The sequence below is a fragment of the Pseudoclavibacter caeni genome, assembly GCF_008831125.1.
Lineage (GTDB): Bacteria > Actinomycetota > Actinomycetes > Actinomycetales > Microbacteriaceae > Pseudoclavibacter_A > Pseudoclavibacter_A caeni.
The window spans coordinates 112,909-222,425 of the sequence record NZ_WBKA01000004.1; the positions used below are offsets into that span (position 1 = coordinate 112,909).

At 72.1% G+C, this 109,517-nt stretch carries 82 protein-coding genes, 2 tRNA genes, 1 other RNA gene, 4 pseudogenes and 2 riboswitches (1 of these 91 running past the window's edge); of the genes and pseudogenes, 44 read left to right on the forward strand and 45 right to left on the reverse strand.

From position 1 onward, the window contains the following. A protein-coding gene (locus F8O02_RS06350; protein WP_158036410.1) for a mannose-1-phosphate guanylyltransferase crosses the window boundary here: on the reverse strand, positions 1-659 show its 5' portion. It extends 481 nt beyond the left edge of the window; the window shows 659 of its 1,140 coding nt (coding positions 1-659); it begins with the start codon at positions 657-659; the stop codon falls past the left edge of the window. 208 nt (positions 660-867) lie between these two features. Between F8O02_RS06350 and sdhC the strand changes: the two genes are divergently transcribed. The 5 genes from sdhC (at position 868) to F8O02_RS06375 (ending at position 5,687) form a co-directional block, all read left to right on the forward strand. Continuing rightward, a complete protein-coding gene (sdhC, locus tag F8O02_RS06355) occupies positions 868-1,245 on the forward strand; it encodes a succinate dehydrogenase, cytochrome b556 subunit (protein ID WP_158036411.1) in 378 nt (125 codons plus the stop codon). 13 nt (positions 1,246-1,258) lie between these two features. Continuing rightward, a complete protein-coding gene (locus F8O02_RS06360) occupies positions 1,259-1,714 on the forward strand; it encodes a succinate dehydrogenase hydrophobic membrane anchor subunit (RefSeq protein WP_158036412.1) in 456 nt (151 codons plus the stop codon). Between the two features lie 43 nt (positions 1,715-1,757). Beyond that, complete coding sequence (gene sdhA / locus F8O02_RS06365; protein ID WP_158036413.1) at positions 1,758-3,560, forward strand: succinate dehydrogenase flavoprotein subunit; 1,803 nt, start codon at positions 1,758-1,760, stop codon at positions 3,558-3,560. A gap of 2 nt (positions 3,561-3,562) precedes the next feature. Beyond that, positions 3,563-4,387 (forward strand): succinate dehydrogenase iron-sulfur subunit, encoded by an 825-nt coding sequence (locus F8O02_RS06370; RefSeq protein WP_404821180.1) that lies wholly within the window; start codon positions 3,563-3,565, stop codon positions 4,385-4,387. Positions 4,388-4,475: 88 nt separating this feature from the next. Further along, positions 4,476-5,687 (forward strand): YihY/virulence factor BrkB family protein, encoded by a 1,212-nt coding sequence (locus F8O02_RS06375; RefSeq protein WP_158036414.1) that lies wholly within the window; start codon positions 4,476-4,478, stop codon positions 5,685-5,687. Here F8O02_RS06375 and F8O02_RS06380 read toward each other — a convergent pair. Next, entirely contained in the window at positions 5,645-7,297 is a 1,653-nt protein-coding gene (locus tag F8O02_RS06380; RefSeq protein WP_179416287.1) for an ABC1 kinase family protein, read from the reverse strand. The genes F8O02_RS06375 and F8O02_RS06380 overlap by 43 nt on opposite strands. A 176-nt stretch (positions 7,298-7,473) precedes the next feature. Here F8O02_RS06380 and F8O02_RS06385 point away from each other — a divergent pair, with 176 nt between their 5' ends. The 6 genes and pseudogenes from F8O02_RS06385 (at position 7,474) to F8O02_RS06410 (ending at position 15,524) form a co-directional block, all read left to right on the forward strand. After that, positions 7,474-8,454: an exodeoxyribonuclease III gene (locus tag F8O02_RS06385; protein ID WP_158036416.1), complete on the forward strand. Its 981-nt coding sequence runs from the start codon at positions 7,474-7,476 to the stop codon at positions 8,452-8,454. After that, positions 8,444-9,685, forward strand: a complete 1,242-nt coding sequence (ribD, locus tag F8O02_RS06390; protein WP_325065436.1) for a bifunctional diaminohydroxyphosphoribosylaminopyrimidine deaminase/5-amino-6-(5-phosphoribosylamino)uracil reductase RibD — start codon at positions 8,444-8,446, stop codon at positions 9,683-9,685. The genes F8O02_RS06385 and ribD overlap by 11 nt, the downstream gene beginning before the upstream one ends. Positions 9,686-9,735: 50 nt before the next feature. Beyond that, a pseudogene (ribA, locus tag F8O02_RS06395) lies at positions 9,736-10,326 on the forward strand (GTP cyclohydrolase II); the annotation flags it as partial. A 317-nt stretch (positions 10,327-10,643) separates the two neighbouring features. Next, positions 10,644-12,131, forward strand: a complete 1,488-nt coding sequence (locus F8O02_RS06400) for an MFS transporter (RefSeq protein WP_158036418.1) — start codon at positions 10,644-10,646, stop codon at positions 12,129-12,131. Positions 12,132-12,396: 265 nt separating this feature from the next. Continuing rightward, the gene (locus F8O02_RS06405; protein WP_158036490.1) at positions 12,397-14,280 is read left to right on the forward strand and encodes an ABC transporter ATP-binding protein; all 1,884 of its coding nucleotides are present in this window, start codon (positions 12,397-12,399) and stop codon (positions 14,278-14,280) included. Next, positions 14,277-15,524 (forward strand): MFS transporter, encoded by a 1,248-nt coding sequence (locus F8O02_RS06410; RefSeq protein ID WP_158036419.1) that lies wholly within the window; start codon positions 14,277-14,279, stop codon positions 15,522-15,524. Before F8O02_RS06405 ends, F8O02_RS06410 begins: the two co-directional genes overlap by 4 nt. A gap of 78 nt (positions 15,525-15,602) precedes the next feature. Here F8O02_RS06410 and F8O02_RS06415 read toward each other — a convergent pair whose 3' ends face one another. Further along, positions 15,603-16,484, reverse strand: coding sequence for a bifunctional methylenetetrahydrofolate dehydrogenase/methenyltetrahydrofolate cyclohydrolase (locus F8O02_RS06415; protein WP_158036420.1), 882 nt, complete (start codon positions 16,482-16,484; stop codon positions 15,603-15,605). 4 nt (positions 16,485-16,488) lie between these two features. Beyond that, a complete protein-coding gene (gene glyA, locus F8O02_RS06420) occupies positions 16,489-17,793 on the reverse strand; it encodes a serine hydroxymethyltransferase (RefSeq protein WP_158036491.1) in 1,305 nt (434 codons plus the stop codon). Between the two features lie 36 nt (positions 17,794-17,829). Further along, a riboswitch (ZMP/ZTP riboswitch) is annotated at positions 17,830-17,945 on the reverse strand. Positions 17,946-18,029: 84 nt separating this feature from the next. Between glyA and purU the strand changes: the two genes are divergently transcribed. Then, on the forward strand, positions 18,030-18,905 hold the full coding sequence (gene purU, locus F8O02_RS06425) for a formyltetrahydrofolate deformylase (RefSeq protein WP_225734156.1): 876 nt from the start codon (positions 18,030-18,032) through the stop codon (positions 18,903-18,905). Positions 18,906-19,116: 211 nt separating this feature from the next. On the opposite strand, the gene F8O02_RS06430 is transcribed toward purU, so the two are convergent. Continuing rightward, positions 19,117-19,551 (reverse strand): hypothetical protein, encoded by a 435-nt coding sequence (locus F8O02_RS06430; protein WP_158036422.1) that lies wholly within the window; start codon positions 19,549-19,551, stop codon positions 19,117-19,119. Between the two features lie 182 nt (positions 19,552-19,733). Between F8O02_RS06430 and F8O02_RS06435 the strand changes: the two genes are divergently transcribed. Continuing rightward, a complete protein-coding gene (locus F8O02_RS06435) occupies positions 19,734-20,987 on the forward strand; it encodes an MFS transporter (RefSeq protein WP_158036423.1) in 1,254 nt (417 codons plus the stop codon). A gap of 82 nt (positions 20,988-21,069) precedes the next feature. On the opposite strand, the gene purH is transcribed toward F8O02_RS06435, so the two are convergent. From purH to F8O02_RS06465, 6 genes are all read right to left on the reverse strand, one after another. After that, positions 21,070-22,662 carry a bifunctional phosphoribosylaminoimidazolecarboxamide formyltransferase/IMP cyclohydrolase gene (gene purH / locus F8O02_RS06440; protein ID WP_158036424.1) on the reverse strand — a complete coding sequence of 531 codons (1,593 nt, stop codon included), beginning with the start codon at positions 22,660-22,662 and terminating at the stop codon, positions 21,070-21,072. Next, the gene (gene purN, locus F8O02_RS06445; RefSeq protein ID WP_158036425.1) at positions 22,659-23,348 is read right to left on the reverse strand and encodes a phosphoribosylglycinamide formyltransferase; all 690 of its coding nucleotides are present in this window, start codon (positions 23,346-23,348) and stop codon (positions 22,659-22,661) included. Before purN ends, purH begins: the two co-directional genes overlap by 4 nt. Positions 23,349-23,357: 9 nt before the next feature. Further along, positions 23,358-24,596, reverse strand: a complete 1,239-nt coding sequence (locus tag F8O02_RS06450) for a cell division protein PerM (RefSeq protein ID WP_158036426.1) — start codon at positions 24,594-24,596, stop codon at positions 23,358-23,360. 27 nt (positions 24,597-24,623) lie between these two features. Then, positions 24,624-26,987 carry an ATP-dependent helicase gene (locus tag F8O02_RS06455; RefSeq protein WP_158036427.1) on the reverse strand — a complete coding sequence of 788 codons (2,364 nt, stop codon included), beginning with the start codon at positions 26,985-26,987 and terminating at the stop codon, positions 24,624-24,626. 178 nt (positions 26,988-27,165) lie between these two features. Continuing rightward, a complete protein-coding gene (locus F8O02_RS06460) occupies positions 27,166-28,092 on the reverse strand; it encodes a cation diffusion facilitator family transporter (RefSeq protein WP_158036428.1) in 927 nt (308 codons plus the stop codon). After that, on the reverse strand, positions 28,089-28,514 hold the full coding sequence (locus F8O02_RS06465; protein ID WP_158036429.1) for an ArsR/SmtB family transcription factor: 426 nt from the start codon (positions 28,512-28,514) through the stop codon (positions 28,089-28,091). Before F8O02_RS06465 ends, F8O02_RS06460 begins: the two co-directional genes overlap by 4 nt. Before the next feature lie 279 nt (positions 28,515-28,793). Between F8O02_RS06465 and F8O02_RS06470 the strand changes: the two genes are divergently transcribed. The 5 genes from F8O02_RS06470 to F8O02_RS06490 all read left to right on the forward strand — a co-directional run bounded on the left by F8O02_RS06470 (position 28,794) and on the right by F8O02_RS06490 (position 33,471). Continuing rightward, the gene (locus F8O02_RS06470) at positions 28,794-29,522 is read left to right on the forward strand and encodes a VIT1/CCC1 transporter family protein (RefSeq protein ID WP_158036430.1); all 729 of its coding nucleotides are present in this window, start codon (positions 28,794-28,796) and stop codon (positions 29,520-29,522) included. A 180-nt stretch (positions 29,523-29,702) separates the two neighbouring features. Then, positions 29,703-30,347 carry a DedA family protein gene (locus tag F8O02_RS06475; protein ID WP_158036431.1) on the forward strand — a complete coding sequence of 215 codons (645 nt, stop codon included), beginning with the start codon at positions 29,703-29,705 and terminating at the stop codon, positions 30,345-30,347. 201 nt (positions 30,348-30,548) lie between these two features. After that, on the forward strand, positions 30,549-30,998 hold the full coding sequence (locus F8O02_RS06480; protein ID WP_158036432.1) for a fluoride efflux transporter FluC: 450 nt from the start codon (positions 30,549-30,551) through the stop codon (positions 30,996-30,998). Then, on the forward strand, positions 30,995-31,375 hold the full coding sequence (locus F8O02_RS06485; RefSeq protein ID WP_158036433.1) for a FluC/FEX family fluoride channel: 381 nt from the start codon (positions 30,995-30,997) through the stop codon (positions 31,373-31,375). Before F8O02_RS06480 ends, F8O02_RS06485 begins: the two co-directional genes overlap by 4 nt. Positions 31,376-31,500: 125 nt before the next feature. Continuing rightward, entirely contained in the window at positions 31,501-33,471 is a 1,971-nt protein-coding gene (locus F8O02_RS06490) for a potassium transporter Kup (RefSeq protein WP_225734158.1), read from the forward strand. On the opposite strand, the gene F8O02_RS06495 is transcribed toward F8O02_RS06490, so the two are convergent. The 7 genes and pseudogenes from F8O02_RS06495 to F8O02_RS09385 all read right to left on the reverse strand — a co-directional run bounded on the left by F8O02_RS06495 (position 33,446) and on the right by F8O02_RS09385 (position 41,052). Further along, positions 33,446-34,135, reverse strand: a complete 690-nt coding sequence (locus F8O02_RS06495; protein WP_225734160.1) for a YoaK family protein — start codon at positions 34,133-34,135, stop codon at positions 33,446-33,448. The two genes, F8O02_RS06490 and F8O02_RS06495, sit on opposite strands and share 26 nt — an antisense overlap. A gap of 317 nt (positions 34,136-34,452) precedes the next feature. Then, positions 34,453-34,824: a transfer-messenger RNA gene (gene ssrA, locus F8O02_RS06500) on the reverse strand. A 748-nt stretch (positions 34,825-35,572) separates the two neighbouring features. Continuing rightward, entirely contained in the window at positions 35,573-36,061 is a 489-nt protein-coding gene (gene smpB / locus F8O02_RS06505; RefSeq protein WP_158036435.1) for an SsrA-binding protein SmpB, read from the reverse strand. 2 nt (positions 36,062-36,063) lie between these two features. Beyond that, positions 36,064-36,987, reverse strand: coding sequence for a permease-like cell division protein FtsX (ftsX, locus tag F8O02_RS06510; RefSeq protein ID WP_158036436.1), 924 nt, complete (start codon positions 36,985-36,987; stop codon positions 36,064-36,066). After that, on the reverse strand, positions 36,984-38,393 hold the full coding sequence (gene ftsE / locus F8O02_RS06515; protein ID WP_225734162.1) for a cell division ATP-binding protein FtsE: 1,410 nt from the start codon (positions 38,391-38,393) through the stop codon (positions 36,984-36,986). Before ftsE ends, ftsX begins: the two co-directional genes overlap by 4 nt. Positions 38,394-38,405: 12 nt before the next feature. Beyond that, the gene (prfB, locus tag F8O02_RS06520) at positions 38,406-39,512 is read right to left on the reverse strand and encodes a peptide chain release factor 2 (protein WP_158036437.1); all 1,107 of its coding nucleotides are present in this window, start codon (positions 39,510-39,512) and stop codon (positions 38,406-38,408) included. 135 nt (positions 39,513-39,647) lie between these two features. After that, positions 39,648-41,052, reverse strand: a pseudogene (locus F8O02_RS09385) (DUF2252 domain-containing protein). Between the two features lie 521 nt (positions 41,053-41,573). Between F8O02_RS09385 and F8O02_RS06535 the strand changes: the two are divergent. The 3 genes from F8O02_RS06535 (at position 41,574) to F8O02_RS06545 (ending at position 44,540) form a co-directional block, all read left to right on the forward strand. Beyond that, entirely contained in the window at positions 41,574-41,777 is a 204-nt protein-coding gene (locus F8O02_RS06535) for a hypothetical protein (protein WP_158036440.1), read from the forward strand. A 522-nt stretch (positions 41,778-42,299) separates the two neighbouring features. Continuing rightward, positions 42,300-42,380 (forward strand) — tRNA-Leu (locus F8O02_RS06540). A gap of 465 nt (positions 42,381-42,845) precedes the next feature. Then, positions 42,846-44,540 (forward strand): long-chain-fatty-acid--CoA ligase, encoded by a 1,695-nt coding sequence (locus F8O02_RS06545; protein ID WP_158036441.1) that lies wholly within the window; start codon positions 42,846-42,848, stop codon positions 44,538-44,540. A 1-nt stretch (position 44,541) separates the two neighbouring features. On the opposite strand, the gene rdgB is transcribed toward F8O02_RS06545, so the two are convergent. Then, complete coding sequence (gene rdgB, locus F8O02_RS06550; RefSeq protein ID WP_158036442.1) at positions 44,542-45,159, reverse strand: RdgB/HAM1 family non-canonical purine NTP pyrophosphatase; 618 nt, start codon at positions 45,157-45,159, stop codon at positions 44,542-44,544. Positions 45,160-45,240: 81 nt separating this feature from the next. Between rdgB and F8O02_RS06555 the strand changes: the two genes are divergently transcribed. Next, complete coding sequence (locus F8O02_RS06555; protein ID WP_158036443.1) at positions 45,241-46,572, forward strand: nicotinate phosphoribosyltransferase; 1,332 nt, start codon at positions 45,241-45,243, stop codon at positions 46,570-46,572. A 57-nt stretch (positions 46,573-46,629) separates the two neighbouring features. Here the strand turns inward: F8O02_RS06555 and F8O02_RS06560 are convergent, their stop codons facing one another. Both F8O02_RS06560 and F8O02_RS06565 read right to left on the reverse strand, forming a co-directional pair. Then, on the reverse strand, positions 46,630-46,920 hold the full coding sequence (locus F8O02_RS06560; protein WP_158036444.1) for a DUF3039 domain-containing protein: 291 nt from the start codon (positions 46,918-46,920) through the stop codon (positions 46,630-46,632). A 231-nt stretch (positions 46,921-47,151) separates the two neighbouring features. Beyond that, complete coding sequence (locus F8O02_RS06565) at positions 47,152-48,897, reverse strand: S1C family serine protease (RefSeq protein ID WP_179416284.1); 1,746 nt, start codon at positions 48,895-48,897, stop codon at positions 47,152-47,154. A gap of 197 nt (positions 48,898-49,094) precedes the next feature. On the opposite strand from F8O02_RS06565, the gene F8O02_RS06570 reads away from it, so the two are divergent. Then, on the forward strand, positions 49,095-50,288 hold the full coding sequence (locus F8O02_RS06570) for an aminotransferase class I/II-fold pyridoxal phosphate-dependent enzyme (protein ID WP_404821181.1): 1,194 nt from the start codon (positions 49,095-49,097) through the stop codon (positions 50,286-50,288). A 13-nt stretch (positions 50,289-50,301) separates the two neighbouring features. Here F8O02_RS06570 and F8O02_RS06575 read toward each other — a convergent pair whose 3' ends face one another. The 3 genes from F8O02_RS06575 to gluQRS are packed head-to-tail and all read right to left on the reverse strand — an operon-like array spanning position 50,302 to position 53,681. Next, positions 50,302-51,183 carry a carbon-nitrogen hydrolase family protein gene (locus F8O02_RS06575; protein ID WP_225734166.1) on the reverse strand — a complete coding sequence of 294 codons (882 nt, stop codon included), beginning with the start codon at positions 51,181-51,183 and terminating at the stop codon, positions 50,302-50,304. Positions 51,184-51,225: 42 nt separating this feature from the next. After that, on the reverse strand, positions 51,226-52,686 hold the full coding sequence (locus F8O02_RS06580; protein ID WP_158036446.1) for a M20/M25/M40 family metallo-hydrolase: 1,461 nt from the start codon (positions 52,684-52,686) through the stop codon (positions 51,226-51,228). Positions 52,687-52,733: 47 nt separating this feature from the next. Next, positions 52,734-53,681 (reverse strand): tRNA glutamyl-Q(34) synthetase GluQRS, encoded by a 948-nt coding sequence (gene gluQRS, locus F8O02_RS06585; protein ID WP_158036447.1) that lies wholly within the window; start codon positions 53,679-53,681, stop codon positions 52,734-52,736. Positions 53,682-53,866: 185 nt separating this feature from the next. Here gluQRS and pnuC point away from each other — a divergent pair, with 185 nt between their 5' ends. Next, positions 53,867-54,580: a nicotinamide riboside transporter PnuC gene (gene pnuC / locus F8O02_RS06590; protein WP_158036448.1), complete on the forward strand. Its 714-nt coding sequence runs from the start codon at positions 53,867-53,869 to the stop codon at positions 54,578-54,580. A gap of 181 nt (positions 54,581-54,761) precedes the next feature. Here the strand turns inward: pnuC and F8O02_RS06595 are convergent, their stop codons facing one another. The 6 genes from F8O02_RS06595 to ribB form a co-directional block, all read right to left on the reverse strand. Further along, positions 54,762-56,393, reverse strand: a complete 1,632-nt coding sequence (locus F8O02_RS06595) for a solute symporter family protein (RefSeq protein ID WP_158036449.1) — start codon at positions 56,391-56,393, stop codon at positions 54,762-54,764. Between the two features lie 12 nt (positions 56,394-56,405). Beyond that, complete coding sequence (locus F8O02_RS06600; RefSeq protein WP_158036450.1) at positions 56,406-56,786, reverse strand: DUF485 domain-containing protein; 381 nt, start codon at positions 56,784-56,786, stop codon at positions 56,406-56,408. 179 nt (positions 56,787-56,965) lie between these two features. Beyond that, positions 56,966-58,000: a type 1 glutamine amidotransferase gene (locus F8O02_RS06605; protein ID WP_225734167.1), complete on the reverse strand. Its 1,035-nt coding sequence runs from the start codon at positions 57,998-58,000 to the stop codon at positions 56,966-56,968. A 2-nt stretch (positions 58,001-58,002) separates the two neighbouring features. Continuing rightward, a complete protein-coding gene (locus F8O02_RS06610) occupies positions 58,003-59,304 on the reverse strand; it encodes a Mur ligase family protein (RefSeq protein ID WP_158036451.1) in 1,302 nt (433 codons plus the stop codon). 103 nt (positions 59,305-59,407) lie between these two features. Then, positions 59,408-59,890, reverse strand: a complete 483-nt coding sequence (ribH, locus tag F8O02_RS06615; protein ID WP_158036452.1) for a 6,7-dimethyl-8-ribityllumazine synthase — start codon at positions 59,888-59,890, stop codon at positions 59,408-59,410. Then, on the reverse strand, positions 59,887-61,311 hold the full coding sequence (gene ribB / locus F8O02_RS06620; RefSeq protein ID WP_158036453.1) for a 3,4-dihydroxy-2-butanone-4-phosphate synthase: 1,425 nt from the start codon (positions 61,309-61,311) through the stop codon (positions 59,887-59,889). Before ribB ends, ribH begins: the two co-directional genes overlap by 4 nt. 86 nt (positions 61,312-61,397) lie before the next feature. Beyond that, a riboswitch (FMN riboswitch) is annotated at positions 61,398-61,538 on the reverse strand. Positions 61,539-61,696: 158 nt separating this feature from the next. On the opposite strand from ribB, the gene F8O02_RS06625 reads away from it, so the two are divergent. Further along, entirely contained in the window at positions 61,697-62,539 is an 843-nt protein-coding gene (locus F8O02_RS06625; RefSeq protein WP_158036454.1) for a carbon-nitrogen hydrolase family protein, read from the forward strand. Between the two features lie 50 nt (positions 62,540-62,589). On the opposite strand, the gene F8O02_RS06630 is transcribed toward F8O02_RS06625, so the two are convergent. The 4 genes from F8O02_RS06630 to F8O02_RS06645 form a co-directional block, all read right to left on the reverse strand. After that, complete coding sequence (locus tag F8O02_RS06630; RefSeq protein ID WP_158036455.1) at positions 62,590-63,387, reverse strand: family 1 encapsulin nanocompartment shell protein; 798 nt, start codon at positions 63,385-63,387, stop codon at positions 62,590-62,592. Positions 63,388-63,440: 53 nt separating this feature from the next. Next, entirely contained in the window at positions 63,441-64,601 is a 1,161-nt protein-coding gene (locus tag F8O02_RS06635) for a Dyp-type peroxidase (RefSeq protein ID WP_158036456.1), read from the reverse strand. A 97-nt stretch (positions 64,602-64,698) separates the two neighbouring features. Continuing rightward, entirely contained in the window at positions 64,699-66,081 is a 1,383-nt protein-coding gene (locus F8O02_RS06640; protein WP_158036457.1) for an Nramp family divalent metal transporter, read from the reverse strand. A 376-nt stretch (positions 66,082-66,457) separates the two neighbouring features. Beyond that, positions 66,458-66,531: transfer RNA gene (locus F8O02_RS06645), tRNA-Met, on the reverse strand. Between the two features lie 71 nt (positions 66,532-66,602). Here F8O02_RS06645 and F8O02_RS06650 point away from each other — a divergent pair. Next, entirely contained in the window at positions 66,603-67,220 is a 618-nt protein-coding gene (locus tag F8O02_RS06650) for a helix-turn-helix domain-containing protein (protein WP_158036458.1), read from the forward strand. On the opposite strand, the gene F8O02_RS06655 is transcribed toward F8O02_RS06650, so the two are convergent. The 3 genes and pseudogenes from F8O02_RS06655 to F8O02_RS09215 form a co-directional block, all read right to left on the reverse strand. Continuing rightward, entirely contained in the window at positions 67,168-68,019 is an 852-nt protein-coding gene (locus F8O02_RS06655; RefSeq protein ID WP_225734169.1) for an aspartate/glutamate racemase family protein, read from the reverse strand. The genes F8O02_RS06650 and F8O02_RS06655 overlap by 53 nt on opposite strands. After that, a pseudogene (locus F8O02_RS06660) lies at positions 68,016-69,428 on the reverse strand (NCS1 family nucleobase:cation symporter-1); the annotation flags it as partial. The gene F8O02_RS06655 and the pseudogene F8O02_RS06660, both read right to left, overlap by 4 nt. A 15-nt stretch (positions 69,429-69,443) precedes the next feature. Continuing rightward, entirely contained in the window at positions 69,444-69,587 is a 144-nt protein-coding gene (locus tag F8O02_RS09215; protein WP_225734174.1) for a hypothetical protein, read from the reverse strand. Positions 69,588-69,793: 206 nt separating this feature from the next. On the opposite strand from F8O02_RS09215, the gene F8O02_RS06665 reads away from it, so the two are divergent. From F8O02_RS06665 to F8O02_RS06690, 6 genes are all read left to right on the forward strand, one after another. Continuing rightward, the gene (locus F8O02_RS06665; protein ID WP_218859555.1) at positions 69,794-71,182 is read left to right on the forward strand and encodes a sensor histidine kinase; all 1,389 of its coding nucleotides are present in this window, start codon (positions 69,794-69,796) and stop codon (positions 71,180-71,182) included. Further along, positions 71,179-71,994, forward strand: a complete 816-nt coding sequence (locus tag F8O02_RS06670) for a response regulator transcription factor (protein ID WP_158036459.1) — start codon at positions 71,179-71,181, stop codon at positions 71,992-71,994. Before F8O02_RS06665 ends, F8O02_RS06670 begins: the two co-directional genes overlap by 4 nt. Positions 71,995-72,194: 200 nt before the next feature. Continuing rightward, the gene (locus tag F8O02_RS06675) at positions 72,195-73,043 is read left to right on the forward strand and encodes an ABC transporter ATP-binding protein (protein ID WP_158036460.1); all 849 of its coding nucleotides are present in this window, start codon (positions 72,195-72,197) and stop codon (positions 73,041-73,043) included. Beyond that, entirely contained in the window at positions 73,043-75,844 is a 2,802-nt protein-coding gene (locus F8O02_RS06680) for an FtsX-like permease family protein (protein ID WP_158036461.1), read from the forward strand. The genes F8O02_RS06675 and F8O02_RS06680 overlap by 1 nt, the downstream gene beginning before the upstream one ends. A gap of 151 nt (positions 75,845-75,995) precedes the next feature. After that, complete coding sequence (locus F8O02_RS06685; RefSeq protein WP_158036462.1) at positions 75,996-78,377, forward strand: hypothetical protein; 2,382 nt, start codon at positions 75,996-75,998, stop codon at positions 78,375-78,377. 250 nt (positions 78,378-78,627) lie between these two features. Continuing rightward, a complete protein-coding gene (locus F8O02_RS06690; RefSeq protein ID WP_158036463.1) occupies positions 78,628-79,653 on the forward strand; it encodes a hypothetical protein in 1,026 nt (341 codons plus the stop codon). A gap of 75 nt (positions 79,654-79,728) precedes the next feature. Here the strand turns inward: F8O02_RS06690 and F8O02_RS06695 are convergent, their stop codons facing one another. Next, positions 79,729-82,623, reverse strand: a complete 2,895-nt coding sequence (locus F8O02_RS06695; protein ID WP_179416387.1) for a UPF0182 family membrane protein — start codon at positions 82,621-82,623, stop codon at positions 79,729-79,731. Between the two features lie 248 nt (positions 82,624-82,871). Continuing rightward, a complete protein-coding gene (locus tag F8O02_RS06700) occupies positions 82,872-83,684 on the reverse strand; it encodes a YlbL family protein (RefSeq protein WP_179416282.1) in 813 nt (270 codons plus the stop codon). A 51-nt stretch (positions 83,685-83,735) separates the two neighbouring features. Here F8O02_RS06700 and F8O02_RS06705 point away from each other — a divergent pair, with 51 nt between their 5' ends. Further along, positions 83,736-85,136: a zinc-dependent metalloprotease gene (locus F8O02_RS06705; protein ID WP_158036465.1), complete on the forward strand. Its 1,401-nt coding sequence runs from the start codon at positions 83,736-83,738 to the stop codon at positions 85,134-85,136. Positions 85,137-85,212: 76 nt separating this feature from the next. Beyond that, positions 85,213-86,223, forward strand: coding sequence for a hypothetical protein (locus F8O02_RS09025; RefSeq protein ID WP_179416281.1), 1,011 nt, complete (start codon positions 85,213-85,215; stop codon positions 86,221-86,223). 35 nt (positions 86,224-86,258) lie between these two features. Here the strand turns inward: F8O02_RS09025 and F8O02_RS09325 are convergent, their stop codons facing one another. After that, positions 86,259-88,037, reverse strand: coding sequence for an ATP-dependent helicase (locus F8O02_RS09325; protein ID WP_158036466.1), 1,779 nt, complete (start codon positions 88,035-88,037; stop codon positions 86,259-86,261). Between the two features lie 22 nt (positions 88,038-88,059). On the opposite strand from F8O02_RS09325, the gene F8O02_RS06720 reads away from it, so the two are divergent. Further along, entirely contained in the window at positions 88,060-89,280 is a 1,221-nt protein-coding gene (locus F8O02_RS06720) for a phosphotransferase (RefSeq protein ID WP_179416280.1), read from the forward strand. Here the strand turns inward: F8O02_RS06720 and F8O02_RS06725 are convergent. Both F8O02_RS06725 and F8O02_RS06730 read right to left on the reverse strand, forming a co-directional pair. Continuing rightward, on the reverse strand, positions 89,268-92,690 hold the full coding sequence (locus tag F8O02_RS06725) for an ATP-dependent DNA helicase (RefSeq protein WP_158036468.1): 3,423 nt from the start codon (positions 92,688-92,690) through the stop codon (positions 89,268-89,270). The genes F8O02_RS06720 and F8O02_RS06725 overlap by 13 nt on opposite strands. Continuing rightward, positions 92,687-96,034, reverse strand: a complete 3,348-nt coding sequence (locus F8O02_RS06730) for an ATP-dependent DNA helicase (RefSeq protein WP_179416279.1) — start codon at positions 96,032-96,034, stop codon at positions 92,687-92,689. The genes F8O02_RS06725 and F8O02_RS06730 overlap by 4 nt, the downstream gene beginning before the upstream one ends. Positions 96,035-96,250: 216 nt before the next feature. Here F8O02_RS06730 and F8O02_RS06735 point away from each other — a divergent pair, with 216 nt between their 5' ends. Next, on the forward strand, positions 96,251-96,475 hold the full coding sequence (locus F8O02_RS06735) for a DUF3107 domain-containing protein (protein WP_158036470.1): 225 nt from the start codon (positions 96,251-96,253) through the stop codon (positions 96,473-96,475). A gap of 88 nt (positions 96,476-96,563) precedes the next feature. On the opposite strand, the gene F8O02_RS06740 is transcribed toward F8O02_RS06735, so the two are convergent. Next, positions 96,564-97,337, reverse strand: coding sequence for a ferritin-like fold-containing protein (locus F8O02_RS06740; protein ID WP_158036471.1), 774 nt, complete (start codon positions 97,335-97,337; stop codon positions 96,564-96,566). A gap of 191 nt (positions 97,338-97,528) precedes the next feature. Here F8O02_RS06740 and F8O02_RS06745 point away from each other — a divergent pair, with 191 nt between their 5' ends. Continuing rightward, positions 97,529-99,010: a DEAD/DEAH box helicase gene (locus F8O02_RS06745; RefSeq protein ID WP_225734176.1), complete on the forward strand. Its 1,482-nt coding sequence runs from the start codon at positions 97,529-97,531 to the stop codon at positions 99,008-99,010. A gap of 85 nt (positions 99,011-99,095) precedes the next feature. On the opposite strand, the gene F8O02_RS06750 is transcribed toward F8O02_RS06745, so the two are convergent. Beyond that, on the reverse strand, positions 99,096-100,217 hold the full coding sequence (locus F8O02_RS06750) for a 4-hydroxy-3-methylbut-2-enyl diphosphate reductase (RefSeq protein ID WP_404821182.1): 1,122 nt from the start codon (positions 100,215-100,217) through the stop codon (positions 99,096-99,098). A 117-nt stretch (positions 100,218-100,334) separates the two neighbouring features. Here F8O02_RS06750 and xseA point away from each other — a divergent pair, with 117 nt between their 5' ends. From xseA to ychF, 7 genes are all read left to right on the forward strand, one after another. Further along, complete coding sequence (xseA, locus tag F8O02_RS06755; protein WP_158036473.1) at positions 100,335-101,600, forward strand: exodeoxyribonuclease VII large subunit; 1,266 nt, start codon at positions 100,335-100,337, stop codon at positions 101,598-101,600. 160 nt (positions 101,601-101,760) lie between these two features. Beyond that, entirely contained in the window at positions 101,761-102,027 is a 267-nt protein-coding gene (locus tag F8O02_RS06760) for an exodeoxyribonuclease VII small subunit (RefSeq protein WP_158036474.1), read from the forward strand. Beyond that, positions 102,014-102,700, forward strand: a complete 687-nt coding sequence (locus F8O02_RS06765) for a DUF4245 domain-containing protein (protein ID WP_158036475.1) — start codon at positions 102,014-102,016, stop codon at positions 102,698-102,700. Before F8O02_RS06760 ends, F8O02_RS06765 begins: the two co-directional genes overlap by 14 nt. Before the next feature lie 31 nt (positions 102,701-102,731). Further along, on the forward strand, positions 102,732-103,403 hold the full coding sequence (locus tag F8O02_RS06770) for a carbonic anhydrase (protein WP_158036476.1): 672 nt from the start codon (positions 102,732-102,734) through the stop codon (positions 103,401-103,403). A gap of 93 nt (positions 103,404-103,496) precedes the next feature. Continuing rightward, on the forward strand, positions 103,497-104,888 hold the full coding sequence (locus tag F8O02_RS06775) for a class II fumarate hydratase (protein ID WP_225734178.1): 1,392 nt from the start codon (positions 103,497-103,499) through the stop codon (positions 104,886-104,888). 379 nt (positions 104,889-105,267) lie between these two features. Next, positions 105,268-106,695, forward strand: coding sequence for a PhoH family protein (locus tag F8O02_RS06780; RefSeq protein ID WP_158036502.1), 1,428 nt, complete (start codon positions 105,268-105,270; stop codon positions 106,693-106,695). 50 nt (positions 106,696-106,745) lie between these two features. Next, positions 106,746-107,822 carry a redox-regulated ATPase YchF gene (gene ychF, locus F8O02_RS06785; RefSeq protein ID WP_158036477.1) on the forward strand — a complete coding sequence of 359 codons (1,077 nt, stop codon included), beginning with the start codon at positions 106,746-106,748 and terminating at the stop codon, positions 107,820-107,822. Between the two features lie 152 nt (positions 107,823-107,974). On the opposite strand, the pseudogene F8O02_RS06790 reads toward ychF, so the two are convergent. Further along, positions 107,975-109,057, reverse strand: a pseudogene (locus tag F8O02_RS06790) (IS30 family transposase). Positions 109,058-109,517: the final 460 nt, after the last annotated feature.

Here is a 109,517-nt window from a genome sequence, read left to right on the forward strand (position 1 = left end):
GCCCGGGCGACGAACATGCCCGCGTTCCACAGGTACTCGCCGCTGTCGACGTAGCGGCGTGCGACCGCGGCCTTCGGCTTCTCCACGAACGCGGTGACGGCCCGCGCCCGGGCCGGCAGCCCCGCGGCGCCGGCGGGGTCGAGCGGCTCGCCGACGTGGATGTAGCCGAACCCGGTCGCCGGCGACGTCGGGGTGATGCCGATGGTCACCAGCCGCCCCGTGGCGGCCACGGCGACCGCGTCGCGCACGACGGCGCGGAACTCAGGCTCGTCGCCGATGAAGTGGTCGGCCGGGAAGGAGGCCACGATCGCCTCCGGGTCACGGCGGACGATGAGCGCCGCGGCGAGGCAGATGGCCGCGGTGGAGTCGCGTGGCTCGCTCTCGAGCACGAGGTTGCGCTCCGGCAGCTCAGGCAGCTGCGCCATGACCCCCGCGCGGTGCGCCTCGCCGGTGACGACGATGATGCGGTCCTCACCTGTCAGCGGCACGATCCGCTCCCAGGTGGAGCGGATCAGGGAGCGGCCGGCGCCGGTCAGGTCGAGCAGGAACTTCGGCTCGCGCGCCCGCGAGAGCGGCCACAGCCGGGACCCCACCCCGCCGGCCGGGATGATCGCGTGGAGATGGGACAGCTGCTCTGGGGTCGCGGTGCGGGATGCCATGCGGTTCAGGCTATCAGCGATGCCGCGTCGTGGCCGGCTCCGCACCCCTGTCGGACGCCTGTCGGAGAACCCCCCGCGCGGCCGCGCCCCGGACCCCGCACATTAGGCATCCCTAAGTGATACCGCGCGAGAGGCGGGGGATACACTGACTGCAACACAGGAGACGTCGGCGGAGTCACGCGGCGTCATCAACCAAGGAGGGTTGTTCGTGGCAGCGAAAACAGCCGGCACTCTGTACCGCGGGCGCGAGGGCATGTGGTCCTGGGTGTTCCACCGCATCACCGGCGTGGCGATCTTCTTCTTCCTGCTGGTGCACATTCTCGACACCGCACTGATCCGGCTCTCGCCGGAGGCGTACAACGCGGTGATCGGCACCTACAAGAACCCGATCATGGGACTGGGTGAGACGGCGCTGGTCGCCGCGATCCTCTTCCACGCGCTCAACGGTCTGCGGGTCATCCTCATCGACTTCTGGTCGAAGGGCACCAAGTACCAGCGCGCGATGTTCTGGATCGTGATGTTCCTGTGGCTCGTGCTGTTCGCCGGGTTCGCCATCCAGCATCTGTCGAACGTATTCGGGCTGTAGGAAGGACAGAGAGATGACGGTCACCATCGAGAAGCCGAACCGCAAGAATCCGACCCGCTACACCCGCGCCCCGCACAAGCGCTCCAACCGCGAGAAGTTCGCGTGGCTGTTCATGCGCGGCTCCGGCGTGCTGCTGGTCGTGCTCATCTTCGGGCACCTCTACTTCAACCTCCTCACCGGCGAGGGCATCCACCAGATCGACTGGGGCTTCGTCGCCGGCAAGCTGTCGAGCCCGTTCTGGCAGGTCTGGGACGTGCTGATGCTGTGGCTCGCGCTGCTGCACGGCGCCAACGGCATGCGCACGGTCGTCAACGATTACGTCGAGCGTCAGGGCGTCGCCAAGGGCCTGCGCATCGCGATCTTCGCGACCGCCGGCGTGCTCATCATCCTGGGCACGTGGGTCGTGTTCGGGTTCGATCCCTGCAGCTACCCGGACGCCGGCTCGTTCGCCGAGATCTGCCGGGCCTGAGTCGGGCGCCAACCACTAGTCGAAGGTGATGAGAGACTGAAGAATGACTGAGACCAGCACGACGACCAACGGGTCGTACACCGTCCACCACCACGAGTACGACGTGGTGATCGTCGGCGCCGGCGGCGCCGGTATGCGCGCCGCCATCGAGGCGGCGCCGCACGCGCACACCGCGGTGATCAGCAAGCTCTACCCGACCCGCTCCCACACCGGTGCGGCGCAGGGCGGCATGGCCGCCGCCCTGTCCAACCTGGAGGAGGACTCCTGGGAGTGGCACACGTACGACACCGTCAAGGGCGGTGACTTCCTCGCCGATCAGGACGCCGTCGAGATCCTCACCAAAGAGGCCATCGACGCGGTGATCGACCTGGAGAACATGGGGCTGCCGTTCAACCGCACCGAGGACGGCCACATCGCCCAGCGTCGCTTCGGCGGCCACACCCGCGAGCACGGCAAGGCCCCGGTCCGCCGCTCCTGCTACGCCGCGGACCGCACCGGCCACATGATCCTCCAGACGCTGTACCAGAACTGCGTGAAGCACAAGGTCGAGTTCTTCAACGAGTACTACGCGCTGGACCTCGTGATGACCGATGTCGACGGCGAGCAGCGCCCCTCGGGCGTCGTCGCCTACGAGCTGGCGACCGGCGAGATCCACGTGTTCCACGCCAAATCGATCGTGTTCGCCACCGGCGGTTTCGGCAAGATGTTCAAGACGACGTCCAACGCGCACACGCTGACCGGCGACGGCGTCGGCATCATCTGGCGCAAGGGCCTGCCGCTGGAGGACATCGAGTTCTTCCAGTTCCACCCGACCGGCCTCGCCGGCCTCGGCATCCTCCTCACCGAGGGCGCCCGAGGCGAGGGCGCGATCCTGCGCAACTGCAACGGCGAGCGCTTCATGGAGCGCTACGCCCCGACGATCAAGGACCTCGCCCCGCGTGACATCGTGGCCCGCTCGATCGTCCAGGAGGTGCAGGAGGGCCGCGGCGCCGGACCGAACAAGGACTACGTCTACCTCGACTGCACCCATCTGGGCGCCGAGGTGCTCGAGACGAAGCTGCCGGACATCACCGAGTTCGCCCGCACATACCTGGGCGTCGACCCGGTGACGCAGCCGGTGCCCGTCTACCCCACCGCGCACTACGCGATGGGGGGCATCCCGACGAACAACAACGCCGAGGTGCTGCGCAACGCGAAGGACACCGTCCCCGGCCTGTACGCCGCCGGTGAGTGCGCCTGCGTCTCCGTGCACGGCGCGAACCGCCTCGGCACCAACTCACTGCTCGACATCAACGTCTTCGGCAAGCGCGCCGGCCGCCAGGCCGTGAAGTACGCGCGCACCAGCGAGTTCGTCCCGCTGCCGGAGGCTCCCGAGCAGGGTGTGATCGACATGCTCGAGCACGTGCGCAACAACACCGGCAGCGAGTCCATCGCGCAGATCCGCAAGGAGCTGCAGGAGACGATGGACACCAACGCGCAGGTGTTCCGCACCGAGGAGACCCTCCAGCAGGCGGCGAAGGACGTGCGCGCGCTGCGCCTGCGGTACAAGCATGCGAGCATCCACGACCACGGGCACCGGTTCAACACCGACCTGCTCGAGGCGGTCGAGCTGGGCTTCCTGCTCGATCTGGCCGAGGTGCTCATCACCGCGGCCCGCAACCGCAAGGAGAGCCGCGGCGGCCACATGCGCGACGACTACCCGAAGCGCGACGACGCCAAGTACCTCAAGCACACGATGGCCTACCTGACCGGCGACCCGATGAGCGGTGACCCCGGCGATCACATCACCCTGGGCTGGAAGCCCGTCGTGATCACCCGGTACGAGCCGAAAGAGAGGAAGTACTGATCATGTCGAGTGTCACCACCGACGATGTGATGTCCAAGGCGCACGCCGAGTCGTACGACGCCGCGGCCGCCGATCGCTCCAAGCACGCCCCGAGCGCCCATGACGCCTCGGTCAAGCCCTTCAGGGTCACCTTCATCATCCGCCGGTTCGACCCGGAGGTCGACGAGGAGCCGCACTGGGTCGACTACGACGTGGACATGTACGCCACCGACCGCGTGCTCGACGCGCTGTTCAAGATCAAGGCCGACCAGGACGGGTCGCTGACGTTCCGCCGCTCGTGCGCGCACGGCATCTGCGGGTCCGACGCGATGCGCATCAACGGGCGGAACCGCCTGGCCTGCAAGACGCTGATCAAGGATCTCGACATCGACAAGCCCGTCTACGTCGAGGCGATTAAGGGCCTGCCGCTCGAGAAGGACCTCATGGTCGACCTGGACCCGTTCTTCCAGGCGTACCGCGACGTCCAGCCGTTCCTGCAGGCGAACTCGGAGCCCCCGGAGGGCCGCGAGCGGCTGCAGTCGATCAAGGATCGAGCGATCTACGACGACACCACGAAGTGCATCCTGTGCGCCTGCTGCACGACGAGCTGCCCGGTGTTCTGGACCGACGGCCAGTACTTTGGCCCGGCGGCGATCGTCAACGCGCACCGGTTCATCTTCGACTCGCGCGACGACGCCTCGCAGGTGCGTCTCGACATCCTCAACGACAAGGAGGGCGTGTGGCGCTGCCGCACGACCTTCAACTGCACCGACGCCTGCCCGCGCGGCATCCAGGTCACCAAGGCAATCGCGGAGGTCAAGCAGGCGATCGTCCGCGGGCACCGCTGATCCCGCGACACGCGCGCGACGAGGGCGCGTCCGGCAGTCACCGCCAGGTGACTCGACCGGACGCGCCCTCGTCGCGTATGGTGCCAGCATGAGCGAGCGGCCGCGTCCCCTGCCCCTGCTGCGGGCCCTCGTCGGCTGGGCGATGCAGACCCGGCCGGCCCGGGCGCTGACGCTGTACCGCGGCAAGGGCGGCCCCGTGCTCGCCGCCGGCATGAGCTACAGCGCCCTGTTCGCCGCGTTCGCTGGCCTGTGGACGCTGTTCAGCGTCGTCGGCCTGCTGCTCGCCCGCGACCGCACCGTGTGGGACGCGCTCGTCGCCTACATCGCCGAGAGCGTCCCCGGCCTCGTCGACACCGGCGCCGGCGGCGCGATCACACCCGAGGCGCTCGACGGCGTGCCCGGCACGCTCTCCTGGACGGGCGCGATCGCCCTCGTCTCGCTGCTCGTCACCCTGTTCGGCTGGCTCGACGCGGCCCGCACCGGCGTGCGCGCCCTGTTCGGCCGGGACCCCCTGCCCGCCCAGCCCCTGCTCGGCCACCTGCGCGACCTCGCGGTGCTCGTTGGGTTCGGCGTGGTCGTCGTGCTGTCCGCGCTGCTCTCGGCGGCGAACAGCCGGCTCGGCACGCTCGTCGCCGCCTGGCTCGGCCTGGACGATCGCGGCCCCGTCGCCGACCTCCTCGTGCGCGCGGGCAGCGTCCTGCTCTCGGTCGCCCTCGACGCCCTGGTGCTCGTCATCATCTTCCGTGTGCTCGCACGCATCACGGTGCCGGTGCGACGGATGCTGCCCACGGTGCTCGGCGGCGCGGTCGCCACCACGGCGCTCAAGCTCGCCGGCGGCCTGCTCGTCGGGCGCACGGGGAACCCGCTGCTCGCCTCGTTCGTGACGATCGTGGGCCTGCTCGTCTGGTTCAATCTGCTCAGCCAGGTGACGCTCGTCACCGCGGCCTGGCTGGCGGTGTCGATCTCCGACCACGAGGATCCCCGGGACCTCGACCTGTGGGGGCACGCCCGGCTGCCGCAGGTGCTGCGCGACCCGGCGACCCCGCCCCGGGCGCTCCCGGTGCAGGTGCCCGACAGCGCCATCGAGACGGCGCCGCCCGATCCGGCGAGCCGGACGGCGGCGCCGGAGGTCGCGCCGGCCGACGCCTCCGCCAGTGGTCCCGCCGACGCCTCCGCCGACGACGCGGTCCATCCGACGTCGCCCGGAACAGCGGACGTCGTCACCCCGCCCGCGGAGGAGACGGCCGCCCCGGCGGCTCAGTCCTCGAGTCGGCGGGGCCGCGACGACACCGCGAGATAGCCGCTGAGGGCGCCGCCCGCGACGACCCCGAGGGCGAGCATCGGCGCCGTCCACCGGCGCAGCCTGGGCATGCCCTGCACGAGCGGGACCATCCCCTGCAGCACCGCCGCGGCGAGCATGCCGGCGACCATCCGATTGCCGAGCCGCTCGGCCCGGCCGACGAGCGGCTCGAGCTCGGTTACCGGGACCTGCACGCGCATCCCGTCGCTGGCGATCTGCTTGAGCAGCCGGCGCAGCATCGCCGGGCCCTCGACGCCGAGCCAGGCGGCGTCGACCCCGGCCCGGGCCGCCCGACGCGCGACGTGGCGCGGGTCGAGCCGGCGCTCGAGGATCTGCTGCGCGTACGGCTGGAACAGGGCGATCATGCTGAAGTCGGGGTCGAGCCGGCGGCCGAGCCCCTCCGCCTGGAAGACGAGCTTGGCGAGCAGGTCGAACGCGCCGGGCAGGCGCAGGTGGTGGCGGCGCATCAGCGCGAGCATCCGCCGGCCGACCCGGCTGACCTCCACCCGGGCCAGGGAGCTGCTGCGCACCGTGTCGAGCAGGTCGCCGAGCGACCGCTCGAGCGACTGCCGGTCCGGCGACTGCGACGACTCGGCGACCTCGAGCACCGCGTCAGTGAGCCGCTCGGCGTCACCGGCGACAAAGGCGAGGATCAGATCGTCGAGCTGCTCGGCCATCCCCTCGGTCACCCGGCCGACCATGCCGAAGTCGATGAGCGTGATCGACCCGTCATCCTGCACGAACAGGTTGCCCGGGTGCGGGTCGGCGTGGAAGAACCGGTGCACGACGACCATCTCGACCAGCGTCGTCGCAGCCAGTCGGGCGAGCCGCCGCCGGTCGACGCGGTGCCGGTCGAGCCCCTCGATGTCGTCGACGCGCAGCCCGCGCACCCGGTCGAGGGTGAGCACGGCGCCGGTGCTGAAGCGGGGGTGCACGCGGGGGATGTGGATGCGGGGCTCGTCGCGATACATGTCGGCGAAGCGGCGGGCGTTGGCCGCCTCCTTGCGGTAGTCGAGCTCGTCGAGGGTGGTGGCGGAGAACTGCTCGACGAACGGCAGCAGGCCGAGCTGGTGGGCCTTCGCCGAGCTGCGGTCGGCCTCCTCGACGAGGTGGCGCATCAGACGCAGGTCTGCCTTCACCTGGGCGACGGCGCCGGGGCGACGCACCTTCACGACGACCTCGTCGCCGCCCTTCATGCGCGCCGCGTGTGCCTGCCCGATCGACGCGCAGGCCAGGGGCTGCTCATCGAACCGGGCGAACAGCTCCTCCGGGGGGCGGCCGAGTTCGGCGACGATCGTGCGCCGGATCTCCTCGTACGGCGCCGGCGGGGTGTGATCCTGCAGCCGGGCCAGTGCTGCGGCGACCTCCGGCGGGACGAGGTCCTCGCGCGTCGACAGCAGCTGACCGAGCTTGATGTAGGTGGGGCCGAGCTCCTCCAGCGTGCTCGCGAGATCCTCACCGAGGCTGTGGACGCCACCCGGCTGCACCTTCGCGCGCACCTCGGCGAGCAGCCCGGAGTCGAGGCCGAGCAGATCGGCGATCCGGGTGAGGCCGTGGCGGGTCAGCGCGACGGCGACCCTCCGATAGCGGTCGAGATCCTCGTTGGGCATGGGCGCGTCCTCTCGTCGTGCGGCAGCGGCGTGGAGCATGCGCCGCACCCCCACCCTACGGCCGCCCGGGCGGCCACGCGCGGCGGACGCCGGGGCGGCGACGAACGCCGCACACCGGGTGTCCCGCAGGACACCTGCAGGGATGCGACGGAGTGCGAGCCTCTACAATCGGCGACATGAGCACCAGCGCCCCCGTCGTCCCCGACACCCTCGGCGAGCAGGTCATCGCCCCGCCGCCGACGGACGAGCAGCCCCGCCCCCGCCCCGGGGTGAACGCACAGGCGGCGCGCACCCGGTCGAGCGTCGAGATCACGCCGTCCAGCGACCTGCTGCGCGTGGCGACCGTGAACGTCAACGGCGTGCGCGCGGCCTTCCGCAAGGGCATCGGCGACTGGATCGAGCGGGCTCGCCCCGACGTGCTCGCGCTGCAGGAGGTGCGCGCCTCGGGCGAGCAGCTGCGGGCGCTGCTGCCCGGCTGGCACATCGCCGACGACGTCTGCTCGCAGAAGGGGCGGGCAGGGGTGGCCGTGGCCTCGCGCGTGCCGATCGCTGACCTGCGCACCGCGATCGGGCCGGATGACCTCGACGCGTCCGGCCGCTGGCTCGAGGTCGATCTCGAGGGGGTGCCGCTGACGGTCGTGAGCGCCTACGCGCACTCAGGCGAGGTCGGCACGCCGAAGCAGGTGGAGAAGTACCGCATGCTCGAGGCGATGAGCGCGCGGCTGGCCGGCCTGCGCGACGAGCGCGCGCAGGCCCTTCTCGTCGGCGACCTGAACGTGTGTCACACGCCCATCGACATCCGCAACTGGCGGGCGAACCTCAAGCGGGCCGGGTTCCTGCCGGAGGAGCGCGCCTGGCTCGACCACTGGTTCGGCGACCCCGACCGGGCGTACGCCCGCGTCGACGGGGCGCCGATCGGCCCGGGGCTCGGCTGGGTCGACCTCGGCCGGGCCGCGGCCGGGGAGCTGCCCGGCCCGTACACCTGGTGGTCGTGGCGGGGACAGGCCTTCGACAACGACGCCGGCTGGCGCATCGACTACCAGGCCGCCACCCCGCGGCTCGCCCGGCACGCCGTGCATTACTTCGTCGATCGCCCCGACACCTACGAGCATCGCTTCACCGACCACTGCCCCGTCGTGGTGGACTATGCGCTCTGAGCCACGCCCGCCGGCCGACGGCCCCGCGCCCGAGACGGCCGGGGACGCGACCCCCGGCGACCGCGGACGTGCTGCCCCGGCCCCGATCGCCCGCGAGCGCCTCGAGGACGCGATGCGCCGCGCGATCGTCCTCGCCCGGCGCGGCCCGCGCACCGGCGGCAACCCCCGAGTCGGCTGCGTGCTGCTCGCCCCGGACGGCACCACGCTGTCGGAGGGATGGCACCGGGGCGCCGGCACCCCGCACGCCGAGATCGACGCGCTCTCGCACCTGCCCGCCGGCGGCGCCCGCGGGGCGACCGCGGTGGTCACGCTCGAGCCCTGCAACCACTGGGGACGCACCGGTCCCTGCAGCCACGCGCTGGTGGACGCCGGCGTCGCCCGGGTCGTGTACGCGATCGACGACCCGGGCGGCGTGTCCGCTCACGGGGCCCGCTATCTCGTCGCGCACGGGGTCGCGGTGACCGCCGGGGTGCTCGCCGCGGAGGCGGAGGCACTCGACCATGAATGGCTCGTCGCGATGCGGCGCGGCCGGCCCTGGACGATCGCGAAGCTCGCGATGTCGCTCGATGGCCGCGGCGCGGCCGCCGACGGCAGCTCGCAGTGGATCACCTCCCCCGCCTCCCGGGCGCACGCGCACCGGATGCGGGCCGACGTCGACGGCATCCTCGTCGGCCTCGGCACCGTCCTCCAGGACGACCCGTCGCTCACCGCCCGGGACGAGCACGGCGCCCTGCTGCCCCATCAGCCCGTGCCCGTGGTGCTCGGGCATCCGGCGCAGGTGCCGGCGGATGCCCGGATCCGGCGAACGCATCCCGGCGGGGTGCTCACCGCGGACGTGCCGCGGGGGCTGTTCGCCTCGGCCGGCCGAGGCGGGACCGCCCAGCGCGAGGCGGGCGGGAGCGGAGCCACACGGCACGAAGCCGACCCGGCCGGCGCGGCGGATGCGGGCCAGCGGCGTCTGCGGGCCGTGCTCGCCCGCCTGTTCGCCCCGCCGCACGACATGCGGCTCGTGCTCGTCGAGGGCGGCCCGCGCACGACCACGGCGTTCCTCACCGCGGGCCTCGTCGACGAGGTGCACGCGTATCTGGCGCCCCGGCTGATCGGCGGCCCGCGCACCGTGGTCGGTGACATCGGCGTCACATCCATTGACGCCGCACGTGAACTGACTACGCTGGAGATCACGCGTCTGGGCCCGGACATCCTCTGGCGCGCCCGAGTGGAGGAGCAGTGACCGACGTGACCAGCACAGACGGCCCGGCCGCGGACGCCGCACGGCCCGACCGCGTCGAGTTCATCGTCGAGACCCGCATCCCCACCGAGCACGGCACGTTCCGCGTGCGCGGCTACCGGGATCTGGCCACCGGCGCCGATCACCTGGCCATCGTCTCGACCGCCCCGATCGGCGACCCCCCGCTCGTGCGCGTGCACTCGGAGTGCCTGACCGGCGAAGTGCTCGGATCGCTCAAGTGCGAGTGCGGCCCGCAGCTGCACGCGGCCCTCGACCGCATCGACGCCGACGGCGGCGTCGTCATCTACCTGCGCGGGCACGAGGGGCGCGGCATCGGCCTGCTCGAGAAGCTGCGCGCGTACCGACTGCAGGAGGACGGCCTCGACACCGTCGACGCCAACCGCGCCCTGGGGCACGCCGACGACGAGCGGGAGTACGGGGCCGCGGCCGCGGTCCTCGCCGATCTCGGCATCGACCGGGTGCGGCTGATGACGAACAATCCCCTCAAGCGCCAGGACCTGGAGCGGCATGGCATCGCCGTCACCGAGCTCGTGCCGATCGTGGTCGGCGAGAACGCCGCCAATCAGGCGTACCTCGAGACGAAGCGCGACCGGATGGGGCACCTGCTGCCGGCCGACCTCTGACGCGACGGGACGCGTCCGCAGCCAATGGCGCATCGCGGGGTCGGCGGCCGCCCGCAGATGCCCTCTGGGCGGCCGCCGACCCGTTGCCTGACGTCGCGGTTCGCGAACAGATGTCCACGAGATGCTTGCAGCGACATGCGAACGGCTCTACCATGGGCGTTTGTCGCGCCACAAGCGCGATTGCACAGTGACCGCACAGCCGAATCCGACCGCGCGGTCCGTCCCCACCTCTTCCGCGTCTCATGAGGATGCTCCGGGCGCCCGTGGCCGGTCCACGTCCGCTCTCCATCCCCTCACCAATCCGGAGCAAGCAATACATGTCCAGCACAGCAGCGGCGCCGAGCGGCGCCGCGTCGAGTCCGAAACCGGCGAATCCTACCTCTCGCGTGGTGCTCGCCAGCCTCATCGGCACGACCATCGAGTTCTACGACTTCTACGTCTACGCGACCGCCGCAGCGCTCGTCTTCCCGAAGCTCTTCTTCCCGACCGGCAACGACACCATCGCCCTGATCTCGTCGTTCGCCGTCTTCGGCGCGGCGATGATCGCCCGCCCGATCGGCGCCCTCGTCTTCGGCCACCTCGGTGACCGGCGCGGCCGCAAGACGACGCTGATCTGGAGCCTGCTCACCATGGGCATCGCGACGTTCATCATCGGCCTGCTGCCCACGTATGAGAACATCGGCATCACCGCGGCCGTGCTGCTGCTCGTGCTGCGTCTCACCCAGGGCTTCGCGCTCGGCGGCGAGTGGTCCGGCGCGGCCCTGGTCGCCACGGAGAACGCCCCGAAGGGCAAGCGCGCCTGGTTCGGCACTTTCCCGCAGGTCGGCGCCCCGATCGGGTTCATCATCGCCAACGGCCTGTTCCTGATCATCAACCTGGCCCTGCCGCACGAGAGCGGCGACCGCACGCTCATGTCCGACGCGTTCCTCTCCTGGGGCTGGCGCATCCCGTTCCTGTTCAGCGCCGTGATGGTCGTCATCGGCCTGTGGGTGCGCATGCGGCTGGTCGAGTCCGAGAGCTTCACCCGGGTGAAGAAGGAGGGCAAGGTCAAGAAGCTGCCGCTCGGCGAGGTGCTGCGCAAGAACTGGTGGGAGCTCATCCTGGGCACGTTCGCGATGCTCGCCACCTACGTGCTGTTCTACCTGATGACCGCGTTCACCCTGACATACGGCACGAAGGCCGCCGACGTCGACTCGGCTGCGAAGGCCGCGGAGAAGGCCGGCAAGGCGTTCGACCCGAGCACGTTCTACCCGGGCCTCGGCTTCGGCTACAACGACTTCGTGCTGATGATGATCATCGGCGTGCTCTTCTTCGGCGCGTTCACCCTGCTCTCCGGCCCGATCGCCGACCGCATCGGCCGCAGGAAGACGCTGGTGTGGGTCACCGTCGCCATCACGGTGTTCGGCCTGCTCTTCCAGGTGTTCCTCATGCCGCAGACCGACCCGAAGTTCACCGGCGCGCTCGCGCAGGGCTTCCTGGTGATCGGCTTCACCCTGATGGGCATCACCTTCGGCCCGATGGGCGCGTTCCTGCCCGAGCTGTACCCGACCGAGACGCGCTACACCGGCTCGGCCATCGCCTACAACATCAGCTCGATCCTCGGCGCCGCGCTCGCACCGATCATCGCCGTGTGGCTGTGGGCGAAGGGCGACGGCAACCCGGTCTGGGTCGGCGTATACCTGTCGATCAGCGCCGTGCTCACACTCGTTGCGCTGCTGCTCAGCCCCGAGACGATGGACGTCGACCTCGACGAGGTTGGCGAGGAGGAGGTCGAAGCCGAGGCGGATCCCGCCCCGCTCGTCTAGTCCTCGCATCCCCAGACGTGGGCCGACACACCGTCGGCCCGCACGCGCGCGACGCAGTGGGGAGGTCGCGCGCAGAGCCCCGGGCCGATCGCCCGGGGCTCTGCCCGTCCCCATGCCGGCCCCGCATGGATACCATGAGACGGTCGCAAGGAGTCGCATGAACGCCCCATCACAACCCACACCGGCTCAGGCCGGCCGCACCAGCCTGTCCGTCCCCGCCGACGCATCCCCCGCCGGACGCACGACGGACGCCGTGAGCGGAGACATGCCCGCCCGATCCGGTCGCCGACGCGGCCCGTTCGGCCACCGGCGTGACGACGAGCCGCGGGCTCGCTTCGCGCAGCTGTGGCCGTATCTCATGGAGCACCGCCGCGTGCTGATCGTGGCCGCGCTGCTGTCGATCGCCAGTGCCCTGGCCACCCTCGCCCAGCCGCTGCTCGTCAACATGCTGATCAGCCGGGTGGAGGCCGGCGAGACCCTCGGCGGCCTGGTCTGGGCCGTCGTCGCGCTGCTCGTCCTCGCCGCCCTCATCACGGGCGTGCAGTACTACCTGCTCAGTCGCACCGGCGAGGGCATCGTGCTCTCGAGCAGACAGCGCCTCGTGCACAAGATCCTGCGCCTGCCGGTCGCCGAGATCGACCAGCGGCGCACCGGCGACCTCGTCTCGCGGGTCAGCAGCGACACCACGCTGCTGCGCGCCGTGCTCACCCAGGGGCTCGTGGACGCCGTGGGCGGCGTGTTCATCCTGATCGGCGCCGTGATTGGCATGCTCGTGCTCGACCCGCTGCTGTTCGGGCTCACCGTGCTCGTGCTGCTCGTCGCGATCGTCGCGGTCACGGCCGTGGCCCGACAGGTGCAGACGGCCACGAAGGCCGCGCAGCGCAGCGTCGGCCAGCTCTCCGCCGCCGTCGAGCGCGCGGTGAGCGCCACCCGGACGATCCGCGCGAACGGCGCGACCGACCGCGAGGCGGCCGCCATCCTCTCCGACGCGACCGACGCCTACGATCGGGGGCTGCACATCGCCCGGCTGAGCTCGGCGGTCGGCCCCACCGTGCAGGTGGCGCTCGAGACCGCCGTGCTCGTCGTGCTCGGCGTGGGCGGGCTCAGGGTCGCCGCCGGAGCCATCACGATCGCCCAGCTCGTGAGCTTCGTGATCTTCCTGTTCCTCATGGTGATGCCCCTCGCCACCGCCGCTGGTGCGTTCACCTCGGTGCAGAGCGCGCTGGGCGCTCTCGCCCGCATCCAGGAGGTGCTCGACCTGCCCGACGAGACGGACGGGGACCGGGTCGTCGTCGCGTCCGCCGGCTCCGACACGGTCGCCACCGGCGCAGCCACCGGCACCGGCCATGATGAGGCTCCCGACGCGACCGCCGCATCCGACGCGGCGACGATCGGCACTGACGCCGCGGAGCCCGCCGCCCCGGCCATCGCGGTCGAGGACGTCACCTTCACCTACCGTGGCGCGCGCGAGCCGGTGCTGCGCGGACTGTCGTTCACCGTGCCGGAGGGCACGAAGGCCGCCCTCGTCGGCCCCTCCGGGGCAGGCAAGTCGACGACGCTGGCCCTCGTGGAGCGATTCTACGACGTGGACGCCGGGGCCGTGTGCGTGGCCGGCCGCGACGTGCGCGACTGGACGCGCGAGGCGCTGCGCGCCCGCATCGGCTACGTGGAACAGGACTCCCCCGTGCTCGCCGGCACGATCGGCGACAACCTCCGTCTCGGCGCCCCCGCGGCGACCGACGCCGAATGCCTCGCCGTGCTGCGCGAGGTGAACCTCGAACACCTGGCCACCCGTGACCCGGCAGGCCTCGACGCGGCGGTCGGCGAGGAGGGCACGCTGCTCTCCGGCGGCGAGCGCCAGCGCCTCGCCCTGGCACGCGTGCTGCTGGCCGGCCCGCCCATCCTGCTGCTCGACGAGCTCACCTCGAGTCTCGACGGCCGCAACGAGGAGCTGCTCAAGCACGCCATCGAGCGCACGGCCGCCGGGCGCACCCTGCTCGTCATCGCGCACCGGCTGGCGACCGTCGTCGACTCGGATCAGATCGTGGTCATGGACGGCGGCCGGGCCGTCGCCAGCGGCACCCACGCCGAGCTCGTCGAGACGAGCCCCCTGTACCGTGAGCTCGCCGAGCAGCAGCTGCTGGTATGACCCCCAGGCTGCGCGCCAGCGGGGACGTCCTGCTCGGAATCTGCGCGGTGGCGCTGGTGCTGCGCTCACCGCTGACGGCCGTTCCGCCCGCGCTCTCGCAGATCGCCGTCGATCTGCACCTCTCGGCCGCAGCGACAGGTGCGACGACGACGCTGCCGCTGCTCTGCTTCGCGGCGTTCTCGTTCCTGGCCCCTGTGCTCGCCGGCCGCTGCGGCGCGGCCGCGGCCATGCGCCTGGGACTGGTCGGCATCATCGCCGGGGCCCTGCTGCGACCGCTGGGCTCCCTCTGGGCGTTCTTCGTCGGCACCGCGCTGATCGGCATGGGCATCGCGGTCGGCAACGTGCTCGTTCCGGTGATCGTCCGCGAACGTCTGCCCGGGCGCATCGCCGGTACGATGACCGCGTTCTCCTCGACCATGGGATTCGGCGCGATGCTCGGCAGCCTGGCCACCGGCCCCCTGCTGGACGCGGGATGGACCTGGCGGGCAGTGCTCGCGCTGGCCATCCCGGTCTCGGCGCTGGTGTCGCTCATCTGGTGGCGCAGCGTACCGGTGCGCGCGAACGGTGCGGCTGCATCCCCCTCGGCTGTCAGACGGGCCGAGGGGGCCGCGCACGCTGGAGATGCCGCCGTAGATCTGCCGGCAGGGGCGGCCGGCGCCCCGGAGCAGAGCCGTTGGGCGATCGCTCTGCGGCGTCCGCAGACCTGGCTGGTCACAGCGCTCATGGGCCTGCAGTCGCTGGTGTTCTACACCGAGCTCACCTGGCTGCCCGCTCAGCTGACGGCTGCGGGCATGTCTGTCACCGCGGCGTCCGTCGCGCTCGCCCTCTACAACGGGCTGGGGATCGCGGGATCGGCGTTCATGCCCCGACTGGTCGACTCCCGGCACGGCAGGGTCGGGATGATCGCCGGGTTCACCGTCTACCTCGGCGGGCTCTCCCTGCTGCTGGCCGGGCGCCCCTGGCTGTGGGCGGCGGTCGCGGTGATCGGGCTGATGCAGGGCGCTGCGATCGCCACGGCGCTGATGCTGATCGCGCAGACCGCCGCCCCGGCGATCACCGCTGAGACGTCCGCGACGGCCCAGGGCATCGGCTATCTCATCGCGGCGGTCGGGCCGGCCGTGCTCGGAGCGCTCGCCGACCGGGTCGGCTGGGCGCCGCCGATCGTGCTGCTGGACGTCGCTCTGGTCTGCTGCGCGGCGATCGGGACGGCGCTGCTGGGACCACGCCCGGACGGACGCGGCTGACGAGCTGAACCGGGCCACAGGCGGAGGCGCTCGACGTGCCGGTGTGGGAGAGCCCGCTCCTCTCGTCCGGCGCAGGCGTCAGCGAGCCTGCGCCTCCGCGAGCCGCACTACGTTGACGAGCAGCTCGGCGCGCGTCATCGGCCCGACGCCACCCGGGTTCGGGGTCAGCCAGCCGGCGACCTCCGCGACAGCGGGGTCGACATCGCCGACCGGGCGGCTCTTCCCAGTCTCGGGGTCGGTCACCCGGCTCACGCCCACGTCGATCACCGCCGCACCCGGCTTTATCCAGTCAGGCCTGACGAAGTGCTGCCGGCCGAGCGCGGCCACCACGACGTCGGCGCGCCGCACCTCGTCGGCCAGGTCGGGTGTGTGAGAGTGCAGCGTGGTGACCGTCGCGTCCACGCCGCGACGGCTGAGCAGCAGACCGAGCGGCCGTCCCACGGTCACGCCGCGGCCGATGATCGCGACCCGACGCCCCTCCAGCGGCACCTCATAGCGGCGCAGCAGCTCGAGGATGCCGGCCGGGGTGCACGGCAGCGGCGTGGTGATCTCCCCGCCGACGCCGAGCACGAGGCGACCCAGGTTCATCGGGTGCAGGCCGTCGGCGTCCTTCGCCGGATCGATCAGCTCGAGGGCGGTGAGCTCGTCGAGCCCTTGCGGCAGCGGCAGCTGCACGATGTAACCGGTGACCTCGGGCGAGGCGTTCAGCCGCTCGATCGCGGCGTGCACCTCGGCGGCCGTCGCCGTGGCCGGCAGATCCTCGCGGATGGAGGCGATGCCCACCTGTGCGCAGTCACGGTGCTTGCCCGCGACGTAGATCTGCGAGCCCGGGTCGTCACCGACCAGGAGCGTGCCGAGTCCCGGGGTGATCCCCTGCTCGCACAGTCGGGCGACCCGTTCGGCGAGCTCGGCTTTGATGGCCTTCGCGGTGGCCCTGCCGTCGATGGTGATCGCGGTCATGCGCTCACCACTGCTCGAGGCCGGGGTACAGCGGGAAGTCGTCGGCCAGCCGCCGCACGCGAGCCTGCAGCGCCGGCACGTCCGGCTGCGGCTTGAGCGCCTGCGCGATGATGTCGGCGACCTCAGTGAACTCCTCGGCGCCGAACCCGCGGGTGGCGAGCGCCGGGGTGCCGATGCGCAGGCCGCTGGTCACGCGCGGCGGCCGCGGGTCGAAGGGGACCGCGTTGCGGTTGACGGTGATGCCCACCTCGTGCAGGATGTCCTCGGCCTGCTGACCGTCGAGCTGCGAGGTGCGCAGGTCGGCGAGCACCAGGTGCACGTCGGTGCCGCCGGTGAGCACGTCGATGCCGTTCGCCTTCGCATCCGGTGCGGTCAGCCGCTCGGCGATGATCCGCGCGCCCTCCAGCGTGCGCCGCTGGCGGGCCTTGAACTCCTCGGTCGCGGCGAGCTTGAACGCCACGGCCTTGGCCGCGACGACGTGCATGAGCGGCCCGCCCTGCTGGCCGGGGAACACCGCCGAGTCGATCTTCTTCGCGAACTCCTGCTTCGAGAAGATGGTGCCGGAGCGGGGGCCGCCGAGGGTCTTGTGCACGGTCGTCGACACGACGTCGGCGACGGGCACGGGGTTCGGGTGCAGCCCCGCGGCGACGAGACCGGCGAAGTGCGCCATGTCGACCCAGAGACGGGCGCCGACCTCATCGGCGATCTGACGGAACGCCTCGAAGTCGACGATGCGCGGGTAGGCCGACCAGCCGGCGATGATCACCGAGGGGTGCTCGGCGAGGGCGATCTCGCGCACGCGGTCCATGTCGATGCGGAAGGTCTGCGGGTCGACGCCATACGCTTTCGCGTTGTAGAACCGGCCGGAGAAGTTGATCCGCATCCCGTGACTCAGATGCCCGCCATGGGCGAGCTCGAGGCCGAGGATGGTGTCACCGGGCTTCGCGAGCGCGTGCAGCACCGCGGCGTTGGCCTGTGCGCCCGAGTGGGGCTGCACGTTGACGTGGTCGCCGCCGAAGACGGCCTGGGCCCGCTGCTGGGCGAGGGTCTCGGCCACGTCGACGAACTCGCAGCCGCCGTAGTAGCGTCGGCCGGGGTACCCCTCGGCGTACTTGTTGGTGAGCACGGAGCCCTGCGCCTCCATGACGGCCCGGGGCACGAAGTTCTCCGAGGCGATCATCTCGAGGGTGCCGCGCTGGCGGTTCAGCTCGTTCTCGATGACCTGCGCGATCTCCGGGTCGATCTGCTCGATCGGCGCGTTGAGCGTGGGGTTGGTTCCAGTCACGCGAATCTCCTTGTCGTGGTGCATGCGCTTGCGCATGCGTCTTCTCCCTGTCAAGCAGATTGTCGAGGCCCAGGCGCGCGGCCCAATCCGTGTGTCGCTCCCCGATGGTGCCCATCTTCATCCGCCGGCCCACGGCACGCCGTGGCGCGACGGGAACGCCAGTCGCGACGGCATCGATACTACCGTCCACGCGGAGTCGCTTCCACCCTGTCGACTACAGTGGGGGCGTCGTCTCGAACGCCACACGAGGGAGTCAGAACGTGACCGTCACCGCACCCCAGCCCGCATCGGCCCATGACTGGATCATCACGATCGTCTGCGCCGACCAGCCCGGTCTCGTGCACGCGGTCACAGGCGGGATCGTCGAGGCACAGGGAAACATCGAGGAGTCGCAGCAGTTCCACAGCCCCGACACCGGCCGGTTCTTCATGCGGCTGCGCGTGTCGACCGACGCCGACGAGGCGCGGATGCGCGCGGCCATGCAGCCGGTCATCGACCGCTACGACCTCGACCTCGGGCTGCGCGAGGCCGATCGCCCCACGCGCACGCTCGTGCTCGTCTCCAAGGCCCCGCACTGCCTGCAGGACCTGCTGTTCCGGCAGAGTGCCGGGCAGGTGAACATCGAGATCCCCCGCGTGTTCGGCAACCACCCGGACCTGGCCGACATCGCCGGCTTCTACGGTGTGCCGTTCACCTCGCTGGCGATCAGGAGCCCGGAGGACAAGCACGCGTTCGAGCAGCGGGTCATGGAGTACGTCGAGGAGCACGACATCGAGCTCGTCGTGCTCGCCCGCTACATGCAGATTCTCTCCCCCGAGCTGTGCGACTTCCTCGCCGGACGCGCGATCAACATCCACCACTCGTTCCTGCCCGGGTTCAAGGGCGCCAACCCCTACCTGCAGGCTCACCGCCGCGGGGTCAAGCTCATCGGAGCGACCGCGCACTTCGTCACGAAGGACCTCGACGAGGGGCCGATCATCGAGCAGAACGTGGTGCGTGTCGACCACTCGAAGACCCCCGCCCAGCTGCGGGCGATCGGCCAGGACGTCGAGAGCCGCACGCTGCGGCAGGCGGTGACCTGGTTCGCCGAGCGACGCATCCTGCGCGACGGGCAGCGCACGATCATCTTCCAGTGAGCCCCGGCGCCCGGCACCCCGCCGTCACCACGCATCCTGCCGGCGCACGCGGGGACGCGCGACGCGTCCCCGCCTCACCGGTGCGACGGCCGGGGCCGGAGCCGCGAGCTCGATGCCACCGCGCGGCGCGAGCCGCCGGGAGCGCCCCGAGGACAACGCAGGCGCCCGCCCCGCACGGGGATCGGGCGCCTGCGGCGCGAACCGCCGTGGATCAGCGTTCATGCAGCTTCACATAGTTGGCGAGGGTAGCCCGGCCGACGATCATCATGCCCATCGCGGTGAACGCCGCACCCACGATCGAGGCGATCAGTATGTACACGCCCAGCAGCACCATCCCGGTGCCCATTCCGGATCCCGAGCCGCTGAACGACGACACCATGGAGAGCTGGGAGCCTCCCCGGAACAGTGAGATCGAGGTGATGAGTCCCAGCACGATCGTGTTCACCACCGCGCCCAGTGCCACGACGACGACGAGGATGTAGGCGCTCCTCGCCCAGCGAGCGGCCTGCGAGACACCGAACTTGAAGTCGAACAGCGAGCCGAGCGCCGAGACGCTCTTGGGCGGCTGAGGCTGCCCGTACCCGTACCCGTACCCGCCCATGGCCTGCGGCGCAGGGGCGTATCCCGCCGGAGGCTGAGGAGGCATGGACGGCATCGAAGCGGGAGGCGGCGGGGGCAGCGTAGACATGAGTGGGGCATCCTTTCCCTGAGATGGCGGGGCCGGCACGCGGCTGACCTCCGTGACACTCGTTGAATGGTACCAGCGTGTCCTCTGACCCGGCATGGAGAGGATTCCCCGTCTGAGGAGCGGGGCGTAGGCTTTTCGACATGTCCGACGTTCCGTCCTCCCCCGCTGTCGCGGCCTCGGACAGTCCCGCCGCCTGGCACGGACACGCGCCCGGCAGCCCCGCCTACCGCCGCATCCTGCTCGGTCTGTTCTGCGCGGGGGTCGCCACCTTCGCACAGCTGTACTCGTTCCAGGCGATCCTGCCTGAGTTCGGTCTGGCCCTCGGCATCGACGAGGCCTCGGCCGCGCTGACCGTCTCGGCGGCCACGCTCGGCGTCGCCGCGAGCGTGCTGCCATGGGCGTCCGTCGCCGACCGGATCGGCCGGGTGCCGGCCATGATCGTCTCGGTGAGCGCCGCGACCCTGCTCGGGATCGTCGCCCTCGCCTTCGACTCGCTGCCGCTCATCGCCGCGGTGCGGCTGCTGGAAGGCATGGCGCTGGGCGGGGTGCCCGCGATCGCGATCGCCTATCTCAACGAGGAGGTCGCCCGGGAGCACGCGGTGCGCGCGAGCGCCATCTACGTGGCGGGCACCTCGATCGGCGGCCTGTCCGGCCGTCTCGTCTCCGGACCGGTCACGGAGGCGACCGGATCATGGCGGCTCGGCGTCGCGGCGGTCATCGTCCTGTGCGCGACCGCCGCCGTGGTGTTCATGACGGTCATCCCCCGTGCGCGGGGGTTCATCCCGCTGCGTCGCCGACCCGCCGCCCTGCCGCCAGACGCACGAGTGCGGCACCTCATCCGCCGGCACTTGCAGGACGGCAGGCTGCGGGCGCTGTTCGGCATCGCGTTCCTGCTCATGGGCGGGTTCGTGGCCGTGTACAACTATCTGGGCTTCCGGCTGATGCAGCCACCGTACGATCTGCCGCAGACGGCCGTGAGCCTGCTGTTCCTCGCGTACCTGCTCGGCACGCTCTCGTCGTCGGTCGCCGGCGGTGTGGCAGCCCGGCACGGCCGCCGAGCCGTCCTCGTCGCGGCGACGGCGCTCATGCTGGCCGGCGCCGCGGTGACCTTGCTACAGCCGCTGTGGGCCGTGCTGGCCGGGCTGCTGCTGTTCACCGCGGGGTTCTTCGCGGCCCACGCGATCGCATCCGGCTGGGTCGGCGCACTCGCCGAGCGCGGTCGGGCCCAGGCGGGCTCGATGTACAACCTCTTCTACTACGGCGGGTCGAGTGTGCTGGGCTGGGCCGGGGGTCTCGCACTGCGATGGCTGTGGTGGCCGGGCGTCGTGGGGATGGTCGCTCTCGGCCTCGTCCTCGCGCTGCTGCTCGCCCGCCGGCTGCGCGGCGTGCGCTGAGCGAGTCCCGCACGACCCGCGTCGGGCGTCTCCGGGCTCGGCCGGTCCGTGCCCGCCCGGCGGGCACGGACCGGCCGAGGGGTCAGTGGAAGAAGTGCCGCTCGCCGGTGAAGTACATGGGCACTCCGGCCTTCCGCGCCGCCGCGATGACCTCCTCGTCGCGGATGGACCCGCCGGGCTGCACGACCGCACGCACCCCGGCCTCGAGCAGGACCTCGAGGCCGTCGGCGAACGGGAAGAAGGCGTCGGACGCGGCGACCGCGTCCCTCGCCCGCGCTCCGGCCCGGTTGACGGCGAGGTGGGCTGAGTCGACGCGGTTGACCTGCCCCATGCCGACGCCCACGGAGGCCTCGTCGTGGGCGAGCAGGATCGCGTTCGACTTCACCGAGCGCACCGCGGCCCAGGCGAACTCGAGATCACGCCGGGTGGCCGGGTCGACCTCCTCGCCGGTGACCAGCCGCCATCCGCTCGAGTCGGCGCCGCCGGTGAAGTTGTCGGCGTCGCTGACGAGCAGACCGCCCGAGAGCTGCTTGAAGATCGTCTCGTCGCGGGTGAAGTCCGCCGGCAGTCGCAGCAGGCGGATGTTCTTCTTCGTCTCGAGGATCTCCAGCGCCTCCGGCTCGAAGGCCGGGGCGACGACGACCTCGGTGAAGATGCCCTTCACCGTCTGCGCGAGCGCCTTCGTGATCGGCCGGTTCGCCGCGATCACGCCGCCGTACGCCGACAGCGGGTCGCAGGCGTGCGCCTTCGCGTGGGCCTCCTCGATCGTGTCGGCCACGGCGATGCCGCACGGGTTCGCGTGCTTGATGATCGCGACCGCGGGCCGGTCGAAGTCGAAGGCGGCGCGCAGCGCGGCGTCCGCGTCGACATAGTTGTTGTAGCTCATCTCCTTGCCGTGCAGCTGCTCGGCCTGGGCTATGCCGTGCCCGAGCGGCTGGCGGTACAGGGCCGCCTGCTGGTGCGGGTTCTCGCCGTAGCGCAGCACGTGCGCGAGCTCGCCGGCGATGCCGACACTCTGCGGCCACACCCAGCCCTCGACCTCGGGATGCGTCACCAGGTTCGCCTGGAACCAGTCGGCGACCGCACGGTCGTACTCCGCGGTGTGCGCGAACGCCTTGGCCGCGAGGTTGCGACGCTGGGCGAGCGTGGTGCCGGTCTGCAGCGCGGCGATCACCGCGTCGTAGTCGGCGGGGTCGACGACGATCGCCACGTTCGCGTGGTTCTTCGCCGCGGCGCGCACGAGGGTCGGCCCGCCGATGTCGATCTGCTCGACGACGTCGTCGCCCTGCGCGCCGGATGCGACGGTCTGCACGAACGGGTACAGGTTCACGACGACCAGGTCGAACGGCTCGATGCCGAGCTCGCGCAGCTGCCGCTCGTGCGCCTCCAGACGCAGATCGGCGAGGATGCCCGCGTGCACCTTCGGGTGCAGGGTCTTCACCCGGCCGTCGAGGGACTCCGGGAACCCGGTGAGCTCGCTGACCTCGGTGACCTTCGCGCCGGTCGCCGCGACGACCTTCGCGGTCGACCCGGTGGAGACGACCTCGACGCCGGCATCCGCCAGGGCCTTCCCGAGCCGGTCGAGCCCGCTCTTGTCCGAGACGGAGATCAGCGCCCGGCGGATCGGCACGACATCCCGCTCGCGATACTCGTCCGCGCTGTGTCCAGCACTCATCCTCTTGGTTCCCTTCCTCGATGTTCCTGTGGGGTCTGGTGCGCCGCGCCGCCCCGGGTGTGGCCCTCGGCCGGCAGCGGGATGCGTCCCGCGTCGATGTCGCGCAGCGTGCCGGCGAGCAGCCGTCGCTCGACCGCCTTGATCCGCGCGTGCAGCAGCTCCTCGTCATCGCCCGGCAGCACGGGCACCGCCTCCTGCGCGAGCACTGGGCCGGTGTCGACGCCCTCATCGACCAGGTGGACGGTCGCCCCGGTCGTCGTCACGCCGGCCGCGAGCGCGTCGCGCACCGCGTGCGCGCCGGGGAACGCCGGCAGCAGCGCCGGATGGGTGTTCACGATGCGACCGCGCCAGTGGGCGACCGCCTCGGGCGGCAGGATGCGCATGAGGCCGGACAGCACGATCACATCCGGATGCCAGTCGTCGACCGCCGCGACGAGACGGTGCCCCCAGGCCGCGCGCCCCTGCGCACGGTCGTAGTCGACACGGAAGACGGGAAGACCCGCCCCCGCCGCACGGTCGAGGCCGGCGGCCGGTCGGTCGGCGCCGACGGCGAGGATGTGGAACGCGCCCCGCGGGGCGCCCTCGTCCGGGGTGCCGGTCGTCGTCTCCGCGTCGGCCTGTTCGGCGTCGATGAGCGCCTGCAGGTTGGATCCGATGCCGGAGATGAGCACGACGACGTTCAGCACCGTCCCAGCCTACTCGGTCTCGGCGGCCGCCGGCGGCCGCAGCCGGGCGGGGACGGCGACCAGCAGCCCGCCGAGCAGCACGAGCCCCGTGAGGATCTCGAGGCGGCCGGCAGCCGGCCCGACCTCCTGCAGCCGGCCGGGGCCGATCGCCCCGCTGGCCAGCCAGACGAGCACCGCCATGATCAGGGTGGCGGCGACCGCCTGCCACAGGCAGCCGAGCGCCAGGGTGGCCCAGCCGCGCCAGCCGGGGGCGCTGTCGCGAGCCAGCCCGCGCAGTCCGAGCAGCGCCCCGAGCATCCCGCACCCGACGGGCACGGCGAGCAGCGCCCACTGCCACCCGACGCCTGAGGGCAGGGCCGCGAGCAGCGGGATCGCCGGCAGCGGGGCCGCCTGCGCGACTGCGGGCGCGAGCAGCGACCCGGTGCCGACGACGACCCCCACCCCGCTGAGCCAGGCCATCGCCCAGATCACCGCCGTGGGCAGCCAGACCAGCTGCAGGGCGGCCAGCAGGGTCGCCCCGGTCCAGCCGCCGGCGAGCGCCTCGGAGACGGAGATCAGGTCCATCCAGTGCAACAGGATGGAGACGCCGAGTCCGACGGCCCCCGCGGTGGCGAGCGCGAACATCGTGGTCCATGCCGCGCGCCATCCGCTCGCGAGCACGTCCGCGGCCTCGGCCCGGCGGGCGACGAGCCGTCGCAGCGCCTGCAGCGGGGCGGCCGCTGCACGGCGCTCCGGGGTATCAGCCGGCTGGCGCAGGATGCTCGTCGCGACGAAGACCGCGAGAGTCACCGCCAGCGGGATCACCCACGCCTCCGGCCAGGCCGTCGACCCGGTCGCCGAGGCCGAGGTGGCGACGAGCAGCAGCGTGCCGAGGGCGATGACGATGCCGAACCCGAGCCAGGACGGCCACAAGGCGCGGCCGGTGCAGCGGCCGGCGGCCCGCCAGACGAGCCAGAGCACGAACGCGGTCAGCCCGGTGGGGGCCAGGGTGATCGCGTAGCCGGCGACCTGGCCGCCCGCTGTCAGTGCTCCCCCGTCGACGTGCAGGGGCACGCCGAGGGCGAGCAGCCACAGCCGGCTCGCCCGGCTCCACACCGCACCGAGCGACGGCTGGAGGCGGTCCTCGACGACCCAGGCGAGCAGCCCGCCGGCGAGCAGGGGCAGGAAGGAGAACGCGAGCACACCCAGCGCGTCGACGGCGGCGGGGAGAGTCAGCTGCGCGATCACGCGCGGGGAGCGGTTCGGCACCCGTTCAGCGTAGTCGGCGGGCATCGGTCACGCCCGCTCGATCGGTGCGACGGCGACGACGAGCTTCTTGCGGGCGCCCGAGTCGAAGCGGACGGTCGCCACCTGCTTCGCTCCGCGGCCGGTCAGCTGGAGCACGATGCCCTCACCGAAGCTGCCGTGACGGATACGGTCGCCCTCGGCCAGGTCGGCGACCTGACCGCGCGGGATGTCGGCTGTGGTGATCTCGTTCGCCCAGCGGTGGCCGGATGCGGGGCGGCGCCCCGGATGGTCCGCATGGGTCGGCCGGGCCCCGCCGGCGAGCGCACGCCGCCCCCGGCCGTCGTGGCGGACGTCGTCCTCGGCATCGCGCCACCGCCCGCCCCGCCCGAGCGCGCGCACGCCGCCGACCTCCTCGGGCCGCTGGCGCCAGTCGAGCAGGTCCTCGGGGATCTCGTCGAGGAACCGGCTGGGGATCTGGTCGTTCGTCTGCCCGTAGGCGGTGCGGCTGACCGCCATGGAGAGGGCGAGGTGGCGCTGGGCCCGGGTGATGCCGACGTAGAACAGGCGGCGCTCCTCGGCGATGCCGCCCACCTCGTCGAGCGACATCCGGTGCGGCAGCAGGCCCTCCTCGAGACCGGTGATGAACACGGCCGGGTACTCGAGGCCCTTGGCCGTGTGCAGGGTCATCAGCGACACGGCGCCCTGCCCCGCGTCGAGCTCGTCGGCCGCCGCGGTCAACTGCACGTCGGCGAGGAAATCAGCCAGGGTGGCGTCGGCCTCCCGCTCGGTGTAATCGACGAGCTGGGCGAGCAGCTCGTCGAGGTTCTCAGCCCGCGCCTCGTCCTGAGGATCCTGCGACTCGCGCAGCGCGCGGACGAGCCCCACCCGGTCGAGGAGGTCGGCGACCACCCCGTCGAGCGGCTGATCGGCCAGGGCAGCCCGGGCGTCGGCGAGCGCGCCGCCGAGCGCAGTCATCGCGCCGGTGACCTTCGGGCCGAGACCGATCTCCTCGGCGCGCACGAGGGCGGCCGGCAGGTCGATCCCCTCGCGCGCGGCGAAGGTGACGAGCCGCTGCTCGGTGGTCGGGCCGATGCCACGGCGGGGCACGTTGAGGATGCGGCGCACGGCGAGGTCGTCGGCCGGGTTGACCACCGCGATGAGGTAGGCGAGGGCGTCCTTGACCTCGGCGCGGTCGTAGAACCGGGTGCCCCCGATGAGCCGGTAGGGCACGCCCGCGCGCACGAGAATCTCCTCCAGCGCGCGGGTCTGCGCGTTCGTGCGGTAGAACACGGCGATGTCGCTCCAGCCGAGACCCTCACGATGCAGGCGGCGGATCTCGTCGGCGACGAACTGCGCCTCGTCGTGCGCCGAGTAGCCGGCGTAGACCGTGATCCGGTCACCGTCGCCGAGCGCGCTCCAGAGGTTCTTGTCGGCGCGGTCGAAGTTGTGGCCGATCACCGCGTTGGCCGCGGAGAGGATGCGCTGGGTGGAACGGTAGTTCTGCTCGAGCAGGATCATCCGCGTGCCGGGGAAGTCCTCGTCGAAATGGGTGATGTTGCGCAGGTCGGCGCCGCGGAACGCGTAGATCGACTGGTCGGAGTCGCCGACCACGGTCAGCTCCGGGGCCGGGCCGCCCTCCTCCGCCGGGGTGGCGAGCAGCCGGATGAGCTCGTACTGCGCATGGTTCGTGTCCTGGTACTCGTCGACGAGGACGTGCCGGAACCGGCGCTGGTACCGGCGGCGCACCTCGGGGAACGCCTCGAGCAGGTGCACCGTCTGCACGAGGATGTCGTCGAAGTCGAGGGCGTTCGCGTGCTGCAGCGCCCAGTCGTAGTCGCGGAACACATCGACGAGCGCGGCGTCGGCGGGACTGTGCGCCCCCTCGGCACGGGCCAGGTCGTCCGCGTCGCGCAGCTCGTTCTTCAGCTGCGAGATGCGGTGCTGGGCGGCGGCCGGGGTGAGCCCGTCCGCGTCGGCGTGATGCTCCTTGATGATCCGCTTCAGCAGCGTGCGCGAGTCGTGGGTGTCGTAGATCGTGAACCCCGAACGGTACCCGAGCTCGGCGATCTCCCGGCGCAGGATGCGCACGCACGCGGAGTGGAACGTGCTGATCCACATGCCCTCGGCCACACCGCCGAGCAGAGCCCCGACCCGCTCGCGCATCTCGTTGGCGGCCTTGTTGGTGAAGGTGATCGCGAGGATCTGGCTCGGCCAGGCCTCCCCCGTCGCGATCAGGTGTGCGATGCGGTGGGTGAGCACGCGGGTCTTGCCGGAGCCGGCGCCCGCGACGATCAGCAGCGGGGAGCCGCGGTGGAGCACGGCCTCGCGCTGCTGCGGGTTGAGGCCGACGACCAGTCGATCGGCGTCGGGCACGGCCGACGCGGCACGGGCGGAGGAGGGGTTCGATGACATCCCCTCGATTCTAGGGGCGCCCACGGACACCGGGCCGGGGCCGACGCCGATTCAGCATCCCGACGCCGAATCAGCACCACACCCTGCCAGGCCGTTGGATCCCGCGTGACAACGCTGAATCCGCGTACGCCCTGGCGCCCGCCAGACCGCCCCGACTCATGCGAGGCCGCCCACCCGCTCACGCGTGGTTGTGCTGCTCGGTCTCCTCGACGTCCTCGGTCTCGACCTGGATGGTGGAGTGCTCGATCGAGATCGGGAAGTGCTCGGCGAGGCAGGTCTTGAGCTCCTCCAGCACCTGCGGGGCGTGCCCGTCACGGAAGCACTCGTCCTCGAGCACGACGTGCGCGGAGAGCACCGGCAGCCCCGTGGCGATCGTCGAGGCGTGCAGGTCGTGCACCCCGACCACGTGGTCGCTGTGCTCCAGATGCCGACGCACCTCGTCGAGGTCGAGCCCCTTCGGCGTGAACTCCATGAGCACGTCGACCGTCTCGTGCAGCAGCCGGAACGCCCGCGGCACGATGAGCACGGCGATGAACAGTCCGGCGACCGCGTCCGCCCGCTGCCACCCGGTCGTCCAGATCACGATCGCGGCGACGATCACGCCGATCGAGCCGAGCGCGTCGTTGAGCACTTCGAGGAACGCGCCGCGCATGTTGAGGCTCTCCTGGCGCCCCCCGCTCAGCACGGCGATGGAGAGCACGTTGCACAGCAGCCCGAGCACGCCGAACACGAGCAGCTCGGTCGAGGGCACGCTCGGCGGCTCGAACAGCCGCTCGACGCCCTCGATGAACGCGTAGACGCCGACGGCGAGCAGCACCGCGGCCTGACCGAGCGCGGCGACGACCTCGAGCCGGCGGAACCCCCAGGTGCGCCGCGACGAGGCCGGCCGGAGCACGAGATGCGCGGTGACGAGCGCGAGCAGCAGCCCGGACGCGTCCACGAGCATGTGGACGGTGTCGGTCAGCAGCGCGAGGCTGCCCGTCCAGAACGCCCCGATCGCCTGAGCGACGAGCATGACGGACGTGATGCCGAAGGCGACCGCGAGCCGACGGCGCTGGTCGGGCGCCGACGCACCGGCGGCCGCGGTGTGGTCGTGTCCGCTCATCGGGCGCCGCCTCCCCTCGTCTCGGCCGCCGCGGCGTCGGCGTCGGCGGCCCTGGCGACGGCCGCGTCGGCCACGCGGGTCTCGCGGCGAAGGGCACGGCAGTCGTCGACATGCGCACCGGCCGCCGTCAGGAGGTCGGCGGCGGCCTCCAGCACCCGGCTGACGGCGTTGCCGGCCGCGAGCGCGTACACCGACGAGCGCCCCTCGGTGCGCACGGTCACCAGCCCGCAGCCGCGCAGACAGGCCAGATGCGCGCTCACCGTCGACTGGGCGAGCCCGAGATGGCCGACCAGGTCGCACACCCGATGCTCACCGAGCGAGAGGTGCCGCAGGATGCGCAAGCGGTTCACGTCGCCGAGCGCGCGGAACAGATGCGCGTAGGTGCCCGAGTCGATAAGCTCGTCGCGAAGATTGATCGTCATACGGCGATGATATCGCCAGCTGGCGGTCACTGACACCCTCGATCGCATTCATCTGACGATACCGGCGCAGCACGCCCCCACCACCCCCTGAGATGAGAAGCACGGGCGGGTGGGCCTATGATGACCACAGCCTCGACGAGACCCGTCCCCCGCCCTCGACGCCTCCGCGGCGCCTCGGCACGAGGGCACCGCTTCTGGCCGCGCCGCACCGACGGCGACGCGGTACGGCTCGCCCGGCCACGAACCGCATCCGACCGCTCCGACTCCGACAGGACCCCCATGGCGAAGAAGCGCATCACCCACCACCACGGCGAAGAACATGTCGAGGAGGTCAGCGAACGGCTCAACTGGCTGCGCGCCGGCGTGCTCGGCGCAAACGACGGCATCGTGTCGGTCGCAGGCACGATCATCGGCGTCGCGGGCGCGACCGCCGAGACCGTCGCCATCCTCGTCTCGGGCGTGGCGGCCCTCGCCGCTGGCGCGTTCTCCATGGCTGGCGGGGAATATGTCTCGGTGAGCACACAGCGCGACACCGAGCGGGCCCTGCTCGCCAAGGAGCGCGAGGAGCTGCGGACGATGCCCGAGGAGGAGTTCGACGAGCTCGCCGGACTCTACGAGGAGCGCGGCGTGACCCCGGAGGTGGCCCGTCTCGTCGCCCGCGACCTGACCGCGCACGACGCGCTGCGGGCACATGCGGACGCCGAGCTCGGCATCGACCCGGACGCGCTGACGAATCCGTGGGCCGCGGCCGCCTCGTCGTTCGTGGCGTTCACTCTGGGCGCCCTCATCCCCCTGCTCATGATGCTGCTGCCGCTCGACCACGACGGCCGGGTCGGCGTGACCGTCGCCGCCGTCGCCGCAGCACTGCTGCTGACCGGATGGGTCAGCGCCGTCCTCGGCGGGGCGCCGCGTGTGCGGGCGATCGTGCGCAACGTGGGGATGGGACTGCTCACCATGGCGGTGACCTACGGCGTCGGGATGCTCTTCGGCACCGCGGTCGGCGCCTGACGCACCGTCCGCGACCCCCGCGGGCAGGCGTGACATCGGCGTCCGATCCGCCCGCGACCGCCCGCACTCGCCCATCACGCCCGCCAGCGTCTCGACGCGCTCTCACGCCCCACAAGCCCACGGGTCTCCGCACCCTCACCATCCGGTTCCGCGGCGACCCGGCACAGTACACTTGAGCCCGTGCTCTCCTGGCTCGACCCCAACACCATCCTCGCCGCGACCGGCCCATGGGCCCTCGTCGTGGTCGCCCTCATCGTCTTCGCCGAGACCGGGCTGCTCATCGGCTTCTTCCTGCCCGGCGACTCGCTCGTGTTCCTGCTCGGCATGCTCACCGGAGTCGCGCAGGCCGAGAACGCCTCGCTCGCCGAGCTGCCGCTGTGGCTCGTCCTCGTCGTGATCCCCGTGGTCGCGTTCATCGGCGACCAGACCGGGTACACGCTCGGCCGCGCGTCACTGCGCAGCCGCCGGGTCTCCGGGTTCATGCACCGCGGCAACGTGCAGCGCATCGAGCGGGCGAGCATCTTCTTCGGCCGCTACGGCGGGCCGGCCATCGTGCTCGCCCGGTTCATCCCGATCATCCGCACCTTCGTGCCGTTCGCCGCGGGGCTGGCCGGCTACGGGCGCCCCCGCTTCGCCTTCTGGAACGCGGCCGGGGCCGCCCTGTGGGGCGTGGGGCTGCCGCTCGCCGGACACTGGCTGGGCTCGATCCCATGGATCGCGGACCATGTGGACCTCATCCTCATCGGCATCATCGTCGTGTCGCTGCTTCCGCTCGGGATCAAGCTGCTGACGAGTCGGCTGCGCCGCGACCGCGCCGAGGCCTGATCCCGACGCACCCCTGCACCGAGGCCGGGTCGGACGCACCGCTCCGGACCAGACCGCGCCGGGTGTACCCTTGCAGCCCAGAGGCGATGGATCCCGCCCGAGCCGCAAGGGTCGAACCGCGTCTGGCGCTCCGCGCCGCGCTGATGCCTTCCTGCACCGCAAGACCCGCGGGCAGGAGTGCGCCCGCGGAGAGAGGATCCCATGACCGACGTCCCCCGTCCCTCGACCACCGCCACGGCCGGCGTCGTCGCCGCCGGCGGCGTCGTGGGCACCTCCCTGCGAGCCGGGCTCGAGCAGTGGCTCGGCGGCACCACGGTGCCGTGGATCACGCTCGCCATCAACCTCGCCGGCGCGTTCGCCCTCGGCCTGCTGCTCGAGGGGCTCGCCCGCACGGGCGAGGACGTCGGCCGCCGTCGCATGGTGCGGATGGGGCTCGGCGCCGGCGCCATCGGCGGGTTCACCACCTACAGCACGTTCGTGCTTGAGGCGGTGCGCCTGCTCGAGCAGGGCCATGCCGAGCTCATGGTCGGGTATCTCGCCGGCAGCCTCGTGCTCGGCGTCGGGGCCGCCTGGCTGGGACTCACCGCTGCCGACCGGCTCACCCGCCGGTCCGCCGCACCGGGCGACGACCGACCGGAGGCCGACCGATGACCGCGTTCGTCGGCATCCTCACTGCCCTCGCCGGTGGCCTCGGCGCGGCCTGCCGCATGTTCGTTGATGCGGCGCTGAACCGGCGTCCCCGCACCATCCCGATCGGCACGTTCGGCGTGAACGTCACTGCCTGCCTCGCCATGGGCCTCGTCAGCGGCGTGGCCCTCGCCGCCCCTGGCGACACGGTGTGGCTCGGGGTGATCGGCACCGGCCTGCTCGGCGGCTATTCGACGTTCAGCACGGCGATGGTCGAGAGCGCCCGCCTGCTGCGTGCGGGCCGAGTGCGCGCCGGGCTCGCGCACGGCTTGGGGATGCTGCTGGTCTCACTGGTCGCGCTGCTCGCCGGGCAGGGCACGGGCCTCGTCCTCCTCTGCTGAGCCCGCGCACGCACGCTCCAGCACGTCCTCCCGGTGCCGCACGCCGCCCGCTCACCTGCACGCGCGCCCGCGCGACACGCCGGTGAAGTACACGGCGCCCCACGCGCCGTGGCACACTCGCATCCGTGTCTGAGACTTCCTCTGCGACGTCAAGCACGTCGCGGTACACCGGGCCGGCCACGACACAGATGTCAGCCGTGCTCGACCGCGGGCGCGGCCCGCTCCTCCCGCTCGTGCTCGGTGCCGTCGGCGTCGTCTTCGGGGACATCGGCACGAGCCCTCTGTACACGCTGCGCACCGTGCTCACCGCCCACCCCGGGCTCGACGTCGACGCGCCGACCGTGCTCGGCGTGGTGTCGATGATCATCTGGCTGCTCGTGTCCATCGTCACCGCCACGTACGTGGGCATCATCACCCGCGCCGACAACCAAGGCGAGGGCGGCATTCTCTCGCTGGCGGCGATGATCGGCCGCAAGCTCGGCCGGCGTCCCCGCGTCGCGGGGATCGCGATCGGCGTCGCCGTGGTCGGGGCGTCACTGTTCCTCGGCGACTCCGTGATCACGCCCGCGATCTCGGTGCTGAGCGCCTCCGAGGGACTCGCGGTCGTCGACCCCGACCTCGCCGGCTGGGCGGTGCCGATCTCGGTGACGGTGCTCGCCCTGCTCTTCGCCGTGCAGCGGCGCGGCACCAGCAGCATCGGGCGGGCCTTCGGCCCGATCATGGTGCTGTGGTTCTCGATGCTCGCAGTGCTCGGCGCCGCCTGGCTGGCGACGGATCCCGCCATTCTGCAGGCCCTGTCGCCGACCTGGGCGATCAGTCTGGCGGTGCGACATCCGCTCAGCGCGTTCCTCGCCCTGGGCGCCGCAGTGCTCGCGGTCACGGGTGCCGAGGCACTGTACGCCGACCTCGGCCATTTCGGCCGCCGGCCGATCACCCTCGGCTGGCTGGCGATCGTGTTCCCGGCGCTCGTGCTCGTCTACCTCGGTCAGGGGGCGATGCTGCTGCAGCATCCCGATGCTCTGGCGAACCCGTTCTTCCGCATGGCACCGAGCTGGGCGCTGGTACCCCTCGTCATCCTCGCGACGCTCGCGACCGTCATCGCGTCGCAGGCGGTCATCTCCGGGGCGTTCTCGATCGTCCGCCAGGCGGTGCGGCTCAGCCTGCTGCCGCGTGTGCACATCGTGCAGACCTCGCGGGAGCACGGCGGGCAGATCTACCTGCCCGCGGTGAACCTGCTGCTCTTCCTCGGTGTGCTGGCGCTCGTGACGGGCTTCGGCACCTCCGACCGGCTCGCCAGCGCGTACGGGCTGGCCGTCACCGGCACGCTCGTGCTCGAGCTGACGCTCTTCCTCGTGTTCGCCAGAGGTGTGTGGCACTGGCACTGGTGGCGGGTGATGCTGATGGCTGTGGGCATCGGCGGGCTGGAGCTCGCGCTGTTCGCGGCGAACCTGCCGAAGATCCTCGCCGGCGGCTGGCTGCCGGTGCTCATCTCGGCCTCCGTCTGCCTGGTGATGTTCACCTGGCAGCGCGGCTCCCGGATCACATTCGGCCGTCGTCACGAGCTGGAAGGCCCCATCGGCGCGCTCGTCGACGAGGTGCACTCGGGCGGCATCGACCGGGTGCCCGGCGTGGCCGTGTACCCGCACGGGGATCTCGCGACGACCCCGCTGGCGCTGCGGGCGAGCCTCGAGTTCACCCACGCCCTCCACGAGCACGTGGTCATCGTGGCGATGAAGACCGTCGGCGTGCCACATGTGCCCGACCGGGAGCGCATCGCGATCGACCATCTCGTCGACACCGATGACGGCATCGTGCAGCTGGTGTGCCGGGTCGGCTTCAACGACTCGCAGGACGTTCCGGCGGCACTGCGGTTGGCCGCGGGAACGGCGCCCGAGCTCGACTTCGATCCGGCGGAGGCCACCTACGTGCTCTCCGTGTTCCGCATCGAACCCGGCGATCTGACCGGCGCCCAGGCCTGGCCGCGCTGGCAGCGGCGACTGTTCCGAGTGCTCGAGCGGCTGTCGACGAACCGCACGCAGGCGTTTCACCTGCCGCCCGAGCGCACCATCGTCATGGGCGCGGAGGTGCAGGTGTGACTGCGCGTTCCCGCCGCTCACCATGACGGATGGCGGCGAGCACGACCACCGCGCAGACGAGCACGCCGAGCCCGTCGAGGTGCACGGCGTGCGCCGCCGAGCCGAGCAGGGCCCCGAGAGCCATCGTCCCCAGCGAGGTCAGCCGCCGGCGCAGCGCCGGGCCGCCGCGGCCCTCACCCGTTGCGAGCCCGGTGGCAAGCCCGGTGAACGTCGAGGTGACGACGACCGTCGTCATGTCCTTGACCCCGACGACCCGGGCAGCGGCGGCCTGCACCCCGAACGCCGCAGCGAGCAGCGCGGTGAAGATCGCGATGAGCCAGACAGGCAGCTCGGCGGGAGCCAGCAGCAGCCACACGCCGGCTCCCGCCAGAATCACTACCTCGACGACCAGCGCCTGACGCACCCGCCCACCCCACCCCTTGGGCGTGCCGCGCAGCATTCTGCCAGTCGCCCACGCACCGACGAAGAACAGCAGCAGGGCGATCAGGTTGCCAAGCGCCGGACCGATCCGGCCGGCCACCACCATGCCGAGCAGCACCACGTTGCCGGTCATGTTCGCGGTGAACACCTGGTCCAGGCGCAGGTAGCCGATCGCGTCCGCGATGCCCGTCGCGAAGGTGAGCAGCGCCATGGTGCTCAGGTGTCGGTCTGCGGCGGATGCCATCATGCGCTCTCCTCACGGATCAGGTGCCGACCGATGTGACATCGCCCTGCCGGCCGTCTCGGAGACGGACGACGGGCTGCTCATGGGGGCACGAGGGCATGGGCGGCACGGCGGGCGATGATCGTCCAGCGTACCCGCACCCTGCGGATCACGGATTCCGGGATGCGACCGGCACCGGATGACGGCGAAAGAATGGGTCACCCGGGACGGCACCGTCGCCATGCCAGGCAGGCTCGGAGACATGGCACGGGACCGGCGCCTCCCGCCAGCGGATTCCGTATCCGCGTCGACGAGAGGCACCGGGCCCACGCATTCCTCTGTGGAGCCGCCGGGAATCGAACCCGGGTCCACTGCTCGGCTCGTGTGACTTCTACGGGCGTAGCCCGTCTGGCGTTCTGCTCGGCCCCAGCCATCGTGACAGGCACCTGGCTGACGGGCCCAGTGGGTCTGCAGTGTCCCGCCGCGCCCTCCCACCTGACGCGACGGCTAGTCCTCTAAATGACGTTCAGATCTGAGACGAGGACGCGCTCAGGAGAACGGATCTCGAACTCGCTTTACGCAGCGAGGGCGAAATCGGTGCGTTTGTTGTTGGCACCTGTTGGGTTGCGTGGCTTGGTTTACGAGATCATCCACGCCTTCTCGGCCCGCTTCTCACACTCGTCAAGACAGTGTCGAAACCGATCGGCCCCGTGTTGAGTTGTCAACGCCCGCATCAGGATGCGGGACTCATCATTTTACAACACCCGCGCGTCCTCGGCATTCCCGATCGGCCACCGGACCTCCCGATCAGCCGTGGAACCAGTCCGTGGGGCCACCTCGCTCGGATCCGGGGCGCAGAGCCGGCCTCCGAGAGCCCCGCCCCTCTCGATGCCGGGAAGGCCGCTTCAGCTTTCCATCGAGATCGCAAGAGTCCACAGCCCCACCACCGAGATCGCGGAGAACACCTCTCGCCCTCGCCTGGAACGGTCGTTCGGGCGACGTCGACCCGGGCATGCACGTTCGCGCGATCTCGATACGTGCCACGGCCGACGATCCGGCGGGCTGTCTCGTCCCGCCGCGGGGTCTCTTCGCCTGGCCCGGGGCACGGGGCGAACGCCGCGGGAGGATGAGGGATGCGAAGGCTGGAGCCCACCCGACCACGGCAGCGACTGAAGACGGAGCACCCAGCCACCCCCGCTTCGACACCTCTGCAGGCCAGGCTCCAGGACGGGCCAGTCCGAGCGGGCCGTCCCGTCCCGGCCCCGAGACTGGCGAGGCCCCGCTTGCGCGGGGCCTCACGTGCGTCCAGATATTCAATTGTCCGTCTCCGGTCGGGCCGGCGACGGTGTCCTCCGGGACGCAGATGTGAGGCGCACCCCGGACTCCGTGTCACTACCAAGATTAGGTTAACCTGCATTCCAGCAGATGCGCAAGAGGCGGTCAGACGCCCGAAGGACGCTACAGCCCGGCGGTGTGGCCGCGCCGGTTCGCGCGCGCCATCGCCCGCTTCGCCTCCATCGCATCCTGCCGCTCGCGCAGCGCATGCCGCTTGTCGTACTCGCGCTTGCCCCTCGCGAGGGCGAGCTCGACCTTGACCCGGCCGTCCTTGAAGTACAGCCGCAGCGGCACCAGGGTCACCCCGCTCTCGTCGAGGCGGTGCCCGATGCGTGTGATCTCCTGACGATGCATGAGCAGGCGCCGCTTCCGCCGGGGGGCGTGGTTCGTCCACGTGCCGTTCAGGTACTGCGGGATGTGCACGTTCTCGAGCCACAGCTGGCCACGATCGATCGTCGCGAACCCGTCGACGAGCGAGGCGTGCCCCTCGCGCAGCGACTTCACCTCCGAGCCCATGAGCGAGATGCCAGCCTCATAGGTGGCGAGGATCGCGTAATCGTGCCGGGCCTTCCGATTCGTGGCGATCGTGTGCTCGCCGCGTTCGCGCGCCATCGTCACACCCTCAGATAGCGGCGGATGGCGAACGCGCTGGCCAGCGCGGAAAGCACGACGCCCACGCCGATGACGATCGGGAACACCGGCCACACCGAGTGCAGCGAGATGAACGCCGTGTACGGCATCGCCGACTGCAGGTAGCCCTGCACGAAGAACTTCACCACGGCCGCGAGCGCCGCCGAGGCGAGCACCGACCCGATGAACGCCGACACCACGCCCTCGAGCACGAACGGCGTCTGGATGAAGAAGTTCGAGGCACCGACGAGTCGCATGATGCCGAGCTCGCGCCGCCGGGAGAACGCCGACAGCCGGATCGTGGTCGTGATGAGCAGGATGGCCGCCACGAGCATCAGCCCGGCGATCGACAGGGCCGTGAGCGACCCGACGTTCAGCACCGCGAAGATCTGGTCGAGGTATGCCTTCTGATCCTGCACCTGGTCGACGCCGGCCATGCCGGTGAACCCGTCGATGATGACGGCCGCCTGTGCCGCGTCGTTCGGATCCTGCAGGTTCACCCAGTAGGTGCTCCACAACTGGTCCTGGGTGACGAAGCTGAGCGCCTGATTGTCGGCGAACTGCTCCTTGAAGTTCTCGTACGCCTGCTGCTGGTCCTCGTAGTAGTACTGGTCGACGTACTGCGAGTACAGATCGGAGTCGAGGCGCTCCTCGATCGCCTGCCGCTCGTCGTCGGTGACCGCGCCGTTCGGGCACTGATCGGCCGAGGAGGAGTCGGAGCACAGGTAGATCGCCACCTGCGCCTTGTCATACCAGAACGTCTTCATCGAAGAGATCTGCATCTGCAGCAGCACGGCAGCGCCGACGAAGGTCAGCGAGATGAACGTCACGAGCACGATCGAGACGACCATCGACATGTTGCGGCTGAGCCCGGTGCGGGTCTCGGCCATGATGCGCCGGAAGTTCATCGCCCAGCCTCGCTTCCCTCGTCATCGGCGTCCGCCTGTGGGGCTGGGCGCGGCGCGGGCGGACGCCCGCCACCGACGAGCCCGAGCCGCTCGGTCAGCGGCTGTGACTCGGTCGCGATCACCTGGATGTCCTCCTCGAGGCCCACCTCGATGCGCTCGGTCGCCGGCTGCGCGAGCGTCACATCGGCGGACGTCGGAGTCTCCGACACCGACGCCACGGTCTGCGGGTCGACGCGCGGCGGCATCTGATCGGCCGTGCGCGGCGGGGCGAACCCGTCCGGTCGCGGCTCGGCCGAACCGGTCGGACGCGGCTGCGGCGGCACCGCGCCGTTCACGCCTGCCTGCAGCGACATCGGCCTGGCGCCGGGCTGGAGGCCGGCCGGACGCGGCACGCCCGCCCCTGCAGGTCGGCGCTCTCCGGGCGCCTGCTGTGGCTGGGCCAAGTCCCGCTCGACGGAGACCCGCTCCACGGAGACCTGCTCCACCTGGATCCCCGGCATGACGGTCGCCTCCGCCGAACTCCCCTCCGCCCCGGGGCGGGCCACGTCGGGCTGGATCGACCGAGCCTGCGGGACCGGGCGCCCCTGCTGGACCGGCTGGACCCCCTGCTCCAGCTGCCCGGGCCGGGCCGGCGGCCGAGCCGCGCCCTGCCCCGGACGGGGGCCTGCCGTCACCCGCGCCGTGGCAGCCGCGCGCTCCGCGGCACGTCGCTCGGGCTCGTCCTGATACCCGCCGCCGCGCTCGTCGCGCACGAGCCGGCCGCGGTCGAGCTCGACGACGCGCCGGCGCATCCGGTTGACGATCGAGGTGTCGTGGGTGGCCATGATGACCGTGGTGCCGCCCGCGTTGATCTTCTCGATGACGCTCATGATGCCCGACGAGGTCTCGGGATCGAGGTTGCCGGTGGGCTCATCGGCCAGCAGGATCGCGGGCTTCGTGACCACCGCGCGGGCGATCGCCACACGCTGCTGCTCGCCGCCGGAGAGCTCATGCGGCATCGCGTCGCCCTTGCCGTCGAGGCCGACCAGGCGCAGCACGTCGGGCACGGCCTCCTGGATGTACCCGGCGGACTTGCCCGTCACCTCCAGCGCGAAGGCGACGTTCTCCGCGGCGGTCTTGTTCGGCAGCAGCCGGAAGTCCTGGAACACGACGCCGAGGTTGCGGCGGTAGAAGGGGATGCGGCGTGACGAGATCGCACGCAGGTCGTACCCCAGCACGTGGATGTCGCCCGAGGTGAGCCGCTCCTCCTTGAGGATCAGGCGGATGAGGGTCGACTTGCCCGAGCCGCTCGCGCCGACGACGAAGACGAAGTCGCCCTTGTCGACGTCGAGCGAGATGTCGTCGAGCGCCGGTCGGTCGGCCTTGCGATACCGCTTGGTGACGTGCTCGAAGCTGATCATGACCATGCGAGTCGCTCCCTACTCGGCCCGGCCCTTGCGCCACCGGATGCCTGCCGAGATGAACCCGTCGAGATCGCCGTCGAAGACGTCGTCGGGGTTGTTCACCTCGTACCCGGTGCGCAGGTCCTTGACCATCTGATACGGGGCCAGCACGTAGGAGCGCATCTGGTCGCCCCAGCTGGCCTTGATGTCGCCGGCGAGGCCCTTCTTGGTGGCTTCCTCCTCCTGGCGGCGGATCTCGAGCAGGCGCGACTGCAGCACGCGCAGCGCGGCCGCCCGGTTCTGGATCTGGCTCTTCTCATTCTGACAGCTGACCACGATGCCCGTGGGCAGGTGGGTGATGCGCACGGCGGAGTCGGTCGTGTTCACCGACTGGCCGCCCGGCCCCGACGATCGGAAGACGTCGACGCGGATGTCCGAGTCGGGGATGTCGATGTGCTCGGTCGGCTCCACGAGCGGCACCACCTCGACCGCGGCGAACGACGTCTGCCGTTTGCCGGCCGAGTTGAACGGGCTCATCCGCACCAGCCGGTGAGTGCCCGCCTCGACCGACAGCTTGCCGTACAGGTACGGCTCGGCGATCTCGAAGGTCGCCGACTTGATGCCGGCCTCCTCGGCGTAGGACGTGTCGAGCACGTTGACCTTGAAACCATGGTGCTCGGCCCACCGGCTGTACTGCCGCAGCAGCATCTCGGCGAAGTCCGCCGCGTCGACGCCGCCGGCGCCCGCGCGGATCGTGACGACCGCGCCGCGGTCGTCGTACTCGCCGTTCAGCAGCGTCTGCACCTCGAGGTCGTCGATCGCCTTCTGCAGGCTCTCCAGCTCGTGCTCGGCCTCGTGCTGCGAGGCGGTGTCGCCCTCCTCGTTGGCGAGCTCGACGAGCACCTCGAGGTCGTCGAGCCGCTGCCCGACGCGCTCCACCCGGCCGAGCTGTGCCTTCGCGTGCGACAGCTGGCTGGTCACCTTCTGGGCCCGGTCGGTGTCCTCCCACAGCCCGGGCTCGGCCGCCTGCTCGCTGAGCTCGGCGATACGGGCGGTGAGCGCCTCCGGGGCGACCACCTGCCGGATGTCGGCATAGGTCTTGCGGAGGGCGTCGATGCGTTCGGAGATGTCGAGGTCAGCCATATCCCGTTCAGTGTACCCGGCCGGGACGACTCCGCCCCACGAAGCGGCTGTGCGAATCGGGGCGAGGCCGCATCCTGCACCTGCCCGGGCCGACCGGCCCACGAGCGACGCCGCATCCTGCACCCTCCGGCTGCCTCACCCCCATGGAGCGGCCCGCACGAAACGAGCGAAATCGCGCTCGACCTGGTCGGCGTACGCGAGCGCCCAGTCCGTCATCGCCCGGTCGAAGCCGACGCCCTTGCCCAGGTAGCCGGCGATCCAGTGCAGGGCGCGACTCTGCGCGTGCGCGCGGCCGAGCAGCAGCCCGCAGGCGACGACGTACTCCTCGAACGTGCGGGGGCTCAGCCGGGAGAGATTCACCGACCCCTTCATGTCGCGGAACTGGCGGATGTAGAAGTCGTGCCCGTTCACGCTCGCCCAGCCGAGGAACGGATCGGACACCGCCTGCAGGATGCGCTGGTGGTCGACGACGCGACGGCCGTCGTGCTCGTCCGCGCGCAGCGTCTCAGGGGTGGAGGCGTTCGGCCGGTTGGCCTCCGTCACCACCGAGCGCCCCGCCTCCTTCAGCTGCAGCACGAGCGGGTTGTCGTTCGCGTCGAGCAGCAGCACCACGTAGCAGCGGGTGCCCACACTGCCGACCCCGACCACGCGGCGGGCGCCGTCGACGAGGCGGTGGCTGCGCACCAGCATCCGCAGGTCGGGGCGCACCGACGCGAGGTAGCCGTGGAACAGCTCGCGCAGGGCGTCTGCGGTGACCCCGGTGACGTGCTGGAGCACGGGCGGCTGCTCGACAAAGCGGGGCACGCCCGTCTCGTCCGGCTCCGTCATCCGCCGCACCGCCTGCACCGCCGTGCGCGAGCGGGCCTTGTCCGCCGCCCGCTGGAACGCCTTGACCGACGAGCTGTGCATCTGGGCGGCGATCGTGGCGTCGTCGACGCTCGCGTAGTAGCGGTCGAGCGCCGACCAGCGCGACAGCTTCCGTATCGCCCGCCGGTAGGCCTGCGCAGTCTGCAGCGCGAGGTGGCTGACCGCCGCGGCGTCGAACCCGGCGTCGCGCGCCGAGGACGACGCTGGTCACCAGCCGGCGCACGTCCCACTCCCAGGGCCCCGGCGCGGCCTCGTCGAAGTCATTGAGGTCGAACACGAGCCGGCGCTCCGGCGAGGCGAACAGGCCGAAGTTGCTGATGTGCGCATCCCCGCAGATGACGATCTGCTGGCCGGTGTCCTCCTGTGCGGCGAGGTCGTGGGCCATGAGCCGGGCGGAGCCGCGGTAGAACGTGAACGCGCTGGCGGCCATCCGCTGCCAGCGCAGTCCGATCAGGTCCGGCAGCCGGGTGCGATTCTGCTCGGCGAGCAGCGCCACGGGGTCGCGGTCGACCGGATGGAACGTGGCGAGCCGCTCGAACGGCTGGCAGGCGCGGGCGAGCTTCCCCTCGCGCCGCTGCTGCTTCGCGGTGAGATGCTCGCGCACCTCGTCCGTCGTACTGTAGATGCCTCGACTCATCCGCACGCCTCCATCCGCTCCGGTCACCCCGGTCATCTCTGCCGGCTCTGCCGTTCCACCCGCTGGCCGTCTCGACCGCCTCGCTCGTCGCCCACGATTCTCTCACCTGCAGGTGGGCAAGGCCCGATGCCATCCGGATCGCACGGGTGTCCGGCGCTCTCATCGACCGAGGGGATGGCGTTCTCGGTGTCGCCCGGTGCTCCCGGCTCGGTCTGCCCGCCACGAACGATGAATCGATCATCATCCGCCGCAGACAGCACGCCCTCTGCGCTGAGACCAGCCAGCACACGTCTGACCAGGTCTGAATCCATGCCAAGACGTTCCCTGAGACGGCTGACCGTCATGTCCCCCGTCTGCCTCGCGAGCAGGAGGGCATGTGCCTCTTGCGACAGCGCTGCGACAGCGCGAAGTGTCGTCATCGAGGTTCCGCACAGTCGACTCGACTGCGGCATCGATCGCCTCGGCAAGAGGTCCATCGCAGATGACCCGGTCCAGAAAGCGTGGCGCTCCCGGCGTGGCCTTACTCCTCGCGTCTCATCTGACACCGCGGCGGGAACGTGACATCCGCCCCCTCCGCCACCATCTCCGATGCCCTCGACGAGCTGGTCGCGAATCCGATCAAGGTCGGATCCCCTGGCCGGCGCGAACCGCGCCTCTTCGGCCAGGCCGAGGATCAGCGTCCCCCGCTGGTGCTGGCGAACGCGCTGACAGATTCCCCGACGGAGAAACCGATTCCGTCAGAGCTGGCCTTGGCCTCATGATCGGAATCATCACTCCCCTGTCGTTGCAGCCTCGCGACGACATCGGCGGATGAGGCGACATCAGATGCTGTCTCCCGATCGTCCTGATCGACTGCGTTCACCCGCCCCGTCAGTGGCGCTCGCTCACCGCTCACTCACCTTTCGCCCTGCACAGACGGGCAAGTGACGAGAAGTGAGAGTGAGTGAGCGGTCAGGGCGATCACCGGCCCTGGCATGACGGCCCCACCCTGTCGTCTTCGTGACGCAAGGCGTTGTCGGCCCGTTGCCGGCATCGGGTGACCGCCGATGGGGACACGACCACCTTTGAGACGGTGCAGACCTCTTCGCCATGTGTGTCAGGCCTGACACCGAGACTCCCCGTGAGAGGTCGCGGTCTTAGGCACCGTGGGAAGAGATCGGCGTCGGGAGAGGTCACGACAGCCATCCTCCTGGCCATCGAAGACAGGCCCAGCGTCCCCTTTGACTCCGACCGCGGACCCCGGCGCACAGACACCCGGCCCGAGACGCTAGGCTGTCAGTCGCGCGGGAGTGGTGGAACTGGCAGACACGCAGGATTTAGGTTCCTGTGCCGAGCGCGTGCGGGTTCGAGTCCCGTCTCCCGCACACCGGCCGCATCGACATCGCCCCTCGAGGCCATCGCTCATCCAGCCCCAGCACGGGCGATCGACGCACCGGTGGCGACCTCGTCTGGAAGCTCGTCGCTTCCGTGCAGCCGCACCAGCGCAGTCACCCCAGCAGCTCGACACACCCCAGCAGAGTCACCCCGACATCTCGACATGCCCCAGCACGGTCACCCCGCTACCTCGAGAGGCCCAGCACGTTCACCCCACCCCTGCCACAGCCGCTTGGAGGAACTCTCCAATCCGAGCGCGCAGTCTTGGTGAGATCACAGCATCCTCGACCCCGCCTGACCCGTAGCCTGAGATCCACGACACCACGGGGACCACCCCGCACACCGGGGCGACACCCCGCGAGCGAGCCCCCGCCAGCGAGGCCCGCCCCACGAACGGCCCCCACCGAGCCGGGAGCTCCCCACACCGGGTGCCGTCAGAAGAGCGAAGGACGCCGATGCCACACTCCCGCCCCTGGACCGCCGCCTACGCCCCGGGCGTGCCCGCCGACATCCCGCCGGTCACCGACACGCTCGTGCACGCGTTCGAGCGCAGCGTGCGCGAGCACGGCGCGCGGACGGCCACGGACTTCCTGGGCGGCACGCTCTCCTACCGCGATCTGGGCGAGCAGGTGCACGCCATCGCGCAGGCGCTCGCGGATCTCGGGGTGCGGCGCGGCGACCGGGTCGCGCTGGCCCTGCCGAACTGCCCGCAGCACGTGGTCGCGTTCTACGCGGTGCTGCGCATCGGCGGCATCGTCGTCGAGCACAACCCGCAGTACACGGCGGCCGAGCTCGCCGTGCAGTTCGCCAATCATCAGGCCCGCGTCGCGATCGTCTGGGACGCCGTGTGCGACACGATCGCCGGCTTCGACCGGTCGGCCCGCCCCGACCACGTCATCGCCGTCGACATCACCCGGGCGCTGCCGCGGCGCACCCGGCTCGCCCTCCGACTGCCCGTGCCCCGCGCCCGAGCGCTGCGCCGAGCCATGACGATCACCCCGAGCACGCCCGTGCTGCGTTGGGAGGCCCTCGTGCGCGACACCGCGCCTCTCGCCGCCACCACCCCGCTGCCCGTGCCCGAGGACGTCGCCGTGCTGCAGTACACGTCCGGCACGACCGGCGCCCCGAAGGCCGCGATTCTCACCCACGCGAATCTGCGGGCCAACGAGCTGATGGGCGAGGCCTGGGTGCCCGGACTGCGACCGGGCCGCGAGGTGTTCGCCGCCGTGCTGCCGTTCTTCCACGCCTACGGGCTCACCCTGTGCCTGTCGTACGGCATCGCGACCGGGGCGACGCTCGTGCTGCAGCCCCGTTTCAGCCTCGACCAGCTGATCGCCGCGCAGCGCCGCCGGCCGATCACCTTCATGCCCGCCGTCCCGCCGATCTACGCGCGGCTGGCCGACGCCGCCGAAGCCGGCCGGGTCGACCTGCACTCGGTGCGGTTCTCGATCAGCGGCGCGATGGCGCTCGACCCCGACCTCGTCGCCCGCTGGGAGTCGCTCAGCGGCGGCCTGCTCGTCGAGGGCTACGGGATGACCGAGGCGTCACCGATCATCGCCGGCAACCCGATCGGCGCGCACCGGCGTCCGGGCGCCGTGGGCGTGCCCTTCCCCGGCACCGACGCGCGCGTGGTCGATCCGCTGGATCCCTCGCGCGAGGTGGCCCCGGGTGAGCCCGGCGAGCTCGTGGTGCGCGGGCCGCAGGTGTTCGCCGGCTACTGGCAGCGTCCGGACGCGACGGCAGCGACCCTGCTGCCCGGCGGCTGGCTGCGCACCGGCGATGTCGTCACGATGACGCCGGACGGGTTCATCATCGTGGTCGACCGGCTCAAGGAGCTCATCGTCACCGGTGGCTTCAACGTGTCGCCGAGCGAGGTGGAGACCGTGCTGCGGGAGCATCCCGACGTGCGCGACGTCGCCGTGGTCGGGGCGCGCCGCCCCTCCGGCGACGAACAGGTCACCGCGGTGCTCGTGCTGCGGGAGGGCTGCCGGCTCGACGTCGCCGCGCTGCGCGCGTTCTGCCGCCAGACGCTCGCCCGCTACAAGGTGCCGCGCGCGTTCGTGCCGGTGGACGCGCTGCCCGTCTCGCAGATGGGCAAGGTGCTGCGCCGGCGGGTGCTCGAGCTGCTGCCCCGCGGCGCCGCCGCCTGAGTCACGCCCCGGCGCCGAACTCCTCGCGCAGGATCGGCACGAGGGCGCGGAACGCGCGGGCTCGGTGTGACAGGCCGTTCTTCTCCTTGGCGGTGAGCTCGGCGGCCGAGCGACGCTCGCCCTGCGGCTGGAACACCGGGTCGTAGCCGAAGCCGCCGGTGCCGCGCTCCTCGCGCAGCAGCACGCCGGGCCAGCGTCCCACGACCGTGTGCTCGCGGGCGGGGCCGCCCTGCGCGTCCGGGACGACCAGGGCGATCGCGCACACGAACGTCGCCCGCCGGTGCTCGTCGGGCACGTCGGCGAGCTGCTCGAGCAGCAGGCGCCGGTTGAAGACGTCCGAGGCCTGCGAGCCGCCCCAGCGGGCCGAGAAGATCCCCGGCGCACCGCCGAGCACGTCCACGGCGATCCCCGAGTCATCGGCGAACGCGGGGCGACCGTCGTGCTCGACCGCGGCGCGAGCTTTGATGAGCGCGTTCGCCTCGAAGGTCACCCCGTTCTCGACGGGCTCCGGGCCGTCGTACGCGTCGACGGTGGCCCCGGGCAGAGCCTCGCCGACGATGCGCCGGAACTCGGCGAGTTTGTGGGCGTTGTGGCTGGAGAGCAGCAGCGGTGTGGTCATGGCCCCAATCATCCCACCACGCCCGCACCTGGCCGCTGAACCGGTGTGAACAGGTGTCAGCCCCGGTGCTAGGGTGGCGCCATGCGCAATGCGAACGTGTCACCGCTGACCACCGCGACGTCGACCGCCCTGCTCACCGACCGCTACGAGCTGACGATGCTCGACGCCGCCCTGCTCGACGGCACCGCCGACATCCCCTGCCTGTTCGAGCTGTTCGCCCGGCACCTGCCCACCGGACGCCGCTACGGCGTCGTGGCCGGCACCGGCCGACTGCTCGAGGCGCTGCGGGACTTCCGCTTCACCGACGAGCAGCTCGCGTTCCTGCGCGACGAGCACGTCGTGCGCCCCGAGACGATCGAGTGGCTGGCTGACTACCGCTACGACGGCAACGTCTTCGGCTACCGCGAGGGCGAGCTGTACTTCGACCACTCGCCACTGGTCACCTTCGAGACCGACTTCGCCCACGGGGTGATGCTCGAGACGCTCGCGCTGAGCGTGTACAACTACGACTCCGCCGTCGCCAGCGCGGCCAGCCGGATGACCCTCGCCGCCCGCGGGCGCCCGCTGGCCGAGATGGGCTCGCGGCGGACGAACGAGACGGCCGCCGTCGCCGGCACCCGCGCCGCGTACATCGCCGGGTTCGCCGCCAGCTCGAACCTCGAGGCGGGGCGACGGTGGGGCATCCCGACCATGGGCACCGCCGCCCACGCGTGGACGCTGCTGCACGACACCGAGGAGGAGGCGTTCCGCGCCCAGATCGAGGCGATGGGCACCGACACGACCCTGCTCGTCGACACCTACGACATCACGAAGGGCGTCGAGACGGCGATCCGCGTGGCGGGACCGCACCTCGGCGGCGTGCGCATCGACTCCGGCGACCTGCCGAGCACCGCGGCGGCCGTGCGTCGCCAGCTGGACGCCCTCGGCGCCACGGAGACGAAGATCACGGTCACCAACGACCTCACCGAGTACGCGATCGCCGCACTGGCCGCGAGCCCGGTCGACAGCTACGGCGTGGGCACGTCGGTGCTCACCGGCTCGGGGCACGCGACCGCGGGGATGGTCTACAAGCTCACCAGCCGGCAGAACCCCGACGGGTCGTGGACGGCGGTGCAGAAGGCCAGCGCCGGCAAGGGCCACCGCGGCGGGCGCAAGGACGCCGCCCGGCGCATCGACGCCCGGGGTCGTGCCACGGCCGAGGTCATCGCGGTGGAGAAGACGGCGGCCACCCAGCCCGACGACCGGCCACTGCTCGTCCCGCTCATGCAGCGCGGCGAGGCGCTGCATGAGCATCTGGGCGCGGCGGGCACCCGCGCGGCGCGCGAGCACCACGCCCGCGTGCTCGAGGAGCTGCCGCCGAACGGCCGTCGCATGTCGAGTGGCGAGCCTGCCATCCCGAGCCTGTTCGTCTGAGTCGGCTGCGGGCTGAACCCTGCCGCAGGAGATCGGGCTCCGGGCCGTCAGGCGCGACTACTCGTCGCGCATGCGCTCGTAGATCTCCTTGCACTCCGGGCAGACGGGGAACTTCTCCGGATCCCGCCCGGGCGTCCAGATCTTGCCGCACAGCGCCCGCACCGGGGTGCCGTTCACCGCGGACTCGAGGATCTGCTCCTTGCGCACATAGTGCGAGAACCGGTCGTGGTCGCCGTCCTCCTCGAGCTCGCGCATCTCGCGCTCGAGGACCGCGACGCTGCCCGAGTCGAGTTCGCGCTCGAGCTCCCGCAGCGGATCATCGTCCGGTCCGTCCAGCATCTCCGCCATCACAGCCTCCTCGTCACGTCGACGTCAGCCGAGCCACGGCTCACGCGACCGCCCTCGGGCCACGCGCGCACGCGTCTCACGCGTCTCACGCGGCAGCTTACCGCGCCGCACACGGCCCGACGGGTCCAGCCGGGACCAGTCGTCGGACCGCCGGGATCAGCAGCGCGCCGGATGCGGGCCGACAGGTCCGCTCCCCGGCGGTCGAGCCCTGCCCGGCCGCCGGGGACGCGATCACTCCGAGGCCGCCTCGAGGGTCACCTGTGCGCTCTGCGTCTTCCCGTCGCGAACGTACTCGACGGTGACCGCCGTGCCAGGCCCAGACTGCCGCACGGTGCCGATCAGGTGCGAGGCGCTCGTGATGCGCACGCCGTCGACCTTCGTGATGATGTCCCCGCTCTTCAGCCCCGCCTGCGCGGCGGGGCCGCCGCTGGTGACGTCCTTGACCAGCGCACCGGTCACGCCGTCATCGCCGGTCGCGCTGCTCACCGTCGCGCCGAGCTGCCCGTGCTGCGCCTTGCCATCGGAGATGAGCTCGCCGGTGACCCGCTGCACCACGTTCGCGGGGATCGCGAACCCCAGCCCGATGCTGCCGTTGCTCGTGCTCTGCCCAGTCGACGAGGTCGCCGTGGCGATGGCGACGTTGACCCCGATCAGCTGGCCGTCGGTGTTGACGAGCGGGCCGCCCGAGTTGCCGGGGTTGATGGCCGCGTCGGTCTGCACGACCGAGAGGTAGATGGAGGAGTCGCTCTGTGTCGACTGCGAGCCGCTCTGCCCGCCGTAGCCGTACCCGTTCGAGCCGCCGCTGCCGAAGTCGTTCCAGAAGTCGTAGCCGTTGCCCTCGTCTGTGCTCGAGTCGCCGTCCTGCGCCGCGGAGGAATCGAGCGAGATCGCTCGGTTGAGTGCCGAGACGACACCGCTGGTGACCGTGTTCTCCAAGCCCTGCGGCGCGCCGATCGCGATCGCGGTGTCGCCAACGTTGAGCTTCGACGAGTCGGCGAACTCGATCGCAGTGAGGTTCGACGGCGGATTCTTCAGCTGGATGACGGCCAGGTCGGTCGTGGAGTCAAGCCCGACCGTGGTCGCGTCGTACACGCTGCCGTCGCTGAGGGTGACCTTGAGCGTGGCGCTGCTCGTCGCGCCATCCAGTGTGACGACGTGGTTGTTCGTGACGATGCGCCCCTGCGCGTCGAGGATCACGCCGGAGCCCGTGCCGGACTCACTGCTCGAGGACGCGGAGATCGTGACCACCGACGGGCTCGCCTTCGCCGCCCCGGCGGTGACGTCGGTGACGTGCTCGGGGTCGTTGATGACCACGTTCGACCCGCTCGTGCTGCTCACCGTGGTGCTCGACCCGTGTCCGCTGGCCCAGCCGATCGCTGCTCCGGCACCACCGCCGACGAGCGCGGCGACGAGGGCGGACACCGCGACGACTCGACCGATGGGGCCGTGCTGACGATGGCCCCCGTCCTCCTGATGCGACGCATACGCATCGGTGCCGTTCCCGCCGGCGCCACCGGCACCGTCCAGCCCCACCATGCCCACCTCGCCCGCGGCAGCCGGGCCGGGATACGGCTGCCCCACTGCGGGACCACGCCCCGGCACGGTCTGGACGGGCTGGGACGCTGAGGCCGCCTGTGCGGAGCCGTCGAATCCATCCGGCAGCGGCGTGGTGGGCTGCGCCGCGGTCGGCAGCGGTGTCGTCGGCTGAGCCGCAGCGGCCGGGGGCGCATACCGCGGTCGGGACGCCGTGGGCGTCGGCCTGGTCCGCTCGGTGTCGTCCAGCGCCTCCGCCTCGGCCTCCGCAGCTGCGGGAGTCGCCTCGCCCTCACCGGTGCGCGCCGCACCCGGCTCCCACCGCGGCAGGGACTGCTGTGGCACCGCCCAGCGATCGTCTCGTACCTGCCCGTCTCGGGCCTGCTCGTCCACGGGCCGCGCCGCAGCGGGGTCGGCTGCCGGGTGCTGGTCTTCCGAAGTCATGGTCGTTCCTCTCCGTGCACTCCCACCGTGCCGTTCGCCACTGTGAGAAGCCTGTGGCCGTGCTGAGGAGATGCCGCCGGGCATCGTCATCCACGGTCACGGCTCGCCGCGTCCCTCCCGCACGAGTCTAGAGTGTCATCGTGAGTGTTGACCCGGCCATTCCCGCAGCGTCCGCCCGTCCCTTCGCCGCAGCCGCCCTGCCCTGGCAACGCACCGCGCATGCCGCCGGACTGCTCGGCGCCGACGGCCGCCCGGCGCCGAACGTCTTCACCGAGATGACCGCCCTCGCCCAGCGGACGGGTGCGATCAACCTCGGTCAGGGGTTCCCGGACACCGATGGGCCGCAGGTCGTGCTCGAGGCGGCCCGGTCGGCGATCCTCGCCGGCGCGAACCAGTACCCGCCGGGCCTCGGCGTGCCCGTCCTGCGCGAGGCGATCGCCCGGCATCAACACCGTTTCCACGGCATCACCGTGGACCCGGACCGCGAGGTGCTCGTCACCACCGGGGCCACCGAGGCGCTCGCCGCCACGCTGCTCGCGCTGGTGCGCCCCGGCGACGAGGTCGTCACCCTCGACCCCACCTATGACGCGTACACGGCACTCATCGCCCTGGCCGGCGGCCGGCACGTGCGCGTGCCGCTGGCGCCGCCGGACTTCCGGCTGCCGCTCGACCGGCTCGCCACCGCCGTGACCGACCGCACCGCGGTGATCCTCGTCAACAACCCGCACAACCCGACCGGCACGGTGCTCACCCAGGCGGAGCTCGCCGCGATCGTCGCCGCCGCCGAACAGCACGATGCGATCGTCGTCGTCGACGAGGTGTACGAGCACCTCGTGTTCGACGGGGTGCGGCACACCACGATCGCCGCGATCCCCGGCGCGGCCGAGCGCAGCGTCACGATCTCGTCGGCGGGCAAGACGTTCTCGCTGACCGGCTGGAAGATCGGCTGGCTCGTCGCCCCGCAGCCGCTGCGCGACGCCGTACTCACCGTCAAGCAGTACCTGACGTTCGCCACCGGGGCGCCCCTGCAGCCGGCGATCGCCGAAGGGCTGGACCAGCCCGACGCGCTGTTCGTCGGCGTGCGCGACCGGCTGCAGCACGGCCGGGACCTGCTCGCCGCGGGCCTCGCCCGGGCCGGGTTCGCGTTCGCGCCCGCCCCGGCCACGTACTTCCAGGCGGTTGACGCGGCCCCGCTCGGCGTCGCCGACGCCGCCCGGCTCGCCCGCGAGCTGCCCGAGCAGGTCGGCGTCGTGGGGATCCCGCTGAGCGCCTTCGCCGCACCGGAGCACGCCGACCTGTACCGCTCCTGGCTGCGCTTCGCATTCTGCAAGCGCGACACGGTGCTGCAGGAGGCGAGCGACCGGCTCGCCCGGCTCGCGATGCGCGACTAACCGCGACCGATGGTCAGGCGCGGGATGCGTCCCCGGCTGCCCCGACGCCCGGCGCGTCTGCCTCGGGCACGACGACCGCGAGCCGCCGCATCCGCAGCGCCGGGTTCGTCGCCCGCACCTGCGCGATGCGCTCGAGGCCGATCTCGGTGCTCAGGAAGGCGCTCTCCGCGCCCGTGGCCGCGAGCACGACGCCCATCGGATCGACGATCATCGAGCGGCCGATGCCATGCGGGATCGCCTGGCCGGCCGCGAGCACGTAGACGGTGTTCTCGATCGCCCGGGCCTGCACGAGCGTGTTCCAGTGATGCTCCTTGAGCGGGCCGCCAACCCACTGCGAGGGGATCACCACGAGCTCGGCCCCGGCGTCCACGAGCCGTCGGGTAATCTCCGGGAAGCGCAGGTCGTAGCAGGTCTGCAGACCCACCCGAATGCCCTCGACCTCGAAGGTGACCGGCTCGTCGAGCGGCCCGGGCACGACCCACTGCGACTCGCGGTGCCCGAACGCGTCGAACAGGTGCACTTTGCGGTACGCGGCCTCGAGCTCACCCGTGGGGGCGACGGCGACGACCGTGTTGGCGAATCGGTGCTCGTCCTCGCTGCGGGCGACCAGCCCGGCGACGATGTGCAGGCCGTGCTCGGCGGCGAGCCGGCCGAGCGCGGTGACGAACGGCCCGTCGAGCGGCTCGGCGTTGGCGGCGTAGTCGGGGCCCAGCCGGCCATTGAAGTACGACGCGTACTCGGGGAACACCACGAGCGAGGCGGCGCGGTCGGCGGCCTCCTGCACGTACATGGTGATCTGCCTGAGGTTCTCGCGCCGGTCGCCCGTCGGCCCGAACTGCCCGGCCGCCACGGTGACGGTGTTCGACAGCCACAGCGTGTCCTCCGGAGTGGTCACGTCGCTCCTTCCCCGGCGCCATCGGGCGGCGCCCCGCTCGCCTCAGTCTATCCGCGCCGTCTCGCCGAGCGCCGCGAGGAACAGCGCCTCGCTGAGCGCGACCGCCTCGATCTCGGCCGGCAGCACGCTCTCGTTCGGCGCGTGGATCGCCGCAGCGGGATCCTCCACCCCGAACAGGGCGATCTCCGCATCGGGGAACCGCTGCTGCAGCGCGTTCGTCAGCGGGATGGCCCCACCGCTGCCGGCGAACACCACGGGCCGGCCGAATGCCCGGGCCATCGCCGCCTGCAGCATCCGGCTCGTGCGTGTCGTCGTGTCGGCGGCGAAGCCCTCGCCGCTGCCGCCATCGGTGATCGTCACCCGCACACCCCATGGGGCAACCGCGCGCAGTCGATCGGCGAGCGCGCGCTGGGCGGCCGCGGCGGACATCCCCGGCGGCACCCGCAGGTTCAGGCGGGCCGCCGCGTGCCCTTGGATGGCGGCGGTGGAGCCGACGACCGGCGGGGCGTCGACGCCGAGCACCGTGACCGTCGGCCTGGCCCAGAGCATGTCGGCGATCGAGCCAGAGCCGATGATGGCCACCCCGTCGGGCACGCCCGCGTCGGCGCGGAAGCGTTCCTCCGGATAGTCGGCGCCAGCCCACCGCTGGTCGGCCGGGATGCCGGGCACGGTCAGGTCGCCCGCGGGGCCACGCAGCGAGGCGAGCATCATGATCAGCGCCTGCAGCGCGTCCGGCGCCGCCCCGCCGAACTGCCCGGAGTGCAGGGCGACCGGCACGGTGTCGACGGCGACGGTGAGATCGCCGACTCCGCGCAGTGCCACGGTGAGCGTGGGCTCGCCGGCTGCGACGTTCCCGGAGTCCATGATGAGCATGACGTCCGCGGCGAAGTCCTCCGGATGGTCGGCGAGCCAGCGGTCGAGCCCCTGCCCGCCCTGCTCCTCGGAGCCCTCGAAGACGACGCGCACGCCGACCGGCAGCGCGCCCGCAGTCGCCCGCAGCGCGCGAAGGGCGGACAGGTGCGCGACGAGGTTGCCCTTGCAGTCGGCGGCGCCGCGGCCGTGCAGGCGGCCGTCCTCCCCCGGGGTCAGTGTGAACGGCGGCGTGTGCCAGGCCGCCCCGTCGAGCGGCGGCTGCACGTCGTAGTGCCCGTACAGCAGCACGGTGGGCGCGCCGGCCGGGGCGGGCATGCCGCCGAGCACGGTCTGCGAGCCGTCGACGGTGTCCACGACGCGCGCGTCGGCGACGCCGAGCTCGTGCAGCCGGGCGACGAGCCAGGCGGCCGCAGCGCGGGAGTGGCTCCAGTCGTACTGGGCCGGGTCGGCGACCGAGGGGAAGGCGACAAGCTCGGCGAGATCCGCGAGTGCACGCGGCTGCTCGGCGTGGACCGCGGCGGCGAGTGCGTCGGCCTGCGCTGTGGCGAGGTCGAGAGCGGGGGCCGATGATGTCTGACCGGGATCGGACGCCGGGGCGGCGTCCTCTGGGATCGGGGTGGCTGCGGACATCGGCTGCTCCTTCCCGCGGCGACCGGGCGCCGCGCCTGAGACGCCTCTCAGCGTACCGCCGGGGCCTCGTCGCCCGGCGCATGGAACGTCCACGGGTCACGGGGCAGCCGGGCGAGCTCGAGGGAGGCGACCGCTGCCGCCAGCAGCGCGGCGGGCTCGCCGGTGTCGACCGCGGCGTCCACCGCCGTCTGGTCGACGGCGCCGCCGAGCGAGTGCAGCAGCAGGGCGAGCACCGCGACCGGGGTCACACCCCGCGCGGCGAGTCGGGGCAGGGTGACGGCGCCGCCGCGCTTGGCGAGCCGCCGCCCCTGATCGTCGACGACGAGGGGCACGTGTGCGTAAACGGGCGTGGGCAGGTCGAGCAGCCGAGCGATCATCATCTGCCGGGGCGCCGAGGCGAGCAGATCGTCGCCGCGGACGACCTGGTCGACGTCCTCGTGCGCGTCGTCGACGACGACGGCCAGGTTATAGGCGGGTGTGCCGTCAGCACGGCGCAGCACGAGGTCGTCGACCGGCCCGGTCCACGCCCCGTGCAGCAGGTCGTGGACGGTCTCGCGGGCGACGTCCGCGCGTAGACGCAGGGCGCCGGGCCGCTCGCGACGGCGTGCGGCTCGCTGCACCTCGGTCAGGTGCCGGCAGGTGCCCGGGTACTGGCCGGGGATGCCGTGCGGTGCCCGCACCGCCTCGACGATCTCCCGCCGGGTGCACCAGCACTCATAGACGAGCCCGCGGCGGCGCAGGTCGTCGATCGCGGCGTCGAACCGGGCGACGTGCCGGGACTGCACGTGGACGGGGCCGTCCCAGTCGAGGCCGATCGCCCGGAGCGCCTCGAGCTGGGGGCGGGGGTCACGGGCGCGAGCGCGGTCGAGATCCTCGATGCGCAGAACGAACTTGCGGCCGGTGGCGTGGGCGAGCAGCCAGGCCAGCACAGCCGTGCGCAGGTTGCCCACGTGCAGATCCCCGCTGGGACTGGGGGCGAAACGACCGGCGGACATGACCTTCCACGATACGCCGCCGGTGGGCTGTCCCCTTTGCGCTCGGCCGTCCGGATCCGTCAGCGGGGCCGTCCGACCCGTCACGTGCGGTCATCCGGCCCGCGTGGGATGCTGCCGGGACTACCATGGCCGTGCTCGGGCCGCCTCGCGACCGCGCGGCCGCCGCCCGATTCGAGGAGCGATGGATGAGCCTGTTCGACGCCGTGCGCTGGCTGTATGACGCGACGATCCCGATGGGCGATCTGCGTCCGCTGGTCGTACGCGAGGTCGTCGGCAACGTCTTCGGCCTGGCCAGCGCGCTGGGCGGAATGCGTCGGCGGGTGTGGGCGTGGCCGGTGGGCATCATCGGCAACGCGCTGCTATTCACGGTGTTCGTCGGTGCGATCGCCACGCGTGGCGACACCCCGACCCTGCTCGGTCAGGCCGGCCGACAGCTCATGTTCATCGCCGTGTCGGCGTGGGGCTGGTGGTCCTGGCGGCGAGCACGGCGGGAGCAGGACGCGGCCGGGGCCGCGACGGCACGGGCGGCGAGCCTCGTCGGCGACGCCGAGCGGGACGACGGCGTGCAGCCCCGGTGGGCGACGCCCCGTCAGCGGGCGGGGCTCGTCATCGCGCTGTTCGTCGGCACGGCGGCGCTCACCCCGCTGTTCCGGGCGCTCGGGTCGAGCGAGCCGGTGTGGGCGGACGCCTGGACATTCATGGGGTCGCTGCTGGCCACCTGGGGGATGGCCCGCCGCTGGGTGGAGTTCTGGCTGATCTGGGTGGCCGTCGATCTGGTCGGCGTGCCTCTGCTGCTCGGTGCCGGGTACTACGCGACGGCCACGATGTACATCGTCTACGGGGTGTTCACGCTGAGTGGGTTCTTCGTGTGGCGGCGCGCCCGTCGCGCGCAGGGGTGACGGCGGGGCCAGTCGTGGCATCCGCCGGCACGAGAGGCACGTACGGGTCGGTCCGATGGGTTCCGGCCCGGTGGTTTCCGGCCTGGTGGTTTCCGGCCTGGTCACCGAACCCACGAGGCGGGCCGCGTCCGCATCCCCACGCGGATGCGGACGCGGCCCGCCCGGTGCACTGATCGATCGGTCAGTGACGGGCCGCGCCCACCGCGCCAGGGCCGGGGAGCGAGCGGACGTACATCTCGGCCTCGAGCCTGCGGCTCTCGGTCTGCCCGGGCGGGATCACCGAGCCGAGCCAGCCAAGCAGGAACCCGGCCGGGATCGAGATGATGCCCGGGTTCTCCAGCGGGAAGATCGCGAAGTCGACGCCGTCGCCGAGCATCGCGGTCGCGGAGCCGCTGACCACCGGAGAGAACACGATGAGCACGAGGGTGATGACGAGCCCGCCGTACATGCTCCACACCGCACCCCGGGTGGTGAACCCCTTCCAGAACAGGGAGTAGACGATCGTGGGCAGGTTCGCGCTGGCGGCGACGGCGAATGCGAGCGCGACGAGGAACGCCACGTTCTGCCCCTGGGCGCCGATGCCGCCGACGATCGCGAGCACGCCGATCACGATGACCGTGTTGCGGCCGATGCGCACCTCGGTGTCGGGCGAGACGTCCTGCCCCTTCTTGATCACGTTCGCGTAGATGTCATGGGCAAAGGATGCCGCGGCCGTGATCGCGAGGCCCGCCACCACCGCGAGGATGGTCGCGAACGCCACGGCCGAGATGAACCCGAGCAGCAGCGGCCCGCCGAGCTGGAGGGCGAGCAGCGGTGCGGCGGAGTTCACGCCACCGGGCGAGCTCTTGATCGTGTCAGGGCCGATCAGGTAGCCGGCGCCGTAACCGAGCACGAGCGTGAAGATGTAGAACAGCCCGATCAGCCAGATCGCCCAGACCACCGACTTGCGCGCTTCTTTGGCGGTCGGCACCGTGTAGAACCGCATGAGCACGTGGGGCAGCCCCGCGGTGCCGAGCACGAGCGCCGCGCCGAGCGAGATGAAGTCGAGCGGGTTCTTGTACTTCTGTCCCGGCGCGAGGATGCCCTCGTCGCCGCCCGCCGCGGCCACGGCGTTGTCGAGCAGCGTGTTCAAGCTGAACCCGTTGAGCGCGAGCACCCAGAGCGTCATCGCGAACGCGCCGGCGATGAGCAGCACGGCCTTGATGATCTGCACCCAGGTGGTGCCCTTCATCCCGCCGATGAGCACGTAGACGATCATGAGCACCCCGACGACGGCGATGACGATCGACTGCCCCACCTTGTCGGAGATGCCGAGCAGCAGCGAGACGAGCCCGCCGGCGCCGGCCATCTGCGCCAGCAGGTAGAAGAACGTCACCGCGAGCGTGGAGATCGCCGCCGCCATTCGCACGGGCCGCTGCCGCAGCCGGAACGAGAGCACATCGGCCATCGTGAACTTGCCGGTGTTGCGCAGCAGCTCGGCGACGAGCAGCAGGGCGACCAGCCAGGCGACGAGGAAGCCGACGGAGTACAGGAACCCGTCGTAGCCGCTGACCGCGATCGCCCCGACGATGCCGAGGAAGGACGCGGCGGAGAGGTAGTCGCCGGCGATGGCGGTGCCGTTCTGGGTGCCGCTGAAGCCACGGCCGCCGGCGTAGAAGTCGTCGGCGGACTTTGTGCCCTGACGACTGACACGGATGACGATGAACATGGTGATCGCGACGAACGCCGCAAAGATGCCGATGTTCAGCACCGGGTTGTTGTTCTGCACGGTGGCGGCGAGGATCTGCTCGCCCGCCCGCTGGATGTCGGTCATGTCCGGGGCCCCTCACTCGCCTCGCGCGCCGGCCGCCGCCGCGCGCGCCTCGGTCTCGGCCTGATCGAGCTCCTCGCGCAGGCTCGCGGCCTGCGGGTCGAGGACGCGATTGGCGTAGGACACGTACCACATCGTGATCGCGAAGGTCGTCACGAACTGGGCCAGCCCGAGCACGATGCCCAGGTTGACGCGGCCCGCGACGGGGCGGGCCATGAGCTGCGGCTGGGTGATCGCCACGATGACGAACCCGAAATACCACACGAGCGCCACCGCGAGCACGGGGAGGACGAAGCGGCGATGCGCGTGCTTCAGCCTCTGGAACTCGGGGGACGCCTGGACGGCGATGTAGTCGACCCGCCCTGCTCGGGCGTCGACGAATGACTGCTTGGCCACGGGGCCTCCTTGCCTCGACGGTCAGTGTTTCCGTCAATCTACTGATCTGGGGCAAGGGCGACGAATCATATTCGCGGATCGTATTCAGCAGGTGCGGACGCTGCCGCGGCGTGGTGCGGGACGCTGCCTCGTCCGCGCTCACGCCGGGCCGCCCGGACCTGCCGGGCCGCGGGCGGACGCTACCGGGGCCGGGTGACGGCGACGGCGCGCGTCTGCTCGGTGTATGGCTCGTCCACCTCGGGCACGCGCATCAGCCCGTACCGGTTCGCGAGCGCCGCGCCGATCAGGTAGTCGGCCAAACGCGGATTCTTCGGCAGCACCGGGCCATGCAGGTAGGTGCCCACCACGTTGGCGACGCGGGCGCCCTCGGTGCCGTCCTGGCCGTTGTTGCCGGCCCCGTGCCCGCGGCGGACCATCCCGAGTGGCTGCACGCCCTCGCCGAGGAAGCTCTGCCCGGAGTGGTTCTCGAAGCCGATGAGCTCGCCGAACTGGTCGCTGTCGACGATCACATTGCCCACGAGCCGGTCGCTCTCGCCGCGGGTGTGCACGTCGAGCACGCCGATGCCGGTCAGCTGCTGGCCGCCGATCGTGTCGAAGCTGCGGCCGAACAGCTGGTACATGCCGCACACCAGCAGCATCGGCGTGCCGATCTCGACGAGGGCCTGCAGCCAGGCGCGCCGCTCGAGCAGGTCGCGGTACACCTTCGCCTGGCCGGAGTCCTGCCCGCCGCCGCCGAGGACGATGTCGGCCCGCCGGGGTGCCGGGCCGCCCACCTCAACGTCGTGCACGCGAGGCACGAAGCCCATCCACTGCAGGCGGCGCACGATTGTGAGGGTGTTGCCCCAGTCGCCGTAGATGTTCATGTCGCGCGGGTACAGCTGCACGATGTCGATCGGCCGGCCGACGTCGTCACCGGCATCGGCGCCCTCGGCATCGGCGTCGGGGTCAGCGTCCTCGTCTATGACGACGGTCGCGGCGGCCACGCCGGTGAGGGCGACGACCTCCATCCGCTCCTCGGCGCCCTCCGCCTCAGCAGCCGCCTCTGGGGCGGCTGTCTCCGTCGTCTCGTCGGGCTCCGGCTTCCCCGCCGGCCGATCCGACTTCGCCGCGGGCGCCGGCTTCGCCTCTGCCGCCGGTTTCCTCTCCGGACTCGTCTTCACGGCCGGCTTCGTCTCCGCTGCTGACTCCGTCTCCGCTGCAGGCTTCTTCTCCATGCTCATGCTCCGATCGGCCCGACCTCAGTGTGCCGGCTCATCTCGCGACGCAGCTGCAGCATCGCCGTGTACGTGCAGAAGATGCGGGTGGGACGCCCCGCAGAGGCCTCGAGGAACGCGTCCAGCGCCGGGCCGAGCGCCGGCTCGACCCGGGCGACGTCCACCAGGTCGTAGTGCAGCCGCAGCGCCATGTCCCAGGCGCGCACGCCGCTGGCCATCGTCACGCCGCGGGCGCGCAGGGCGCTGAAGTCGACGTCCCACAACCAGCTCATGTCGCGTCCGTCGGCGTACTGGTCGTTGATGGCGATCATGACCGCCTCCTCGGGCCCGCCGAGCGAGCGCAGCGAGGAGCGGAAGCCGGCCGGGTTCTTCACCAGCGACAGGCGGACGGGGCGGCCGTCGACGTCAAAGGTCTCGCCGCGCCCGAACGCCGCCTTGACCTGGCCGAGCGTGGCCATGAGCAGGCCGTCGTCGTGGGCCTTCTCCTCGGGCAGCGCGGCCCGGGCTCCGGCGAGCGCGGCGGCCGCGTTGAGCGCGTTGTGCACGCCGGCGAGCTGCAGGTCGACGGAGAGACGCAGGCGGTCCATGCGGTAGACGGCCCGCTCACCGTCGAGGCCGGCGAGCTCGACGTCGGCGGGCGCCGGCGGCACCGCGAGGGCGCTGCCCTCGTGCGGGTCGCGGGTCTCGTGCAGTCGGTCGTCGTCAGGGAAGAGATCGGCCAGCGCCGGCGCGTAGCCGAAGTAGCGCACCTGGACGTCACCGGAGAGATGGTCGGCGATCGCCCGCACGCGCGGGTCGTCGCGGTTGAGCACGACCGTGCCGGTCGTCGCCTGAGCGACCTTGAGCAGCATGCCCGCGGTCGTGTCGATCTCGCCGAACCGGTCGAGCTGGTCGCGCAGCACGTTGAGCAGCACTGACACGCGGGGGCGCACCTGCTCGACGAAGTGCACCGCGTGGGCCTCGTCGAGCTCGAGCACGGCGATGTCGGCGTCGAGCCAGCCGGACCAGTCGACCTCGTCGAGCAGGGCGGTGACGACGCCGCGGGTGAAGTTCGACCCCGTGGGGTTCGTAAACACCTTCAGCCCCTGCCCGCGCAGCAGGTCGGCGAGCATCTTCGTGGTGGTCGTCTTGCCGTTCGTGCCGCTGACGACGATGATCCCCTCGGGCAGCCGCCCGAGGGCCTCGGCCATGAAGTGCGGGTCGAGGCGTTCCACGATGTACCCGGGCAGCGCCGACCCCCCGCCACGCAGCCGCGCGACGGCCTTCGTCAGGCGGCCGATGGCGATGATCAGGGGGTTGCTCATGGTCACTCATTCTATGCGGGCGACGCGGCCGGCCGGGGCGGCACGCTGAGCGGCCGCGGCGGTCGGACTCGCCGCCCGGATGGCGGTCATGCGGCCACGCCGATCACCACCCGGTGTCGTCGGCGATCTCCTCCAGCGCCCGGGCGAGGCCGAGAGCCGCATCGACCGCCTCCGCGCCCTTGTCCTCCGCGGCGCCGGGGCCGCCGGCGCGGTCGAGTGCCTGCTGCTCCGTGTCACAGGTGAGCAGGCCGAAACCGACTGGCCGGCCGCTGTCGAGGGCGACTCTGTTGAGCCCGTCGGTCGCCGCATGGCACACGTAGTCGAAGTGCGGGGTGCCACCGCGGATGACGACGCCCAGGGCGACCACCGCGTCCGCGCCGGCGGCGAGCGCCGCCTGGGCGGCCACGGCGAGCTCGAAACTGCCGGGCACGCGCACGAGCCGCCACCGGGCCCCGGCCCGGTCGAGGGCCCGCCGCGCCCCGTCGATCAGCCCGGCCATGACCTGCTCATGCCAGGAGGACGCGACGACGACGACCCGCCGGCCCCGCCCGTCCGCCCGCACCTCGGGCACACCGGCGCCGCTCATGCGCGCACCTCCTGCCAGTCACCGGTCGCCGCGGGCACGGGGGCGACCACCGCGTCCGCATCGGCTGGCCGCTCGCGCCGCTCGCGCCAGCGGGCGATCTGGGCGACGGTGAGCACGGGCAGCCCCGCGGCATCGCCCATCCGCACAAGGTCGGGGAACCGCATCATCTCACCGGAGTCGAGCACCATCTCGCCGATCGCGGCCACCTCGGGCAGGCCCGCGATGCGCATCAGGTCGACGGAGGCCTCGGTGTGGCCGGCCCGCTCGAGCACGCCGCCGGGCCGGGCCCGCAGCGGCACCACGTGCCCGGGCCTGGTCAGCCCGTCGGGCGCGGTGGCGGAGTCGGCGAGGACGTTGAGCGTGTGGCAGCGGTCAGCGGCCGAGATGCCGGTGGTCACGCCGGTCGCCGCGTCGCAGGTGACCGTGTAGGCGGTGCCCTTGGGATCGCGGTTGTCGGCGACCATGGGCGGCAGCGCAAGCCGGTCGGCGATCGCGTCGGGCATCGGCGCGCACAGGTACCCGGAGGTGTGCCGGATCATCCAGGCGATCCAGTGCGGGGTGGCGAGCGCGGCAGAGATGATCGCGTCCCCCTCGTTCTCGCGCCGCTCGTCATCGGCGACGAGCACCGGCAGCCCCTGACGTAGGGCGTCGACGGCTCGGGCGACGGCCCGGTCGTCCTCGGCGTCACGAGGGTCGGCGGGGATCGCATCCGTCGTCACCACACCCGCATCGATCGGGGCGGGTGCCGCCGTGGGCAGCCCCGTCCCGGCCGCAGCGAGGCTGGCAGTCGGAGCCACCCGGGTCGCGTCCGCCGCGCCGACGCCTGCGACGAGCAGCCGACGCAGCTGCCGGGCGAGCACATCGGTCTCGAGATTCACCTCGTCGCCGACCGCGAGCGCGCCGAGATCGGTGTCGCGCTGGGTCTGCGGGATCAGCGAGACCTCGAACCAGTCGGCTCGGCGGGCGCTGACCGTCAGTGACACCCCGTCGACGGCGATCGATCCCTTGGCCACGATGAGCGCGGCGGCCTCGGCGTCGGCGACCTGCAGGCGCAGGATGCGGGCGTCGCCCTCGGTGCGCACGGCGATGAGCCGGGCGGTGGCGTCGACGTGTCCCTGCACGACGTGGCCGCCGAGGCGCCCGTCGGATCGAGCCGCCCGTTCGAGGTTCACGACATGGTCGGGGGCGAGCCGGCCGAGGGTGGTGCGGCGCAGAGTCTCGGCCATGACGTCCGCGGTGAACGAGCGATCGTCGTGGGCGACGACCGTGAGGCACACCCCGTCGACGGCCACAGACTCGCCGATGGCGAGCTCGGCGGCGAAGGGCACGTCGCCGACGACGATGCGGGCGCCGTCGGAGGCGGTGTGCGGTGCTGGTGTGATGACGAGGCGCCCGCGCGCCTCGACGAGACCGGTGAACATGCGTTCCTTCCCGGCCCACGGAGGACACGCGGCACACGGTCGCCGCCGATCCGCCGGGCTGCGGTCGGACGGCGCCGAGGCACCGCAAGCGCTGACTCCCATCCAGACTGTGACTGTCGGCGCCGGGATTCCACCGGCTCGGCCGCCGCGCGCGTCACCTCGACGTCGCGCTGCGGTTCGCGGACTCTGACCGCCGGTTCGGATTTCCACCGACCCCGTGAGCACTTGTGTCTCCCAGTATCGCCGCTCGCGGTCGGCCAGGCAAGACCGGACGCCACCCGACGTCACATGACGCGGCGGGCGGGACCCGCCGGGGGCGGCGCATCCCCGGCAGACGCCGCCTCGTCACACCGGCCGGCCGCGACGGCTGTGCAAGGATGGCGACATGCCCACTCCTGAGGACTCGCTCTGGCTCGATCGCACCGTCACCGTCGCCGCCGCCCAGTTCGCGCCCGGACTCGACGTGCACGAGAACCTCGCCGGCATGGCCCGCTTCGTCGAGGTGGCCGCCCGCCGTCGGGCCGCGCTCGTGGTGTTCCCCGAGTACGCCGCCTGCTTCGCCCGCAGGCTCGACGACGAGGTCGTCGCCCGCGCCGAGCCACTCGACGGCCCGTTCGTGACGGGACTGGCCGAGCTCGCCCGGGCGCATCACGTGCACCTGGTCGCTGGGCTCGCCGAGGCGGCGCCGGATGTCGCCCCGCGCGTGCACAACACGCTCGTCGCCCTCTCCCCCGACGGTGGCCTCGAGGCCGTCTACCGAAAGGTGCACCTGTTCGACACGTTCGGCCACCACGAGTCGAAGCGGGTCGCGCCCGGACGGCTCGCCCCGGCCCAGATCTTCGAGGTCTCCGGCATCGCGGTGGGGCTGCAGGCCGGCTACGATCTGCGGTTCCCGGAGCTCACCCGAGGCATCATCTCGGCGGGCGCGGAGCTCGTCGCCGTGCCCGCCCAGTGGGCCGAGGGGTCGCTCAAGGAGCTGCACTGGCGCACGCTGCTGCAGGCCCGGGCGATCGAGAGCACCGCATACCTGCTCGCGGCGGGCCAGCCGGTGCCGCACGGCATCGGCCGATCGATGGTCGTCGACCCGATGGGCGTGATCCTCTCGGCCACCGGCGCGGAGCCCGGGCTCGTGGTCGCGGAGATCAGCCTGCAGCGTCTGGCGCAGGTGCGCGCGACGAACCCGGCCCTGCTCGGCCGGCGCATCCGGGTGGCCACCGACCCGGAGTGAGCCGCGGGTCAGACGGACGACTGGCGCAGCCCGCCCAGCTCGGCACCCGGTCAGGCGACGAGGGCGACCGCGGCGTCCGGCTGGTGCACGCGCACGGTGAACGACTCCTCGAGGTACAGGGCGATTGTGGTCGCGTCGTGCGCCTGATAGCCGATCGACGCATCGCGGCCCAGGTACAGGGCGGCATCGCCGCCGCGGCGGGAGACGACGACGGGGCTCTCCGCGGCCGGGGCCCAGAGGATGTCGCCGCCGTCGAGCAGGGGCACGAGATTGCCGAGCATCGGGCGGCCGTGGTCGGTCGTCTCGGCGATGCGGGTGTAGAGCTCCTGCGGCAGCACAAGGTCGTAGGGCCCCTCGACGTTCGCGAGGCGCAGCACGTTGGCGGCCGCGGCGACCGCGTCGTCCATCTGCTCGAGCTCGGGACGCATGCGCACCGGCTCGTGGGTGCTCGCCTGGGTGAGCCCGACGATGCCGGCCTCGGCCCAGCCGTGCAGGATCGCCCGGTCCTCGAGGTCGACGAGCCGCTCGACGGCCTCATCGACGGCATCCCACGTCAGATCGAGGGCGCCGCGCTCGACGTCATCGACGTCCTGCCGGGCGACGGTGAACGGCACGCGCACCTGCACGAGCGTCTGCACGCGGAACATCCGGGCCTCGACGCCGTCGGAGGTGCCTCCGACCTCGAGGTGGCCGAGGTCGACCGAGCCGAGCGCGGGCCCACCCGGAGCAGGCACGTCGATGACGCGGCGGCCGGCGGCACGCAGCCGGAAGGTGTCACGCGCGCTGGCGTCGATCTGCTCCCAGGCGGCGTCGGAGATCGGCGCGAGCTGTCTGTGGAGGTTGTTCATGAGTGGTCCTCTCGGTCGGTGATGGTCTGGGGGGTCGGCGGCGGACGGGTCGGTCATGCTGATGCCGATCCGGCCGTCGTGGCGGAGGTGGGCCCGACCGGCTGCGCGGATGCGGTCGCCCCGGCGCCCGGGCGGTGCTGGGGGCTGCCGCGCAGGGCGCCCACGCCGAGCGATCCCTCGGCCGGTGCGGGGCCTGCCGGAGCGGCGGCGCGCTTCCACGCGACGTCCGCGGCGGTCTCACCGGCGGCAACCCCGGTCTGCCCCACGGCGGACGCGGGCACCTGGTCGAGCAGGTCGGGGTCGTCGAGCTCGTCCTGGCTCGGCACGAAGAACAGCGCGCCGGTCTGGGCGGTGGAGAAGTCGAGGATGCGGTCGGTGGTGCCGGCCGGGTCGCCAAGGAACATGTTGCGCAGCATCCGCTCGGTCGTGGTGACGTCGGCCGCGTAACCGATGAAGTATGTGCCGAACGTGCCGTCGGCGACCGACCCGAACGGCATGTTGTCGCGCAGGATCTCGTGCTCGGTGCCGTCGGCATCCTCGATGACGTTCAGGGAGACGTGCGAGTTCGGGGCCTTCTGGCCGTCGGGGATCTCGATGTCCGACAGCTTCGTGCGGCCGATGGCCGCCTCCTGCTGCTCGACGGTGAGCGCCCGCCAGCCGTCGAGGTCGTGCGTGTACCGCTGCACGATCACGTAGCTGGAGGCGGGATGGTCGCTGTCGTCCCCGGTGAGCGCGACCTCGGCGCGGGCGGGACCGGTCGGGTTCTCGGTGCCGTCGACGAAGCCGAGCATGTTGCGGGCGTCCCAGTACCGGAACCCGTGCACCTCGTCGATGATGCGGGCCGTGCCGCGCAGCAGCTCGCCCAGCCGCTGGGCGAGCTCGAAGCACATGTCCATGCGCCCGGCACGGATGTGGAAGAGCAGGTCACCCGGCGTGGCTGGTGCGCGACGCGGGCCGTCGAGCGGCTGGAACGGATGCAGGTGCTCGGGGCGCGGGGCGGTGAACGCGCGATCCCAGAACGCGGCGCCGATGCCGGTCACACAGGTGAGCCCGTCGTCCAGCGACCGCATGCCGACCGCGCGAACGAGACCCGAGACCTCCGCGAGCGCGTCTCGCGCCGCCTGCTCCCGCCCCGGCTCCACGACGAGCGTCAGGAAGATCGCCGCCGGCGTCACCGGGCCGATCACCGCCTGTGGGATCCGCTGCACTGTCATCGCATCCTCCTCGCAGACCAAGTCTAGGAGACGCCTGTGACAGGAGCGGGCCACGTTCAGTGTCGGGGAGGCGTGCCACCGCACCGTGCCGCCGGCGTCACACCTCGACGCCGAACAGCGGGGCGACGGTCTGCCAGACGAGCTGCAGGTTGAGATAGGTCAGCACCGCGGTGGCGAGCCAGCCGAGCGCCACGACCCAGCGGGGGTTGGCGAACCGTTGGCCCATGATCCGCTTCGAGGAGGTGAACCAGACCAGCGGGACCATCGAGATCGGCAGGGCGATGCAGAGGAACACCTGCGAGTTGACGAGCAGGTCGTCGAGTGCCTCCTCCTGTCCGCCGTAGATGATGGTGCAGATGACGACCGGGATGACGGCGACGACGCGGGTGATCACCCGGCGCAGCCACAGCGGCATCCGCATCCTGATGAAGCCCTCCATGATCACCTGGCCGGTGAGCGTGCCCGTGATGGTCGAGTTCTGGCCGGAGGCGAGCAGGGCGACGGCGAACAGGGTGGCGAGCACGGGGCTGGCGACCGCCCCGGCGATGGCCGGATCCTGCAGCGCGTCGTGCACCGCGGTGAGCGTGCCCAGATCGTTCTGGGCGCCATAGAACATGGCGGCGCCGAGCAGCAGCAGCAGGGTGTTCACGATGAAGGCGCAGCTGAGCTGGATGTTGGAATCCCAGGTGGCGAAGCGCACGGCGCGGGCCTTGGCCTCCTCGTCACCGCGGTCATAGCCGCGAGACTGCACGATCGCCGAGTGAAGATAGAGGTTGTGCGGCATCACGGTGGCCCCCACGATGCCCAGGGCCATGGTGAGCTGGTCAGGCTGGAGGATCTCGGGGCTGGGGATGAAGCCGGTGAGCACCTGTCCGACATCGGGGCCGGCGATGATCACCTCGTAGACGAACACGATCAGGATGGTCGCGATGAGCGTGACCACGATCGCCTCGATCTTGCGGAAGCCGATCTGCAGCAGGAACAGCAGCAGGAACACGTCGAGCACGGTGATGAGCACGCCGGCGACCATCGGGATGCCGAACAGCAGGTGGAGTGCGATGGCCGCACCGATCACCTCGGCGATGTCCGTGGCCATGATGGCGAGCTCGGTGACGATCCAGAGGACGATGCCGAGCCTCCGGCTGGTGTGGGCCCGGGTGGCCTGCGCCAGGTCCATGCCGGTGACGATGCCGAGCTTGGCGGCCATGTACTGCAGCAGCATGGCGATCAGGCTCGAGATCAGGATGACCGAGAGCAGCAGATAGCCGAAGTCGGCGCCCCCGCCGATGGAGGTGACCCAGTTGCCGGGGTCCATATAGCCGACGGCGACGAGCGCGCCCGGCCCGGAGTAGCGAGCGAGCGTCTTCCAGAAGCCGGTGCCGCGGGGCGGATCCGGGACCGTCCCGTTGATCTCCTCGAGCGACGGCCCGTTGGCGCGGGTGAACACGCGCGGTCGGTCGACCGCCTCTGCCTCGTGCATGGCTGCATTCATGCTGATCTCGATCTTCCTGTCATCTCTGCCCTCGTATCCGACTCTCCGTGTGGGCGACCCAATCAGTTCTAGCACACATATTCCTGAGTTTGGTCGCCCGAATTCTTGTCGGCTGCCGCCGGGGCACCCGCGGTCATCCCATACAGACGGTCGAGCCCCACGACCTGGCGGCGGTCGATGAGACAGCGGAGGCGAACGGGCGCGGAGGCGTCGGAGAGCACCGGGCAGAGATCGATGGGGGCGATGGGCGGAGAGCCTGAGCCAGCAGGACCGAGGCCCGGGCGGGAGCCCGCAGAAGGGGATCGCGAATAGCAGAAGGGCCTCGAACCAGGTGCGAACACCTGATCCGAGGCCCTTCGTCTCGTTGCGGGGGAAGGATTTGAACCTTCGACCTCCGGGTTATGAGCCCGGCGAGCTACCGAACTGCTCCACCCCGCGGCACAAGAGATCACTATAGCGCCCTCTCTCATGGTGCGCAACTCTCACATGAAGATGCCTACTATGGACGGGTGTCAGACGCCTCCGCCACCGACGGCCCGCACGCTCTCGGCCAGATCGGCAGCCGTCTGCGCGTACTGCGCCGGCAGCAGGAGCTCTCTCTGAGAGAGCTGTCCGAACGACTCGGCATCAGCCCGAGCGCACTCTCGCAGATCGAGAACGGTCGGCTGCAGCCATCCGTGAACCGACTGATCTCCATCATGAACGCCCTCGGTGTCCCCCTCGCCTTCGCCTTCAACGACCAGTCTGCGCCAGATGCCGAGAGCCCGGCGCCAGCGGTGTCGCCGATAGCCGAGCTGTCCGTGGCGCGGGCCGGGACGATCGATCCGATCGACCTGTCGACCGGGGTGCGCTACATTCGACTCACTCCGCATCCGATCCCCGGCATCGAACTGTTCGAATCCGTCTACCCGCCGGGCGCTGCATCGAGCCCCGAGGGCGAGTGGCTCTCCCACCAGGGATTCGAGACCGGTCACATGCGAGCGGGCCGTCTCGTCGTCGAGCACGACGGACGACGCATGGTCCTCGAACGGGGCGACAGTGTCTCGTTCCCGGCCAGGGCGCCGCATCGTCTCGTCAATCCCTCAGCGACCCGCTCGGCGACGATTCTCTGGCTGACGATCCACTGAGCCGGGCCGCAGGCACCCGCACCGCCTGTCGCAGCGCACATCCGCGGGTGACATCACTGGCCCCGGCACGGGTGAATACTGCCATCCCGCCCGTGTAGGGCTTCGGCGGCGGGGGTGCAAACTCGCCGCGCGAGGAGCCGCGCACCCCGGTCCGTACCAGCCCCTCGGCGAGGGTGACCGCTGCGGACACCCCGTCGATGACGGGGATCCCCACCTCCTCTCCGATGGCCCGGCACAGCCCCGCAAGGCCGGCGCAGCCAAGGACGGTTGCATCGGCCCCGTCCTCGTCGCGCGCCGCTACGGCCTCCGCACGCAGCCGTTCCCAGGCGCCCGACGCAGGGTCCGCGATGGCCAGGACGTCGATCTCCACTGCGCGGACCCGTCGGCATCGGGAGGCGAACCCATAGGCCTGCGCGAGATCCCAGGCCCGCCCTGCGGTGCGCGACAGCGACGTGATCACCGTGAACGAACGCCCGACCAGCACGGCCTGGTGCATGGCGGCCTCCGCAATGCCGATCACAGGCCCGGAGGCGATCTCCCGGGCCGCGAGCAGCCCGGGATCGCCGAAGCATGCGATGACATGGGCGTCGGCCCCGGTCTGCTCGGCCTGATCGATCCGCCGCAGCACACCGGGCACCGCGAGTGCCTCGTCGTAGTGACTCTCGACCGAGGCCGGGCCGCTGTCGGAGCGTTCGACGTCGACGACCACGTCGGGACCGGCGACGGCGCGAGCCGCCTCGGCGATGGTGCGGGTCATCCCCGCATCGGTGTTCGGGTTGACGACGTGGATCCGGATCACAGGTCCGTCCCATCCACCACCGCCTGCGGCTCAGGAGCTCGCCCGTCGGAGACCCCTTCGCCGGGTTCCACCGGACGGATCATCGGCCGGACGCGCTCCAGGATCAGGAACGACGCGAACCCGACGACGGCGCCGATGATCCACGAGTAGGTGGCGAGCCATGCGATGGCGGTGAGCAGCACCGCCGTGATCGAGCAGACGCCACCGATCACCGTCGCCCAGACGGCGTTCGGGTTGACGCCGCCGTGGAACCAGTAGTGCCCCTTCGAGTCGCGCGAGAACAGGTCGTCAACGACGATCCGCTGTCGACTGACGACGTAGTAGCCGGCGATCAAGATGCCGAACAGAGGGCCGATGAGCGCGCCGAGCAGGTCGAGGGTGTAGTGGATGGCCTGCGCGTTGCCGTACCAGTTCCAGGGGGTCAAGATCACCGAGCCGATCGCCGCGATCAGGCCGCCGGCTCTCCAGCTGATGCGCTTCGGCGCGACGTGGGAGAAGTCGAAAGCCGGCGAGATGAAGTTAGCCACGATGTTGATCCCGACTGTCGCGATCACGAAGGTGAGGCCGCCGAGCAGGATCGCGAACCCGGAGTCGATCCGCTGCACCGTCGCGATGGGGTCGGTGATCAGCTCGCCGTACACCGGGACCGTCAGCGAGGCGGTCACGACGGTCAGGATGGAGAAGAACAGGTAGTTGACCGGCAGCCCCCAGAAGTTGCCGCGCTTGACGGCGCCGAAGCCGCGGGCGTAGCGAGAGAAGTCCCCGAAGTTGAGCATCGGCCCGGCGAAGTAGGACACGACGAGGGCGATCGCCGAGATCATGACGGGGATGGACTCGGCGAAGCCGAGCTGCTCTCCGGTGTGGACGCTGAGGTCGATCGCCTGGACGCCGCCAGCCTCGACGAGGAGGTAACCAGTCAGGGCGAGCATCACCACATACACCGCGGGCCCGGCCCAGTCGATGAAGCGCCGTATCGTCTCCATGCCCGTCCAGAACACCGCCGCCTGCGCCACCCACAGGATGGCGTAGGAGATCCAGCCGAGCGCGTTCAGTCCGAGGAAGAACACCTCGGTGAGCGCCTGCGACGCCGGGATGAACTTCAGGATGACCATGTCGAGCGCCGATGAGGCGAGGTAGGTCTGCACGCCGTACCAGGCCACCGCGATGATCCCGCGCACTAGGGCCGGGATGTTCGCCCCTATCACGCCGAACACCGATCGTGCCATGACCGGATATGGGACGCCGGTGCGCTCGCTGGGTTTGGCGATGGCGTTCGTGAGGAACATCACGAGCACGATGCCGATCACCAGGCACACCAGCACCTGCCAGGAGGCGATCCCCAGGGCGAACAGGCTGCCCGCCGTGACGTAGCCGCCCACGCTGTGGATGTCCGCCATCCAGAACGCGAGGTAGTTGTAGGCGTTCTAGGTCCGTCGTCGCAGCGGTGCCAGATCCTCGTTGGTCAGCGAGTCGTGGTAGCCCTCTTTGATGACGGCCTCTCCCGCCGGATGCCTCAGACGAGACTCCAGCGGCTCCCCCACCGCCCCCTCGGTGATGCTTGCAGTCATGGGCTGTCTCTCCTGATTCTCTCGATGCGTCGAGCGGTCGCCTTCTTGGTGCGATCGACGAGGCGCGGTGATGAATCTGAAGCTATGACTGAACTTTTTCGCCGGGCTTTCCATCGCGTTTCCGATGGGTTTCAGCCGCTCTCCCTCCGCGGATCTCCTCCTCCGGCACGATCCGCCGCGTCCACCGGGCACCGTACAGTGGTCTCATGCCGCGCAGACGAGACCGCACCCGGGGCGAGGCCGTGCGTCCGCAGCCGGACGTCCCGACCCCGGCCCGCCCGGTCGTCGCCGGGGTCCGCCCCGACCGGTCGCGGCATCCGGGCAGCCGCGTGTACCGGTGGACGTCGAGGCACCGGCAGACCGTCGACGTGCTGCTCGCACTCGCGCTCGCTCTGGTGTTCCTGCTGCCCGTGCTCGCCTACGGCGATGACGCCTCAAGCGGCGACCGCTGGCAGGACGCCGGCTGGCTGCTCATGGCGATCTCCGCGGGGCTCGTCGTCCCGCTCGCTTGGCGGCGCACGGCCCCGGTGCCCGCGGCGGCGGTGATGGTCGCCGCCTGCCTCGTGCAGGTGACGCTCGGCAGCGAGCCGGTGATCGCCGACGGGCTTGTGCTGATGATGGTCTACGCCCTCGCCGCATACGCCCCGCGCTGGGCGTCGATCGCCGGGCTGTGGACGGCGCTGGGCGGCGCGGTGCTGTTCACGCTGCGCTACGTCAACCCGTTCGCCACGTCGGCGTGGACGGGTGACCCCGTGGTCTCAGGCCCGCAGACCCGCGCCGAGGTGACCTCGGCGATCGTCTCGATGCTCGTCTTCCTCGGTTTCGTCGCGGCTCTCGTCGTCGTGGTGTGGCTGTTCGGCGACATCACCCGCAGCCGGATGCTGCAGCAGCGCGAGCTCGCCGAGCACGCGGCCCGCCTCGAGCTGCAGCAGGCGCAGGAGCGCGAGCTCGCCGCCGCCGACGAGCGGGCCCGCATCGCCCGCGAGATGCACGACATCGTCGCCCACTCGCTGTCCGTGATCATCACGCAGGCCGACGGTGCCCGGTACGCATCCGCGGCCGACCCAGCCGTGGCGCCCCGCACGCTCGCGACGATCGCCGAGACCGGCCGCTCGTCGCTGCGCGAGATGCGCCGCATCCTCGGCGTGCTGCGCGACGACGATCGGGCCGAGACGACGCCACTGCCGACGCTCGCCGATCTGGACGAACTCGTCGCCACGGTGCGGCTCTCCGGCCTCGACGTCGCTGTGGACACCACGGGCACCCCCGCCCCGCAGCGTCTCTCCGCCGGCGCGCAGCTCGTCGTCTACCGGGTGGTGCAGGAAGCGCTGACGAACGTGCTCAAGCACGCCGGCGGCACCCCGCACGCCCGGGTGGCCCTCGACTGGGGTGCCGACACGCTCGGGATCACCGTCGTCGACGACGGCCGCGGGGTCACACGTGTCGATCTGACCGGCCTGGCTGGTGCGAGGCAGGGCCTGCGCGGCATGCGCGAGCGGATCGAGCTGTTCGACGGCGCGCTCGAGGCCGGTCCCCGCCCGGGTGGCGGCTTCCGGGTGCGCGCGACCCTGCCTTACGAGGAGGAGTCCCGATGAGCGCGCCCGTTCCCGGATCACCGACCACGTCGGATGCGGCGACCGACCCCGTCCGCGTGGCCATTGTCGACGACCAGGCGCTCGTGCGCGGCGGGCTCGCGATGCTCGTCGACTCGCAGCCCGACCTCGCCGTGACCGTGCAGGCCGGCGACGGCGCCGAGGCCGTGGCCCGGCTCGCCGAGCACCCCGTCGACGTGGTGCTCATGGATGTGCGCATGCCTGCCATGGACGGCATCGCGGCCACCCGCAGACTGCTCGCCGACCACCCCGACACCCGGGTGATCGTGCTGACCACCTTCGAGCTCGACGACTACGTGCTGCGTGCGATCGAGGCGGGCGCGAGCGGGTTCCTGCTCAAAGACGCCCGCCCCGAGCAGCTGCTCGACGCGATCCGCACCGTGCAGCGTGGGGACGCGGTGATCTCCCCGTCGATGACCCGCCGGCTGCTTTCACACGTGGTGCCGCTCATGCGCTCCGATCGGGCCGGGGCGCAGGCCGCGAGCGCACCGGACGCCGCCCCCGCGTCGACGGCGACCCCGCGTGCGGACGCCGCGGCGACCGAGGCGGGCGGGCGGGCGGAGGTGACCGCGGCGGCCCGCCGACTCGTCGCCGCACTCACCCCGCGCGAGCGCGAGGTGCTCGAGCTCGTCAGCGCCGGGCTGTCGAACGCAGAGATCGCCGACCGTCTGTTCCTGTCGGAGACGACGGTGAAGACACACGTCGGGCACATCCTCGCGAAGCTCGCCGCACGCGACCGCGTGCAAGCGGTCGTCATCGCGTTCCGCGCGGGCGTCGTGCCGCCGCTCGGCTGAACCGGCCGGGCCCCCTCCTCCCGCAGGAGGAGCCCCCACCCGGCACGGCTGCTCCCCCGGCGGAGGCCACGGCGAATCCCCTCCTGCGGGACGATGCGCGCCGCCGTCCGCCCCGGGAGGATGAAAGGGTCGTCGGCGATCCGCTCGCTGGCGACGCCGGGGTCCACCGACCGCCGGCCCGCAGACCGTGAGGAGATCCCATGACCACGCTCGCCACCGCACCAGACCCGGGGCAGCGCCCGCAGCGTCCCGAAGCCGACCGGCCGGACGCCGCGTCCCCGGCCGACGCCGCCCGCGCCGGGACGGACCGGATCGCCGTGCGCGCCGAGGACCTCGTGAAGGTCTACGGCCGCGGCGACACGCAGGTGACCGCCATTGACCACGTCGACCTCGTCGTGTCGCGCGGCGAGTTCACCGCGATCATGGGCCCCTCCGGGTCGGGCAAGTCGACCCTCATGCATGTGCTCGCGGGCCTCGACACCGCCACCGACGGCCACGCCTGGATCGGCGACACCGAGGTCACCGGCCTCGGCGACCGGGAGCTCACCCGGCTGCGCCGCGCGCACGTCGGGTTCGTGTTCCAGTCGTTCAACCTCGTGCCGACGCTCACCGCCGAGCAGAACATCACCCTGCCCGCCCGGCTCGCCCGCCAGCGCATCGACCGGTCGTGGCTCGACGAGGTCGTCACCCGGCTCGGCATCGCCGACCGGCTGCGGCACCGGCCCAGCGAGCTCTCCGGTGGCCAGCAGCAGCGCGTGGCGATCGCCCGGGCCCTGCTCACCCGCCCCGACGTCGTCTTCGCCGACGAGCCGACCGGCAACCTCGACAGCGCGAGCGGCACCGAGGTGCTCACCTTGCTGCGCCGCAGCGCCCGCGAGATGGGCCAGACGATCATCATGGTCACCCACGACCCCGTCGCCGCCGCCTACGCCGACCGGGTGCTCGTGTACGCTGACGGGCGCATCGCCCGCGAGGCGCGCGACGCCGATGCGGACGCCATCCTGCGCGCCGTCGCCGAGCTCGGCGCCGTCGAGGGGCTGGTGGACTGATGCTGCGCACCACCCTCGCGAACCTGCGCGCGCACTGGTCGCGCCTGGTCGCCGTCGGCGTCGCGGTGATGCTCGCCGTGGCGTTCGTCAGCGCGACCCTCATGCTCAGCGCGTCGTTCCAGGCGACCCTGCGCTCCGCGTTCGCCGCCGACCTCGCCGGCGCGGACGTCGTGGCCACGCTGTCGAACGACTCCGGCGCGGATGACGCGGCCGGCTCGGACGCGGGCTCGGCTGACACCGGGTCGGCCGGTGCTGACGGGACCGCCGCGACCGCGACGTTCACCGCCGCCCAGGCCGACCGCGTGCGCGCCCTGCCCGAGATCGACGAGGCGGCGCTCGTGCGCACCGCCACCCTTCCTGCGCGCATCGGCGACCAGACCGAGTACCTGCAGGCGGCGATGGACCTGCCGGCCGGACTGCGCGCGCATCCACTCAGCGACGGCGCGTGGGCCGCGAGCGCCGACGAGCTGACGATGGACGCCGCAGCCGCGAACCGGCTGGGCCTCGCCATCGGCGACACGGTGACCGTGACCACGCCGACCCTCCCCGCGACGAGCGGCGCGGACGCGACGGACGGATCAGCGGACGCCGACGACGTATCGGACGCACCGGCCGGAGGGTCGCCCGCCGCTCCGGGTGCCATGACGAGCGGCGGAACGGCGTTCACGATCGTCGGGCTCACCGAGGCGAACACGTCGCCGCTGGCCGCCCAGCTGCCCGGGGTGACGCTCACCGAGGCGGGGCTCGCCCGCGCGGTCGGCGCCGATGCCGCATCCCTCGACAGCCTCGCGCCGGCCGGCACGATCATCGCGTCCACCGCATCCGGCGTCACCGAGACCGATGCGGTGCAGTCCGTCGGCGACGTGCTCGGCGCGCAGGCGACCGTGCGCGGCGTCGACCAGTACGTCACCGACCAGGTGAAGACCCTCACCGGCGACACCGACGCACTGACCGGGATGCTGCTCGTGTTCGCGGTGATCGCCCTGCTCGTCGCGGTGCTCGTCATCGCCAACACGTTCTCGGTGATCGTCGCCCAGCGCACCCGCGAGCTCGCGCTGCTGCGCTGCCTCGGTGCGAGCCGCGGCCAGGTGCGCCGGTCGGTGCTGCTGGAGGCGGTCGTGATGAGCGTCGTCGCCTCCGCCGCGGGCGTCGGCCTCGCCGCGGCGCTCATGTCGGGCGTCGTCGCGCTCTCCCGCTCCGGCGACACCGGTCTGCTCGACCAGCTCGCGGTGCCCCCCTCGGCGGTGATCACGGGGATGCTCGCCGGCGTGCTCGTCACGGTGCTCGCCGCCTGGCGGCCGGCGATGGCAGCGACCCGGGTGGCCCCGCTGGCCGCCCTGCGCCCGGCCGAGGACGCGGGTGTGCGCTCCCGCGGCGGGCGGGTGCGGCTCGGGGTCGGCGTCGCCCTGCTCGCCCTCGGTGTCGTGCTGCAGCTGTGGGGCCTGCGGGTCGCCCGCGCCGACGTCGGTCTCGACGGCGCGCAGGCGGCACTCGCGAACGGCCTCACCCTGGGGGTGACCGGCTCGGTGCTCGTGATCGTCGGCGTGCTCGTGCTCGCGGTGTTCATCGTGCCGCCGCTGGTGCGCGCGATCGGGGCGCTCGTCGCCTGGACGGGCGTGCCCGCGCGGATGGCGGTGCTCAACGCGACCCGTGATCCCAGGCGCACCGCGGCCACCGCGTCCGCCCTGCTGATCGGTGTGACGCTCGTGACCACGGTGTTCACCGGGGCGAGCGTGGCCCGGGCGACGCTCACCGACGCGATCCAGACGGCCCGCCCGTTCGACATCGTCGTCTCGCTCGACGCGACGAGCCGGGCGGACTCCGCAGGCGCGGCCGACGATGCCACCGGCACCGACGACGCATGGACGGCCGGTCAGCTCGACCGCATCGCCGACCTCGACGGGGTGACGGACGCGGAGGCCGTGCGCGGCATCCTGCCCGACGCCCAGATGTACGCAGACCCGGCCGTGCCCGAAGACGGCACGCTCACCCAGCTGGAGGCGATCGATCCGGCGGCCTGGGCCCGCGCGTCCGACGGCCGGATGCCGGAGACCGCGGACGGGCAGGTGAGCGTCGTGGAGGGCACCGTGGACGGCGACAGCGTGACCGTCGCCGCGTCCGCGGACGCCACGGATGCGGCCATGGTGGCCCTGCCGGTGCACACCGTCAAGCGCAGCGCGTTCGCCGCGCTGACCACCCCGGCGACGCTCGCCGAGGTCGCGGAGCAGCTCGACCGGCCGATCGTGACCACCCAGCTGATCGTGCGGCTCACCCCCGACCTCGACCAGGGGCAGGTGCAGCAGGTCGTCGGCCAGATCGCCGAGGGGCTCGGCGACAGCGTGGTCTCGCCCGTGCAGCTGGAGAAGCAGGCGTACCAGCAGGTCATCGACGTGCTGCTGTCGATCGTCACCGGCCTGCTCGCGGTGGCCGTGGTGATCGCGGTGCTCGGTGTGACGAACACCCTGTCGCTGTCGGTCATCGAGCGCACCCGCGAGAACGCGCTGCTGCGCGCGCTCGGCCTCACCCGCGGCCAGCTGCGGGGGATGCTGGGCGTCGAGTCGGTGCTCGTCGCCGTGGTCGCGACGGTGCTCGCGATCGCGATCGGCACCGGATGCGGGCTGCTCGGCAGCGCGATCCTGTTCGGGCAGACGCTCGGCGGCACGGCGGTCAGCTGGACGCTGCCGTGGGGCACGTACGCGCTGTTCCTGGCGATCGCGGTGGTCGTCGGCCTCGCCGCATCGCTGCTGCCGGCCCGGCGGGCGGCCCGGCTCTCGCCAGTGGCGGGACTGCAGACCGAGTAGCCGGTCACCCCGGCTCCCCCGCGGCCGCGCCCCGCTCCACAGGAGGGGGACGCGGCCGCAGTCATGCACAAGCGCGGGCCCCGCCCTCCCCGGTGCGGGCCGGCGTCCATAGCCTCATGCCGACCCGCACACCGGCAGAGAGGCCAACGCCATGACCGACCGAACCCGCCCCCGCGTCGATGACCGAACCGGCGCCGATGACCGAGCCCGGCGCGACCGCATCCACGCGGCGGCCTCAGACCGCCCGACCGGCCCCGCCAGCGCGGCCGGGCCCGGCGTCCGCCCGCCCGGCGAGGCGGCGCCTCCCGGCGCCCCGTCCGCCGGTCTGGCGCCCGCACGTCGCGCGCTCGGATTGCTGCTCGCCATGCTGACCGCACTGGCCGCGCTGACCACCGCCGTCACCCCGCCCCCGGCGCAGGCGGCGCGGGCCGTCGCCACGCATGCGGGCCGCTACGAGACGGTCCACGACCAGGTCTGGAACGGCTCGTACCGACTCGATGACGGCCGGATCGTGTGGTGCGCCTTCGATCCGCATCATCCGGGGCCGCTCACCGGCGACGCCGAGTACAGCGAGTGGTCGGCGACGGAGACCTTCCTCAGTGGCAACGGCGTGATGATGGATCAGGCGGTCACGGCCCGCGCCGCGTACGTGCTCGCCCGCTGGGGCGACACCACCGACGAGCGGGAGGCCCGGGCCGTCTATCGGGTGCTCCACGAGCACACGGGCGTCGGCTTCTGGGTGCCGCAGGGGCGCGATCTGACCGCGGATGTCGCCGATCTCGCCGACTGGATGTGGGCGCAGGCCGATCGCGGGCTGGGCCCGCACCGGCTCGACGACCCCGACCTGCGGGTGCACGACGACGGGCAGCGCGCGACCGTCCGGCTGAGCCTGCCGCGCTCCGCGGCCGACGAGCCGCACCCCGGCACGGTCACCGCCACGATCGACGGACCGGCCGTGTGGGAGGCGACCGGCACCGACCGCCTCGACGTCGACGCGGACGGCGAGCACCGGCTGCGCGCGACCGGCGACGGCCAGGTCACCGTGGCCGTCAGCGGCGAGGTGCCGACCGGACGGCTGCTCGTCGCCAGCCCGGTGACCCCGGGCCCGCAGCGCGTCGTCTCCGCCGGTGAGCGAACCCCGATCACCGCCCGGGCCACGGCCACCGTGCGCACCACGTTCCAGCCGGTCGCCACGACTCGGGCCACGACGTGGAATCCTGCGACGAGCCCCGCCGGCGCCGGCCCCGCGCCAGGTGACCGGCTGGAGGACACGCTCGACGTGCGCGCCGACGACGGCGTGTGGCTCGCCGACCCGGACACCGACGAGCCGGTGCCGGCGACGTTCCGCGTCGACTGGTACCGAGCCGACCGGGCCATGCCGGCCTCCGCGAGCGTCCCCGACGGCGTCGAGCACGTCGCCCGCACCCTGGTGACCGCGCCCGGCCCGGGCACGATCACCGCGACGTCGCCCGACCCCGTCGACCGGCCGGGCTGGTACTACCCGGTCGTCTCCCTGCTGCACGAGGACCAGCCGGATCAGCTGCGCGCCCGGTTCCGCGCCGACTGGGTCTCCGGCTTCCACGACACCGACGAGCAGACGATCGCTCCGTGGCGGCCCGCGGTGAGCACGGTCACCTCCGCGATCGCCGACGGGATGATCGCCGACACGATCACCGTCACGGGCAACGACCCGACCGCCACGCTGTCGGTTGTCTCCGAGCTGTGGATGGCCGACGACGCCCCCACGGAGTCCGGCACCGCGGGACCCCCGGCCGACGCCGAGCGGCTGGCCGCCGTGACCACCGCGGTGACGGGGAACACGACGGTGACGACCGAGCCCGTGGCGATCCCGTGGACCCGGTTCCTCGAACGGCAGACCTGGCCGTCGCTGTACTGGGTCGAGCGGATCGAGCGCACGGCGAGCACGGAGACGTGGACGGGCCGGCACCTTATCGCTGCCGAGACCGTGCGCCCGCAGCGGCCCACCGCGACGACCACGACCGCCGACCGGGTCGCCCTCGGCCAGCCTGTGCACGACCGGGCCGTCGTGACCGGCGACGTGCCTTCCGGCGGTGCCGAGGCGGTGACCGCCGAGCTCGGCTTCTCGCTGTACCGGTTCGACGACTCCACCGACGGCGAGGCCCAGCCCGTGTGTGAGACGCCGACCTGGCGACAGGAGCCCGCCGTGACGATCGACGGCCCCGGCACGGTGGACTCCGCGGCGACGACCCCGACGGTCGCGGGCACCTACGGGTGGCGGCATCACCTGCAAGTGCGCGTGCCCGCCACGGCGGAGGCGCCCGAGCGGGTGATCCCGCTCGAGGACGGCGCCTGCGGCGTCGAGAACGAGACCGTGGTCGTCACGGCACACCCGACCCCGGTGACCGAGACGGAGCCTGAGCCCACAGGACTCGCGGCGACCGGGCTGCCCGCGGGAGCCGCCGCGCTGGTCGCGGGTGCGGCGACCTTGCTGGTCGGCGGCGGGGTGACAGGTGCCATCGCCGCACGACGAGGCCGGCGGGGCGCACGGTAACCTGTCCCCGGCCGGGGTGACGCGGCCGGAAGGGGTGGGAGACGCCATGACGACGCCGACGAACCGCCCGCCGTCCCGACCGATCCGGTCGGGCGGCGGGCAGCCGCACCCGGGGCGTCCCACGGGATGGGCTGCCACCGGACTGCCCTGCAGCACTCAGCCCGCCTCGGGGCGGCCGTACCGGCAGACGCTCCCCGGCCAGACCGCACCCGGTCAAACTGCACCCTGGCAGACCGCACCAGGCCCGTCCATGACGGGACGCCCCGGCTGCACACCGCCGGTGACGCCACCCCGGCACCGCCGGCGCTGGCCGCTCGTGCTGGTCGCCGTGCTCACCGCGCTCGCCGTCGCCGCCGGGCTCCTCGCCTGGCTCGACCGCGACGCCCTGCCCGATCGCATCCACGCCCTGTTCGCCCAGACCGATCCCGAGGTCACGCAGCTGGCCGACCGCGTGCAGCTGACCGATCGGGCGAGTCTGCGGCTGACCGCGACCGACCCCGAGCTGCTCGAGGCCGACGCCTTCACCACGGTCTGTCCGTCCAGCACCGAGGACAGCGCCGTGCTCGGCTGCTACACGGGCGACGACCGCATCCACATCTCGAACATCACCGACGCCCGCTTCGACGGCATCCGCGAGGTGACGCTGGCGCACGAGCTGCTGCACGCGATGTGGTCCCGGTATGACCAGGGCACCCGCGACCAGCTCTCCGCACGACTCGAGGCCGCCTGGACGCGCGTGGCCACCCCCGATCTGGAGAGCCGGCTTGACGTGTACGAGACCGCCGAGCCCGGAGAGCGTGCCAACGAGCTGCACAGCATCCTCGGCACCGAGGTCGCCGACCTCGGCGACGACGAGCTGGAGCAGCACTACACGACCGTGTTCGCCGACCGGCAGGCCGTCGTCGCGCTGCACGCCGGCTATCAGGCGCAGTTCGACGAGAACCAGCACCGCCTCGACGAGCTGAGGCCCCGGATCGAGGCCGATCGCGCCGCTCTCGAGGCGCGCAGCCAGGCGCACGATGAGGCGCTGGCACGGTACGAGCGCGACAGCGCGGCCCTCGAGGCGCGACGGTCGTCCGTCGACCGCGGCGACCCCGCCCAGGTGAACGCGTTCAACGCCAAACTCGACCGGCTGCGCGCCCGGCAGACGACACTGAACGCTGAGGCCGACGCGATCAACAGCGACGCCGCCGACCTCAACGCCCGCATCGACGAGTACAACACGCTCGTCGGCAGTCGACGCGAGCTGTTCGCCGCGATCACCGCCGGCAGCTGACCACCCGCTCCGACCCGGCGGACGACCGGTCGGTGGCCCGGGACGTCACCGCCCGGAACCCGCCGACCGGGGGGCTCATCCCTCGGCGTTGATCGCCCGCTGCAGCGCATCCTGCAGCTTCTGATCGGCGGTGCCGTACGCGGCCCAATCACCAGAGACCCGGGCCTTCTCGCGCTCGTCGAGCGCCGCCTTCGCATCCTGCAGCGCCTGCGCGACCGTCGGATTCGCGGCGGCGCCGTCGGACGACGCCCCGCCTTGTGCGCCGGACTGGTCGGTCTGTCCGCCCGTGCCACCGCTGGAGGCGCTCGTGGTGCCGCCGCTCTGGTCGATGGCCGCACCGGAGTCGCCGCCGAAGATGTCATCGAGCGCCTGGTCGAGCGTGTCCTCGAACGCCACCTTGTCGCCGAACGCGACGAGGATCTTGCGCAGCAGCGGATACGAGGTCTCACCGGTCGAGCGCACGTACACCGGCTGCACGTACAGCAGCCCGCCCCCGACCGGCAGGGTGAGCAGATTGCCGCTCGTGACCGTCGTCTGGCCCTGGCGCAGCAGGTTCAACTGGGTCGAGACGGTGTTGTCCGAGTCGAACATGTTCTGCACCTGGCCGGGCCCGGGCACGTTCGTCTCGCTCGGCAGTCGCAGCAGGGTGAGTCGGCCGTAGTCGTCCGAGACCTCGCCGGTCGTGGAACCGGCGTCGCCGTCGGCGGCCAGATACCCGCGCAGCACGTTGCGCGACCCGCCCGACGACTGCTGGATCGGGATGAACGTGCTGTACAGGGTGAAGGCCGTCTCGTCCTGTCCGGGCAGGCGCATGGACAGGTAGTACGGCGGCTGCTTCGCCGACGTGTCCGTGCTCGCCTGCGGGTCGGCCGGCACCTGCCAGGCATCCTGCTTCGAGTAGAACGAGCCGGCGTCGGTGACGTGATAGGTGCCGAGGACGTTGCGCTGCGCCTTGAACAGGTCGGTCGGGTAGCGCACATGCGACAGCAGTTGGGCGCTCATCTCGCTGATCGGCTGCACCGTGTTCGGAAACACCCGCTGCCAGGCCGAGAGCACCGGGTCGTCGGTGTCCCACGCGTACAGTGTGACCGAGCCGTCATAGGCGTCCACCGTCGCCTTCACCGAGTTGCGCATGTAGTTGATCGTGTCGGTCGCCGGCGTGCCCGTTGTCGACGACCCGCCATCGTTGATCGCCTGCCGGTAGCTCTGCTGCTGCGAGTACGGGTACTGGTCGGAGGTCGTGTACCCGTCGACGATCCACTTCACCCGCCCGTCGACGATCGCCGGGTAGACGTCCTGGTCAAGTGTCAGGTACGGGGCGACCTTCTTGACCCGCTCGACGGGGTCGCGCTCGTAGAGAATCTGTGACTCGTCGCTGACCGCGTTCGAGGTGAGGATCTCGATCGACCCGAACTTCAACGCGTACAGCAGTCGGGTCAGCCCGTCGCCCAGCCTCGGGCCGCCATCGCCCTGGAAGGTCGTGTACGTCTGTTCCTGGTCCGAGTCGGACTGGTCACCGCCGGATTCCGTCGAGGTCGCCCCGGACGGGTAGTCGAGCTCGCGATCATCGCCGCCGCCGACGATCGAGTACCGCGGCGACTTCTCGCCGAAGTAGATGCGCGGCTCGAAGTCGCCGAGGTCGCCCGAGGTGGGGATGCCGCTCTCGTAGAAGACCGGCTTGCCGTCGGAGGTGGTGCGATTGCCGTACGCGGCGACGACCCCATAGCCGTGCGTGTACACGATCGCGTTGTTGTACCAGGAGTCGTTCTGCTGCTGGCTGAGCTCGCGCACCGCGAGCACCGTGTCCGTCGTCTCCCCGTCGATCTCGTACCGGTCGACGTCGAGCTGCGAGCCGAACTGGTAGTACTGCTTGTACTGCTGCAGCTGACGGAACGTGTCGCTGACGAGATCCGGGTCGAGCAGCCGGATGGACGCGGTGGTCTCCACGTCCGAGCGCAGCGCGCCCGCCTGGGCATCGGTGACCGCGTCGTACTGTTCCACGTCGACGTCATCGACCCCGTACGCGGTGCGGGTCGCATCGATGTTGCGCTGCAGGTACTCGCCCTCGAGCTCCCGCTCGCTCGGCTGCACCACGAACGTCTGCATGCCCCAGGGCACCACGACCCCCACGACGATCGAGGCGACCATGAGCACCGCCGCGCCGACCAGCGGCACCCGCCAGCGTCCCGTCGCCGCCGCGACGACGAACCCGATCGCCACGAGCACCGCGACGGCCGCGAGGATCGCCCGCCCCGGGATTACCGCGTTCACCCCCGTGTACGTGCCACCGGTATACAGCCCGCTGCTGTCGGTGAGCGTCTCGTAGCGCTGCAGCCACAGGCTCGCCGCCTGCAGCGCTACATACACCGCGACGACCACGCCGAGCTGAATGCGCGTGCTTTTGGCGATGCGCAGCCGACGCTGCTCGAAGCGGATCGAGCCGTACAGGTACGAGACCACGATGGTGAGGATCGCGCACAGCACCGCCACGAACAACAGGTACGAGACGACCTTTCGGTAGAAGGGCAGCTGGAAGAGGTAGAACGACAGATCGATGCCGAACTGCGGGTCGGTCGTCCCCGTCGACTCCCCGTTCGCCCACAGCGCCGCGTCGCTCCAGTGGCTCGCGGACACGACCGCGCCGAACACGCCGAACAGCACCGGCAGCCCCCCCGTGATGCCGCCGCGCAGCGGCTCGAGCGCCTGCTGGTACTGATCGAGGGTCGCGTTGACCCGCACGTACGTCGGCCGGCTGCGGAACGCGAACCACAGGCTCGCCCACACCGGCGCGGCCAGGGCCAGAAACCCCGCCAGCGCCATGCCGCCGCCGAGCACCCACTGTTTCGTCAGCACCGACAGGAACCCGACCTGCCGGTACCACAGCACGTCCGTCCACACCGCGCTCGCGACGGTCAGCAACGCGATGATCCCAGCGAGCACGAGGACGCTGACGAGCACGACCCGGCGCATGCGGTGGGACTGGCCCGGCTGAGGGCGGCCTGGGGCGGATGCTGCGGGGCGGGGATCGGACACGATGCGGACTCCTCACGTGGTGGCTGCGGACGCGGCGCCCCCGGCCGGGGTCGACCTGGCGCCCGGCGTGCCGGGACGTCGGACGGACGTCAGCCCAGTCTATGCGCAGCCGGGGACGCGGCCGACGCTGTTCGCGCTGGGCGACATGGGCCGGGCCGGGCCATGGCGTCCGCGCCCGGTCGCGGTCACCGCTCGCACTGCGGCAGGCCGTCGGCGCTCTTGGTCACCGCGATCTGTTCGAGCGCGGTGACCGCGTCGTCCAGGGTATCCACGGAGAGCACCGTCATCTGGGCGGGGATCGCGCCGCGCAGGTCGTCGCAGTTGCCGCTCGGAGCGAGGAACCACTGCGCGCCCCGGTCGCGGGCGGCGAGGATCTTCTGCCGGATGCCGCCGATGCGGCCGACCGCACCCTGCGCGTCGATCGTGCCGGTGCCGGCGATGGACTGCCCGCCGGTGAGCGACTCGGTGCCGAGCTTGTCGATGATCGCCAGCGCGAACATGAGCCCGGCGCTGGGGCCGCCCACGTCGTCGAGGTGGATGGAGATCTGCGGGGCGGTGGCGGGGTCGGTGTACCCCAGCCGGTCGAGCGCCGCGGTGATCGCGTCCTGCTGCGAGGCCGTCATCTCCCGCTCGGTGCGCGCGTCCTCCTCCTCGGCGGAGGTGCCCGGCTGGTAGACGAGGTCCATCGGGAGCACCGCCCGATCCGGGTCGGCCCAGGCGACGAGCGTCTGCACCCAGGTCGGCTGCGCGGCGGGCGAGCCGACGACGTTGACGGTGAGCATGTACAGGCTGCCACTGGTGGGATGCGTCGCCGCGCCGGTGATCTCGACGACCGGCCGACCGGTGCTCCCCTCAGAGGTGGAGACGGTGCCGAGGGTGTCGTAGGCAGGCCCCTCCTGCTCGATCACGTAGGGGCTTGGGGTCAGCGCGGACACGACGAGCGCGCCGCTCGCGATCAGCGTCACGAGCCGGCCCAGACGTTGACGCACGATCGGCATGGCGACAATTACCCTAGTGTACCGTTGAGACCGACGCCAAGGAGGTCTGCCATGGATTCGCCTCGGAATCCCTCGGAATCGCATGACTCGGAACCGCACGACGATCGCCCGGAGGACGAGTTCCAGCGTCTGCTGCGCCAGATGCTCTCCGGCGACGGCGAGGGCCTCGCGAAGGCGACCGGCCTGCCCGTCGACCCCGCCGCGATCGCGTCCATCCTCGCCTCCGTCCAGCACGCCGCGACCTCCGACGAGATCGATTGGGCCCCGGCCCGCGAGCGCGCCGTGCAGGTGGCCCGCGCTCAGGAGGTGGCGCTCACCGATGACGACCGCGAGCACGCCCGCCGCGCCTTCGACATCGCCCGGCTGTGGCTCGGCGAGGCCACGGCGCTCGAGACCGCGGCGGCGGACCGCGTCATGAGCCGCTCGGAGTGGGCGTCGTCGAGCATGCCGTTCTGGCAGACGCTGTGCGAGCCCGTCGCCGGCAGCGTCGCCCGGGCGCTCACCGACGCGCTGCAGCGCAACCTGCCCGTCGAGCTGCAGCCGATGATGACGCAGGCCGCCGGCATGATGCGCGCGATGGCCACAGGAGTCTTCGTCGTCCAGCTCGGCCAGGTCGTCGGCCAGCTCGCCGGCGAGACAGTGTCGGCCGACGAGATCGGCCTGCCCGTGGTGAGCGGCGCTCCCGCCCTGCTGCCACAGAATGTGCACGCCTTCTCGCAGGGGCTCGAGGTGCCCGTCGAGGAGATCGTGATCTTCCTGGCCGCCCGCGAGCTGGCGCACGCGGCGCTCTTCCGGCACGCACCGTGGCTGACCAGCGACCTGACCAGCGCGATCACCGCCTACGCGCGCGGCATCGAGATCGATGCGACCCGCATCGAGACGCTCGGCCGCGGGATCGACCCGGCCGACGCGGAGGCGCTCAGACGCGTCATCGAGGGAGGCGAGCTCATCCCGCCGCGCACTCAGGAGCAGGAGGCGGCCCTCGCCCGCATCGAGACGCTGCTGGCGCTCGTCGAGGGCTGGGTCGACACCGTCACGCAGACGGCCGTGCAGCGGCTGCCCCACCGTGCCGCGATCGCCGAGACGGTCATCCGCCGGCGCGCGCTGGGCGGCCCGGCCGAGCACGCGTTCGGCACGCTCGTGGGCCTCGAGTTCCGTCCCCGGCAGCTGCGCCTGGCGGCCGCGCTGTGGCGCACGGTCACCGACGAGCTCGGCGCCGACGAGCGCGACGCGCTGTGGCGGCATCCCGATCTGCTGCCGACGGCAGACGACCTCGCCGATCCGGCAGCGTTCGTCGCCCGCGCCCGCGGCGACGAGGAGACCGACTTCGACCGGGATCTCGCCCGTCTGCTCGATGGCGACCTGCCCGCCTCGCCGCGCGCGGAGGGCCCCGACGACCCGGACGACGCGGGGGACGACGCCACCGGCGACGCGGGCTCGCCGCGCGCCTGACCGACCGCCGCGCTGCGCGCCGCCGCCCTGTGGACGGCCGCATGCGCCCGCACTCGCGCCGACCGACAATCGCGGCATGGTCGAGTTCCTCCAGCTGCACCCCGCCGTCCCCGTCCTGCGCCGCTCGGACGGCCGCATCCAGGTGGGCGTCGTCGACCCGCTGCTCCTCGCCGACCCGAGCCTCGGGCCGGTGCTCGCCGCACTGCGCCGCGGGCAGCGTCTGGCCGATCTGGCCGGGCTGGCGGCGGACGCGTCCATCACCCCCGACGCACTGACCGACCTGCTCGCTGCGCTCGGCGACCGCTGCCAGCCGACGCCGCGGCCGCTCCCCCTGCACCGCCGCTGGCCCGTGCCACGCACCCGGTCGCTGTGCGCGCACGCCCGGCTCGCCGAGCGGCTCGCCCGGGACGTGGTGCTCGTCTCGGGCGATGGGCCGATCGCGGCAGGGCTCGTGGCGGTGCTCGCCGCGTCCGGGGTGCGGCGCATCCGCCGTCTGCCCGACCCCACCCGGCTCGACGAGGCGGTCACCCGGCCGGGGCGTGACGAGCCGGCGCCGCCCGAGTTCGCGCTGCGGCATCCCACGGTGCCGGGCGCCTGGCCGGCATGCGAGCACGAGATCGCCCGCCGGCACACGCTGCGCCTGCTCGGGCCAGCCGAGGAGCCGCAGGCGGCCTCCGCGATCGCGGTCGTGGTGCGCGAGGGGCCGCCGCATCCGCTGCAGTGGCGACCGCTGCTGCGCGACGACGTGCCGCATCTGAGCGTGTCGACCGAGCCGGACGGCGCGGTCGTCGTCGGCCCGCTCGTGCGCCCGGGCGTCACCGGGTGCCTCGGCTGCGCCGACCAGCACGCGCGCGACCGCGACCCGGATCACGCGCTCGTGTGCGACCAGCGATGGCGGCATCCCGGCGCGGCCCCGGCCCCGGCGGACGTCGCGATCGCCTGCGGTCTGGCCGCTCGGACGCTGCTCGACGCGGAGTCCGACGTGTCTGATGGCGCCGTGCCGCTGCCGGTGGCCGTGCGGGACGGGGCGCTCCTGCCCCGCGCGCATGCGGCGCATCCGCGGTGTCTGTGCCGTGACCCGGCGTGATCCGGCGGCCCGGCGCAGCGCCCCAGTGGCGAGGCTCAGCGCCCCGACCGGCCAGATCCCCAGGGCCAGTCTGGATGTCCCTGCCGACCCCCGCCCGGCCGCCGGCCCGCCGCGCCCCGTCCCGGCACGACGCCGTCCACCGGGGGCAGCAGGCGCGAGGGCCGGGAGCGCCGCCCGCCCATCCGCAGCGGCGCCCACAGGTGCAGGGTCTGCCGCGCCCGGGTGACGCCCACGTACAGCAGCCGGCGCTCCTCGGCGACGACCGTGGGGTCGGTCACCCCGCCGTAGGGCAGGTAGTCGTCGTTGAGGCCGACCAGGTGCACGTGATCCCATTCCAGGCCCTTCGCGGCGTGGATCGTGGAGAGCAGCACGGTCTCGGTGCGCGGCGGATGCCGCTGCTCGCGCCGCTCCCGCAGCTCGCGGTCGAGCACGGCCAGCGACGTCCCCTCGCCGAGCTCGAGGCCGAGCCGCCGCAGCGCGTCGAGCGACTCCCACCGCTCCCGCTGCGCGCTGGTCTCCTGCGGGGGCCGCGGCTGCCAGCCGACCTGCGCCAGGGCACGCTCGAGGGCCGGCTGTGCAGGCGAGGCGGGCGCGGCGGCCGCCGCGACCCCGACGAGCAGCAGCGCGTCAACGACCTCGCGGCGCGAGAAGAACGGCTTCGCGCTGCGCAGCTGGTAGGGCACCCCGGCGTCCGCGAGCGCCTGCTCGTACCGGGCGGTCTGCCCGTTGACGCGCATGAGCACGGCGATCTCGGCGGGCGAGGCGCCCTCGGCGATCTGCCGGGTGATCGCGGCGGCGACCCGCTGCGCCTCGACGCCCTCGTCGGGTGAGACGGCCAGCTGCGGCGCGGGCCCGGGCTGGTCGGCCTCCAACCGCACCGCCCCGGGCTGGGCGGCCATCACCTGGTTGGCGAGGTCGACGATCGGCCGGGTGGAGCGGTAGTCGTGGCGCATCTCGATCGTCACCGCGCCGGGCAGCTCCCGGTCGAAGTCGAGCAGGTAGCGGGGGTCGGCGCCGGAGAACGAGTAGATCGTCTGGCTCGGATCGCCGACGACGCAGAGATCCCGGCGACGCCCCATCCACTCGCGCAGCAGGTCGTGCTGCACCGGCGAGACGTCCTGGTACTCGTCGACGACGAAGAACCGGTACTGGTCGCGCACCTCGTCGGCGACGGTGGGCTCCTGTCGCAGCATCCCCGTCATCGCGAGCAGCACGTCCTCGAAGTCGATCGTGTGCCGCTGCTCCTTGAGCCGCTCGTAGCGCATCATCACCGCGGCGATCTGGTCGTCCTGCAGGCCGTCGACGTGCGCGTGCTCCGACAGCGTCCACTGCTCGACGGTCAGCGAGCGCACCTTGCGCCACTCGATCTGCGCCGAGAGGTCGCGCAGCCGGGCCGTGTCGAGGTCGTCGATGCCGCAGGCGGTCGCCGCCTCGGCGATGACGGGTGCCTTCGTGGTCAGCAGGTTCGGCAGCCGGGTGCCGAGCACGCGCGGCCAGAAGTGGCGCAGCTGGGCGAGGGCCGCGGCGTGGAACGTGCGGGCGGCGACCGGGGGCAGGCCCAGCCGCTGCAGGCGCAGGCGCATCTCGGCGGCGGCCCGGCTCGTGAACGTCAGCGCGAGCACGGCGTGCGGCTGGTAGATCTGCTCACGGATGCCCCAGGCGATGCGGTGGGTGATCGCGCGGGTCTTGCCGGTGCCGGCGCCGGCGAGCACCCGCACGGGGCCGGTGAGGGCCTCGGCGACCCGGCGCTGCTGGGCGTCGAGCCCGGCCAGCAGGTCCCCCGCGGGCTGCGTGGCGGTCTCGGCGTGCGGCATCCTCGTCCTCTACTCTGGTGACATGACTCGATCCCCTCTCACCCTAGCGGCCCTCGCGACGTCCGCGATCCCCGGGCTCGAGGTCTCCCAGGTGGCGAGGCACACCGCCGGCACGACCGGCGACTACGATTCCGCGGTGGTCGCCGACGACGCCGGCCGCCGGTTCATCATCCGCATGCCGAACAGCCCGGCGGCCTTCCGTCGGCTCGAGGACGAGCTGAAGGCGCTCAGCGCGCTCAGCGCCGGCATCCGCACCCGTCTGCCGTTCCAGGTGCCCGCCGAGGCCGGGCACGTCGACGTCGACGGCCTGTCGGCGATCGTGTACACGTTCATCCCGGGCACGCTGCTCGACATCGCCGCGATCACCGGCGAGGGGCCGCTGGCCACGTCGATCGGCGAGGCGCTCGGCGCGCTGCACGAGCTGCCCACGGGGTTCATCGACGACTACGCGCTGCCGCACGAGCATCCCGGGCAGGTGCGCGAACGCACCCGTCGGCTCGTCGCCCGTGCGGACGTCACCCGGCGGGTGCCGCGCGAGCTGCTCGACCGGTGGTACGCCGCGATCGACGACGACGACCTGTGGGGGTTCGAGCCGACCGTCGTGCACGGGTCGCTCGACGACCAGTCGATCCTCGTCGCCGAGGGACGCGTCACCGGGCTGCTCGACTGGGGCGCGCTGCGGATCGCCGACCCCGCCATGGACCTCTCGTGGCTCATGCACGCCGCGAGCGAGGCGGGCACCGACGCGGTGCTCGCCGCGTATGCCCGGGCCCGCGAGACGGGGACGCTCAAGACGCTGCGCCGGCGGGCCACGCTGTACGCGGAGCTGCAGGCGGCCCGGTGGCTGCTGCACGGGGTGGACGCCGACGATGAGACGATCACGAAGGACGCCGAGCGGATGCTCGCCGAGCTCGCCGCGGTCGTGACCGGCAGCTGGCGGATGCGGCTGACCGAGCCGGTGTTCGACGCGGAGCAGGCGGAGGAGCCCGCCGCCCCGGGCGGCATCAGCGACCCGGACGACTTCATGGCCGACGACGACGAGGTGCCCGTGCGCACCGACACCGCGGCGGCGACCGAGCCGGTCGAGATCCTCGCCGAGACGGAGGTCGATGAAGTCGTCGTCGCCGAAGTCATCGACGACGAGCCGGCGGACGCCACGCCCGCGGCCGGGCGCGACGACGAGGACGAGGAGACGGCCACGGTCGTCGAGGACGAGGGCGCGACCCGCGCTCAGTCCTCCTGATCGAGTCTGGCGCCCCCGGCGGCCAGTTCGGCCCACCGGGCGGCGAGCCCCTCGATGGTAACGAGCCGGTCGAGGCGGATCACCCGGTCCTCGCGCACGTAGTACAGGCACGCGTCCACCTGGTCGACGGGCACGCCCGCGTGCTGCGCCCAGGCGAGCCGGTACAGGGCGAGCTGGATCTGCCGCTGCTCGATCTCGGCGGCGTCGCGGGGCGGCCGGCCCGTCTTCCAGTCGACGACCTCGTGGCCGTGCTCGGTGCGGAACACCGCGTCGAGCCGGCACACCACCCCCACCTCGCCGAGCGGCAGGCGGATCTGCGTCTCGACGGCCACCGGCCGCCGGGTGCTCCACGGGCTCGCCTCGAAGGCCCGCTGCAGGGCCTCGAGCCGCTCCCGCGCCCGCGCCGAGAGCACCACGGGGACGCTCGGGTCGCCCTCGTCGAACTCGGCCAGCGGTTCGTCGAGGGGCAGCTCGAGCCCGGTGACCCGGTAACGGCGCTCCACCCACTCGTGGAAGAGCGTGCCCACCCGGGTCTCGCTGTGCGGGGCGGACGGCATGGGGCGGAACAGCTGCGCGGCGACGGCCTCGGGGTCGGCGAGGAACTCGTGCATCCGCGAGGCGGCCACCCGGCGGGGCAACGCGACCGCCACGGGCCGGTCGCGGTCGCCGCGCTCGGCGAGCAGCGCACGGACCGGGGCCTCCCACGGCCCGAGGTCGGGCCAGGTGCCGGGCACGTCGACCGGGCCGGCGAGCTCGGTCTGGGCCCGGGCCACCGCGTCCGCCGCCCGCTGCACCGTCTCGCGCCGGTCGCCGAGCGGGTCGACCGGCCAGGGCAGCCGGGGCTCGGTCGACTCCGGCGCCTCCGGCAGCGCGTCGAACGCCTCGCGGACGTCCGGGGCGACGCCGCGGTCCATGAGTTCGACGAGGAAGGGGCTGAGCGTGCGCGGCCGGGCGCGGTCGGGGCGGACGCGTGACGCGGTGAGCAGCAGATCCTCGCGGGCCCGGGTGAGGGCGACGTACGCGATCCGCCGCTCCTCGCCCAGGTGCCGGTCGTGCACGCCCGTGCGGTAGCGCTCGAGCGCCTGGCCGAACTCGGCGGCGTCGGCGGCCTGTTCCCAGTCGAGGCGGGGCAGATCGGCGGCGTCCCCGCGCAGCGGGTACGGCAGCACGCCCCGGGTGAGCCACCCGCGCGTGGAGCTGAGCCGAGCGGGCAGCTCGTCGTCGACGAGCCGCACCACGGCGACGTGATCCCACTCGAGGCCCTTGCTGGCATGCACCGTGAGCAGCTGGACCACGCCCTCGGCCCGGGGCGCCGCCTCGGCGGCGAGCCGCTCGCGCCGCCCGACCTGGTCGATCCAGGCGAGGAACCCGCCCAGCGAGGGGGACGGGGCCGTCTGCTCGTACTCGACCGCCTTCGCGTGCAACGCGTGCAGGTTCGCCAGCGGACGCCGCCGGGTCTCGTTGGCCACGAGCTCCACGTCGACGAGCAGCCGCTGCGCGCACACGCGCAGGAACTCGGGCACCGGCAGGTGGCTCTGCGCCCGCAGTCCGCGGATCGTCCGGGCTGCCTGCCGGAGGCGGCGCAGCCCCTCGTCGGTCATCCCGGACTCCGCGACGAGCCGGGTGACGAGCGGCCGGTCGGAGAGCAGCAGATCCACCGCGTCGACGAGCGTGGCATGGTCGTCGCGGGCCACTGACTCGCGCAGCCGCCGGCGGATGTCGGCGTCCAGCCGGTGCAGGTCGGCGTCGTAGCTGTCGAGCCGCCGGGCGATGCGGCCGAGTGCGTCGAGGTCGGCGGGGCCGACCCGCCATCGCTCCCCGGCGAGCAGGCGCACGAGGGCGTTGTCGGCGTCCACGCTGTGGACGACGCGCATCGCACTCAGCACGTCGACGACCTCGGGCGAGGTGAGCACCCCGGCGAATCCGACGATCTCGCAGGGCACGCCGGCCCGGCCGAGCGCCCGCGCGAACATCGGCATGAGCTGCCGGGCACGGAACAGCACCGCCGCGGTCTCATGCGGTTGCAGACGGTCGGCCATCCAGCGGGCGACCTCGGTGGCCTCGCCCTCGATGTCGGGGGCGACGGCGACGTCGACGGCCCCGTCGGGCGCGCCGGGGCGCGGGGCGAGCCGCAGCAGCGGCACGTCGCCGCCCGGATGCACGTCGGCGACGAGCGCGTTGGCCGCGGCGAGCACCCGGTGGCTGTTGCGCCAGCTGGTGGCCAGGGTGAAAGTCGCCGCTGAGCGTGTCGCGGAATCACCCGCACCGGCCTCGTCGCCAGCGAAGTCGGTGTGGAAGCCGGCGAGGTTGCGGCTGCTCGCCCCGCGCCAGCCGTAGATCGACTGGTTCGGGTCGCCGACGGCCATCACACGCCGGCCGCGGAACAGTGCGGCGAGCAGGCGTGTCTGCGACACCGAGGTGTCCTGGTACTCGTCGAGCAGGATCGCGTCGTAGCGCTGCCGGTACAGCGCGGCGGCGGCCGGGTCGGCGCGGATAGCGCGCAGGGCGAGGGCGACCTGGTCGCTGTACTCGATGACCCCGCGCTCCCGTTTGCGCCGCTCGTACTCCTGCACCAGCGGCACGAGCGTCTCGAGCGCCTCGACGGCCTCGACGGCCTCGAGCACCTCCTTGCCCGGGCCCGGTTTCCGCGCCCGGGGCTTCGGAGGCAGCTCGCGCAGCGCCGTGAACCGGCCGGCGAGCGCGACGACCGCATCGGGGTCGGCCTCGTTGTCGACCATCTCGTGGTCGAGCGCGATGACGACCTCGGCGAGTCGTTCGGGGCGCAGGCCCAGCGCGATCAGGGCGTCCTCGTCGTCGGCGTCGAGCACCACCTGGTGGGCGAGCGCCCACGCCCCCGCCTCGGTGAGCAGGGTGGAGTCGGGCTCCCGGCCGACGCGCAGCGCGTTGTCCTGGAAGAGCGCGTTGGCGAACGCGTTGTACGTCGAGACCTCCGGCTGCCGGTCGAGGTCGACGTCGTCGACGAGCCCGGATCGAGCGAGCGCCCGCAGTGCCTGGTCGATGCGCTGGGCGAGCTCCCCTGCGGCCTTCCGCGTGAAGGTGAGCCCGAGCACCTGGTCAGGTCGCACGACGCGGTTGGCGACGAGCCAGACCACCCGGCGGGCCATCGTCTCGGTCTTGCCGGCGCCGGCACCGGCGATGACGAGCGCAGGACGGTCCTCGGCGAACTCGATGACCGCGCGCTGCTCGGGCGTCGGCGGGTACACGCGCACCGCCCGGGCGATCGCGTCGGCGCCGAGCGGAGGCCGGCGCACGCCGGCCCCCGACGCGCCGGTCGTCCCGACCCCGGGGGTGCCCGTCGTCCCGCCCCCGGCCGGGGGCATGCCCTCGTTCGTCACGTCACGCTTCGCGTCCATCGCCGCCCCCTCGCCCATCGTCGTCCTCTCGCTCATCGCTCCACCCGCATCCGCGCATCGTCCGGCGCCCCTGCCGCCGTCGGCGCTTCATCCGCGGATCGCACCCCGGCGGGCCCGGTGATCTCGCCGACCGTGTGGATGAGCGTCTGCGTCGGAGCCCCGGACGGGCTCGTCGTGCCGTCGGGCGCCGCCGGGAAGTCGGGCCCGACCATGCCGCGGGCCGCCTGGTCGATCTCCGCGCAGGCCCGGGCCATCCCCGCCTCGTCGAGACCCGGCTGCAGCCGCTGGGTGAACGACGCGCTCTTCCCGCCGACGTAGACGAGCGCCGCCTCGTCGACGCGGCCGGCGTCGAGGCTCTCGACCCCGCCGCAGCGCACGGCGACCTGGTAGGCGAGCAGCTGGGGGTGCTCCCGTCCCTCGGCCGCGGAGATCGGCGCGCCCGTCTTGAGGTCCACGACGCGCCAGTCGCCCGCCGGGGTCCGCTCGATGCGATCGATCGCCCCGCGCAGATCCGCGACGCCGACCCGGGCGGCGAACGGTGCCTCGAGCGCGACCGCCCGGCGGCCGTCGGCGTCCGCGTGCAGCAGGTAGTCGCGCATCCGGCCCAGCCGCACCTCGACGTCGGCCAGCTCGAGCCGGGACTGCCACCGCGAGGCGAAGTCCAGCTCGCCCCACCGGGCGCGCACCTCGGCCGTCATCCGGGCCAGGTCGCGGGAGTGCTCGCGCTCGGCGTGCTCGAACGCCGCGTGCAGCAGCGTGCCGATGCCCGTGGCGACCGACCCCGCGTCGACGCCGATGCGGCCGAGGAACCAGGCGAGCGGGTCGTCCCGGAACCGCTGCAGCGCGGAGGGTGAGACCCGCATGAGCCCGGTGGCATCCTCGACCGCACCCGGAACGGCCGTGATCGGGGCGTCATCCGCCGGGGCGAGCACGGCCAGCGGGGCGTCGGTCGTCGTCGGGGCCAGGCCGCCCCACTCTCCCACGGCCGCGCCCGGCACTCCGGAGGCGGCGAGCACCGCGAGCGCCCGGGCCGCGTGCACGTCGTCGGGGTCGCGGTGCAGTCGGCGGCGCAGCCCGCCGACGAGGCCGCGCAGCGTGTAGCGGTGCATCGTCCGGGCGGACGGCACCTCCTCGAGCGGCGCGCACTCCTCGAGCATGCGGGTGATGACGCTCGGCGCGTCATCCTCGTCGACAACCGTGGTGAGCAGCAGCCGGGCGCGGGCGCGACTGGCCGCCTGCACGAACATGCGCAGCTCGTCGTCGATCACGGCCCGCCGCCGGTCGACGTCACCCGCGCCGGTGATCGTCTCGACGAGCCGTTCGGAGCCGAGCAGGGTGTCACGCTGACGGGTGTTCGGCCAGGCGCCGTCCTGCAGCCCCATCACCGCGACCGTGTCGAACTCGAGCCCCAGCGTGCCCGCGGGCGCGGCGACGAGCACGGCGTCACGACGGCCCTGCCGGGCGAGCGTGTCCTCTGGCACCGCCTGGTCGAGCTGCTGGCGGAGGAAGTCCGCCGCGTCCGCCTCCGGCATCCGCTCCGCCTGCCGCTGGGCCGCGGTGAACAGCGCGACGACCGCGTCGAGATGCCGGTTCGCCTCGACCGCGGTCACCCCGTCACCGAGCGCCTGCGCTCGCCAGGCCTCGGCGACGACCGCGCCTTCCCAAGCCGTCCACAGCAGGTCCACCGCCGGTGCGCCCTCCACGTGCTGGTCGCGGATGTGCTGGAGCACGCCGTGCAGCCGGTCGACGGCGCGGATGTCACCGGCCAGCGGCCCCGCCGGCGGCAGCCCGGTGCCCTGTGCGATCGCGTCGACGAGCAGGTCGTCGCCGTGCCGGGTGCCGCCGTCGGCGAGCACCCGCTCGCGCAGGGCGCGGCGGAGCCGGCGCAGGCGCAGCCGGTCGACCCCGCCGAGCGGGCCGGTGAGCAGCTCGACGGCGAGGTCGCCCGTCAGCTCGAGCGCCCCGCAGCCGAGCGCCGTCTCGCGCAGCAGGTCGAATGCGGCCGCGTCATCGCGCGCCGCGCGCTGCGCGCCGGGCACCGTGACCGGCACCCCGGCCGCGGCGAGATCGCGGGCGAGGCCGTCGTGCCCCGCCGACGACCGGGTGATCACGGCCATGTCGGCCCAGGCGACGCCGTCCTCCAGATGCCGGCGCCGCAGCAGGTCGGCGACGGCGCCGAGCTCGTCGGCGGGGGATGCGAACGCCCGGCTCAGCGCGACCGTCGCCACGGCATCGGTCGGGTGCGCCACGGGCGCGTCCGCGCCCTCTCCGCGCGCCGACTCCTCGACCGGGCGGCCCGCCGCGGCGACCGCGCGGCGCTGTGCCCCGGCCCCCGCCGTGCCGATGCGCCGGGAGACGGCGGACACGACCCGGGCGATCGGCCCGTGCAGGCGATGCGACCGGTCGAGCACGACCTCCTCCGCCGTGACACCCGTCTCCGCGTGCAGCCGGGCGACGAGGTCGGCCCGCCCGCCGCGAAACCCATTCGTGCCCTGGTCGGGGTCGCCGAAGACGTGCAGCAGCGCACCCCGGGCGACGATCGGCCGCAGCAGCGCGGCCAGCGCGACCGTCGCCTCCTGCGCGTCATCGACCAGCACCATGCGCACCCGGGCCATCGCGGGTGGCATCCGCCGCTCGAGCGTCCGCGCGGCGGCGACGACAAGCTCGCTGGAGTCGAGCGCCCACGCAGTCTCCTCCACCGCCTGGCGCACGTCCCGGTACTCGGCGAACAGCCCGCCGGCGGCCGTCCACTCCGGGTGCCCCGTCTCGCGCCCGAGCGCTGCGAGCCGCTCCGGCGACACCCCGTGCTCGTCGGCCCGGCCGAGCAGCTCGCGCAGCTCGGTGCGGAAGCCGCGCAGCCCCCGCACCTCGGGGCCGATCTGCTCCGGCCACCGCGGCCCGGGCCCGGCGGGCGCGCCCGGCTCGTCGTGTCCGGCGATGAGCTCGGCCAGCAGCCGGTCCTGCTCCGCGCCCGTGAGCAGGCGGGGCGCCGGTTCGTCACGCTCGGCGGCGTCGAGCCCCAGCACCTCGAATGCGAGCGAGGCCGCGGTGCGCACGATCGCGCCGTCCGACACCCGGGTGACCCCGGCGTCCACCAGCTCGGCGAGCCGGGACGCGGCCTGGCGACTCGGCGCGATGACGAGCAGCTCCTCCGGGGCGAACCCGTGTGCGAGCGCGTGCAGCACGCACCCGGCCAGTGCCGTGGTGCGTCCGCAGCCCGGGCCGCCGAGCACGCGCAGGCTCCGCTCGGCGGAGGCGGCGACGACCCGGCGCTGCACCGGATCGAGCGCGGCGAGGTCGACGGCGAGCCGGCCCGCCGCGTCGACTGACAGCAACGGTGATCGGGGACGCTCGGGAGCGGTGAAGGTGATCTGCGGCATGCCCTCAACGGTACGGCAGCCCTCTGACACGGACACGGACGCGTCGGCCGAGCCCGCCACGGATGCCACGGACAGGGGCCGCCAGCGGACGCCCGGGCCTGGGCCCGGGAACGGCGCCATCCCGGTCTGTGCCGCGGACCACATCCTCGTCGGCGGGTGCCCCTAGACTGGGGCAGCGGCCGGACTGGCCGCGTCGAGACATGCAGGAGGAGCCACATGGAGGTCAGGATCGGGGTGCGGCACAGCGCCCGCGAGCTCAGCTTCGAGTCGAGCCAGAAGCCCGAGGAGGTCACCGAGGCTGTCGCCCGGGCCCTCGCCGAGGATGACGGGGTGCTGCGCCTGAGCGATGAGAAGGGACGCCTCTACCTCATCCCCGCGGAGGGCATCGCGTACGTGGAGGTCGGCCCGCAGGAGACCCGCCGCATCGGCTTCGTCTCCTGACCCGGGGCAGGAGTGGCGGGGCAGGGTCAGCCCCGGGGCCCAGGCGGTCCCGGGGCTCAGTCTGTCCGGCCCAGGCAGGTCCCGGGGCTCAGGCGGTCAGTCCGAGCCGCTCCATTCGGGTGGTGTGCTCGGCGATGAGATCGGTGTGCACGGCCTCGATCTGCGAGACCATCCGCTGCACCTCGTCGTCACGCTCGAGCGTCGAGTCGCGCAGCGCCCGCAGCACCGGCTCGTCGAGCACCATGAGCGCCCGGCACCACAGCAACGCGTCGCCGACGACCCGCCGCCCCCACATGGACAGCCGGTCGGGAAGCGTGTCGTCGCGCTCCATCTCCGCCAGCAGCACGGTTACCGCCGGGCTGTCGTCCGGCCGGTCGAGCAGGGGCCAGTGCAGTCCGCCGCCGAGCCGGGCGCCATGGCCGAGCCTGGCGAGGAAGTCCACGGCGATGCCGTCGACTAGGTGCACGGCGAGCACCGCCTCCTGCCACAGGTTCGGCGTGAGCCGCCCCCACAGCTCGTCGCTGGCCGCCTGACGCACCGCGTCGCCGGCGAAGGGCACCGTGTCCTCTCCGTCCGCCGCCCGGTGGAACGCGTCGAGGTAGCGCCGGTGCCGGGCGAGCAGGGTCTCGGCGAGCGCTGCCACGCGGGCCCGGGCCTCCGGGTCCTCCACGAGGGGCAGCGCCGCGGTGAGATACCCGAACGCCGCGAGCTTGAAGTACGCCATCGAGCCGACCAGCGTCCGCGCGTCGGGGGCGAGGAAGTCGATGCGCACGGTCGACGGGCGGGCCGCATGCACCGACTCCGACCGGGAGCGCACCCTGAGCTCGGCGCCGTTCCTGCGCCGTCCGAAGAGTCTGAACACGCGCCCAATCGTACCCACACCGGCGTCCGGCCCGCCCACATCCCGCTTCCCAGCGGGTAGAATCGCGGGGATGCCCGATCACGGGCAGTGCAGACAGCGTCATGCGGCGCCAGGCCGCACGATCGCGCGGCGCCACGGCGCCCGGCGCGGTCCATGAGCCGGCGCGGCCGGCGCACGGACGAAAGAACATCGTGACCACATTCGCACAGCTGAACATCGACGACTCACTCGTCGCCGCCCTCGACGACAAGGGCTTCACCGAGGCCTTCCCCATCCAGGAGCAGGCCGTCCCCCTCGCGTTGAAGGGCGAGGACATCATCGGCCAGGCCAAGACCGGCACCGGCAAGACCCTCGCCTTCGGCCTGCCGCTGCTGCAGGAGCTTGGCGAGCACCCCGAGCCGCACGTGCAGGCGCTCATCGTGGTGCCCACCCGCGAGCTCGCCCAGCAGGTGCACGAGGATCTCGTCGCCGCGAGCACGCACCGCCCCGATGTGCGCATCGCCGCGATCTACGGCGGCAAGGCGTACGACGAGCAGATCGCGGCGCTCGAGGCCGGCGCGCAGGTCGTCGTCGGCACCCCGGGCCGCCTGCTCGACCTGAACCAGCAGCACGTGCTGCGACTCGACGACGTGCGCTTCATCGTGCTCGACGAGGCTGACAAGATGCTCGATCTGGGCTTCCTGCCGGACGTCGAGCGGATCTTCGCGAAGCTGCCCGAGCGCCGCCAGACGATGCTGTTCTCCGCGACGATGCCGGGCGCGATCGTCACGCTCAGCCGCCGATTCATGTCGCGGCCGGTCCACGTGCAGGTCGTCGACCCGAGCGAGGGACGTCTGCAGGGCAACATCGACCACTTCGTCTACCGCACCCACCCCCTCGACAAGGACGAGGTGATCGGCCGCATCCTGCAGGCCGAGGGCCGCGGCCGCACGATCATCTTCACCCGCACGAAGCGCGCCGCCGCCCGGCTGGCCGATGAGCTCGTCGACCGCGGGTTCAAGGCCGTGGCCGTCCACGGCGACCTGAACCAGGAGCAGCGCGAGCGCCACCTCGATCGGTTCCGCTCGGGCGAGGCCGACGTGCTCGTCGCCACCGACGTGGCCGCCCGCGGCATCGACGTCGACGACGTGACCCACGTGATCAACCACAGCATCCCCGAGGATGAGAAGGACTACCTGCACCGGGTCGGCCGCACCGGCCGCGCCGGCCGCCACGGCACCGCCGTGACCTTCGTCGACTGGCCCGACGTCACCCGCTGGGCGCTGATCGACAAGGCCCTCGACTTCGGCCAGCCCGAGCCTGTGGAGACCTACTCGACCTCGCCGCATCTGTTCAGCGACCTGCACATCCCCGAGGACGCGACCGGCCGACTGAAGCCCTCATCGCGCACGCACGAACGGCACGGCGGACGCGACGAACGGCACGGCGGACGACGCGACAGCCAGGGCCGCGGGCACGGCCGCGACGATCGCCCCCGCGGCGAGCGGGGGACGCGACGGCGCGACGGCGCGGGCCGGCCCGGCGGGTCGGACGCGACGGACAGCGACCAGACGAAGGCCGGGAACGGCGAGGGCACGGCACGGCGGCGCCGGCGTCGGCGCCGGCACGCGAACGGCACCGGGCCGCAAGGCACCGGGTCGAGCAGCGCCGGCTCCGCCGGCGGCGCGAACTAGCCCGCGCCAGGATCGGCGGACGCGGTTCCCCCGGGTGCCGGGGGGACGACGCGTGCCCGCCCAGGGCCCAGCGGGCTCGTGGCGGTCAGCCGCGGTCGTGCCCGCCGAGTCCCGCGTCCTCGCCCGCCGCGGTCAGGTCGCGACGCAGCTCCTTCGGCAGCGAGAACGCGAGGTCCTCGGTGTCGGTGCGCACCTCCTCGACGTCCGTCCAGCCTGCCTCCGCGAGTGCGGCGAGCACCTCGCGCACGAGCACCTCGGGCACGGACGCGCCGGAGGTGACCCCGACCGTCCCCACGCCCTCGAGCCAGGCGGGGTCGATCTCGCTGGCGAAGTCCACCCGGTGGGCCGCCCCGGCCCCGTGGTCGAGGGCGACGTCGACGAGCCGCATCGTGTTCGATGAGTTGGCCGACCCGACGACGAGCACGAGGTCGCAGGCGGGGGCGATGCGCCGCACCGCGACCTGGCGGTTCTGCGTCGCGTAGCAGATGTCGTCGCTCGGCGGGGTCGCGATGCCCGGGAACCGCTGGCCGAGACGCCGGGCGGTCTCCATCGTCTCGTCGACCGAGAGGGTCGTCTGGCTCAGCCACACGGTGTGCTCGGGGTCGCGCACGGTGACGTCGTCGACCTCGTCGGGCGTGCTGACGATCTGCACCCGGTCGGGCGCCTCGCCGCTCGTGCCGACGACCTCCTCGTGGCCACGGTGGCCGATGAGCACGATGTCGTAGTTCTGTCTCGCGTACCGGCGCACTTCCCGGTGCACCTTCGTGACGAGCGGGCAGGTCGCGTCGATCGCCTGCAGCCCCAGCCGCTCGGCCTGGGCGGTGACCTCGGGCGAGACCCCGTGGGCACTGAAGACGACGCGGGCGCCGCGGGGCACCTCGTCGAGCTCCTCGACGAACACGGCGCCGGCCCGCTCGAGCTCGGCGACGACGTGGCGGTTGTGGACGATCTGCCGCCGCACATACACGGGCGCGCCATAGACGGCGAGCGCTCTCTGCACAGTCACGATCGCCCGGTCGACGCCGGCACAGTACCCGCGCGGGGCAGCCAGCAGGACGCGTCGGCGCGGCAGACTGGGATCGTCCCCGACGGCCGGGGCCGGTCTCGCCGCCCCGGCCGTGGCCGCGGAGGCGGGGGACGCGGACGCCCCCGAGGGCGCCGGCGTGGTGGATCCGCCCGAGGCCGGGGGGACGACGGGAACGGGCACGAGCACCGGCTCGCTGGCGGGATCGACGGTCACGGGTCCATGATACGGTGCCTCACGGCGACCGATCCTGTGCGGCCGGCGGACCGCCGGACCGGCGCTGGACGACGGAGGGAACGCATGGCGGAGCAGACGGGGCCGGCGACGGCCGAGAGGCCCTGGCCGGTCGCCCGCGTCGCGCGGCAGCTCAAGGGCTACATCGACCGACTCGGGGCGATCTGGGTCGAGGGCGAGATCACCCAGTGGAACGTGCGCGGCGGCAACATCTTCGGCCGGCTGAAGGATCTCGAGCAGGACGCCACCCTCTCGTTCGCGATCTGGTCGTCGACCGCCCGCCGGATCGACTTGGCCGAGTTCAAGCAGGGCGACCGGGTGATCGGCCTGCTCACCCCGAACTACTGGCCGAAGGGCGGCTCGCTGACCTTCGTCGTCTCGCGGCTGCGTCACGCGGGCCTCGGCGAGCTGCTCGAGCGCCTCGAGCGGCTACGCCACCAGCTGGCCGCCGAGGGCCTGTTCGCCCCCGAACGCAAGCGTCCCCTGCCCTTCCTGCCCGGGCTGATCGGCCTCATCACCGGCGCGAACTCGGACGCCGAGAAGGACGTGCTGCGCAACGCCGCCCTGCGCTGGCCGGCCGTGCGCTTCCGTACCATCCACACGGCGGTGCAGGGCGAGCACGTGCCCGAGGAGGTCGTCGCGGCGATCCAGTGCCTCGACGCCGACCCCGAGGTCGACGTGATCATCATCGCCCGCGGCGGCGGCGACTTCCAGCATCTGCTGGGCTTCAGCGACGAGCGTGTGCTGCGCGCGGCCGCGGCCGCGACCACCCCGATCGTCAGCGCGATCGGCCATGAGAACGACCGTCCGCTGCTCGACGAGGTCGCCGATCTGCGCGCCTCCACTCCGACCGACGCGGCCAAGCGGGTCGTCCCGGATGTCTCCGAGGAGCTCCTGCGCACCGCACAGGCCCGCACCCGCATGCTCACCGCGCTGAGCACCCGACTGCGCGGCGAGCACGAGCGCCTGCTCCAGCTGCGCAGCCGCCCCGTGCTGCGCTCCCCCGACTGGATCCTCGAGCAGCGCGCCGAGGAGGTCAACCGGCTGCGCGACCGGGCCACCGAGCTGTTCTCCCGCACCGTCGAGCGCGGCCAGAGCCGGGTGGCCGCGCTTCGGGGCGGGCTCGACGCGCTCTCCCCGCTGGCGACGCTGCGCCGCGGGTACGCGGTCGCCCGGCTGACCGACGGCCGGGTGCTCGCCGACGCAACCCAGGCTGCTCCCGGCGACGCGGTGACCGTGCTGCTCGCCGCAGGCGACCTCGAGACCACCGTCACCGCGATACGGCCGGAGGACGACCGGGCCGACACCGGACGACGAGCCCGGCGGCACTGAGCAGCCTCCGGCTCGGCCACGCGACCGCACCGGGGTGCGCGGCCGCGGGCGGCGGAGCCGTTCGGCCCCGCCGCGCCCGGACACGCCAACACACGAGCAGGAACCAGAACACGAGCAGGAGCCCCGCAGGGGCATGGACCGAGGAAGTAGGCTGATGGACATGGCTGAGGAGCACACGCAGGCGGTCGCCGACCTGTCATACGAGCAGGCCCGTGACCAGCTGGCCGAGACCGTCGCCCGGCTCGAGCAGGGCGGGGCGACGCTGGAGGAGTCGCTCACGCTGTGGGAGCGCGGCACCGCGCTCGCCGACCGCTGCGAGGAGTGGCTCACCGGGGCGCGGGAGCGCCTCGAGGCGGCGCAGCGCCCGACCGCCGCGCCCGGCACCGCCGGCCGGCCCGGCGACGAGGACGCCGATGCCGCGTTCTGAGACCGTCGACCCGACTCCCCAGGGCGATGCCGTACCAGCGCCCGAGCTCGACGAGGAGGCGCTCTTCCCCGCGCCGGACGGCCCCGCACCCTCGCAGGCCTCCGAGGCGGCCCGGATCCGCCGCGCCCGGCAGACGACCCGCAATCTCATCCTCGCGCTCATCGCCACGCTCGCCGCGGTAGGCCTCATGCTCGTGCTCGTTCCCCGCGACGACAGCTCCCAGCTGGAGCGCGTCGACTGGGCAGCACGCGCCGAGAGCCTGCAGGGGCAGGCGGCGATGACCCTCGCGTCCCCCGTGCTGCCGGACGGCTGGTACGCGAACCACGCCGACTACGAGGACGACACCACGGACGGCCTGCAGACCTGGGATGTCGGATTCGTCACTCCGGCCAACGCCTACATCGGCCTGCAGCAGGTGCACGGCGGCAACCCCACGTGGCTCGCGAACCAGCTCGCCGACCGGCCGGCCACCGGCGAGCGCACGATCGCCGGGCACGTCTTCGAGGTGCATGACCAGCGCGGCCAGCCCGGGTTCACCAAGGGGCAGAACGACTACGCCCTGGTCGGCGAGGCCGCGGGAACTACACTGATCCTCAACGGCACCGCCGAGGACGACGAGTTCGAGCGACTCGTCACCGCGACGCTCGCCTCGCTCGGCGAGCCGACGGCGTGACCGGCCCGTCGTCACGACACGAAGGAGAGCGATGACCGACGACATCCAGCGGACCCCTCAGCAGGTCTGGCACGAGCTGATGGCGGGCAATGACCGCTTCGCGACCGGCCGGTGCGAGCATCCCCACCGCGACGAGGCCCGACGGCAGCAGCTCGTCGCCGGACAGCGTCCCAAGGCGGTCGTCCTCGGCTGCGGCGACTCACGCGTGCCAGCCGAGATCATCTTCGACGCCGGCCTCGGCGACCTGTTCGTCGTACGCAACGCGGGCGCCGTGCTCGGCACCAGCATCCTGGGCTCGATCGAGTTCGCCGTCGGTGCCCTGCACGTGCCCCTCGTCATGGTGCTCGGCCACGAGAGCTGCGGCGCCGTCGCGGGCGCGATCGCGGCGGCCGACCCCGACCAGCCCGCCCCAGAGGGGTTCTACCTGGAGGAGCTGCTGCGACGCATCCGCCCGGCCGTCGACCAGGCGCGCATCGACGGCGACCCCTCACCCGACCACATCAGCCGGCTGCACACCGAGCGGACGATCAAGGGCATCCTCGGCCGCTCCGGCCTCGTCGCCGCCGCCGTGACCCGCGGCGAGACGGCCGTCGTCGGATGCTCGTACCGTCTGGGCTCCGGCCGGGTCGAGCCGGTGGCCGCCCGCGGGGTCGACGTGAGCGACCTGCCCGGCGTCACCGACGCCGTGCCCCTCGCCCGGTGACCTGCCCGGCGGGCGGCCTCCGCTCCGTCCGACTCCCCTGAGACTCGCAACACCGCTGTCATCCACTGCCATCAACGAAGAAAGGCCGCAACCGTGACCGAATACCGCATCGAACACGACACCATGGGCGAGGTCCGCGTCCCCGCCGACGCCCTCTACGGCGCGCAGACCCAGCGCGCCGTAGAGAACTTCCCGATCTCCGGCACCGGGCTCGAGCGGCGCCACATCGCCGCGCTGGCCCACATCAAGAAGGCCGCCGCCCTCGCCAACGCCGAGCTCGGCATCCTCGACGCGGACATGGCGAAGGCCATCGCCGACGCCGCCGACCAGGTCGCCACCGGCGAGTACGACCGGCACTTCCCCATCGACGTGTACCAGACCGGCTCGGGCACCTCGTCGAACATGAACACCAACGAGGTGCTCGCGACACTGGCGTCGAAGGCCCTCGGCCGCAAGGTGCACCCGAACGACCACGTCAACGCCTCGCAGTCGTCCAACGACGTGTTCCCCACCTCCGTGCACGTGGCCGTCACCGGCGCGCTGCTCGAGGATCTGATCCCCTCGCTCGACGAGCTCGCCCAGTCGCTCGAGAAGAAAGCCGAGGCGTGGAAGGACGTCGTCAAGGCCGGCCGCACCCACCTGATGGATGCCACCCCGGTGACCGTCGGCCAGGAGTTCAGCGGCTATGCCCGCCAGATCCGCCTGGGCATCGAGCGGATCAACGCGTCGCTGCCGCGCGTCGCCGAGGTCCCGCTCGGCGGCACCGCGACCGGCACCGGCATCAACACGCCCAAGGGCTTCCCGCAGAAGGTCATCGCGCTGCTGCGCGAGGACACGGGTCTGCCGATCACCGAGGCCGAGAACCACTTCGAGGCGCAGGGCGCCCGCGACGCCCTGGTCGAGATCTCCGGCCAGCTGCGCACGATCGCCGTGAGCCTCATCAAGATCCAGAACGACCTGCGCTGGGCGTCCTCGGGCCCCAACGCCGGCCTCGGCGAACTGCACCTGCCCGACCTGCAGCCGGGCTCGTCGATCATGCCCGGCAAGGTCAACCCGGTCATCCCGGAGGCCGTGCTCCAGGTCGCCTCGCGCGTGATCGGCAACGACACCACCGCCACCTGGGCGGGAGCGTCAGGCAACTTCGAGCTCAACGTGCAGATCCCGGTCATCGCCAACGCGCTGCTCGAGTCGATCCGACTGCTCACGAACGCGACGCACCTGCTCGCCGTCAAGACGATCGACGGCACGAAGGTCAACGTCGAGCGCGCCCGCCAGCTGGCCGAGTCGTCGCCGTCGATCGTGACCCCGCTCAACCGCATCATCGGTTATGAGAACGCCGCGAAGATCGCCAAGCACGCCGTGGCCCACAAGGTCACCGTGCGGCAGGCGACGATCGACCTCGGCTTCGTCGAGCGCGGCGAGATCTCCGAGGAGCAGCTCGACCAAACCCTCGACGTGCTCTCGATGACGCACCCGAACCTCTGATCGCGGTCGCGACCCGATGAGCGGGGCGGACGGGAACCGGCCCCGTCCGCCCCGCTCATGTCTGCGCGCTCGGCCCGCAACATCCCCGTCGCAGGACGTTCACCGGATCGTCATCAGGACGCGGCCCGCGCACCACCTCGCTGCCCGCCCGGCAGCCTAGGCTCGGTGGCAACCGATCACCCGATCGGCCGCGGGCGGGCCTCGACCCTCCCGGAAGGAGGTCACGGCCCTCGCGCAGACGCGACATCGAGGAGTCATCGTGGCCACACCTCCCCTCTCTCACCCCACCCGGCATCCGGACGAGACCCGGCTCTGTCAGACGGCCGCCGCCCCGCTCCGCCCCACGGCCGACGCACCCGCCGAGACGGCTGCCACACCGCTGGCCCCCGAGTCACGCACCACGTCGTCCGGCGCACCGTCCAGCCACGTCGCCGCAGCGTCCCCGGCGCACCCTGCCACCGCATCCGCACGCGCCGCCGCCGGCCCCGAGGCCGAGTTCACCGTCACCCGCCCGACCGGCCAGCGCACGTACGTGCTCGACACGTCGGTGCTCATCAGCGATCCCGAGGCCGTGCTGCGCTTCGCCGAGCACGAGGTGGTCGTGCCGATCGTCGTGATCACCGAGCTGGAGGGCAAGCGCCACGACCCCGAGATCGGCCACCTGGCCCGCCGCGCCCTGCGGCTGCTCGACCAGCTGCGCGCCGAGCACGAGCGCCTCGACCTGCCGGTGCCCGTCGGCGACCGCGGCGGCACACTGCGCATCGAGCTCAACCACTCCAGCACCGCGGTGCTGCCGAGCGGGTTCCACAGCGCCGGCAGCACGAACGACGCTCGCATCCTCGCCGTCGCCCAGAACCTCTCGCTCGAGGGTGCGCAGGTCACCGTCGTGTCAAAGGACATGCCCATGCGCGTCAAGGCCGCCGCTCTCGGCCTCGCCGCCGACGAGTACCGCGCCGAGCAGGTGCCAGACACCGGCTGGACGGGTGTGGTGCCCCTGTCGATCACGGCCGAGGAGATGGGCCGGTTGTACGCCGATGGCCGCACGGACGTCGCGGGCACCGACGGTCTACCGGTCAACGCCGGCCTCGTGCTCTCATCGCCGAGCGGGTCGGGGCTCGGGCGGCTCATGGCCGACGGGCAGGTGCAGGCGGTCTCCGGCGACCGCGAGGTGTTCGGCGTGCGCGGCCGCAGCGCCGAGCAGCGCCTCGCGATCGACCTGCTGCTCGACCCGTCCGTGGGCATCGTGTCGCTCGGCGGGCGCGCCGGCACCGGCAAGTCGGCGCTCGCCCTGGCCGCCGGGCTCGAGGCGGTCATCGAGCGCCAGCAGCACCGGAAGGTCATGGTGTTCCGGCCGTTGTACGCGGTGGGCGGCCAGGAGCTCGGCTACCTGCCCGGCGACCGCGACGAGAAGATGGGGCCGTGGGCGCAGGCCGTGTTCGACGCCCTCGGCGCGATCGTCTCGCCCACGGTCATGGATGAGGTGCTGCAGCGGGAGCTCGTCGAGGTGCTGCCGCTGACCCACATCCGCGGCCGGTCGCTGCACGACGCGTTCGTCATCGTCGACGAGGCGCAGTCCCTCGAGCGGGGCGTGTTGCTCACCGTGCTCAGCCGCATCGGGCAGAACTCCCGCGTGGTGCTCACGCATGATGTGAACCAGCGGGACAACCTGCGCGTCGGCCGGTCCGACGGGGTGACGTCGGTCGTGGAGCGACTCAAGGGGCATCCGCTGTTCGGGCACGTGACCCTCACCCGCAGCGAGCGCAGCGCGATCGCGGCGCTCGTCACCGAGCGGCTGGGCGGGATGTAGGCCTGCCCCCCGCACCTGACCGCTCGCCCGCCCGACTAGACTGGACGCCCGTGGCGCTGACAATCGGAATCGTGGGACTGCCCAACGTGGGCAAGTCGACCCTCTTCAATGCTCTGACGAAGAACACCGTGCTCGCGGCGAACTATCCGTTCGCGACGATCGAGCCGAACGTGGGGGTGGTGAATCTGCCCGACCCCAGGCTCGACCGGCTGGCCGAGATCTTCGACAGCGCGAAGATCGTGCCGGCGCCGGTGTCGTTCGTCGACATCGCCGGCATCGTCAAGGGCGCCAGCGAGGGCGAGGGGCTCGGCAACCAGTTCCTCGCGAACATCCGCGAGGCCGACGCGATCGCCCTGGTCACCCGCGGGTTCAGTGACCCGGACGTCGTGCACGTCGACGGCTCGGTCGACGCCCGCCGCGACATCGACACGATCCTCACCGAGCTCATCCTCGCTGATCTGCAGACGCTCGAGAAGGCCCTGCCCCGCTACGACAAGGAGGTCAAGGGCCACAAGATCGACCGGGCGGTGCTCGACGCGGCCGAGGCGGCGAAGGCGCATCTGGACGCCGGGCACCCGCTGTCGACCGCGTCCGACGTCGATCTCGACCAGATCCGCGAGCTCGGGCTGCTCACCTCGAAGCCGATCGTCTACGTGTTCAACGTGGACGAGGCGGTGCTGACCGACCCGGAGCGGCGGGCCGCGCTGCAGGCCACGGTGGCCCCGGCCAAGTCGATCGTGCTCGACGCGAAGATGGAGAGCGAGCTGATCGACCTGACCGATGAGGAGGCCCATGAGCTGCTCGCCACGATCGGCCAGGCTGAAAGCGGGCTCGACCAGCTCGCCCGCATCGGGTTCGATGCACTTGGGCTCCAGACGTTTCTGACCGCCGGCCCCAAGGAGTCGCGCGCGTGGACGATCCGCAGGGGTTGGACGGCCCCGCAGGCCGCCGGCGTCATCCACTCCGACTTCGAGAAGGGCTTCATCAAGGCCGAGATCGTCTCGTTCGACGACCTGGATCACGCCGGCTCGATGCAGGAGGCGAAGGCCGAGGGCCGCGTGCGCATGGAGGGCAAGGACTACGTCATGCAGGACGGGGACGTGGTGGAGTTCCGGTTCAACGTATAAAACCCCGGAATCATGCGGATCTCACCTGCTACACACCATGTAGAACCAGCCGTTTGTAGCACGTTTGTAGCAGCAGGAACAGGCGTGTCATACGGGGCGACACGTAACAACGGCGCTCTGACATAGGTAAAGGCATGAAGGAGTCGGCGGTGTCAAGGCGTGGAGGCAGCGCATAGGCGGTTGAATGCTTCGCGTGGGGTGAGGAATCCAAGGGCGGCGCGTGGGCGGTCGTTCATTTCTTCGGCGATCGCGGTGAGGTAGGGCTGGTGGGTGGTGATCTCGGTCCCTTTGGGTAGGTACTCTCGCACGAGCCCGTTGGTGTTCTCGTTCGTGTCTCGCTCCCAGGGGCTGCGGGGGTGAGCGAAGTAGACCGGGATGTCGGTCGCTACAGTCAGCTTCGCGTGCTCGGCCATCTCCGAGTCCTGGTCCCAAGTGATCGAGCCGCTCATCAGCTCGGGCAGCCCCTTGACGCGCTCGATGAGCGTGTCAACGACACACTCGCTGCTGCTCATCTGCTCACCCATAATCGACACGAACGCGCCACGCTCGATGAGCGTGTCAACGACACTCTCGCTGCTGCGGCCCTCGGGCAGGGCTATGAGCATCAGGAACCGTGTGGTGCGTTCCACGAGCGTGACCGCGGCCGACTGGCCGCGAGCCCCGATGATCAGGTCGCCTTCCCAGTGCCCGGGAAGGCGACGATCGTCAACACCGCCGGGACGGTCATCGATCGAGACCATCCCTACGATCCTGGCCCCGCTGTTGCGCCCTTCCTTGCGAGGCTTGCGGAGGGTGCGTTTGGAACGCAACAAGATCCCTGCCGCAGCGAGCTCACCCTTGGGCAGGGCGTAGATGTACTGGTAGATCGCTTCGTGAGAGACGGTGCGTCCTTCCGCGTTCACAGAACCGGGCAACGGCTCCAGCGTGACGTCGCCCGCCTCGACACGCAACCGCCCCGCGATCTGGCGCGGCGTCCTGGAACGACGCAGTTCCTGGCGCACCCTTGCCTCCAGCACCGGGTCGCAGACGACTTTGCGTGCCTGCGGACGAGACCTGCGCCGGGCGGCTCACGCGTCTGCGGTCACGATCCGGTACCCGCGGGTCTTGGTCTGATTGCGGCGTACCTCACGCGAGACCACCGACGGTGACCTATCGATCCGCCTCGCAATCTCACGGATCCCCACCCCGGCCTGCAGCCCTGTACCGATCTCGGCACGATCCTCGAACGTCAACATCCTGCGCAACAACGCCTCCTCAACCCGATGTTGCTACGACGCTATGACACCGCCAACGGCTAAAAATAAAAAACGAAACAGATCATCCAGAGGACAGGCAATTAAAGGACATCCACCGTGGAAAACCGGCTCTTCGGACATCCGGTGGGGGTAGGGCGCGCTGGGTGAGTTCGCGAGGGTAGGGGTCGAGGTTCCCGAGGGTCAGAAGCGCTAACCATCTGATTCCGACCGAGGATCTCGACGTGCTTCACCCTACTTCGGGGTGCGCTTCCGCGCGCTCTGCGACTGATCCGTGTTCCCGCTGCGACGTTCTGCTGGGTCTTCCCGATGTCCATGTCGAGCACGTCGACCGTCGCGACGGGCTGCTGGTGGTGACGGTCTCGACGCCAGCGGCGCCGACCGGCTGCCCCTCGTGTGGGGTCGTCGCGACCGGCCGCGGACGTCGCCGACGGGTGCTTCA

Coding starts and splice junctions, on each gene's coding strand:
- F8O02_RS06770 (WP_158036476.1), top strand. CDS start 102,732: ATGACCGACGACATCCAGCGGACCCCTCAGCAGGTCTGGCACGAGCTG.
- F8O02_RS06455 (WP_158036427.1), bottom strand. CDS start 26,987: ATGTCATCGAACCCCTCCTCCGCCCGTGCCGCGTCGGCCGTGCCCGAC.
- F8O02_RS06385 (WP_158036416.1), top strand. CDS start 7,474: ATGAGCACCAGCGCCCCCGTCGTCCCCGACACCCTCGGCGAGCAGGTC.
- F8O02_RS06430 (WP_158036422.1), bottom strand. CDS start 19,551: ATGCCTCCTCAGCCTCCGGCGGGATACGCCCCTGCGCCGCAGGCCATG.
- F8O02_RS06610 (WP_158036451.1), bottom strand. CDS start 59,304: ATGAGCAACCCCCTGATCATCGCCATCGGCCGCCTGACGAAGGCCGTC.
- gluQRS (WP_158036447.1), bottom strand. CDS start 53,681: ATGTCCGCCGGTCGTTTCGCCCCCAGTCCCAGCGGGGATCTGCACGTG.
- F8O02_RS06720 (WP_179416280.1), top strand. CDS start 88,060: ATGACTCGATCCCCTCTCACCCTAGCGGCCCTCGCGACGTCCGCGATC.
- F8O02_RS06470 (WP_158036430.1), top strand. CDS start 28,794: ATGGCGAAGAAGCGCATCACCCACCACCACGGCGAAGAACATGTCGAG.
- F8O02_RS06555 (WP_158036443.1), top strand. CDS start 45,241: ATGCGCAATGCGAACGTGTCACCGCTGACCACCGCGACGTCGACCGCC.
- F8O02_RS06635 (WP_158036456.1), bottom strand. CDS start 64,601: ATGACAGTGCAGCGGATCCCACAGGCGGTGATCGGCCCGGTGACGCCG.
- glyA (WP_158036491.1), bottom strand. CDS start 17,793: ATGCACCACGACAAGGAGATTCGCGTGACTGGAACCAACCCCACGCTC.
- F8O02_RS06370 (WP_404821180.1), top strand. CDS start 3,563: ATGTCGAGTGTCACCACCGACGATGTGATGTCCAAGGCGCACGCCGAG.
- purH (WP_158036424.1), bottom strand. CDS start 22,662: ATGAGTGCTGGACACAGCGCGGACGAGTATCGCGAGCGGGATGTCGTG.
- F8O02_RS06485 (WP_158036433.1), top strand. CDS start 30,995: ATGACCGCGTTCGTCGGCATCCTCACTGCCCTCGCCGGTGGCCTCGGC.
- sdhA (WP_158036413.1), top strand. CDS start 1,758: ATGACTGAGACCAGCACGACGACCAACGGGTCGTACACCGTCCACCAC.
- F8O02_RS06560 (WP_158036444.1), bottom strand. CDS start 46,920: ATGGCGGAGATGCTGGACGGACCGGACGATGATCCGCTGCGGGAGCTC.
- F8O02_RS06670 (WP_158036459.1), top strand. CDS start 71,179: ATGAGCGCGCCCGTTCCCGGATCACCGACCACGTCGGATGCGGCGACC.
- F8O02_RS06405 (WP_158036490.1), top strand. CDS start 12,397: ATGCCCGCCCGATCCGGTCGCCGACGCGGCCCGTTCGGCCACCGGCGT.
- F8O02_RS06580 (WP_158036446.1), bottom strand. CDS start 52,686: ATGTCCGCAGCCACCCCGATCCCAGAGGACGCCGCCCCGGCGTCCGAT.
- F8O02_RS06460 (WP_158036428.1), bottom strand. CDS start 28,092: ATGAGCGGACACGACCACACCGCGGCCGCCGGTGCGTCGGCGCCCGAC.
- F8O02_RS06410 (WP_158036419.1), top strand. CDS start 14,277: ATGACCCCCAGGCTGCGCGCCAGCGGGGACGTCCTGCTCGGAATCTGC.
- F8O02_RS06705 (WP_158036465.1), top strand. CDS start 83,736: ATGGATTCGCCTCGGAATCCCTCGGAATCGCATGACTCGGAACCGCAC.
- F8O02_RS06495 (WP_225734160.1), bottom strand. CDS start 34,135: ATGGCATCCGCCGCAGACCGACACCTGAGCACCATGGCGCTGCTCACC.
- F8O02_RS06595 (WP_158036449.1), bottom strand. CDS start 56,393: ATGACCGACATCCAGCGGGCGGGCGAGCAGATCCTCGCCGCCACCGTG.
- prfB (WP_158036437.1), bottom strand. CDS start 39,512: ATGGCTGACCTCGACATCTCCGAACGCATCGACGCCCTCCGCAAGACC.
- F8O02_RS06760 (WP_158036474.1), top strand. CDS start 101,761: ATGGCTGAGGAGCACACGCAGGCGGTCGCCGACCTGTCATACGAGCAG.
- ribH (WP_158036452.1), bottom strand. CDS start 59,890: ATGAGCGGCGCCGGTGTGCCCGAGGTGCGGGCGGACGGGCGGGGCCGG.
- F8O02_RS06605 (WP_225734167.1), bottom strand. CDS start 58,000: ATGGAGAAGAAGCCTGCAGCGGAGACGGAGTCAGCAGCGGAGACGAAG.
- F8O02_RS06730 (WP_179416279.1), bottom strand. CDS start 96,034: ATGCCGCAGATCACCTTCACCGCTCCCGAGCGTCCCCGATCACCGTTG.
- F8O02_RS06630 (WP_158036455.1), bottom strand. CDS start 63,387: ATGAACAACCTCCACAGACAGCTCGCGCCGATCTCCGACGCCGCCTGG.
- F8O02_RS06680 (WP_158036461.1), top strand. CDS start 73,043: ATGCTGCGCACCACCCTCGCGAACCTGCGCGCGCACTGGTCGCGCCTG.
- F8O02_RS06380 (WP_179416287.1), bottom strand. CDS start 7,297: ATGCCCAACGAGGATCTCGACCGCTATCGGAGGGTCGCCGTCGCGCTG.
- F8O02_RS06765 (WP_158036475.1), top strand. CDS start 102,014: ATGCCGCGTTCTGAGACCGTCGACCCGACTCCCCAGGGCGATGCCGTA.
- F8O02_RS06665 (WP_218859555.1), top strand. CDS start 69,794: ATGCCGCGCAGACGAGACCGCACCCGGGGCGAGGCCGTGCGTCCGCAG.
- xseA (WP_158036473.1), top strand. CDS start 100,335: ATGGCGGAGCAGACGGGGCCGGCGACGGCCGAGAGGCCCTGGCCGGTC.
- ftsX (WP_158036436.1), bottom strand. CDS start 36,987: ATGAACTTCCGGCGCATCATGGCCGAGACCCGCACCGGGCTCAGCCGC.
- ribB (WP_158036453.1), bottom strand. CDS start 61,311: ATGTTCACCGGTCTCGTCGAGGCGCGCGGGCGCCTCGTCATCACACCA.
- F8O02_RS06640 (WP_158036457.1), bottom strand. CDS start 66,081: ATGCACGAGGCAGAGGCGGTCGACCGACCGCGCGTGTTCACCCGCGCC.
- smpB (WP_158036435.1), bottom strand. CDS start 36,061: ATGGCGCGCGAACGCGGCGAGCACACGATCGCCACGAATCGGAAGGCC.
- F8O02_RS06565 (WP_179416284.1), bottom strand. CDS start 48,897: ATGACTTCGGAAGACCAGCACCCGGCAGCCGACCCCGCTGCGGCGCGG.
- F8O02_RS09025 (WP_179416281.1), top strand. CDS start 85,213: ATGGTCGAGTTCCTCCAGCTGCACCCCGCCGTCCCCGTCCTGCGCCGC.
- F8O02_RS06675 (WP_158036460.1), top strand. CDS start 72,195: ATGACCACGCTCGCCACCGCACCAGACCCGGGGCAGCGCCCGCAGCGT.
- rdgB (WP_158036442.1), bottom strand. CDS start 45,159: ATGACCACACCGCTGCTGCTCTCCAGCCACAACGCCCACAAACTCGCC.
- F8O02_RS06480 (WP_158036432.1), top strand. CDS start 30,549: ATGACCGACGTCCCCCGTCCCTCGACCACCGCCACGGCCGGCGTCGTC.
- F8O02_RS06435 (WP_158036423.1), top strand. CDS start 19,734: ATGTCCGACGTTCCGTCCTCCCCCGCTGTCGCGGCCTCGGACAGTCCC.
- F8O02_RS09215 (WP_225734174.1), bottom strand. CDS start 69,587: ATGACTGCAAGCATCACCGAGGGGGCGGTGGGGGAGCCGCTGGAGTCT.
- F8O02_RS06700 (WP_179416282.1), bottom strand. CDS start 83,684: ATGCCGATCGTGCGTCAACGTCTGGGCCGGCTCGTGACGCTGATCGCG.
- F8O02_RS06735 (WP_158036470.1), top strand. CDS start 96,251: ATGGAGGTCAGGATCGGGGTGCGGCACAGCGCCCGCGAGCTCAGCTTC.
- F8O02_RS06690 (WP_158036463.1), top strand. CDS start 78,628: ATGACGGGACGCCCCGGCTGCACACCGCCGGTGACGCCACCCCGGCAC.
- pnuC (WP_158036448.1), top strand. CDS start 53,867: ATGAGCCTGTTCGACGCCGTGCGCTGGCTGTATGACGCGACGATCCCG.
- F8O02_RS06625 (WP_158036454.1), top strand. CDS start 61,697: ATGCCCACTCCTGAGGACTCGCTCTGGCTCGATCGCACCGTCACCGTC.
- F8O02_RS06465 (WP_158036429.1), bottom strand. CDS start 28,514: ATGACGATCAATCTTCGCGACGAGCTTATCGACTCGGGCACCTACGCG.
- ribD (WP_325065436.1), top strand. CDS start 8,444: ATGCGCTCTGAGCCACGCCCGCCGGCCGACGGCCCCGCGCCCGAGACG.
- F8O02_RS06685 (WP_158036462.1), top strand. CDS start 75,996: ATGACCGACCGAACCCGCCCCCGCGTCGATGACCGAACCGGCGCCGAT.
- F8O02_RS06360 (WP_158036412.1), top strand. CDS start 1,259: ATGACGGTCACCATCGAGAAGCCGAACCGCAAGAATCCGACCCGCTAC.
- F8O02_RS06545 (WP_158036441.1), top strand. CDS start 42,846: ATGCCACACTCCCGCCCCTGGACCGCCGCCTACGCCCCGGGCGTGCCC.
- F8O02_RS09325 (WP_158036466.1), bottom strand. CDS start 88,037: ATGCCGCACGCCGAGACCGCCACGCAGCCCGCGGGGGACCTGCTGGCC.
- F8O02_RS06415 (WP_158036420.1), bottom strand. CDS start 16,484: ATGACCGCGATCACCATCGACGGCAGGGCCACCGCGAAGGCCATCAAA.
- ftsE (WP_225734162.1), bottom strand. CDS start 38,393: ATGGTCATGATCAGCTTCGAGCACGTCACCAAGCGGTATCGCAAGGCC.
- F8O02_RS06695 (WP_179416387.1), bottom strand. CDS start 82,623: ATGCGCCGGGTCGTGCTCGTCAGCGTCCTCGTGCTCGCTGGGATCATC.
- F8O02_RS06725 (WP_158036468.1), bottom strand. CDS start 92,690: ATGAGCGAGAGGACGACGATGGGCGAGGGGGCGGCGATGGACGCGAAG.
- F8O02_RS06375 (WP_158036414.1), top strand. CDS start 4,476: ATGAGCGAGCGGCCGCGTCCCCTGCCCCTGCTGCGGGCCCTCGTCGGC.
- F8O02_RS06400 (WP_158036418.1), top strand. CDS start 10,644: ATGTCCAGCACAGCAGCGGCGCCGAGCGGCGCCGCGTCGAGTCCGAAA.